The organism is Salinimicrobium terrae DSM 17865 (assembly GCF_000424665.1).
GTDB classification, from domain to species: domain Bacteria; phylum Bacteroidota; class Bacteroidia; order Flavobacteriales; family Flavobacteriaceae; genus Salinimicrobium; species Salinimicrobium terrae.
On sequence record NZ_KE384223.1, the window covers coordinates 71,376 to 160,961 of the forward strand.

Below are 89,586 nucleotides of genomic sequence, written 5' to 3' on the forward strand. Positions count from 1 at the left end.
GGAACCGGTTGACGTGAGGATTTTTTCGAAGCTTTTCTCCTTACTCATGCTAAATCTAATTCAAAATTTAACTTCAAGATTGTCTTAAAATCGTAAGAACCTGAAACAAGTTCAGGTTGACGTGAGGATTTTTTTCAGAACTTTTTCCAGTTCGTCATGCTGAATTTATTTCAGCATCTACATCTTAGATTTACCAAATTTTCAAAACCGGAAATTCTCGAAGTATCGGGACCTATTAGAGTTCCATCCAAAAATTAAATACAGCACAAAAAAAGCCCCGGAATTACCCGGAGCTAAATGATAAAAACCACATCTTTACATTTAACTATGCCACCTGGGAAAGTGCTCCCGGAACGTGGTTATAATAATTTAGTGAACTCTGATAAAAATTAAGGCTTCTTTTATCCTTTTTGATGCAGGAAGAAAGAAAACGATTCAGGTCCTGGCATTCGAAGTTAACGGTAGTATATTCAAAATCAGACATAGGAATTTCTGCCTTGATAACATGGTTCTTGTAGTCGATCTCTACCCGACGGGCATTAAAATACATTTTGATGATCCCCTTGTGCAGGGAACTGAATTTATCTAAACCAGTTTCACTATCGGTGCAACTGATATGTATAAAATTTTTAAATTCTTCAATAATTTGAGAGGGTTGAAATGATGTCATGTGGCAATATTTTTTTGGTTAATTATATCTTCTTTTACGGGTCTAAAATAAGCTCTGATCTGTTAAAAATGTTCTAAGAAAATGTTGATTAATAAAGAATTAACAAGAAGGCTTTGTGGTAGAAGGAATATTGGGAGTAATTAAGAAATAGTAATTATAATCCCACAGGGAATCTTTAACACCTCTGCTTAAAGTTTTTTCAAAAAAAACATTTGCTGCCTGGAGGGAGGAATTATACTGTTAATAGTATTTACAGGAAAAATACTATCTTCAGCAAAAACACGGGATTTGAGTAAGAAAAAGAAAATCATCTGGATTTTATCGGGGGTGGCAGGAGTGATCCTTCTGTTGTTCCTGGCCAATCTTTATGTGAAGAACAGGATTCAGGAGCAACTTGATAAGCAGCTACAGGCTTCAGATTATAAAGATCTTTCTGTAAATATCTTACTCAATAAGTTCAGTGTGGAAGACGTGAAAGTGAATCAGGGAAGATTTGCCGGTAGCGTAGACGAGATAAAATTAAGTGGTTTGTCTTACTTTAAATACCTCTTCCAAAATGAGGTGGAAATAGACGAACTGGAATTAATTTCTCCCAATGTGAGGATCTTTCCTAAAGATACTTCAGCAGTAGATACTGCATCAAAAAATGGTTCATCTCAACAGAAGGTGCAGATAAACAACTTCCGGATAAAAAACGGGATTTTTAATAAAGAGAGTCAGGATACTACTGCTTCTGCCATGTATGCTCATGTACCAACTGCAGAGGTTAACAATTTGAGGAGCGGAATGGAAATTTCCGATCTTGAGTCTTACCGCCTCGAAATGGACACTGTTTACCTGAAGATGAATTCTGAACATTACATTGATGTGGGAAATTTTTCGGCTGAAGATGGTAAGGTGGATATTTCAGATTTTAAAATTCGGTCTTTTTATCCCAGAACAGATTTTGTTCAAAAGATCCCTTATGAAAAAGATCACATCACGCTCGATGTAAAAGAGATCACGTTAGACAGTCTGGATTTCAATATGCGTAAGGATTCTCTCTACCTCACAAATTCCGAACTGACAATTAGCGAAGCATATTTAAATATTTATCGCGATAAACAAGTGCCCGAATATCCCGGAGTAAAGCCTCTTTACAGTAAAATGTTACGGGAGGCGCCTATTTTTCTCAATTTTGAAAGAGTGCTGGTAGAGAACAGTGAGATCGTGTATGAAGAGAAGGTGAAGGCAGAAGACCGACCGTCCATAGTTCGTTTTGCCGCAGTGAATGGTGAGATTAATGATCTCCACAATGTGCGGGAGCTTTCCTCTCAGCCGAAAATTACTGCCAATGCCGATTTTATGCAAGGCACTCCGGTGAATATTGAGTGGACTTTTCCCGTTTTTGATCCGCAAGACAGCTTTGAAATTTCCGGTAGCTTCGGAAGGCTTGAAGGAGAAGCCCTTGATCCTTTTTTAATTCCTTCTCTAGATGCCCGTGCAAGGGGAACGGTGAATGACGTCTATTTTAATTTCTATGGAAATGATGATGTGCTGCAGGGGGATTTCAGGATGGAATATAATGAGTTCACCATTGAATTGTTAAACAAGGAAGATGAGGAAAAAGGCTTTTTAAGCGCTATAGCCAATCTTTTTGTTGATAACGAACAAGAACCCGATGAAGGCGGCGGACAGGATGTGCGGGTAGAACGAACAAAGAATCGATCCTTCTGGAACTACACCTGGAAAGGTCTCCGTGAAGGTCTCATTGATGCTGTGGGGCAGCTTTAAAAGATTTTAGATCGCTGCGCTTCTAGAACCAAGAAACAAGACCGCTGTGCTACAGGAGTCCAGGCAAATTCTCTAGCTATTGATCCATTTTAACAAAACAGATTATTACTTCGGAATAATTCCATGCATTAGGATAATTTCCTATTTTTGCTGAAAATCAGTAGTATGGATTATGAAAGGATAAAGGAGAAGCTGAGTATCTTAGCCGATGCCGCTAAATACGACGTTTCCTGTTCTTCCAGCGGAAGCAAACGCAAGAATACCACAAAGGGCCTCGGGGATTCCTCAGGCATGGGCATTTGCCATTCCTATACCGAAGATGGTCGTTGTGTTTCCCTGCTCAAGATTTTGCTCACCAACCACTGCATTTTCGACTGCGCCTATTGCGTTACCCGCAAAAGCAATGACATAAAACGTGCTGCTTTTAAAGTGCAGGAAGTGGTAGACCTAACTATTCATTTTTACCGGCGGAATTATATCGAAGGTCTTTTCCTGAGTTCAGGTATTTTTAAAGATGCCGATTATACTATGGAGCGCCTCATCCGGGTAGCGAAAAAACTGCGGCTGGAAGAGAATTTCAACGGTTATATTCACCTGAAATCTATTCCCGGGGCAAGTGACGAGCTCATGCGCGAAGCCGGACTATACGCCGACCGGCTGAGCGTCAATATCGAGATCCCCACCAAAAGCGGACTTAAGCTCCTTGCTCCCGATAAAAACCATGAGGATTTCATCAAACCCATGGAAAAGGTAAAAAACGAGATCATTCAGTACAAACAAGAAAGTCGGCTTATTAAAAGCACTCCCAAATATGCCCCGGCAGGGCAGAGCACACAGATGATCATTGGAGCCTCGGGCGAAAGTGATCGCGATATCATGTATTCAGCTAACTTTTTTTATAAGAAGTACAACATGAAACGGGTCTATTATTCGGGTTATGTTCCTGTGGCTGAGGATCCGAGGTTGCCGGCCTTGAACAGTCAGGTGCCGCTGTTGAGGGAGAACCGGCTGTACCAAACCGACTGGCTGCTGCGGTTCTACGGCTTTGACATCCGGGAGCTGCTGAATGAGCAGAATCTCAATCTGGACCTGGAAGTGGATCCGAAGCTAAGCTGGGCTTTGCGCAACCGACATCTTTTTCCGGTAAATATTAATAGGGTAGAGAAACAATTGCTGTTGCGGATTCCTGGAATTGGTTTGAAGTCGGTCAACAAGATCCTGCAGGCGAGGAAATTTCGGAAACTTAACTGGGAACACCTAAAAAACATCGGTATTGCTATGAACAGGGCGAAGCATTTCATCACCTGCGACTCCCAGGAGTTTGAAGTGAAGGAACCTTCCAGCGAGTATCTCAAAAATGTCATTTTAAAGACCTCTTCGAGTAAGTTCAGAAAAGAGATTGGAACCCAGTTAAGTCTTTTTTAGATGGAACAGCAGGCGGTACTTACTTATGACGGCACCCTGGAAGGTTTTCTCTGCTGTGTGTTCACAGCCTTTGAAGAGAAGCTGAAAGTCGTGAATATAAGTCCGCCGGGAGCGCAGGTCGGCCAACAATTATTCACAGTACCCCGCGAAGTGATCACAGAACCCCAAAAAGCCAAACGGGTATGGACTTCCCTGAAGAAGAAAGCCTTGCCCGCCGGACTGCGGGATCTAAAATGGGCTTTTTTAAGTGAAGTTTCGGGGATGGAGATGCATATGTTCAGTATGATCCGGTACATCCTTGCCGAAAATATGCCGGTAGACAGAGATTTTTCCCATCCTGCAGTGCTAAATGTGGCGCAAACAGCTAAGAAAGTCGGGCGGGAAAAACATCGCATGGAAGCTTTTGTGCGTTTCAGGCTTACAAAAGATGAGGTGTATTTTGCAGCCATCGAACCCGATTTTAATGTACTTCCGCTCATAAAAAGCCATTTTAAGAACCGCTATGCAGATCAAAAGTGGATCATCTATGATCTAAAACGGAATTTCGGGATCGCCTGGGATCTTTACGTCGTAAATTATATCACCCTGGATCTTGATCCCGCAATAGGTATTTCGGGCGCTCCCGAAGCTTATTTTCACTCTTCAGAAATAGCATTTCAGAAGTTATGGGATCAATATTTTACCAGTACCAACATCAAAAGCAGAGCAAATCAAAAACTGCACGTGCAACACCTTCCAAAGCGCTACTGGAAATACCTCACAGAAAAGAACTTTCAGAAATGACATTTTTAGGAGGTAAAGCAAACCAGCGTCATTCTGAATTTATTTCAGAATCTTTTGAAAATCAGCTCTTCGGAATAAACAGGAACCTGAAACTCCCGAAGCTTCGGGACAGGTTGACGGAATCAAAGAACCTTCAGAAATGCTATTTTTGGGAGGTAAGATTAGTTGTAAATTATTCTGTATTAAGGTGAACTTCCCCGGCCTATCGAAAATTGATCGTGAAATTTGAAGAGAGATGGCGTTAAAATTTTCTGCTGTTTGAGCGTCCTTTATTTTTCTTGCTCCAGTATTTCTCCCGCGAGTTCAGAAAATTTAGACATCGACCGAAAAATTTAGATCTATTTTTGTAAGCCTAGCGTTTTTTAGTTCTTTTTTGGGCAATGCAAAAAAGAACAGAACTATGTTTCAGGTGAAAAATCATCATTCTTTCTTTCAGAAAAAATTTCTTGGAAAGTCATTTTTAAGGTAGGACAAACCCACGTCATTTTGAATTCATTTCAGAATCCTTTTGATCGAATACAAATTAAACAGAACCTGAAACAAGTTCAGGTTGACGGAGTTTTTTAATTGGTCATTATGAATAGTCATGGAATTATGAATGATAAAGCGAATTCCCCGGCCTATCGAAAATTTTGCGTAAAAATTAAAATGAGCGAGCCGCAAAATTTTAGGCTGTCTGAGCCAAACGGATCATGAAACTTTGGAAAAGACTTGTGGCGAGTTCCTAAAATTTAGGCTCCGATTGGAAATTTTAGCAACATTTTCGTAAGCCTAGATTTTTTGGTTCTTTTTCATCAATGGAAAAAGAACAGATGAACTATTGTCATTCTGAATTCATTTCGGAATCCTTTTGATCAGATCCAAAACAAAAAGAACCTGAAACAAGTTCAGGTTGACGGGAATAAAGAACCTTCAAAAATGACATTTTAAAAAGGTAAATCTGTGACTGCGATAGCAGGTGCAGATTTGTATCGAGAACAAGGGCTGAGTGTCCTGCCTTCTTCTCGATACGATTTTCTTTCGCTTCCGCTCATAAAAAATCACTCGAACTGACGGCTATTTTAGAGCGATATGGAATTCGGATATCTTTGACCTGATTAAAATCATATTATAACCAACCTATGCCTCTTACTTTTGCATTCTAAATAAAGAGGTATGAGCACATCTTTGATTCAGAAATACAACGTTCCCGGCCCCAGGTATACCAGTTATCCCACCGTGCCGTACTGGAACGAAGCCGCATTTACGGTAGAAAAATATGAAGACACGCTAAAAAAGACATTTTTGGAGAGCAACAGCGAAGAGGGGATAAGTATTTATATCCACCTGCCTTTTTGCGAGAGCCTTTGTACTTTTTGCGGCTGTAACAAACGCATTACCAAACGCCATGAAGTGGAGTCTCCTTATATCGCTGCGGTGCTCGAAGAGTGGGACATGTACGTGAACCTGCTGGAGGAAAAGCCGGTGATAAAAGAGATTCACCTGGGTGGAGGAACACCCACGTTCTTTTCTCCCGAAAACCTGAAGATCCTTCTCGACGGACTCTTCGAAAAAGCTGTGAGGGCAGAGGAAACCGATTTTAGCTTTGAAGGCCACCCCAACAACACCAAACAGGAACACCTGCAGTTACTTTATGACCTGGGCTTTAAGCGCGTGAGCTACGGGGTGCAGGATTATAATTTTGAGGTGCAACGGGCCATTCACAGGTTTCAGCCTTTTGTGAACGTGAAAAATGCTACAGAAGGTGCCCGCGAAATTGGCTACACTTCTGTGGGGCACGACCTTATTTTTGGTCTGCCGTTTCAGACAGTTGATCATATTCGGGAAACCATCGCAAAGACCAAAGAACTGATGCCAGACAGGATTGCGTTTTATAGCTACGCGCATGTGCCGTGGATAAAAGGTAACGGGCAGCGCGGCTTTAAGGAGGAAGATCTGCCATCGGCCAATGTGAAGCGCGAGATGTATGAAGTGGGCAAGCAACTGCTCGCCGAAGCCGGTTATGTGGAAGTGGGCATGGACCATTTTGCTTTAAAAACCGATTCGCTCTACAAAGCGATGGAAAACAACAAACTGCACCGCAACTTTATGGGTTACACTTCTTCAAAGACCAAAGTGATGATAGGTTTGGGAGTTTCGGCCATTAGTGACAGCTGGAGCGGTTTCGCTCAGAATGTCAAAACAATTGAAGAATATTACGAGATCCTGGAAAAAGGTGAACTACCTCTTTACCGCGGCCATATTCTTACTGCGGAAGATGAGAAACTCCGTCAGCATATTCTAAACCTTATGTGCAACCTGGAAACTTCCTGGAAAGAAGACGAAATGAAATTCCCCGAACTTCCTGAAGTACTCATAAGTTTAAAGGAAATGGAAGCCGACGGTCTCCTGGAATTCGGAGATGAAAAACTCATCGTCAAAGAATCGGGCAGACCTTTTGTGAGGAACATCTGCATGGCTTTTGACCTTTTACTTCAAAGAAGCAAACCTGAAACAAGGTTGTTTTCTATGACGGTTTAAATCTTTTCCGTCATTGCGAAGGAGCCGACAGGCGACTGAAGCAATCTCCTTCTTCATGAATTCTGCTCTTGGTTTTTAGTTTAAATGGTGAGACTGCTACTTTATTGGGAGATTGCTTCGCTCCACTGCGTTTCGCTCGCAATGACGGTTTAAATTTTTTTCGTCTTTGCGAAGGAGCCGACAGGCGACTGCGGCAATCTCCTTCTTTTGGAATCCTGTTCTTGCTTTTTAGTTTAAATGGTGAGTCTGCTACTTCATGAGGGGATTGCTTCGGTTGGGATCCTCCCTTCCTCGCAAAGACGGCTTGAAGAAGACTTAAACAACAAAAAGCCACCCATCGGAAAGATCTTTCCATTCCGGGTTTTGTTCCGAAATTAATTTCTCTTTTTTTGCACGGTTGCCTGCTTTGATTTTTTTCTCAAAATCAATGGCCTCTGAAACATTACTGAATTCCTGAAAAAATACAAGCTTTTGGCAGTTGTACTTTGATGTAAAACCCTTAAAAGCTTTTGTCTTGTGCTGATATACCCTTTTGACCAGATTTGAAGTTACTCCGGTGTAAATCACAGTGTGGTGAACGTTAGTCATCATATATGTGTAGGAGAAAAACATATACTAAATTAAGTAAATTTTATTCTTTCCGTCATTGCGAATGAGCCGGTAGGGCGACTGCGGCAATCTCCTTCTTCATGAATTCTGCTCTTGCTTTTTAGTTTTGATGTGGAGTCTGCTACTTCATCGGGGGATTGCTTCAGTCGGGATGCTCCCTTCCTCGCAAAGACGGTTTAAATTTTTCCGTCATTGCGAAGGAGCCGACAGGCGACTGAAGCAATCTCCTTCTTCAGGAATCCTGCTCTTGCTTTTTAGTTTGGATGAGGAGTCTGCTACTTCATGAGGGGATTGCTTCGGTCGGGATGCTCCCTTCCTTGCAAACACGGTTCAAAGTTTTTTCATCTTTGCGAAGGAGCCCGAAGGCGACTGCGGCAATCTCCTTCTTCAGAAAATCCTGCTCTTGCTTTTTAGTTTGGATGAGGAGTCTGCTACTTCATGAGGGGATTGCTTCGGTCGGGATGCTCCCTTCCTCGCAAAGACGGTTTAAATTTTTCCGTCTTTGCGAAGGAGCCGACAGGCGACTGAAGCAATCTCCTTCTTCAGGAATCCTGCTCTAGCTTTTTAGTTCAAATTAAGAGTCTGCTACTTCATGAGGGGATTGCTTCGGTCGGGATGCTCCCTTCCTCGCAATGACGGATCAAAGTTTTTTTCGTCTTTGCGAAGGAGCCGATAGGCGACTGAAGCAATCTCCTTCTTCAGGAATCCTGCTCTTGCTTTCTAGTTTAGATGTGGAGTCTGCTACTTCATGAGGGGATTGCTTCGGTCGGGATGCTCCCTTCCTCGCAAAGACGGTTTAAGGTTACTTCCCGCTTAACTCCGGTTGATAGATCCAGATTTCCGATTCTTCTCCCTGTTTCACCTCCTTCCAGCTGGTAAGGAATTGCTCCCATCCAATGCTGCCGTGGATATCTGTATAAGCGTCTTTAAAATTTTCATCCCGGCCCAACCAGGAATAGTCGTCAAAAAAGAAAACCAGTGCCAGGTCCTTTCCTTCTTTATCTGAAGGAAAAATATTGGTATAGGTGGTATAGTTGACTTCAGGATATTTTTCCTTCATGACCATGCCTGTCATGTCGAGAAGTTTGATCATGCGCTCTTCTTCAAAAGGTCTTACATCATAGTAGTGCACTAACAGTTTATCGGGTTCGATATCTTCAGAAAAAGTAGACATTCCAGGATGAAAGCGCCAGTAGGAAGTGTGGGCTTGGGGTAGGAGGTAAGGCTGCACATTCTCCTCCCAGTCTTCATTATGTTCTTTACTATCATCCTGCAATTCATCAAGTGCGCTCCAGGGAAAAGGCCCCATGGCCGACATATATTTACCCGAATTGGCTCCGCTGGAGATGTAATATACTCTCGCCCCGTAAGGATCTTCGGAATGGAATTCTTCATTGTGTTCTTTTAATCCTTCCCTAAACTCATCCATTTTTGTAGGGATGGGATTAAGGAGTTCGTTCTCGTAGAGGAGGTAAGAGCTTTCGGGGGCTTGATCATCGACTTGTGAAATTGCCAGGAATGGAACCAGCAAGATCAATAAAAACAGCATTTTCATATTACATAGGGGTTTAATTTTTGACTCCCCGGCAGTGGTGAGTTTCAACTATAATGTACTGAAAATAAGCACTTAACATGTTGTAGGAAAAGCGAAATATGAGTTAAAAGTAATTTTCAGATTTGCGGATTTTGAAATTTGAAGATGAGATGAAAAAAATTCCAGGCACCAAATTCGAATAGAAGTTCGAAATACAAAAATCTTAAATTTTGAACCCTGAATCTTGAATTTTTACCCGCAACCCGCAACAAATTTAACCAATTAACGAATTCACCAATCCCCAATTCCCCCATTCCCCAATTAACCAATCACTAATAACAAATAACTATCTTAGTCCCTTCACCAAAAATTTCAGGAATGATTAAAAAATTTATTGCTCCGGTACTGCTGAGCCTTGTGCTCGCTTCTTGTCAGGATAAAGAGACGAATCAGCAGGAGGATCTGGCACTGGCTGCCAGCGCGAAACTTGATACTGTTTTGCATAATTATTATGAAGACGGGCTACGGCTGAATCCAATTTCAGCTACGACTTCAGGCGATATGCGCTACAATGACCGTTTTCCGAACTTTCTTTCAGATGAATATGAAGACAGTCTGCGTACCTACTACACCACTTACAGGGAGCAGGTGCAGGCAATAGATGACGCCAATCTTTCAGAAACTGAACGCCTCAGCAAGGAAATCCTGCTTTGGGAGACGGGGATCAATCTTGAAGGCCTGGAGTTTGAAAAGAATAAATATATGCCCATCGACCAAATGTGGTCTGTGAACCTCTTTATGGGGCAGCTCGCCAGCGGCATGAGTGCGCAGCCTTTCACGACTGTGGAAGATTACAGGACCTGGCTTGATCGCGTTGATGGTTATCTTACCTGGATGACTTCTGCGGAAGACAGGATGCGCGAAGGAATGGGGCAGGGTTATGTACTTCCGGCTTCGTTGATCACCAAAGTGATTCCGCAGTTCGCTTCTATGGCTGAAGGTAATGCTGAAGATCATCTTTTTTTCGGCCCGGTCAACAACTTCCCGGATAGTTTTTCTGAAGAAGAGAAAGAACAGCTAACGCAGGAATACCAAAAAATGATTGAGGAGAAAGTGATTCCGGCTTATAAAAAGATGCACGACTTTATGGTGGAAGATTACCTGCCACAAGGACGCGAGAGCAGCGGAATTGCAGATATTCCCGGCGGAGAGGATTTTTATAGGCACCAGATCAAACTCTACACGACTACAGATATGACTGCGGAAGAGATCCATCAACTGGGATTGAATGAGGTGGAGCGCATTTCACAGGAAATGATGGCAGTGAAGGAGCAGGTGGGCTTTGAAGGTAGCCTGAAAGAATTTTTTAATCATGTGCGCGAGAGTGAGGATCTAACGCCATATGAGTCGGCTGAAGAGGTTATTCAGGGTTTTGAGGATATCCATCAGCGTATGAAACCGCACATCAGTAAACTGTTTAATGTGACGCCAAAAACGGCTTTTGAAGTGCGAAGAACAGAGGAGTTCCGCGAGAAATCGGCTAGTGCCCAATATAATCCGGGTTCGCTGGACGGCACCCGCCCCGGGATTTTTTACGTTCCTGTGCCCGATGCTTCTGCATATAATGTGTACAGTGATGAATCCCTGTTCCTGCATGAAGCTATTCCGGGACATCATTACCAGATCTCACTGACGCAGGAAAATGAAGACCTGCCCGATTTTAGAAAGACACTTTGGTACAGCGGCTACGGCGAAGGCTGGGCGCTTTATTCTGAATCTCTCGGAAAAGAACTTGGACTGTATACAGATCCTTACCAGTATTTCGGAACTCTTGGCGCAGAGATGCACCGTGCGATTCGTTTGGTGGTGGACACAGGATTACACAGCAAAGGCTGGACCAGGGAAGAGGCAATTCAATATTCGCTGGACAACGAAGCAGAGCCGGAAGCCAGTATTATTTCTGAAATTGAACGCTATATGGCCAACCCGGGGCAGGCATTATCTTATAAGATAGGCCAGCTTAAAATAAGGGAGCTGCGGGAAAAAGCAGAAGCCGAACTGGGAGATAAATTCGATATACGTCAATACCACAACCAGGTACTGGAAACCGGTGCTGTACCATTGCAGTTGTTGGAGGAGAAGATCGACAGGTGGATCGGTGAAGTAAAGAACAGCGAGAGTTAGACAAAAATAAAAGTATTTAAAAAAGCCCTTTTTGAATGGTAATTCAGGAAGGGCTTTTTCAATTAACAATTAACAATGATCAAAAGAAGATTCTATAGAAAATTTATTCTTTAAACTGACTTAAAAAGATTTTTAAATCTCTTGAGTCTGTTGGTTCTGCTGTAGTTTTAGAAAATTCTTGAAATTCGTACCAATCTGCAAAGTACAGGGAATTCTTATGTTCTTGAAAAAACGGGATTCCATTGTTAGAAGGATAGAAAAATTCAGAATCTATCAGCTTTTTCCGTAGATTTTTCTCTGCTTCCTCTAAAGAAAGACCTTCTCTATTTGCAAAAATGATCTCTCCGTAAGTCTTGTAATTACCATCATCGCGATGTAGATACTGAAATGAAATATTAGTCTTTTGCATTACCTTTTTAATTAAAGGTACCAGGAAAATATTAAAGTAAGCTGACTTTCCTAAAGAAGAAAGACTTCTTTATTATGCCATTGCAGTGACTCTTGAGAAGGAAAATAATTTTCCTTCTTGGGGAGAATAATTTGTTTTCCTTCAAATTGAGAAAGGGTGAATTTTGAATCATCTTCTTAGAAGGCGATATTCTAACTAGAAAACTCGAGTTGATCGTTATTAAACCTCGATCGAAAGCCCTATGCATGGTAGGTGATAGAGCAATGCCATTCGTTACCGTATCGTCTCCCGAGAGACTAAAGGGGTAAATGTGACAGGCATCTATCATTTGTAGACTATGAGAAGATTGGATTTTCATTCCGGTAATACAACAGGTGTGATCGTATAATCTTGGAATTGTTTTCTTGAATAATCCTCCTCGCACAAATAACTCTTCTTCATATTCATCTTCTTCTAAAGTTTCTTTAAGCCTTCGTATATGGCTTTGATAAACCTCTTTAGGTTCATTCAAAATTTCATTTTCGATACTTTCTTCTTCGTAATTCCTTTCAGGCCTTAAATAAGCAGATTTCCAATTGGGGAAATAGTTTTCCAAGATCAGTTGTTCAAACCATAACTGGTTTGGAACCTCCTGAAGAAGCAGAAATAGTTCCCTGTCAATTTCAGCAAATGCAATAGTTTCTTTGAGATTTTTAAAGCTTTTAATGCTTTTCGAACTTGTAGTTATGATTCCTTTTCCTGGTTTAGCTACTAGATACCAGAAAGGTTCAGATCTTAAATGGAAAAATGGAAGAGAAAAATTTCGCTTATGATCAGTTTCCACTAGCTGATTCCAATTTTGCTTAAAAGCAAGCATCAGTTCAGCAGTTATAAAGATTCGATTAGTAGTAATAATGCCTTTTGCAACAAGCTGAATGATTGTAAGAAGTAAAATTGGTTTGTGAGGAGCCTTGCCCATTCCTTTGACATAAGCGCACCTCAATTTTTTAAACCGGGTCGAATACTTTATGATCACTTCTTCAGACATGGATTTAGCTTCGCTTACTATATTTCTGATAAACCAATTGACTTTAAATAATTGTAAGTAGAATCATAAAATTCGGACCTTCTTGTATGATCTTCATTACTTCCTTCCGGTACTACTATAACCATTCCTTGTCGAGCTCTGGTAAGCAAAACCCGATAAGCGTTAAGTAAATATTTTTTCCGCTCTTCTTTATGAATATGTTGCCATTTCTTCCCTACAAATGAATAGCTCTGCCATCCCTCATTAGAATATCTTAAATCTCCATCCCAAGTAATACAAGCCCAATCGAGTTCTAAACCTTGAACATGGAATTCTGTAGCAACATCTTCTAAGAAATATGATGAACGTACATCGTCTTTTTCATTCAGAAACCAGTGTACTGGATTCATCGGAGATTTTACATCTATGGCAAAGGGTTTTAGCCTTTGTGCCTGAGAGGAAACTACTATTCCATATCTTTCGCTTCCCCGAGCTTTTTCTTTAAGCCATTCTTTCGCTTTATGCACTTCCCTTGTTAAGACTATTGGATAATTTTTGGATAGATTGGAGTATGTTTGTATAGCAGATGGAAGGTCAAGATCAAGAATATTTTTTACCAGAAGGGATAAATTTTCAGCCCTAAACGAACGCATTGAAACTTTTAGATGTAAAGAGGAATCCAACTTTACTGTAGTTTTCTTTTGTAAATCGGTGATTGCTTCTTCTGCTTGATATTCAGAATCGGTTAGATTGGGAGAAATATAAACTTCCCAAGAGTGAAATTTTTCTTTAATTGCGTTTAGCCATTCTGAAATTCCTGCTTCCCCCGTGTTTATTTCTTGACCTCCACCAACTAAACAAACAATAACAGACCAGTCTTCATGACGGTCCAGACATGAAATTAAAAATTCAGGTTCTGAATAATCGAAATCATGTTGGCCTTTTTTTTGCTTCATAAATTTTACCGTCTGCTCTTTATTTCAAGCTCGTTGTGCTTCATCAAAGATGGCAACGTGATCATAAGGAGGTTTGGGATCAACCAAATAGGCGTCTCTGTAATGATGTATATTCTGAATAAATGTTTTTACGCTGGCTCTGGCTTTTCCTTTAGTTAGCTTACTTCCTTTCTCCTTTTCATTTTTGATTTTATCTCTTGCTAGAGCTTCTTGAAGAATAGCAACTAAAGGACCGTTTCCTGAGAGATATACACTGGTATTTCCGTTTTCTTCATCAAGGTGAGAAGTTGCAACTTTCAAACCAACTAAAGTTTTTCCTGCGCCAGGAACACCAGTGACAAAACATATAATTTTTCTCTTTTCTATTTGCGCTTTTCTAATGACTTCTGAAATTAGAGAAGTAGTTTCAGTAAGATTTTTAGCCTCCGCATCGCTACGTGTAATTTCGTCAACAGTATGGGTTCGGTAAAGGTTCAAAGCAGCCTCAACAATGGTAGGAGTAGGGGAATAACTACCAGCAGCATATTCTTTAGATAATATCTGCTCATCTCCATGAAAAAAAACAAGTGTACTTTCTATAGCTTCTTGAAGATCATGTTGATTTACTTTAATAGGTAAAAGTAAATTGTCATTGTGAGAGGTGGTGGAAATTTCAATAAAGGAATGATCCGCTTCGGTTGCCACTAAAATTGGGACTAGCAGAGCATTGTGACTTGGTTTGTGAAAATTTTTCAAGTCTAAAGCATAATCCCAAACTTGTTCAAGATTTATATTGTGATACTTCTTTTCTCCTACTTTAAATTCAATAACAAAAACTGCATTTTCTATAATTACTAATGCATCTACTCTTTTCCCCATTCTCGGGATAGAAAACTCAAAGAATATGGTGCCGGTATAAGATTTTAAAGCTTCTTGAAGAATATAAATCTGCAGTTCCCAAGACTTATTTTGGTTACGGTTAGAATCAAATTGGTTAGAAAGTGTTATTTCGCCAATTATTTCCTCTCTGCTTTTTTTGATAAAAGATTGAATATCGTCCTTGAAGTAGGAGTTTAGCATATCATTGATATCTTGTAGATAATTTGAATATTATTATACTTTAGGAGATTCTTTAGCATCAGCTTCGAATTTTAAATGTAGGAAAATAAACTTATTCCCCTCTCAAAAAGGCCATTTTCAACATTCTTTTTCTGCAGTAGAAAACCCAAATAAAAATCATCTCATAACTTCCCCATTAATTTTAACGCTCTTCAAACTCTACTTCATCCAATAATTTTATAATTTTGGAAATATTCCAATTAATAGGAAAATATCCAAATATGGAGAAGAATAAAGCTATTTTACACCTCGACCTGGATACTTTTTTTGTATCTGTAGAGCGCAAAATATATCCTGAGCTCAACAACCGTCCGGTGCTGGTGGGCGGGCTGGGAGATCGCGGAGTGGTGGCGGCATGTAGTTATGAAACGCGCCCCTATGGGGTGCACTCGGGCATGGCGATGAAGGTGGCCCGGCAGCTGTGTCCCGCCGCCACTATTATCAAGGGAGAAACCACTACCTACAGTAAATATTCCAATGATGTCACAGAGATCATACAGAATAAGGTACCCGCCTTTGAAAAGGCGAGTATCGACGAATTCTACGCCGACCTTACCGGAATGGACAAGTTCTTTGGCACCTACCGTTTTGCCAGTGAGCTGCGGCAGGAGATCATCCGCGAAAGCGGACTCCCCATTTCCTTCGGACTCTCCCGCAATAAGGTAGTGTCCAAGATCGCCACGGGCGAGGCAAAACCCAATAATCAGATCCTCATAGAAAGCGGCGGCGAAAGGTCATTTTTGGCACCCCTGTCTGTCCGGAAGATTCCCATGATAGGGGCAAAGACATTTCAGACGCTGCTGGGATTGGGCGTGCGGGAGATAAAGACGATTCAGGAGATGCCGGTGGAGATGATGGAGAGCGTGCTGGGCAAGAATGGGCGTACCATCTGGAAACGTGCGCATGGGATAGATGATGTTCCTATTATTCCGTTCCACGAGCGTAAATCCATCTCCGCCGAACGCACCTTTCACCGTGACACCATAGACATGGTCCAACTCAGCGCCACGCTTACAGCTATGACTGAGAGTCTGGCGTACCAGTTGCGGCGCGGAGACAAGCTTACTTCGAATATAAGTGTGAAGATCCGGTATTCAGATTTTAATACTTATACTAAACAGGCGACCATTCCCTACACCAGCGCCGATCATATTTTGATCCCGAAGATCGAGGAGCTTTTCAAGCAGCTGTATAACCGGAGGTTATTGATTCGGCTGGTGGGAGTGAAGTTCGGCGGACTCGTAGGCGGGCATTACCAGATCAATTTGTTTGATGACAGCGAGGAGATGCTGGACCTGTATAATTCCATTGACCGTATTCGCAACCGGTTTGGAGAGAATAGCGTAATGCGGGCATCGACCATTGGCGGCACCAGCATAGGTGGAAGACAAAACTCCTTCGACGGCGCCCCACCAATGTTGTATGCGCATAGGCAAAACTAACTTCGCCCTTTGGGCGGTTCAAGGTTTAAAATTCAAGGTTCAAAATTATTTGAGGATGTGGTGATTTGAGGATTTGAGGATGTCACACTGAGCCCCGAGGCGGCAGCCGAGGGAATAGTCGAAGTGCTCGAGAGTAGGTTGTCGGTTAATAAGGACTTCGACTAATCCTCCCTTTGGTCGGGCTCAGTCTGACAATAGGAGATGAATGTCACACTGAGCCCCGAGGTGGTAGCCGAGGGAATAGTCGAAGTGTTGTGAGTAGGTTATCGCTTAATAAGGACTTCGACTAATCCTCCCTTCGGTCGGGCTCAGTCTGACAATAGGAGATGAATGTCACACTGAGCCCCGAGGTGGTAGCCGAGGGAATAGTCGAAGTGCTGGTGATATTGAAATTTAATATTTAACACAATGAAACTCTACTACGTCTATATACTTGAGTGTGCGGACCGATCTTATTATACCGGATTCACCTCAAATCTGGAAAAAAGAATTCTTGACCACAACCGTGGTTATGATCAGGATGCCTATACGTATAAAAGACGACCTGTAGCTCTAAAATGGTTTGAACAATTTACAGATCCCAATCAGGCAATACGGGTTGAAAAACAGATCAAAGGTTGGAGCCGCCGAAAGAAAGAAGCTATTATTGAAGAAGACTGGGAAAAATTAATCGAATATTCAAGAAATAAGTATAAGAGGGAAAAAGGATGAACAAGAGTAGAATTAGTCTTTTGACACTTTTTTCTGCTTAATAAGACTTCGACTAATCCTCCCTTCGGTCGGGCTCAGTCTGACAACATGAGATCAATGTCGCAATGAGGAACTTTGTGGCCTTTGCGAGAAACGACATTATTATGAACAAACGCGGCTTCGACTATTCGGCTGGCGCCGGCTCAGCCTGACAAATAAAGTGTTCAGTGTTCAGTAGGCGGTATTCAGAAGTGGGCAGTGCACAGTGGTGAGTAGGCAGTTCTTTTTCAGCTCCCTTTAGGGTTGGGGTAAACTGAAAAAGAACATCCGTGCATCCGTGGCTTTAAAACAATGATCAATTAACACAAAAGTTCTCCGCGGGCTTCGTGCAACTTGACGGTCTTTGCGAGAAATTTATTCAATGAACAATAAACAATTATCAGAGCTAATAGCCAACAGCCAACAGCCAAAGCTTAACTCATAATTAAAAAAGTCCTGGTTCTTGATTCCAGAAGCGCAGCGGTCTTGCCTCTTTACCTCAAAATATGATAAGAAATGTATTTAAACAACCACACCTACTACTCTCTCCGCTACGGGACTTTTCCGGAGAAGGAACTGTGTGACCTGGCGGAAGGAAATGGAGCCACTGCTGTGGCGGTGACCGATATCAATAACACTTCGGCCTGCCTCAGTTTTTTGAAGACTGCTCAAAAATATGATTTTAAAGCTCTCATTGGGATCGACTTCCGGAATGGGATAGAGCAGCAGTATGTGGCTTTGGCGCGGAACAACAACGGTTTCAAAAATCTCAACGATCATCTTTCGGAACACCTGCATGTGGAGAAGGAGTTCGCTGCCGATGCTCCGCCGCTGGAGGACTGCTGGTTTATTTATCCGCTGGAGCAGGTGATGAGGTGCCAAAAATGGCATTTTAGAGAGGATGAGTTTATAGGAATTTCCGTGGAAAGCCTGCGCAAGCTGAAATTCTCAAAATACCTGAAACTGCGGGATAAATTAGTGCTGCTGCAAACAGTAACTTTCCGGAACAAGAGAGATTATAATGCACACCGGCTCTTGCGGGCAATAGATAAGAATATTTTACTGAGTCAGTTGCCCGAATCTGAGCAGGGTTCTCCCTCTCATAAAATGTTACCCGAAAATGCCATTTTTGAGACCTTTGCAGATTATCCTTTTATTCTTGAAAATACGCAGCGGCTTATCGACGGCTGCGAAGTCAACTTTGGCTTTGATAAAGATCGCCAAAACCGAAACCTGCAGATCTTTGGCAAAAACAAAGAGGAAGATGCTGAGGTATTAAAAACGCTTTGTTATAAAAATCTCCCGCGCCGCTATCCCAATGCCAATTCTGAAACTCTGGCGCGGGTAGAGAAGGAACTGGATGCGATCATTAGTCTGGGCTTTGTATCTTATTTTTTGATCAACCACGATATTGTGGAGTATGCGAAGTCGAAGAACTATCCCTTTATTGGTCGGGGGAGTGGAGCGAATTCGGTGGTTGCCTATATCATTGGCATCACCAATGTTGATCCCATTGAGCTGAACCTGTATTTTGAACGCTTTATCAATGCGAGCCGTCACTCGCCGCCCGATTTCGATATTGATTTTTCATGGAAAGACCGGCAGGATGTGACAGATTACATTTTCAGGAGATATGAGAACACAGCGCTGCTCGCCACCTATGTCACTTTTAAGCGGCGGGCCGTAATAAGAGAACTGGGGAAGGTGTTTGGACTTCCAAAAGTGGAAATTGATAAACTTTCCTCGGGATATTTTGATCCCAAAAGCCTGGATGAGATGGAGCGGCTGGTGTTTCGCTACAGCGGATTGATCGCCGGCTTTCCCAATTACCTGAGCGTACATTCCGGCGGAATTGCTATTTTACAGGAACCAATCCACCAATATGCTGCTACCTTTTTGCCGCCCAAGGGCTTTGCGACCATTCAGTTTGATATGAATATCGCCGAAGATGTAGGCATCTTCAAATTCGATATTCTCGCCCAGCGCGGTCTCTCCAAAATCACCGATGCTATTGAGATCGTCAAGGAGAATCAGCCCGATGCTGTGATCGAGGACATGGAGAATGTTTCTGTTTTTAAGAATGATCCTAACATCAATAATCTGCTGCGTACCGGCGATTGTATGGGCGTTTTCTATGTAGAATCGCCTGCCATGCGCGGACTGTTTCAGAAATTACAAACAGATGATTACCTGGGGCTGGTGGCGGCGAGTTCCATTATTCGGCCGGGAGTTTCCAATGGCGGCATGAAGGAGGAATACATCAAACGCCACCGTGATCCCAATCGGCGGAAACAGGCGCATCCCGTTTTAGCCGAAATTCTCAATGAAACCTATGGCGTGATGGTTTACCAGGAAGATGTGCTCAAGATTGCCCACTATTTCGCCGGACTCTCCCTCGAGGAAGCCGATATCCTGCGTCGTGGCATGAGCGGAAAGAAACGGAATGAGGTGGATTTTAGAAAGCTGGAGGATAAATTTCGGAATAACTGCCGGGATAAAGGATATTCCGAAGCATTGACCGAAGAGGTGTGGACCCAGATCCTGTCCTTTGCCGGGTACGCATTTCCGAAGGGACATTCGGCTTCTTATGCTGTGGAGAGCTATCAGAGTCTCTACCTGAAATATTATTTTCCATTGGAGTTCATGGTGGCCTGTCTAAACAACGGCGGTGGTTTTTATGATGTGGAAACTTATATTCAGGAGATAAGGAAGTGCGGGGGAAAGGTGCATCCGCCATGTATCAATAAGAGTGATCACCACACTGTAATTTACGGAGAGGATATTTACCTGGGGCTGGGATATATTAAGGAGCTGGAGATAAAAGTGGTGCAGCGAATTCTGGAGGATCGCAATTTCTTAGGAAGTTATAAATCTTTTGATGACTTTATCGACCGGGTGCCCATATCCATCGAACAGCTGAGTATCCTGCTGAAGATCGACGCCTTCAGGTTCACTAATGTGGATAAGCACCACCTGCTGTGGAAAGCGTATTTCAAGTTGAACCGCACCCGTACCCGCAGCGGACAAACCCTGTTATTTCGTCCGCCGCACCGCGATTTCGACCTGCCTGAATTATCCCACTCCCTGCTCATCGATGCCTATGACCAGATGGAGCTGCTCGGTTTCTCGCTGCACGATCACTTTAAACTCCTAAAACCCGAAAGCTACCGAAATCTGAAACGCCCCGGCGTGGTAATGGCCAAAGATTTAAAACAACACTTAGGAAAGACCGTTGAAATTTACGGACATCTCATCACCGCCAAGCGTACTCCCACCGTCAATCGGCAGTACATGTGCTTCGGAACCTTCTACGATCGTGCGGGAGACATTTTTGATGTTGTACAGTTTCCCCGGGCGGCAGAAAGATTTCCGCTGCACAGCAAAGGCATCTACTTATGTAAAGGCAGGGTATTGGAAGAGCTGGATTATATCTATATCACCATAGACTGGCTGGAGCGGCAGGAAACAGTGGGAGATCCAAGGTACGCGAGCAGCACGAGGATGAAGATCTCTTTTAAGGAGGATGGGAATGGGATGATAATTAAGTGAGCAGTATTCAGTGATCAGTGGGCAGGAAGTTAGAAGAAATACGAAGTTTTTTACAAGGATATTTGAAAATAATTTTTGACTGTAGTGTACCAATGTCACACTGAGCCCCGAGGTGGTAGCCGAGGGATTAGTCGAAGTGCTGGTGATATTGAAATTTAATATTTTAACAAAATGAAACTCTACTACGTCTATATACTTGAGTGTGCGGACCGATCTTATTATACCGGATTCACCTCAAATCTTGAAAAAAGAATTCTTGATCACAACCGTGGTTATGATCAGGATGCCTACACGTATAAAAGACGACCTGTAGTTCTAAAATGGTTTGAACAATTTACAGATCCCAATCAGGCAATACGGGTTGAAAAACAGATCAAAGGTTGGAGCCGCCGAAAGAAAGAAGCTATTATTGAAGAAGACTGGGAAAGATTAATCGAATATTCAAGAAATAAGTATAAGAGGGAAAAGGATGAACAAGAGTAGAATTAGTCTTTTGACACATTTTTCTCCTCAATAAGACTTCGACTAATCCTCCCTTTGGTCGGGCTCAGTCTGACAATATGAGATCAATGTCACATTGAGTCCCGAGGCGGCAGCCGAGGGAATAGTCGAAGTGCTGGAGAGTAGGTTCTCTGTTAATAAGGACTTCGACTAATCCTCCCTTCGGTCGGGCTCAGTCTGACAATATGAGATCAATGTCACACTGAGTCCCGAAGTGTAGCCGAGGGAATAGTCGAAGTGCTTGTGAGCAGGCTCACCTTTAACTAAAGATATCCATGCATTCGTGGCTTTAAACAATGATCAACTTTGCGGCCTTTGCGAAAAACGACATTGTTAGGAACAAACGTGGCTTCGACCTTTCGGCTGGCGCCGGTTCAGCCTGACATTTTTAATTTAACAGATTACTGAACACTATACTTTTCTGGGTCTTAAAGCAACTTTTATGGTCTTAGCGAGAAATGATTTGAGGAAATGATGATTTGCTATGAATGTGCAAAAAAAAGTTCCCTTCAGGGGATTTAGAAGTAAAAAAACTTGATAGCTTTTAAAAATGACTGCGCCCTGCCCACTAAAACGGTTTACTTAAACCTCCTCTTTCTCAATAGGATGATCTTCATACCAGTCGTCAAAGGTCTTATCTGTAGAATATTTGTCGGTGAGGACTTTGTATATGGTGAAGAGCCACCAAGCCTGTCCTGCTATTACAGTGTAGAAAACAATGTCATAAGGGGCATTGTAAAATACCATTACTGCGACAGCTACCAAAAGCAGTGTTGCAATGATTACATAAAAATGTGCTGATAACTTCATATCCTTAATGTAGTTAAGGATTGAAATACATTCAGTTAAGAGAGTACTAAATCACTCCCATTTGGCAGAAGTTTGACTTTTTGTTAAGAGATTTTTCGAGAGTAGAATGCCGACAGTGAGTGGCAGGAACAGGCTGATGTAAGCCAGGACCCTGAAATGATCCGGAAATAACGGAAGCTCCAGCCAGGTTGCCGTGCCTTTGTGGAAAATAAGGGCTTCGGTAACCAGAAAAGCAGTAAAATACAGCCAGAAGATCCATTTTGGGAGTTGCAGGAGTCGGGTGTGGGCAAGAAAAACAAAGAGGGGAACAGTTACAACCCCCAGGAAAACCCAGTGCAGGTACCCTATGACAAAATCGGTAAAATTAAAGGCCAGAGTTGCAAAATATGGAATAGCTGAAAATAACTGTAACAGGAGTTTAGCTGCCAGGAGGAGGAGAGTAAGCTTCAGGAGAAGCTTCAAAAATGGCGAAAATTGGAGCTGTTTCCAGATGGGGCTAACTATTTGCCATAGTTTCAGAAAAGCGGTGATCTGCAGGACTGCACCAATCCCTCCAAGAACATAAAAGATCCAATGTGGTTCTGTAAATAACACCGAAAGGAAAAAGCTTAGGATCACAGCTGCATTGAGTTGCCAGAAGAAGCTCTTAAAGTGCCCTTTTTGAGGGTTTAAATTTTGTTGTTCCAAAAAGTAAAAGAAGATTCCTAAAAGTGCGAGAATAAACCATGCATTGTATTGAAAATGCAGGTAAAAATAAATGGCCATTTTATACCAGATGCTCGTGCTTCCCAAAGTTGTCATGATTCCGCCTAAGGCCCAGGGGCCAATACTGGAGAAGACCATGTACCAGAGGGAAGCCTTAATGAGCTTAAATGAAGATGTGGTTTTATATTGTGGCGGAGTCTTCTTCAGGATGAACCAGGCCATAAAGTAAGAAGCAATAAGAAACAGCGTGGAAAAGGTGATGGAAAATAGCGCGTATCCGGTGAAAGGAAAGGTGACGAGCATCCCGATGAGGGTGATCTGGGTAAACCAGAAAATTCTTTTATAAGTTTTTCTGAAGCCGGCTTCAGAAAAATACATTTTATAGATTAGGGTGGTAAGGGCAATATATACCCATCCCAGCAGGGCAATGTGTGAATGTGCATGCACTACATACCTGAAATTTGCAGGAATTGGGATAACGAAAAAGAACCGAAGGAACACTCCCAGCAGCCCCACAAGAAAGAAATACCCAAGGGCGATGTTGGTGTGTTTTTTAAGATCAATCATTTTCTAAATGTAGGAAAAAGAGAGGAGGCAAAAAACTGCATTTTTGAAACCCAGGGGGGTGGAATCAATGACAGCAATTGCCTCCCTAATAAATAGAATTTTATACTTCTGCAGGTTCTTCTTTGCGCAATTTTTCTTTCTTCCCTGCAGGCAATTTCTTGCTGCTGTCAAGAGAGAAAACAAACCATACAAAAGCAAATAAACCTACTGCAAAAATAGTATCTCCAATGGCCCGCATCCAGCGTAGGGTATCCATTCCCGGTTGCTGCATGAATTCGGCAGAACGGGCGTACCACATTCCTTCATTCACACTGGCCACTGTTTGTAACAAACCAATTGGCAGTACGCTTAGGAGAACCATGAGTATAAGACCAATGTTGATGAACCAGAAAGAGAAACTCAGCAGTTTATCATTCCATATCTGCACCCTGTAAAGGCTTCTCAGTACAAACAGCATAAGACCAATTCCAAGGAATCCATACACTCCAAATAACGCGGTATGCGCGTGAACTGCTGTGGTGTTCAATCCCTGCATGTAGTAAAGTGCAATGGGAGGATTAATGATGAATCCAAAGATTCCTGCTCCCAGGAAGTTCCAGAAAGCTACTGCAATAAGGCAGTAAATGGGCCATTTGTAATCTTTAAGCCATTCGGTAGCTTTGGACAACTTGTAGTTTTCATAAACTTCATATCCAATCAACACCAGCGGAACAACTTCCAGCGCGCTAAAGGTCGCTCCCAGGGCCATTACCGCAGTGGGAGTACCACTAAAATACAAGTGGTGGAAAGTTCCCAGGATACCTCCCGAAAGGAAGATCACAGTTGCCAGAAGTACGGTTAGCGTAGCAGTATTAGTGCGTAGCAATCCGAGTCTCACAAAGAGGAAGGCAGACACCACTGTGGCAAATACTTCAAAGAAGCCTTCCACCCACAGGTGAACAACCCACCAGCGCCAGTATTCGGCGATTGCAAGGTTGGTTTGTCTTCCCCACATAAGTCCTGCGCCGTAAAATAAGGCTATTGCTGCGGAAGAGATCAAAAACATGATAAGCAGATTCCTTTCTGCAGTTCTTTGGCGTATTACCGGAAGAAGAGGTCTTACCATTAGCGCAAGCCATACAAAAAGACCTACAAAAAGGAATATTTGCCAGAATCTTCCAAGATCCACATATTCATATCCCTGGTGCCCGAACCAGAAGTTCTCTGCCAGTCCAAGTTTTTGCATAATTCCCATCCATTGTCCGGCCATAGAACCGAAAACGATGATAAGAAGACACACAAAGAGGAAATTCACCCCAAATTTCTGATATTTTGGATCCTTACCTGAAACTGCAGGTGCGATATACAATCCTGTGCCCAGCCAGGCAGTGGCGATCCAGAGAATTCCCAGCTGGACGTGCCAGGTCCTGGAGATGGAATAGGGGAGGATTTCAGCAAGATCGAGTCCGTAGAAGCCATCGCCTTCCACGCCGTAATGAGCGGTGACTACTCCAAAGGTTACTTGTATAAGTATGAGAACACATACTATCCATATATATTTTTTCACGGCCATCATAGAAGGCGTAATGGTTTGATCCATTAACGGATCATTTACCGGCCTTTCCGGATCTTCTTCCTCTTTCATCTTCGCATGGTAAAAGACCATGAGTCCAATTCCCACCAGCAGAAGGATAATACTAAAGCCTGTCCAGATGAGGAGATCCCCCGTAGCTTTATTGCCCACCAGTTCATCTGGAGGCCAGTTGTGGGTATAGGAGACTTCACTTCCCGGTCTTTCTGTCACAGTTGCCCAGGTTGCCCAGAAGAAGAAACCTGCCATTTGCTGCATCCTGCCCTCATCCTTAATGGAATTTTTTGGAATGGCGTAGTAATTCCTGAGTTCGTCCAGTTCGGGGTTCTCCATGAAAAGCCCGCGGTAATAGTCACTGAGAAATGCTACAGCTTTGGCTCTCATAGGAGAAATGGTAATGGTACCATCGGCTTCATTATAAGTATTTTCCCGTAACTCCAGTTGAAGCCTTCTTTCCAGAAGCGCCTGTTTCTCACTTTCAAGCTCCTCGTAAGGCTGATTGTAATCTTCCAGAGACCACTCGTTAAGGATATAAAGAGCCTCCCGGTGAAGCCAGTCTGCAGTCCAATCGGGAGCCTGATAGGCACCGTGGCCCCAGATAGAACCTACCTCCTGGCCACCCATACTTTGCCACACATTCTGTCCGTCCTTAATGTCCTGACCTTCAAAGACTATTTCACCTTCTGTCGTTACTATTTGTTCGGGTAATGGAGGTGCCTTTTGGTAAATTTCAAATCCATAATAGCCAAGAACGGCAAAAGAAAACGTTACTACAAGCAGGAAAGCGATCCATAATTTTCTTTCTTTACTCATTATATGATATTTAAAAACCGAAAAGGAAAACTAAAAGCTTATCGCTTTTAATCTTCTTTTTCGGTCTGTTGAGGGGATTTATTTTATACTTCTGTAATTATTTTGTGCGTAGCTCTTTTTCAAGTAAAAGAGATTTTGGGAACAAAATATTATTTTCTAAGTGGACATGTTGATGAAGATCCTGTTCAAATTCATCCAGCTTCGCATAAAATGCTCTGTAAGTATTACAGGCTCCCGGAGGTGGAGTGTAATTATTACTTAAACGCGCTATGGTGCGGAGTAGTTCGCCGGCATCCTCATGTTCGGTTTCCATCATTTTAATAGGATTATCTACAGTGCCAAAATGTGGCTGTGGTAGTTCTCCTCCTTCTTTTTTGGCTTTTACCATTTGCTTGATGAACGGGAACAAAATGAGTTCTTCTTTCTTCATGTGAGCGCTTAACTCTCCGGCCACTTCTTTTACCAGATCATTGATTTCAAGCAATTCGGTGTAATGATGTCCGTGTACCTTTGCTACTCTAGCCGAGTATTGCAATAACAAGGGGATATTCTCTTCTACATAAGAATGGTGGACATTAATAATATGATCTGTAAGAAAATCGAGTTCCCAGCTGTTGTAGTTGGTGGCTCTTGAAGTTGTATTATCTACATTGAGAAGGTCCTGAATGAGTAGGTCGCAATCTGCATTGTATTTGGTACAGGCCTTATCGAGAGTGATTCCGCCTCCACAGCAAAAATCGATACCGTATTTCTTAAAGATGTGTGCCGTTTTGATGTTTTCGGTTACCATTTCGGCAACTGTTTTACTTTGTAGATTTTCCATGATCATATTTTTTAGTTTAACTGGAGTTTCAATTTACAGGTACAAAGATGAGAGATAAAAGAGGTGTCTTTTATGAGGCTGGTCATAAAGGACAAATTTGTCTTAATTAATTTATTAAAAAAATAAGACGCCTCTGGGGGGAGGCGTCGACTAAATAAAACAAACTAATTACTAACTTAAAAACAAATTATTAACCATGTAAAACCAGTAGTGGCAATTGATTTATAAAGGGAATATTCTCATTTTCCTCATTGCGGAGAAATTTTTGACATAAATTGAGATTCTTTGCTGCCAGTACGATCATATCCACGTCCCGGTTCGCAATAAGTATTTTTTTAGGATTTAGATCTCTTGATGTGTAATAGGTTTGCAGCACCGGAATTCTTGGTGAAAAAGAATCCTGTAAAAATTCACGGTTCTCTATTTGTTCGGCCGAGGGTTCTATTTCATTGTTAAAGATCTCCAGGATTTTGACCTGTGCATTTGAAAGTGAAGCAAGATTTAGCAGGGTGCGCAGAACCTTACTACCGTAGTGGATCTTATAATCTGTTGGGAAAAGGATTTTTTTGTGTTCCTTGAACGATGCGTTTTCAGAAATGGCCAGAACAGGACATTTTACCTTCATCATCACGTCCGAAGTGTTTTTTCCGATAATTACTCCTTCATTATTGGTCTTTCCTTTGGTGCCCATGAGGATGAGGTCAATCTGTTTCTCCTGTACCTTGGCTCTTACTGCATTAATAAGATAATCTGCCTTAAAACAAATATTGTAGGTATGTCCAGGGTTGGTGCGTATGCTCTGAAGCCACTTGATTAGCTTATCAAAATTTTCCTGAACTGCAGGAGGAATAGATGTATATCCTGTTGCCATTCTATCTGCCGGAAGGGGGAAGACATGGAGCAAATGAAAATGGCAGGGAGTATCCTTAAAGAACTGCAATGCATAGGCAGCTGCATTCCTGCTATTTTCAGAAAAGTCTGTGGGCAATAAGATATTCATCATCTGTCACATCTGTTTATCGCACAAAAATATGCAGGAAGTCAGATTGAAAAAATGATGAACATCAGTTATTGAAATATTCTAAGCATCAAGAAAATCAACTGATCTTTTTGAGTGCTTCTACATCGAGGAGCTTGATATTACGGCCTTCTATTTCCAGTAATCCTTCCTTTTTGAAATCAGATAAGGTGCGTATGAGAGTTTCTGAAGCCATCCCGGCCACACTGGCCAGATCACTCCTTGATATCCTGATACTCTGGGTTGGATGTCTTCTTATTTTTTGCGAGAACAACAGGATTGTGCGAGCGGCTTTCTTTCTTACCGAACCATAAGCCATCTCAAGCAGCTGCTCTTTGATCCCGGTAATATTATCTCCCATTACATCTATCAATTCAAGAGTAATGTTGCTGTTATTCATAAGAATATTTTTCAACTCGTCCTTGGAGACTGCGTAGACCCGGGTTTCCTCCATGGCGGTGGCATATTCGGTATAGGCATCGCTCTTCTTAAAAGAGGTATTTCCAAAGAAATCTCCTTCCTTGTATATGGAGGTGATAAGTTCCTTCCCGTATTCATCCATACGGTGGCTCTTCACTACGCCTTTATCTACAAAGAAAAAATGGTTCCCCAGTTTACCTTCTTCGTAGATGGTCTCTCCTGCTTTAAAGGTTTGCTGCTCGTAGTTTTTAACCTCTTCCCTTAATTCCTGCAGGGAATTGATCTTTTGCTGAGGTGCTGCCTGTGCCGGGCTCTTTCCGTTTTCCTGAAGTTTCTTTAGAATAGCCACTTTTGCCAGCCGGCTTTCTATTGCACTTATGAGCTCTTCCTCCTCGAAAGGTTTGGTGAGATAATCATCTGCCCCCAAATCCATCCCGCGGCGAATATCCTTATGTTCGGTCTTTGCCGAAAGAAAAATAAAAGGTATGGCATGGGTTTTTGGATCTTCAGAAAGCGCCTGAAGCACTCCGTAGCCATCCATTTCGGGCATCATGATATCACAAATTACGATGTCTGGCAGCTCCTGCCTGGCTAATTCCAGGCCAGACCGGCCGTTTGCTGCAGTGATAACATTGTATTCTGCAAGTTCAAGTAATTCGGCCGTATTTTCCCGAACTACAGTGTCATCTTCTATAAACAGTACTTTTTTCATTCTTTAACTATAGGTAGTTCTACAATAAACTGGGTTCCGGAGTTTTCTTTACTTCTGAAGCTAATGGTTCCTCCAAGATTCTCCAGGTGGACCTTGGCAATGTTGAGACCAATTCCTGTACCCTGGTTTAAGAGAGCATTTTCTGCTCTAAAATATCTTTCGAAAATATGTTTTTGATCTTTCTCCGGGATTCCCATACCCTCATCTGTCACCTTAAACCAAATCTTTTTTTCTTCTACTTCAATTTGAAATTTAATAAGAGAGTCTTCCGGGGAATATTTTATTGCGTTGTTCAATAAATTGGACAACACCAGCTCCAGTATCTTTTCATCCTGGTGAAGGATTACATTTTCGATGTCGCGGGTATACTCAATATTTTGTCCGCTCTTTAGGGTAACATTGGCATTGTACACTACTTCGTTCACCAGTTTGCTAAGGTTAAAATCTGTAAATTTATAGTTCACTTTCCCGCTTTCCAATCTTTCTATAGATAAAAAATCATTGAGGATATTATCCAGGTAATGTACCTTGCTCTTGATGGTATTAAGGTGTTTTTCCCGTTTTTCCTGCTGGTCTTCAAGCCTGTATTTTCCGGCGAGAACGACAGAGGTTAATATCCCGCTAAGAGGGGTCTTAAATTCGTGGAAAACCAACGAAAGGAATTTTGTTTTCAGTTCATTGAGTTCTTTTTCCTTTTGTAAGGCTGTTTTTATTCGGTTTTCGGCTTCTTTTCGGCGTTTAATTTCAGTTTCCAGGCTCTTGTTGGCGTTCTGCAGATCCTGGATACTCTCTTCCAGTTCTTTTGTTCTCACCTTGATCTTGCCTTCCAGTTCATTATTGAGCTGGGTTATTTGACGCTGCGCCTCTTTTCTTACTGAAATATCTATGACAAGAGACATCACATAACGCTCCTCTCCGATTTTGAATGGGTTAAGTCCCGCTTCCACTGGAAATTCATCTCCGTTTTTTTTTACTCCGTGCAGGTCACGACCATGGCCCATTTGTCTTTTTTCGCTGTCATTTAAGAAACCTTTAAAATGAGCGGGATGTGCAGAACGATACTTGGGAGGTATCAATAGGTTAAGTGGTTTACCCTTTAGCTCCCCTTTTTCGTATCCAAACATATTATCTGCCGCCAGATTGCTGCTAATGATCATTTGATTCTTATCAACAACAATAATACCTTCTGAAGCTGCTTCAAAAAGTACATTGAATACATTCTGGTCACTTTCAAAAATTTCCAGTTCCTTATCGTTGGGGGTGCTCAATATCAAATCTATTTTAGAGTGAGGGTCAAATTTAAACAATTTAGAATAACTGAAGTTTCACAGAAAAGTGGTGTCAAAAAAGTCATTTTTGGAAGGGATTTAAGAAGAAAGATCCGGAGAGAAATATTTTCTTTCCGGATCCTTCGTTGTAATTCTGCAGTATCAAATCCTTCATTTTCACTCAAAAGACTGCTTAATCACAACTATACCGCCTGTTCGTCCTCTGGAGAGACGTAATCTTTATCTGCCGGAAGTAGCTGGCTCGCAAGTTTTGTCACTCCCATTGCAATTAGCACAGCAGTAATGACAAAAAGCAGAAATTTGACCATTAGATTATCCTCCAGCACATTGCTGTAAAATGTGAGAATGATCTCTATAGCCAAAAATGCCACTTGAAAACTTGCCTTTAGCACCATCTAAATGAAATATGGGATAAAGATACATTTGTGGCAAATTTTTATAGGATGTTTTTGAAGCTTTGACGGAAATTTAACGTATGGTTCTCAATTCCTTAACCAGAACTGCCGGGTTTTTAAAAAGCTTCCGGAGTGCTATTTTTGGAGAGTGAGGATTTTGGCACTAAACTTTTGCCTTAGCCCCTTTCTGATAAGTAAAAATACATTTAAAATGTTCCTCAGGATATTTTTAGAAGGAATATTTTTAATGTTTTTTATATAAAAAAAAGAATTCGTCAATGATCAAGGATTCCGGTGAATAATGATCTGCCTAATTTTCGAGTTTAAAGGTTATAACAGGACTATTCGCATGATTCACCAGGTCTTCACTTATACTACCGTTAAAGAAATGAGATAAACCTTTTCGTCCATGTGTGGCGATTCCCACCACATCTGCATTTATTTTTTTGGCAAAGTTGAGAATCCCCTGTTCGACAGAATCATCGTTGAAAATATGGAATTCATAGTTATTAAAGTCTGTTCCTTCAATGTACTTCTTCAGCTTTTGGTCGCAGTCATTTGAAGTCACAAATTCATTGGCAGTATTGATATACACCAAATGTAGCCTCGCCTGGAAGGTATCGGCCAAAGCCACCACTTTAGAAAGCGTATTTTTCCCGGTGGATTCAAGGTTAGTGGCGAAGATAAAATTTTTGACCTCAAAAGATGGATGGTCATTTTTTACGACGAGTACAGGGATTTCAGAAGTTCTCACTACTTTCTCGGTATTTGAACCTATAAACATTTCCTTTAGACCCGAAGCTCCCTGGGAGCCCATGATAATAAAATCACAACCGTGCTTTGTACTAGCTTCCAATATGCCGTCAAAGGCTTTGTTGACCTCTACGGTGTCATGAACTTTAAGACCCTTAAGATAAGGTCGGGAAAGAAGTTCGTCGAATTTTTGTTTAGCCATTTTCATAAAGAAAAGGGCTTCAGGTAAATCATTGGAACGAGTTTCTCCTACCGGGTTCACCATATCTACAGGTAGTTCGATCAAGTGCAAAAGATAAATTTCTGCATCAAATTTTTTTGCGAGTTGAGCGGCTACTTTAAGGGCATTTTCTGCCTTTTCCGAAAAGTCGGTAGGGACAAGTATTGTTTTCATAGGTAGTTGTAAGATGGTAAGATTGATTCAGTTATAAAATTACAAATATTTTTTCATTCCAATTCTTGTTTTCGTTCTACAAAAATATTACTATATTTGCACCGTTGAAGCGAAAAAAAGAACAACGAGGGGACAGAAAGTCCCCTCTTTTTATAGCCAGACCCGGGAATGTTACGAGAGAAAGTAGAAAATTTACTGCAGGAAGCTTTCGAAGAAAATAATTCATTATTTTTAATTGAGCTCAATGTTAACGACTCAAATCATATCACCGTTGTTATTGACGGAGATAAGGGGGTGTCTGTAAATGATTGTATTGCGGTAAGTCGCAAGATCGAACATAATCTTGATCGCGAAGAGGAAGATTTTTCCCTTGATGTTTCCTCGGCAGGAGTATCCGCGCCTTTGGAAATGCCGCGACAGTATCAAAAGAATATTGGTAGAACTCTTGCGGTAACTACTGTCAAGGGAGAAAAGATAGAGGGAGAACTGGCCGCTTTTGAGAATGAAAAGCTAACTCTTAAGTGGAAAACCAGGGAACCTAAGCCTGTAGGTAAGGGCAAGGTTACAGTAAGTAAAGAAGCTGTCCTGCCTTTAGAGGATGTGAAAGAGGCAAAAGTGATAATAACATTTTAACAGACATAAGATATGGAAAATATCGCGTTGATAGATTCGTTTTCAGAATTCAAGGATGACAAGTCCATAGACAAGCCAACATTAATGGCAATCCTGGAAGAGGTATTGCGAAGTGCTCTTAAAAAGAAGTACGGGGAAGACGATAATTTTGACATAATTGTAAACCCCGATAAAGGGGATCTTGAAATTTGGAGAAACCGTGTTGTTGTGGCCGATGGAGAGGTGGAAGATCCCAATCAGGAAATATCTTTAACTGAAGCCCGTAAAATCGAACCCGATTTTGAAGTTGGGGAAGATGTTTCTGAAGAAGTTAAGTTGATCGACCTTGGTCGTCGTTCTATTTTATCTTTACGTCAAAACCTTATTTCTAAGGTTCACGAACACGATAATACAAATATCTACAAGCACTTTAAAGAGCTTGAAGGAGAAATTTATACTGCTGAAGTTCACCACATTCGTCACCGCGCGATTATTCTGCTTGACGATGATGGTAACGAGATAATTCTTCCAAAGGACCGACAAATCCCTTCAGATTTCTTCAGAAAAGGGGAGAATGTTAGAGGGATCATTGAAAGTGTTGAATTAAAAGGAAATAAACCAGCAATTATTATGTCAAGAACTTCTCCTTTATTTTTGGAGAAACTTTTTGAACAGGAGATTCCGGAGGTTTTTGATGGTTTAATTAATGTGAAGAAGGTTGTAAGAATACCCGGTGAAAAAGCTAAAGTAGCTGTTGATTCTTATGATGATCGTATTGATCCCGTTGGTGCCTGTGTGGGTATGAAAGGATCAAGGATCCACAGTATCGTTCGGGAACTGGGGAATGAAAATATCGATGTGATCAATTATACCAGCAATAACCAGTTGTTGATCACCAGAGCACTTAGCCCTGCCAAAATCACCTCTCTCAAGATAGATGAGGAGAATAAGCGGGCAGAAGTAATGTTAAAACCTGAAGAAGTTTCTAAAGCTATTGGTCGTGGTGGTCATAATATTAGATTGGCAGGACAATTGACAGGTTATGAAATCGATGTCTTTAGAGAAGGTGTTGAAGAAGATGTGGAATTGAGAGAATTTGCAGACGAGATCGACGACTGGGTGATTGCAGAGTTTGCCAAGATTGGTCTTGATACCGCAAAAAGTATATTAGAGCAGGACGTGGATGATCTTGTCAAGAGAACAGATCTTGAAGAAGAGACGATACGTGATGTAATGAGAGTTCTTAGAGAAGAATTTGAAGAAGAGAATAAAAGTTAAGAATAAAAGAGGTTAATTTAGAGGGCAATTTATGGCTGAAGCGAAGACAATGCGATTAAATAAGGTGTTACGCGAATTCAATATTTCGTTGGATCGTGCCGTGGAATATCTCAATTCCAAAGGCCACGAAATAGAAGCGCGTCCCACCACAAAAATTTCGGGAGAGATTTATCAGGTGCTTTCTGATGAATTTCAAACCGATAAAAGTAAGAAGGTAGAGGCAAAGGAAGTTGGTGAAGAGAAGCGCAAGGAAAAAGAGAGCCTTCGTCTTGAGAGAGAGAAGGAACTGGAAGAAAAGCGCAAGCAGGAGGAGAAGCAGGAGGTTATAAGAGCGAAGTCTAACCTGGAAGGCCCAAAACAGGTAGGTAAAATCGATCTGGATAAACCAAAAACAGCTTCCCCTGAAAAATCTGAAGCTCCGGCAGAAGAGACTAAAGCGCCTGAACAGCCACAGGCCGAAACTCCCGAAGCTCCCAAAACAGAAGCTCCTAAAGCGGAAGTTCCTGAAGCAGAATCGTCAAAAGAAGAAGCACCACAAGCTGAAACTTCAAAATCTGAAGAAAAAGCACCCGAAACTCCCGAGCCACAAGCTGAAAAGGCTGTAGAGGAGAAGTCTAAAGAAGAAACAGCACCTGAGGCTGAAGCTTCAGGGGAAAAAGAAGACGAAAATTCTACTGTTACTACTAAATATCAAAAGCTTAGTGGTCCAAATTTCACAGGAGAAAAGATTGATCTCTCCCAGTTTAAAAAGCCCGTTAAGAAGAAAGACGAAAAAGATAAAAAAGCTGAAGAGGAAAAGGAGAAGCGCAAGAAGCGTCGTCGTCGTATAAGTAAAGATGTTAAAGGCGCTCCGGGACAATCTGGTGCCGGTGCAGGATCAAAAACCAATAAAGGGAAACGTGCCCGTCCGGTTACCAAAGAGGAGCCTAGCGAAGAAGAAGTACAAAAGCAGGTACGTGAGACCCTTGAGAAACTTCAGGGTAAATCTGGTAAAGGTCGTGGTGCCAAGTACCGTAGAAATAAAAGGGATTCTCACCGTCAAAGGACCGAGGATGCCCAACTTGAAGAAGAGAACAAGGTATTAAAGGTTACGGAATTTGTTACGGTTAGCGAAGTTGCTACCATGATGGATGTGCCGGTAACGCAAATTATCTCTGCTTGTATGTCTCTTGGAATGATGGTAACCATGAATCAGCGTCTCGATGCTGAAACTCTTTCCATTGTTGCCGAGGAATTTGACTATGAGGTGGAATTTGTTACTGCAGATATTGACGAGCCAAAAGAAGTGGTTCCCGAAAATCCTGAAGATCTTAGTCCACGTGCGCCAATTGTCACTGTAATGGGACACGTTGACCACGGTAAAACTTCCTTGCTGGATTATATTCGTAAGGAAAATGTAATTGCCGGGGAAAGCGGTGGGATCACTCAGCACATTGGAGCTTATGGTGTGAAACTGGAAAATGGTCAGAAAATAACATTTTTGGATACTCCGGGTCACGAAGCCTTTACGGCTATGCGTGCCAGGGGTGCTCAGGTGACTGACCTTGCTATTATTGTAGTGGCGGCAGATGATGATGTGATGCCTCAAACCAAGGAGGCTATTTCTCACGCCCAGGCAGCAGGGGTGCCAATCGTATTTGCAATCAATAAAGTGGATTTACCAACGGCAAATCCTGAAAAAATTAAAGAAAAACTGGCAGGAATGAACCTGTTGGTTGAAGACTGGGGCGGTAAGGTTCAGTCGCATGATATATCGGCCAAAACAGGTCTTGGGGTAAAAGAACTTCTTGAAAAAGTGCTTCTTGAAGCCGAGATCCTGGAACTTGAGGCCAATCCCGATAAGCTTTCTACCGGTACGGTAGTTGAAGCTTACCTGGACAAAGGTAGAGGGTATGTTTCCACAATCCTGGTGCAATCAGGTACGCTGAGAATTGGAGACTATGTTCTTGCGGGTAGACATAGTGGTAAAGTGAAGGCCATGCAGGATGAACGTGGAAAAGACGTGAAAGAAGCAGGTCCTTCAACACCGGTATCTATTCTGGGTCTTGACGGTGCACCGCAGGCGGGAGACAAGTTTAAGGTAATGGCAGATGAGCGTGAAGCTAAAGATATTGCCGCCAAACGTAACCAATTGCAACGTGAGCAGTCTGTAAGGACTCAACGTCATATTACTCTTGACGAGATTGGACGCCGTATCGCACTTGGAGACTTTAAAGAACTTAATATTATTCTTAAAGGTGATGTTGATGGTTCAGTGGAAGCTCTTACCGATTCGTTCCAGAAACTTTCTACTGAAGAGATTCAGGTGAATATTATTCACAAAGGAGTTGGTGCGATTACCGAGAGTGATGTGCTACTTGCTTCAGCTTCAGATGCGATTATTATTGGATTTAATGTTAGACCAGCCGGGAATGCCCGAATGATCGCCGAGAAAGAAGAAATTGATATTAGAACATACTCCATTATCTATGACGCCATAAACGACCTTAAGGATGCTATGGAGGGAATGCTTTCTCCTGTAATGAAGGAGGAGATTACCGGTAATGCAGAGATCAGGGAGATCTTTAAAGTATCTAAAATTGGTACTATTGCCGGTTGTATGGTGACAGATGGTAAAATCTACAGAAACTCACGAATAAGATTAATACGTGATGGGGTAGTGGTTTACACAGGTGAACTTGCCTCTCTTAAACGTTTTAAAGACGATGTGAAGGAAGTTTCCAAGGGTTATGATTGTGGATTGCAGATTAAGAACTACAATGACATACAGGAAGGTGATGTGGTTGAATCCTTCCAGGAAGTTGCTGTGAAGAAAAAGTTGAAATAGAACTTAGGTAATTTGAAAATAAAAGGGACGCATTGGCGTCCCTTTATTTTTTTACAAAATAAGATGTTTTATCTTTTTTCCGGTTTAAATCTAAATGCTGCCGGGAATGATTTCTTTATTTCCAGCAAAGCTCTGTCTGCCTCCAGGCTGTTCCTGAAATTTCCAACCCAGACTTTATAATTTGGCGTTTCAAAGACTATGGTTGACGACCATTCGGGAAAGAGGGATCTATACTCCTTTATTATCTTACTGGCCTGATTGTTATCCCCGGAGAATAATTGTATCCTGTAGCGTTCGCCAATAACTCCATCTTGAACCATTTCGGTTTTTTGTTCCAGTAGTGCAGGGATGATTTCGTCCTGATGGATTGATACCTGCCCTTGCTGTGCCTGTGTGGCTGCTGTTGCTCCAAATAAAAATACAGTTACCAGGATTAACTTGCTTTTTCTCAACATTTCTTCTTAATTTTCTGAATTACAAAAGTATAACTTTAGCCCTTAATTCTGCTCTTAACAGTTATTTAGAACAGTTATAAATTAATTGGCTGTCCTCTCAAATCGAACTTAAGTATTACTTTTGTCGGTAAATTTTTTGGTGCTAAAATATGATTTTTGTCACGTTTTTAATCCATTAAAAATCGTACCAAATAAGACGTTAATTCAACTTATAATATGAAAAAGGTGAAATACCGCCCTTCAGCCACGCGATTACTTATATTAAGTTTTTCGTTTTTCCTTTCATTTTCTACGCTTGTCCTGGCCCAGGATGACTCCGAACTATCTGAGGATCCTGAACAGGGGATTTCCGAGCGACAGGGTGATGTTGCCGGACCCATGGAGTCAAACGTGGAGGCAGAAGCTTCCGGAGATGCGGCTGTAGGTAAAGAGCTTTTTAACACGCTGTGTGCTGCCTGTCATAAGCTTGACGCCAATTCTATTGGTCCGCCACTTAGAGGAATAGGGGAGATTAGGGAAACCGACTGGCTGCATGCCTGGATAAGAAATTCCCAGGCCTTAATCGCAGCAGGAGACGAGCAGGCGGTTGCTATTTATAATGAATACAATCAGGTAGCAATGCCGCCTTTTCCGCAGTTAAGTGATGCGGATATCGATAATATTCTTGCGTATGTGAATGCGCCAAAGGCCGTGCCACAGGCACAGCAAGTGGGTGGACAGGCTGCCGGTGCCAGTGATGGTGGAGGCGGAATCTCTACAGATATTCTTCTTGGGATATTAGCATTTATCTTATTAATGCTACTTGTCATCCTGTATCTTGTAAATAAAACTCTTAGACGATTTGCGGCTGCAAGCGGTGTAGAATTGCCGGTAAGAGAAAAAAGAGGTAAACCTGTCTGGAAATCTTTTGTTGAAAACCAATTCCTGGTAATTGTCACTGCTGTTGTTCTTGTATTGGTAGGCTCTTATTTCGCCTATGGATGGATGATGCAGGTTGGGGTTGATCAGGGGTATCAGCCAATTCAGCCAATTCACTTCTCTCACAAGATTCATGCGGGAGACAATCAAATTGAATGTAAATTCTGTCACAGTTCTGCCAGAGTATCCAAAACTTCGGGGATTCCATCTTTGAATGTATGTATGAATTGTCACAAAACTATTAGCGAAGTGGCTGAAAGTACGGCCACAGAGGAATATTCAAAAGAATTTTATGACGGTGAAATTGCAAAATTATATGAAGCAGTTGGCTGGGATGTAACCCAGCAAGCTTATACGGGAGAGACCGAGCCGGTTAAATGGATAAGAATACACAACCTGCCAGATTTTGCATACTTCCATCACGCACAGCACGTAGAAGTTGGGGGTATTGCCTGTCAAACCTGCCATGGACCTGTTGAGGAAATGGAAATAATGTATCAAAACGCTCCGCTTACAATGGGATGGTGTATTAACTGTCACCGGGAGACAAATGTCCGTACGGCGGGGAATGAATATTACGAGAAGGTTCATGAAGAACTTTCCAAAAAGTATGGAGTAGAGGAATTAACAGTTGCCCAAATGGGGGGACTGGAATGTGCCAAGTGCCATTATTAATTTAAAAAGTAGAAAGTAAGCATATGTCATCAAACAAGAAATACTGGAAAAGTGTTGAAGAGCTGAAGGAATCCAGCTCAATTGTTGAGACGCACAGCCAGAAGGAATTTGTGGAGGAGATCCCGACAGATGAATTTTTGGGTAACAAAGAGACTCTTGAAGGTTCGACGACATCCAGGAGAGACTTTTTGAAGTACGTTGGTTTTAGTACTGCAGCAGCTTCTTTGGCTGCCTGTGAAGGACCGGTAATGAAATCTATTCCATATGTGGTCCAACCCGAAAGGATTGTTCCCGGGGTAGCAAATTATTACGCCACTACTATGGCCGATGGATTTGATTTTTCCAGTATTCTGGTTAGAACGCGGGAAGGGCGACCTATAAAGGTTGAAGTAAACACCATGGGAACTACCGGTGCAAATGCTAGAGTACAGGCATCTGTGCTGTCATTGTACGACAATAAAAGACTTCAAAGGCCAATGGCTAATGGGGAGGTAGTTTCCTGGGAGCAGTTCGATCGTGAAGTAACAGAAAAGCTCAACAATGTGAACGGAGACATCGTATTGTTGACGCAGACCTTCGCAAGTCCTTCCACTGCAAAGCTTATTAATGAATTTTCGCAAAAGTACGGGAATGTAAGGCACGTGGTTTACGACACGGTTTCTGAAGATCATATTCTGGATGCCTTTGAAAGACGTTACGGAAGAAGAGCCATACCATCTTATGATTTTGCTTCAGCCGAGGTGATAGTATCTATTGGAGCAGACTTCCTTGGAGACTGGGCCGGTGGTGGTCATGATGCGGGATATGCAAAAGGACGCCTGCCAGTTGAGGGTAAGATGTCGCGGCACGTACAATTTGAATCAAATTTTTCCCTTACCGGTGCCAACGCCGATAAGAGAATACCTTTAACACTGTCACAACAAAAAGCAGCTCTGGCTGCCCTTCATGGTTATGTAACAGGAGGTTCTTCTACAAGTGATCTACCTGCTCATATCGATGATGCCCTTATTAAAGCTGCAAGGCAGCTGCGCAAGGCCGGTAGTGGAGCCGTGGTGGTGACAGGAATTCCTGAAGTTGATGCCCAGTCATTGGCACTCTCAATAAATGAAGCTCTTGGAAGTGCAGTCATGAATACTGAAAATCCACGAATGCTGCGTCAGGGAAATACTGCCGAAGTGAAGCAGTTAGTAGCCGATATGCAGGCTGGACAGGTAGGTGCAATCTTAATTGCGGGAGTAAATCCTGTGTACAGCCTTCCGTTTTCTGAAGAGTTCGTTGAAGGTATGGCTAAGGTTGACCTTAAGGTGGCCTTTTCCATGAAGAATGATGAAACTGCATTATTATCAGACTATGTGGCGGCTACCCCACATTACCTGGAGAGCTGGGGGGATGTAGAATTTACTCCTACCAAATTCGGTTTAATGCAGCCTACTATAAGACCACTTTTTGATACCAGTCAGTTTCAGGATGTTCTCCTAAGATGGACAGATAACAATATGTCGTATGGAGATTATATGCAGAACACCTGGGAAGCATCTATGGGATTCTCTGCCTGGGTGGATGCTTTGCATGATGGTGTTTTTGAAGGTACTTCTCCCTGGAATGTGGCTGTAGGGTCGGGGCCCGGAGAAACTACCGCTGCAATTGATGACGATGCAGCTGTACGAAATCTTACTGCAACTCCTTCGGAAGGTTTAGAGCTTGAGCTTTTCACTTCGGTTTCAATGGGTAGTGGTAACATGGCAAATAACCCGTGGCTGCACGAATTGCCAGATCCAATTACGCGTGCTTCCTGGGATAATTATCTCAAGATCTCTAAATATGATGCTGAAGCGCTGGACCTTGAAAATGAACATGTATCTAATGGAGCCATCAACGGGAACTATGTGAACCTGAAAGTTGGGGATACTGTGCTTGAAAAAGTTCCTGTGTTCATCCAGCCGGGACAGGCGAGAGGTGTTGTTTCTCTTGCACTGGGCTACGGAAAGAAAGAAGGGATCCAACGTGAAATGCAGGTAGGTGTTAATGCTTATCCATTGTATAAAGATTTCAAATCTTTCCAGAATGTTACCATAGAAAAGACAGCAGGGGTTCATGAATTTGCATGCTTGCAGCTGCACACTACCTTAATGGGAAGGGAAGATATTGTTAAAGAAACAACTTTGGAGATCTTTAACACCCAGGATACTCATGTATGGAATAAAATACCCCAGGTTTCCTTAAATCACATCGAAACTCCGGTGACATCACCAGATGTTGATCTTTGGGATGGTTTTGATCGTTCTGTTGGACATTTTTTTAAGATGTCTATTGATCTTAATACATGTACGGGATGTGCCGCTTGTGTTATAGCATGTAACGCCGAAAACAATGTTCCCGTAGTAGGAAAAGAAGAAGTGCGTAAATATCGCGATATGCACTGGTTGCGAATTGACCGCTATTATTCTTCTGAAGATTCATTCGCAGAGGATATTGAAAAGAAAGATAATATGAGCGGACTGGGAGATTCGCTTTCCCAGTTTGGCGAACTGGAAGATGCTTCAGATAATCCTCAGGTTGTTTTCCAGCCAATGTTATGTCAGCATTGTAATCATGCTCCCTGTGAAACTGTTTGTCCTGTGGCTGCCACTATGCACGGTCGCCAGGGACAAAACCAAATGATCTACAATAGATGTGTGGGTACCCGATACTGTGCAAACAACTGCCCGTATAAAGTGAGAAGGTTTAACTGGTTCCTTTATGCAAAAAATGAGGAGTTTGATTACCACATGAATAATGATCTCGGCCGAATGGTGCTGAACCCTGATGTTACAGTGAGATCCAGAGGAGTTATGGAAAAATGTTCTTTTTGTATTCAACGCACACAAAGAACCATTCTTGATGCCAAGCTTGAAGGAGGGGCAATCAATGATGGGGAATTCCATACTGCCTGTTCCGCGGCCTGTGATAAGGGAGCTATTGTTTTTGGTGATGTGAATGATGAGACGAGTCTTATATCAGCTTTACGTGAAAGTGACAGGATGTATCACGCTCTTGAGTATGTTGGCACGAAACCGAACGTAATGTACCAGACAAAAGTCCGCAATACATCTGAAGCATAAAAAAGTATATTAAAGAATCAATTATAAAAAGCATATGTCTCATTACGAAGCACCTATTCGAAAGCCTTTAGTTCTTGGCGATAAGACTTATCATGATGTTACGGTAGATGTTGCTGCTCCTGTTGAAGGGCGGGCAAACAAATCATGGTGGATAGTTTTCTCTATTGCGCTTATAGCTTTCCTGTGGGGATTGGGTTGTATTATTTATACGGTTTCTGTAGGAATTGGTACCTGGGGATTAAACAGAACAGTAGGTTGGGCGTGGGATATCACCAACTTTGTATGGTGGGTAGGTATTGGTCACGCCGGTACACTTATCTCGGCAGTTCTATTACTCTTCCGCCAAAAATGGAGAATGGCCATTAACCGTTCTGCAGAGGCTATGACAATCTTTTCGGTTGTTCAGGCTGGATTGTTTCCTATTATTCACATGGGGCGTCCATGGCTGGCTTATTGGGTACTTCCTATTCCAAACCAGTTCGGTTCCCTTTGGGTAAATTTCAATTCTCCCCTGCTTTGGGATGTATTCGCGATCTCCACCTATCTTTCAGTTTCTTTAGTTTTCTGGTGGACAGGATTACTGCCAGATTTTGCCATGATTAGAGATCGAGCCGTAAAACCCTTTCAAAAACATATTTACGGAATATTAAGCTTTGGGTGGAGTGGGCGTGCCAAAGACTGGCAACGCTTTGAAGAGGTGTCACTTGTTCTGGCCGGTTTGGCTACTCCTCTTGTATTATCTGTACACACTATTGTATCTTTTGACTTTGCCACTTCGGTGATTCCGGGATGGCATACAACGATCTTTCCGCCTTATTTTGTGGCGGGGGCGATCTTCTCCGGATTCGCAATGGTGAATACGCTTCTCATTATTATGAGGAAGGTTTCCCATCTCGAGGATTATATAACTATCCAGCATATCGAATTGATGAACATTGTAATTATGATCACAGGTTCTATTGTTGGTGTGGCTTATATTACCGAGCTGTTCATGGCGTGGTACTCGGGTGTGGAATACGAACAATACGCATTTCTTAACCGTGCAACCGGTCCTTACGCCTGGGCTTACTGGGCGATGATGACCTGTAACGTATTTTCTCCACAGTTCATGTGGTTTAAAAAGCTGCGTACAAGTATCATGTTCTCTTTTATTATTTCCATTGTGGTGAACATAGGGATGTGGTTTGAGCGGTTTGTTATTATTGTAACTTCACTTCACAGAGATTACTTACCGTCTTCATGGACTATGTTCTCTCCAACCTTTGTGGATATCGGGATTTTTATTGGAACCATTGGTTTCTTCTTTGTTCTATTCCTGCTTTATGCAAGAACTTTCCCTGTGATCGCGCAAGCAGAGGTTAAGACAATTCTTAAAGCTTCTGGGGATAGATATAAAAAATTACGTGAGGAGCATGGAGACCATGCAGATCATACTAACACGATCGTAAGAGAACCAGTGTCAAATGTTGAAGAAGGGTGGATTAAAAGAAATGAATACGATAAAAAGAGGGATCACGAACCCACAACTCATACAGAAGGTTTAACTAGTTCTGAGGTAGATAAAGATAAAATTGATGAAATGCTTCACCGCATTGGAGTGTTTGATCCTGCAACTCAAAATGCAGATAACCTGCAAAAGCTTGGCGGCGTTGGACCTTTAATGGAACAAAAGCTTCACCAGGTAGGTATTTATACTTATGCACAGGTGAGCAATCTTTCTGGGGACGATTATATTTTGCTTGACAGGGTAATAGATAACTTCCCTACTGCAGAGAATAGAGGAGATTGGAATCAGCAGGCAAACCAACTTAAAAATTAATTTATAATGGCATCTAAAGTTATACACGCTCTTTATACAGATGATGACTTGCTACTACAGGCAGTTAGGCAAGTAAGAGAAGCTCGTTACAGGATTGGAGAGATCTATACGCCGTTTCCAGTTCACGGACTCGACAAGGCGATGGGGCTTGCTCCAACCCGGCTGGCAATAACCTCTTTTATTTACGTGATTATTGGATTAGTGGTGGCGGTTGCCATGATGAATTTTATTATGATTGAAGACTGGCCTATGGATATTGGAGGGAAGCCCAGCTTTACCTTTATTCAGAACAGCCCTGCGTTTGTACCCATAATGTTTGAATTAACTGTATTTTTTGCTGCCCACCTTATGGTGTTTACTTTCTTTATGAGAAGCAAATTGTGGCCCTTCAAAAAAGCTGAAAATCCCGATGTAAGAACTACCGATGATCACTTCCTAATGGAGGTTGTAATAGGTAATCATGATGCAGAGGAGCTAACTGAATTCTTGTTTAATACAGGAGCTTCGGAAATTAAACTAATAGATAACAAATAAACCCAATGAAAAGTTTATTTAAAAAATCCATGTTATTCATCGTTGGCTTAAGTGTGGTTTCCTGTGTGGAAAACTCGAAGCCCAACTACCAGTACATGCCAAATATGCATGAAACTGTAAGCTATGAGCCATATGGAGCATACGATGTCTTTGTTGATGAGCAGGAGGCTAAGCTTCCGGTAGAAGGAACAGTGTCGAGAGGCTGGAGACCTTTTCCCTACGAACATTCTCCTGAAGGGTTTGCTGCAGCCAAAACAGAATTAACCAATCCTCTTCCATATACAGAAGAAACTCTAGCTGCTGGTAAAGCGCTATATACTATTTACTGTGCTTTGTGTCATGGTGACTCAGGAGATGGAAAAGGAATTTTAGTTGAAAGGGAAAAAATATTAGGTATACCCAGTTATGATGATGTAGGTAGAGCGATTACAGAGGGTAGCGTTTACTATGTACAATATTACGGTTTAAACGCAATGGGATCCTATGCCTCGCAAACATCCATTGAAGAGCGATGGGCTATTACCCACTATGTGATGACCCTTAAAGATGAACTTGAAGGAAGTCCTGCCCGTGAATTTGAGATTCCAGAAGGAGCAGAAGCTGGAGTTGAAGCTGAAGGAGAAAATGGTGAAGATGAAAACCTTATGCCGCCGGTAAATGCCGAACAGCCCATGGAAGTGAAGGAAGATGACACAGATGAAGGACCAGTTGAAGAAATCGAAGAATAACAGCCCACTAGATAATATAAAATATGTACACGCTATCCAGTAAATTAAAAATATTTTCTATAGTACTTATGGTAGTAGGTCTTCTGGGCCTTGTCTACGGGTTTATTGCCGCGCCTTCTACTATTGAAGAAGTAAGAGAATTTGTAGCATCTCATGATGAACCTCATGAAGCCATGGAAATGCCTCTTCCTGGTCAAACAGAGGATGAACTGGAAGACGATGCAGAGGGATTTGACTTTGTCCCCTCAGAGCACCAGGTAATTACCGAGCGTATGGATGAGGAATCCCATACCATGGCAGAAGATGCCGAACTTGTCCACCTTGAGCATGTTTTACATCAGCTACAGAACAAGCCTTGGGCTGCAGTATACGTTGCTGCTTTCTTTTTCTTCATGATTGCTCTTGGAACCCTTGCTTTTTATGCCGTACAATACGCTGCCCAGGCAGGTTGGTCTCCGGTTCTTTTTAGGGTAATGGAAGGCATTACTGCTTATCTGCTTCCGGGAAGTATCATAATTTTTATATTTCTTGCACTTTCCGGCTTACACTTAAACCATCTTTTTGTTTGGATGGATCCCGAAGTAGTTGAACATGATGAGATCATTCGGAACAAGAGCGGTTATTTGAATGTCCCCTTTTTCCTTATTAGAGCTGCGATCTACATTGCAGGATGGAATATCTTCAGATATTTTATGAGAAGAAATTCATTAAAACAGGACGAGGCAACAGATATTAGATGGTACAAGAAAAACTTTAAGCTTTCAGCAGGATTTCTTGTATTCTTTATCGTCACCGAATCTATGATGTCCTGGGACTGGATCATGAGTCTTGACCCACACTGGTTTAGTACGCTTTTTGGATGGTATGTTTTCTCAAGTATGTTTGTGACGGCTGTTACAGTAATTGCTATGGTAACTATTTATCTTAAATCAAGGGATTACCTGCCATTTGTTAACAATAGCCATATCCATGATCTTGCAAAATTCATGTTTGGACTTAGTATTTTTTGGGCCTATTTATGGTTCTCTCAGTTCATGTTGATCTGGTATGCCAACATTCCTGAGGAGGTTACTTACTACGTCGCGAGAATAGAAGATTACCAGCTGGTATTCTTTGGAATGGTAGTTCTTAATCTTATCTTCCCGCTTTTACTGTTAATGAACAGTGACTTTAAGCGTGTAAATTATTTTGTGGTGATGACAGGAATTATAATTCTTTTAGGTCACTATCTTGATATTTATGTGATGATCATGCCCGCTACGGTTGGAGAATCATGGTTCATTGGGATACCAGAACTTAGTGCGCTGGCATTCTTTGGAGGATTGTTTATTTTTGTAGTTTTCAATTCGCTCTCAAAAGTACCGTTACTGGCCAAAGGAAATCCTTTTATAAAAGAAAGTGAGCATTATCATTATTAAAAGATTGTTTAAAGAGAAATTATAAAATGACAGTATTTTTAATCATAATAGTAGTAGCATTATTTGCGATAACTGTTTGGCAGCTTACAAGGATCTTCCAGTTATCCAGGAACACTAATACCCTGGACTCTTCGCAGATAGCAAATGACAAGGATAACAAGACTCAGGGAAACCTGATGCTCGCCTTTGGGATCGCTTTTTATATTTTCATGCTTTACAACTTCTGGAGTTTTGGAGACCGAGCACTTCCTGCTGCTTCTTCAGAGCACGGTGAAGAGTATGATAACCTGCTTTTGATCACTATGGCCGTAATTATGTTTGTACAGGTCATCACCCAGGGTCTGCTGCACTACTTTGCCTTTAAATACAAAGGGAAGAAGGGGCAGAAAGCACTTTTCTTCGCAGATAATGATAAGCTGGAATTTGTATGGACAATTATTCCTGTGATAGTGCTCGCTGGATTGATCATCTACGGATTATTTACCTGGAGTGATATAATGGACATAGATGAAGAAGATGATCCAATTGTAGTAGAACTCTACGCTAAACAGTTTAGCTGGATTGCCCGCTACGCAGGAAAAGACAATGTACTGGGAAAAGCGAACGTAAGGTTTATTGAACCAAGTAACCCTTTAGGAATTGACAATAGTGACCCTTACGCCCTTGATGACGTCGTAACTGCAGAAATCCATCTGCCTGTAGACAGGCCGGTACTATTTAAAATGAGATCGCAGGATGTACTTCACTCTGCATATTTTCCTCATTTTAGAGCTCAAATGAACGTTGTTCCGGGAATGATTACTCAATTTGCGTTTACACCCACTGTAACAACAGATGCTATCAACGAGACTGAATATATGAGGGATAAAGTTGCCAGGATAAACGAAATACGAAGAGAAAAAAATGAGGAATTGGTCGCCCTCGGGGAAGAGCCGTTGACAGATTATGATAACTTCGAGTACTACCTGTTGTGTAATAAGATTTGTGGGGTAGCGCACTACAACATGCAGATGAAGGTAGTCGTGGAAACCGAAGAAGAGTTCAATGTCTGGATGGCAGAACAAGAGGAATATTCCGAGACTCTTGGTGATTTGATTGGTGCAAAAAAGGATCGGAAAAGTACAGGAGAGGAACTTGCACAGGTAGAAAATTAATTAAGTAAGAATAAAGAAATATGTCAGCAGTAGGACACGTACCGGTTAATGAACATCCACATGATGATCACCATCATGAAGGTAATTTCTTTACGAAGTATATATTCAGCATGGACCATAAAGTTATTGCAAAGCAATACCTTTTTACGGCACTTTTCATGGGGATCATTGGGATTGCGATGTCAATCTTCTTCCGTATGCAGCTTGCCTGGCCGAGCGAATCATTTAAAATTTTTGAAATTTTCCTTGGAAAATGGGCTCCCGGAGGAGTAATGAGCCAGGAAGTTTATCTGGCGCTAGTTACTATTCATGGTACCATCATGGTTTTCTTTGTTCTTACACAGGGATTAAGTGGTACTTTTAGTAACCTGTTAATCCCGCTCCAGATTGGAGCACGGGATATGGCTTCAGGATTTATGAACATGCTTTCTTACTGGTTGTTCTTCCTTTCCTGCATCATAATGCTCAGTTCCCTTTTTGTTGAGTCGGGGGCTGCTTCTGCAGGTTGGACAATTTACCCGCCGTTAAGTGCCCTTCCACAGGCTATAGGTGGTTCAGGACTCGGTATGACCCTGTGGCTGGTCTCAATGGCAATATTTATCGCTTCCTCACTTCTTGGGTCCTTAAATTACATTGTAACAGTCATCAACCTTAGAACTAAAGGTTTATCGATGACCCGTTTGCCTTTAACCATTTGGGCTCTTTTTGTTACAGCAATCATTGGGGTAGTATCCTTTCCGGTTCTTTTGTCGGCTGCTTTGATGCTTATAATGGATAGGAGCTTTGGAACTTCCTTCTTCCTTAGTGATATTTACATTGGAGGAGAAGTGCTGCACTACCAGGGTGGTTCGCCAATCCTGTTTGAGCACCTTTTCTGGTTCCTTGGACACCCTGAGGTTTATATCGTAATTCTTCCTGCCATGGGTATCGCATCAGAGATTCTGGCAACAAACTCGAGAAAACCTATTTTTGGATACCGTGCCATGATCGCCTCCATTTTGGGAATTGCATTTCTTTCAACAATTGTTTGGGGGCACCACATGTTCGTATCGGGAATGAACCCGTTCCTGGGTTCGGTGTTTACCTTTACTACATTATTAATTGCAATTCCTTCCGCAGTAAAAGCATTTAACTGGATCACGACTATTTGGAAAGGTAACCTGCAAATGAACCCTTCCATGTTGTTCTCTATTGGATTTGTATCTACCTTCATTACAGGAGGTTTAACAGGACTGGTTCTTGGAGACAGTACCCTCGATATTAACGTTCACGATACGTATTTCGTTGTAGCTCACTTCCACCTGGTGATGGGTATCTCTGCTCTTTATGGAATGTTTGCCGGAATCTATCACTGGTTCCCAAAGATGTTCGGACGAATGATGAATAAGAACCTGGGTTATATTCACTTCTGGATTACCATTATTGGTGCTTATGGGGTATTTTTCCCGATGCACTTTGTGGGAATGGCCGGTCTACCGCGTAGATATTACGATAACACTGCTTTCCCTTACTTTGATGACCTTTTGGAAATAAATGTCTTGATCACCATTTTTGCTATTATAACTGCACTGGTACAACTTGTATTCCTTTATAACTTTATACACTCTATTATTGCAGGAAAAAAGGCAACAGCAAACCCTTGGAATTCAAATTCCCTTGAGTGGACTACGCCTGTAGAGCCTATTCACGGTAACTGGCCGGGAGAGATCCCACACGTTTATCGCTGGCCTTATGACTACAGTAAAACAAATGAGAAAGGGGAGTACGTCATTGCAGGACAGGACTACGCGCCGCAGAATGTTCCTTTGCAGGAAGGAGAAGAAGAGCTTAACCATTAGGTCTTTTTAAACGCAACAGTATAAAGCCTTTTCATCCACATGAAAAGGCTTTTTCTTTTATCTTTGTTTCTTTAATATCTTTTTATGAATGAAAACCTTGATCCCTCCGGCGAAAATTTTTCTTCGGAAGAACTGGATATCGAGAGAGCTTTAAGGCCTCTCGAATTTGATGATTTTGCAGGTCAGGATCAGGTATTGGACAACCTCAAAGTTTTTGTGGAAGCTGCCAATCAAAGAGGAGAGGCGCTTGATCATACACTTTTCCATGGGCCACCCGGGCTTGGAAAAACTACTTTAGCTCATATTCTGGCTAACGAACTTAATGTTGGGATAAAAGTAACTTCCGGTCCTGTTCTGGATAAACCCGGAGATCTTGCCGGGTTACTGACTAACCTGGACGAAAGGGATGTGCTGTTTATAGATGAGATCCACCGCCTGAGTGCTGTTGTAGAAGAATATCTTTATTCGGCTATGGAAGATTATAAGATTGATATTATGATCGAGACGGGGCCTAATGCCCGATCGGTCCAGATCAACCTGAATCCCTTCACCCTTATCGGAGCCACTACCCGCAGCGGATTGCTTACAGCTCCCATGCGCGCCCGCTTCGGGATTTCCAGCCGACTCGAATATTACACTACCGAATTACTTTCCGATATTGTTCAGCGAAGTGCACAGATCCTCAAGGTGCCTATCACTATGGAAGCAGCTATTGAGATCGCCGGACGCAGTCGGGGTACCCCGCGTATTGCAAATGCACTTTTAAGACGGGTGCGTGATTTTGCACAGATCAAAGGCAACGGGAAGATTGATATCGAAATTGCAAAATATAGTCTTAAAGCATTGAATGTCGACGCCCATGGCTTGGATGAAATGGATAATAAGATTCTTACCACGATCATAGACAAATTCAAAGGCGGACCTGTGGGCATCACTACCCTTGCCACTGCCGTTAGTGAAAGTGCAGAGACCATTGAAGAAGTATATGAGCCATTTTTGATCCAACAAGGATTTATCCAAAGAACTCCCCGCGGCCGGGAAGTGACCGAAGCTGCCTACAAACACCTTGGAAGGGTGAGGGGTGGAATTCAAGGAGGTCTATTTTAAATCGGAAGTCAGACCTCACAGGTTTTAAAATCCTGTGAGGTCTTAAAACACAGAAGGTAACCATGAAAGAAGAGAGTGACATAAAGTCAAAAAAGGTGCCTGCAGTTCCGGCCTGGGAATTTTACAAAAATTCTCTTCGCATCCTTGAGAATCCCCTGATCTTTCACCGGAAGAAATTTGAAAAACTAGGAGACACCTTCAGGTTAAAAATTGGTCCCGGTAGCTCTGTTATCTTCTCCCGAAATGCTGCTTTTGCCCAATATGCCCTTCAGAAAAACCATAAAAACTTCTCCAAGACCCCCATCCAAACGCAGGATATGGCAAAATATCTGGGAAAGGGTTTGTTAACATCTGAAGGGGAACACTGGAAAAAACAACGCAAGCTCATCCAGCCAGCCTTCCATAAAAAGCAACTGGTACTTTTATTAAGTAGCATTAAAGCCGCTATATCAACAGAGCTGAATAAAATAGAAACCGGAAAAACTGTGGACATTTTTCCGGTGTTTAATGATCTGGCATTCCAGACGGTAGTAAAATCCCTTTTCAGCAGTGCGGTGGGGCAGAAGGAGATCAACCGGCTACAGCATATTACAGAAGCTGCACAGAAAATGCTGGTGAAGGAATTGAGGCAACCATATCTTGGCTGGTGGTTCAGCCTGTCGGGAAAAATTAAAGAGCATACAGACCTTACAGATGAAGCCAGGGATATCCTTAGGGAACTCATCAATGAGAGGAGAAATTCGGGAGAAAAACAGGATGACCTCCTGGATATGCTGCTGGATGCAAGATATGACGATGGCAGCAGCATGGAGAATGAGCAGCTTATAGATGAAATTCTTATTCTTTTCACTGCAGGCCATGAAACAACCTCCAATGCTCTTACTTTTACCGCTCAACTTCTCGCAAGACATCCGCAGGCACAGGAAAAGATCCTGGAGGAGGTGAAAAACGCGAATGGGGAAACTACATCTCTTGCTGAATTCATTCAATCCTGTACTTATACCAAAATGGTTATTGAAGAATCGATGAGGCTATATCCTCCTGTCTATTTTATTGACCGGCTGAATAATGAAAAGGATGTTTTTGACGGGTTGGAAATTCCGAAAGGTTCCACTTTACTTTTTTCTATGTATGAGATCCACCGGCACAGAGATTTTTGGGAAAACCCTGAGGAATTCAAACCGGAGAGATTTACAGATCCTAAAAAATATTCTTCCTGTTATTATCCCTTTGGAGCCGGCCCAAGGATGTGTATTGGAAATAACTTTGCTATGTACGAGATGATTCTGACAGTGGCCGAACTGGTGGAGCGTTATGAAATTTCCTCCTCCTCCGCCCCTATACAAATTAGGCCATTGATCTCACTCAAACCTGAAAATTCAATTTTGGAGTTTAAGCTTCGGAAGTAATACCTCTCAAAAATGGTATTTTTGGAACCTCTTGTTTTTTCAGCTTGGGCACAGTAGTTGCAATTATTCGAACCGTGAGTAATTCCTTAGCTACCAGAAATACAGCCCTGATAAAAGCCGAAGCCAAACGCCTCGGATTCCTCTCCTGCGGAATTTCCAAAGCTGAATTTCTTGAGGAAGAAGCTCCCCGCCTGGAAGAATATCTGCAAAAAGAAAGACACGGAAAAATGTCATTTTTGGAGAACTATTTTGACAAGCGCCTTGACCCAACAAAACTCGTTGAAGGTTCAAAAAGTGTAATTTCCCTGCTCCTCAATTACTATCCCGAAGAAGAACAGCGGCAAGATTCCTATAAGATCAGCAAATACGCTTACGGAACAGATTATCACTTTGTAATAAAGGATAAACTGAAAGGTTTGCTGCAGTTTATGCAGCAGGAAATTGGAGAAGTTGAAGGAAGGGCTTTTGTGGATTCTGCGCCGGTGATGGACAAAGCCTGGGCTGCAAAAAGCGGATTAGGATGGGTCGGTAAACATACTTTATTGCTGTCAAAGCAGAAAGGCTCCTTCTTTTTTGTAGCTGAATTGATCGTAGACCTCGAGTTGGAGTACGATCTACCGGCAACAGATCATTGCGGAAGCTGCACCGCCTGTATCGACGCCTGCCCCACTCAGGCCATTGTGGAACCATACAAAGTAGATGGCAGCAAATGTATTTCCTACTTCACCATTGAACTTAAGGATGAGTTACCGCAGGAAATGAAAGGTAAATTTGAGGATTGGGCTTTTGGATGCGATATTTGCCAGGATGTGTGCCCCTGGAACCGCTTTTCAAAACCTCATAACGAACCTCTATTTAATCCTCACCCCGAGCTGCTGAGCATGAGCAAAAAAGATTGGGAGGAGATCACTGAAGATACCTTCCGGAAAGTTTTTAAGAAGTCGGCTGTTAAGCGGACCAAATTCAGCGGTCTCACCCGGAACATTAGGTTTCTTAAAGAGGATTCCTAATCTCTTTCTTTCCGAGAATTCGTAACTTTCTGTTCCAATGGAAGAGTTATGATCTCAAAAAAGTCATTTTTAGCCTTTATTTCTTTCTGTTTCCTTCTGAATTTTTCTACGGGTGCTCAGGAACTTCAGCTGGATACGGATATGGTTATGCAGCGCCTCCTGGAGCAGGCTGATACAGATGGGGATAAAAAGATTACTGTAGAAGACGAGCCAAAAGTGCCATTTTTGATACCCCGTTCGGGAGAAGATTCTGTAGCAATTGAAGAGATCTACTATCTCTCGAATTTGCTTCAGGAACTGGCCATAGCCAGGGCTGAAGAAAAGGAGACTCTTCAGATTTCTCTTGAAAAAATTAAAGAAGCGCCGACCCAACGCATTTCCCGACGCATTAAAGAACAATTTTGGGATGATCTCACTCGTACCATTGACCGGGAAGGATTAGAAAGAATTCTGCAGGACTCCAAGGCCGAAGGTGATGTACAACGGTTGTATGTGCCGGCTACAGATTCGGTGGGAATTAGGTACTACAAGGATCTTCAGCAGGAACTGGAAGATTTTGAGGTAGTGGTTCTTCCGAAGCAAATTACTCCGCAGTATGTAAAATCCATTAATGACAAACCTGGACTTTTGTCATTAGCTCTTGAAGATGGCGAGGGCGTACCTTTTGTTGTGCCCGGGGGCAGGTTTAATGAAATGTACGGCTGGGACAGCTATTTTGAAGGAGTAGGACTTTTAATTGATCGACGCCTAGATCTCGCAAAGGCTATGGTTGATAATTTTGTCTACCAGATCAATCACTACGGAAAGATTCTCAATGCCAACCGTTCCTACTATCTCACCCGAACTCAGCCACCATTTATGTCTTCTTTTGTTCGGGAAGTTTATGAGGCCATGGAGGAGAAGGATGAAGAATGGCTTCGGAAATCTCTGGAAGCTGCAATAAAAGAGTATGAACAGGTATGGATGGTTGAAGGGGAGCGGCTAACAGACAATGGGCTTAACAGATATTTCGCCCAGGGGATAGGGATTCCTCCTGAAACCGAAGAAGGACATTTTGAGGGGGTGCTTAAAAAATTCGCTGCAAAGCATAATTTACCCGTTGCTGAATTTGAAGGAAAATACCAGTCGGGCGAGATTCTGGATAAAGAACTTGATGAATACTTTCGGCACGACCGCAGTTTACGGGAAAGCGGTCACGATACCTCCTGGAGACTGGAGGACAGAGCGGCAGATCTAAACACCGTCGATCTTAATTCCCTGTTGTACAAGTATGAAAAAGATTTTGAATACCTGATCGAGGAATATTTTAACGGAGAATTCGAAGCAACTTCAGGAAAGACTTATTCAGCAGAATACTGGGAGGAAAAAGCAGAGGAACGAAAGGAGCTGATGAATCGCTATTTATGGAATGAAGAGGAGGGTAGTTTCTTTGATTACAATTTTGAAAAGGGAGAGCAAACTGGATATATTTCGGCTACAAATTTCTTTCCGCTTTGGAGTGGAGTGGCTTCCGAAGAACAGGCAAAAAAAATGCTTCCCAACTTAATGGAAGATCTAAAAGCAAGAGGGGGAATTCTGTCCACAGCAAGAGAATCTGTAGAAGAAACTGCGACCAGTGAGGTGCAGCGGCAATGGGATTACCCAAATGGCTGGGCGCCGCATCAAATGTTGCTATGGCAGGGTCTGCTCGACTATGGATATGAAGAAGAGGCTGACGAGCTCATCTATCGCTGGCTCTATATGATCACCAGAAATGCGGTGGATTATAACGGAACCATTCCCGAAAAGTATGACGTGGTAAACGCCACCCACAAAGTTTATGCGGAATATGGGAATGTGGGAACGGAGTTCGATTACATCACCACCTCCGGCTTTGGATGGATGAATGCGTCATACCAATTGGGCATGGAACTGCTGCCACAGCATTATCATCAAAAGCTGGATGAATTGGTGCCGCCGGAAAGACTTTTTTAACAGCTAATTCAATTATTGCATTTTCTGAGAAGGTTACGAAGTTCTTTGTTATTATCAACGCTAATCAAGGCTCCATCAACCTCTACCTGTAGAGGGAAGAAGAAGTTAAAAACCTGACCATTCCTGACATTGGAAAGAAATTGGAAAAAGCTTTCTTTATTGGAGATGTTTTCTGAGAAGGTCTTTTGTAATTGTTTGTCATAGAGAAAAACAGTTACCGGAAATTCTATTTCTGCACATGTTACAGGCTGCTCCCCAAGTGCTACTTCATTTTGACACCTTTGCTGAAGTGCCCGTAATTGTTGAGGATTATTTATGGGTATTTGCTGGTAATTGGAATTGGTAGCAGTGAGAGGAAATTGAAGTTCAATTTTACCGGAATTATTACCCGCGCCTCTGTTCTTTATAAACTCTTCAAGATCGGAATTTGAATTTATAGTAATTTTTACACCGTTTACAACAATTTCATAAGGAGTGATAAGAGAGAAACAGGGGCTGTTATCGATCTCATCATCCAGACTGCCATCATGCATGGCGGTTCGCATTACAAGGTCAAAAGTTTCTGAATCCCTGCTCAGGCTTTGTTCTTCTTCTTCGGTTAAAACTTCATACTCCTCTTCCTGGCATCCCATTAGGAGCAGTAGGACCAGGTAAACAGGCAAGAAGGCAAGACCCTTCAGGTACAGAAATTTTTTCATTATAAAAATTACTTGTATTTGTCGAAATTACTCAGATAAAAGATAAATCCGGAAAGAAAAACCGAATAATGAATTCTTCTTTCCGGATTAAAAGGTTTACTCAAGACTTACCTCTCCAAGGTCGGTACGCTCACCTACTAATACTTCAACATTTGGAATTATTACTTCGGCAACAGTTACCTCGTAGGTGCCCGCAGGAACTCCGTAAAGAAGAAATGCACCAGTCTCATCTGTATAGGCAACAATATCATCTTCTGTACTATTGGCGTCACTACTGGCAGTAACAAGAACACTTTCTTCAGAAATTACTGTTCCCGAAATAGATCCACTTTCGGCCACGGTAGTGGTTCTGATAACCGGTTTAAGAATAAAGCCCATATTATTTGGAAGAGCTACTACAGATTTATCCACATTGAAGTCAAGAATAAATTCATAAGCTACTCCTGCTTCAAGGTCGTAGTGAACATTAAGCTTTAAACCTGAAGTTTGCGCACTGGGAGTTTTAAGTTCTGCTTCTTCTGATTCCCCTTCAAGCAGCACACTATTATCATTACCTAAGATAAGCCTTATCTGGCTTAACTGGCCGGCAGGAAAATAACCATCACCAAGCAGGGCACTAACACCACCAGTAAGTTCCAGTAGATTATAAACACGAGGTTCAACATCCACCTGAATGGTTTCCCCGTCTATGATTACCTCCAGGCCTGTTACTTCAACATTCACTTCCTGATAATCGCCCGGGGCATCAACCATGATAAAAGATAATTGTGCATTTTCCTGGTTGTCGTCTTTACTACAGCCGGTAAAAATTACTGCCAGGGCTGCAAAAAGTAGAATAAAAGATTTCAAATTTTTCATAGTATAATTATTTGGGTTATTTCTTTTGAATAGCCTGTAGTGGATATCCCCTTTGGCTATATAACAATTAATTTAACCTTTACCCTACCCTTAGATTAAAAAAATAAATACATTTATCCCGCCTATAACTTCTAAATCTACTTCCCCCAATGAAGGATACCTCCAAAGAGAACCTATGTAATGAACAGGTCTTTAGGGAATTCTATAAGCATCACTCACGAAATCTCTTCAATTTTATGTACTATAAATGTGGGAACAGCGAACAGGCGTCAGATTATGTGCAGGAATCCTTTATAAGAATTTTTGAAAATTGCAGTAAGATTATTCCATCCAAGGCTAAAAGTTTTTTGTTCACTACCGCCAATAATCTTTTTTTAAATGTGAAGAAACATGATAAAGTAAAATTATCATACAAAGAACAACAGGTTTCGGATGGTATTGAAAAGGAAGATCCTCATTTTATTCTCAGAGAAAAAGAATATATGGAACAATTGCAAAACGCAATTGCAAACCTGACAGATGCACAACGGGAGGTTTTTTTATTAAACAGGATTGATGATAAAAAATACAGGGAAATAGCCGAAATCCTGAATATTTCCCAAAAAGCCGTAGAAAAAAGAATGATGGGAGCACTGATTAAACTCCGTGAGGCTTTGGGTGATAATAAGGTGTAAAAGGTAGGGTAGAGTTAGGTAAGGTTGTTATATAAGCAGAGGGAAATCATGGAAAATAGAGATCAAATATTAAAGTGGCTTAATGGGGAATTGACTCCTGAGGAACTGGCGGATTTTAAAATCACTAAGGATTATCAGCAGTTGAAGCCCATAGTAGAAAATTCTTCTCACTTTGAAGCACCTGCATTTGATGAAGATGCAAACTACAGGAAGTTAAAAGAAATAATGGATAACGGGGAAGTGGAGTCCAAAGAATCTTTTGGCAGATTTATGTACCTCAAAATTGCTGCTGTTTTGGTAGTTGTTCTTGCTACAGGGATGTTCTTTTTTTTGAATAAGCAGGAGAGGATTTCAACAGGAACCGCCGAGATCACTTTATTGGATTTACCAGATGAATCTTCTATTATCTTAAATAGTGATTCGCGAATATCTTATCAACCTGAAATTTGGGGTAGTGAGAGAACAATCAAGCTTGTTGGTGAAGCTTTTTTTAAGGTGGAAACGGGCGGAGATTTTACAGTGAAAACAGAAAATGGAAAGGTCAAAGTTGTAGGAACTGCTTTTAACGTGAGAAGTAGAAACGATGAATTTCGGGTGTGGTGTTATGAAGGCGCAGTTAAAGTTTCTTTCGGGGACAAGGAGTTCCTTCTTAAAGAGAGACAGGCATTTTTCGGAACACAGGATACAATTTCAAAAGTCTTGAAGTTTAATGAAGAAATTCCTGTCTGGGCTATTCAGGAAAGTACATTTGAAGCGGTACCTCTGCGGGAAGTTATTAGGGAATTGGAGGAGCAATTTGATATTGAGATAAGCACCAAAAATGTGAATCTCGAGCAGTTATTCACAGGATCTTTCAGTCATTCAGATATGGAACTTGCTTTAAAGGCCGTAACAGTTCCTCTACAGTTACAATATGTGACTGAAGCTGACAAAAAGATCGTACTCTATGAAGAATAATTGCCGGCGTAAACCTAAAGCAATTGTTGTCTTTCTTATTTTTTTCAGTTGTTTTATTGGGAATTCACAGGTTTCAACAGAGACTTCCTTAAAATTAATATTGCCAGAACTGGAAGAAAAATTTGATGTTCGGTTCTCCTATCTGGAAAAAGATTTAGATAATATCCAGGTAAATTTGCCCACAAATCTAAAGCAGCTTGATGATGTCCTGAATTTTCTACGGGATCAAACTTCTCTTTCCTTTATTTTGCTAAACGATCGTTATATTGCTATAAGAAAAACCAGGACGGAAGAAATCTTCTGTTTTATCTTGAAGGATAGCAACACCGATTTACCCATATCGGGGGCGGGAGTATTTAATATAAATGGCGATTTAATAAATTTTTCCAATGAAGCAGGAGAGGTGGTTCTCAAAGATTCTGATATTGATAAAAACATAGTCATCAGGCATCTGGGATATAATCCCGTAGAATTAAAGCAGGAAATCACATCTTATAGGCATTGCCCTGAAGTTTTGATGATTCCTTTTGTTGAAGTCCTGGGAGAGTCTGTTATAGTTAATTATCTCACCACAGGGATAAGCAGGAGGAGAGATGGGTCCACTATGATTAATACAGATAATTTTGGTACGCTGCCGGGAATGGTTGAACCCGATATTCTTCATATCCTGGAGGCTCTACCCGGGGTGGAAAACGCAAATGAGACAATCTCGAGTATCAATATACGGGGAGGAACGAGTGACCAGAATCTCGTATTGTATGACGGGGTCAAAATGTATCTAACAGGGCATTTTTTTGGTCTTATCTCTGCATTTAATCCAGGTTTGACGAATAAAGCAAGGCTCGTAAAAAACGGCACCAGTTCAGAATTTGGTGGCGGGGTTTCCGGTACAATTGATATAAGTTCAAAAAATGAATTAACGGGTAAAATTTCCGGAGGTGCCGGAATTAGTCTTGTAAATGCCGATGCGTATTTGCAGGTTCCCCTTGCAAACAATCTGGAAGTACATCTCTCTGGTAGAAGGTCAATTGATAATTTTTACAGATCCCCTACTTTTAGCAGCTATTTTTCGAGGGCCTTTCAGGAGTCGGCCGTCTTTACGGGAGGAGATAGAGTTTCAGGGGAAGGAGCCGACTTTAACTTTCAAGATTACAGTGGAAAAATACTCTATAATTTTAGAGATAATCACAAGTTCAGATTAACCGGACTTATCATTGAAAATAAATTAAATTACATTGAGAATCTATCCGGACCTGGAGATGCAACAGAAAGAATCAATTCTCTTGCTCAAAAAAATCTTGTTATAGGTGGATCCTTAATTTCCAACTGGTCCAAAAATTTGGGGACAACTTTTCGGAGCTATCTTACCCGTTATAGTCTTTCGGCATTGAATAAAAATACAGCAACAGAACAAAGCCTTATTCAGAGTAATGAAGTTCTGGAAACAGGAGTTAAGCTCAGTCTTAAATATTCCCTGAGTAGTAGATCTGTTCTTCACGGAGGATATGAATTCTCTGAAGCAGGCGTGTCCAATATCGAGGTTGTAAATAATCCATTTTTTAGTAGCAGGATTAAAAATGTTCTGAGATCTCATTCGGTATTTACAGAAATGACTGTTGAACAGGAACAATTTTTTATTAGGGGCGGATTAAGACTCAACTATCTGGATAGGTTGGAGAAGTTCCTGCTTGAACCGAGGGTAAATATTAATTATAAGGTGTCTCAATCAATAAATTTTACGGTTCAGGGGGAACAGAAAAGTCAGACTTTGAGTCAGATTATCGATCTGCAGGAAGATTTCCTCGGAGTAGAAAACCGAAGATGGATTCTTGCCAATGGTCGGGAATTTCCGGTAGTAAGAAGCAATCAGGTGTCCATGGGAGTAGATTTTAAGTCTGCCGGATGGTTTGTGGACCTGGAAACCTATTACAAAAAGGTGGAAGGAATTAATACTTCTACACAGGGATTCCGGGATCAACACGAGTTTAGAAGGACAAAGGGAAGTTATGATTCCAAGGGCGTGGAACTGCTTGTCAACAAAAAATTAAAAGATTTGCAGGTGTATTTAAATTACACCCTGGCAGAAAGTTCTTATGAGTTTCCAGCCCTGGAATCTTCCTATTTCCCCAACAATTTGGACATTCGCCATTCATTTTCTTTAGCCATGAATTATTCTTTTGATAACCTGATTTTTTCTTTAGGAGGAAAAGCTGCAAGTGGAAAACCCTTTACTGCACCTGTTGAAGATCAGGAAACCTGGCAAGAAGGTAATTTGTGGTTTGTGAACTACGATTCACCAAATGCTGTGAATTTTCCTTTTTACTTTAGATTGGATGCTTCGGCTTCCTACAATTTTAAAATTTCCGAAAAACTAAAAGGTGAGTTTAATGCAGGTGTTATTAACCTGACGAATCGGGAAAATATAATCAACAGATATTACAGGGTTGACGAAGAGAATCCATCTACAGCTATTCAAGTGGATGAAAAATCACTTGGCTTTACTCCCAATATTTTATTCAGGATCATTTTCTAAATAGCTTCTTATTGAAAATATCTTCCTAAACCTTTTCTCCGGTTAAAAGAAGTGATATACTTTAAAAAAGCAACTAATCTTTATTGGTAATTATTCAAACTCTTACCTTTGTGTCGCCTGATTAAACAGGAAATTATGAAGAACGAACGCAAAAGACGTGAAGCTTTAGTATATCACGCGAAACCATTTCCCGGCAAAATTCAGGTTGTTCCAACCAAAAAATATTCAACTCAGCGAGATCTTTCGCTGGCCTATTCTCCCGGGGTGGCCGAGCCTTGCCTGGAGATACATAAAAATGTTGAGAACGTTTATAAATACACCACTAAGGGAAACCTGGTGGCGGTGATCTCTAACGGAACTGCTGTACTTGGTCTTGGTGACATAGGCCCGGAAGCTTCTAAACCGGTAATGGAAGGGAAAGGATTGCTATTTAAGATCTTTGCAGATATTGATGTTTTTGACATCGAAGTGGACACAAAAGACGTTGATGCTTTTGTGGAAACAGTAAAAAACATTGCGCCTACTTTCGGCGGAATTAACCTAGAAGATATTGCTGCGCCCGAAGCTTTTGAAATTGAAAGAAGGCTAAAGGAGGATCTGGATATCCCGGTGATGCATGATGACCAACATGGGACCGCGATCATATCTTCGGCAGCATTGCTTAATGCTCTGGATCTTGCAAATAAAAGAATTGGAAAGGTGAAAGTAGTGATCTCGGGAGCGGGTTCTGCTGCAATTGCCTGTGCTAATCTTTATGTTCTACTCGGAGTAAAAGTTGAGAACATTGCAATGTTTGATGTAAAAGGTGTTTTGCACAGAGAAAGAGAGGATCTTTCTGATTTGCAAAGGCGTTTTGCAGTGAAGAAAAAATATGAGAACCTTTCGGCAGCTATGGATGGTGCCGATGTTTTCCTGGGACTCTCAGTAGGAAATCTGGTGACACCGGAAATGCTGAAGAAAATGGCAAAACGCCCCATCGTTTTTGCTATGGCAAATCCGGAGCCCGAAATTGATTACGATCTGGCTATTGCAACCAGAAAGGATATCATTATGGCTACCGGTCGTAGCGACCATCCTAACCAGGTTAACAATGTTCTCGGTTTCCCGTTTATTTTCAGAGGTGCCCTGGATGTTAGGGCTACAAAGATCAATGAAGAAATGAAGATGGCCGCTGTGAAAGCTCTTGCAAGGTTGGCCAAAGAGCCTGTTCCGGAACAGGTGAATATAGCTTATGGAGAGACCAAGCTTAATTTTGGGACAGATTATATCATCCCAAAACCTTTCGATCCACGCTTGATCACACAGGTTCCTCCTGCTGTGGCTAAAGCTGCGATGGAATCCGGGGTTGCCAAAAATCCTATTCTGGACTGGGAACGTTATGAAGAAGAGCTGCTGGAGCGAATGGGTAATGATAACAAGATCACCCGCTTGCTTATGAACCGGGCCAAAATGGGACCTAAAAGAGTCATTTTTGCCGAGGCAGATCATTTAGACGTTTTAAAAGCTGCACAAATAGCTCATGATGAAGGAATAGCTCAACCTATTCTTATGGGAAGGAAGGATGTGATCCAGGAACTTATGCGGGAGATCGACTTCCACGCAGATGAAGTGCCTATTATTGACTCAAAATCTGACGAAGAAAATGATCGGCGCAACAGGTATGCCGATGTGTATTGGCAAACCAGGAAGCGAAAGGGTGTCACCCGCTATGATGCACAACTTTTAATGAGGCAGCGCAATTATTTTGCCGCAATGATGGTAAACGCTGGTGATGCAGATGCTTTAATCTCGGGTTATTCCAGGTCTTATCCGACTGTGCTCCGCCCAATGCTGGAACTTATAGGAAAAGCTAAAGGAGTGTCCAAAGTTGCTGCCACCAACCTGATGAACACCTCCCGCGGACCTTTATTCATTAGTGATACCTCTGTAAATATAGATCCCAGTGCCAAAGAACTTGGGAAGATTGCCCAGATGACCGCTCGTACTGTAAGACTTTTTGGAATGGAGCCGGTGATCGCAATGATCTCCTACGGAAACTTTGGATCTTCACAGAATGAAAAAGCCGAAAAGGTTAAAGAGGCTGTAGATTACCTGCACCGTTTCTATCCGGATCTTATTGTGGATGGTGAAATGCAGACCGATTTTGCTCTTAACAGTGAAATGCTTCAAAAGAAATTCCCTTTTTCGAAGCTTGCCGGTCGTAAAGTAAACACGCTCGTATTTCCTAATCTTGATTCCGGTAACAGTACCTATAAACTTCTGAAAGAGTTGAACAAAACGGAATCTGTTGGTCCAATCCTTATGGGAATGAACAAACCTGTGCATGTGTTGCAGTTGGGTGCGAGTGTAGAAGAAATTGTGAACATGACCGCTGTAGCAGTCGTTGATGCTCAGGAAAAGGAACGAAAAGCAAAACGTGAACAATAAGAATTAGTGAAAGGATATTGATTTTAGAGATGCGCTTTATCCTGTCCCAAAGCCTTGGGAGTTTAAGGTTTAAATGACAAATAATCTGGTAAAGAATCCTTCTGAAAGAAACTCAGTAGGATTTTTTTTAGTCCGCCGTCTTCTTTTGGAAATAACTGTCCGAAAATGCCATTTTTAGGAGGTATTTGTCGTAGCACTTGTGCTTTGTCGTCCTTTGAATTTTAGTACATTTGACCACTCAATTATCTATCTTACATGATCTACAGCATTAAAGGCCGGCTCGTGGAAAAGAATCCTACTAACGTAGTTATCGACTGCAACGGAGTAGCATATTTTATCCATATTTCCCTTCATACTTTCTCTCATATTCCTTCACAGGAATCACTGCAGTTATTCACTCACTTGCAGGTGAAAGAAGATTCGCATACGTTGTATGGATTTTGGGAAAAATCTGAGCGGGAGATCTTCAGGTTGTTGATCTCGGTTTCGGGGGTTGGTGCGAGCACAGCCCGCAGCATGTTGTCGTCCCTTGAGCCGCGGCAAATCATGGAAGCCATAGCAGCCGGAGATGTAGCTACAATCCAGGGGATAAAAGGGATTGGAGCGAAAACCGCACAGCGGGTTATTATTGATCTAAAGGATAAGATCTTAAAAGTCTTTGGAATTGATGAAGTTTCTGCTCCACAAAGCAATACGAACCGCGAAGAAGCGTTATCTGCTTTAGAGACCCTTGGGTATACACGAAAGCAATCTGAGAAAGTTGTAGACAAAATTGTGAAGGAAGAACCTGATGCTTCAGTGGAATCTCTTATAAAGCAGGCACTTAAAAAACTATGACTCCTTTGGAGCAGAACTATATTTTCAGGTTTTGGCTTTCACCTTCCTTTGCACTTCTTTGTGTGCTGGTTTTTACGTCGCCTTCCCTTGCACAGGATACTATTGTTCAACAGGATACGACTAAAACAGGATATTCCCTTGGAAAAATTCGGTTACCCAACCCGAACAGTATAGTTGCTTCTTATACCTACGATCCCACCCTTGACCGATATATTTACACCGAAACTCTAGGCAGATTAAATGTCACTGCCCCCCTAATACTTACTCCCGAAGAATATCAGGATTTGGTAATTCAGGAAGAAATGCAACAGTACTTCCAGGAGAAGTCGGACGCATTATCGGGAAGAAAAGAGGGTACAGAGGATGGACAACGGGACTTACTCCCCGGCTTTTATGTGAATTCAGATTTTTTTCAGAATATTTTTGGTGGAGGTGATATTGAATTTATTCCGCAGGGATCGGTTGCACTGGATCTGGGAATTTTATATTCAAAGAGAGATAATCCTGCTTTTTCGCCGCGCAACAGGAGCACTTTCACATTCGATTTTGATCAACGAATCCAGCTGAGTCTCCTCGGAAATGTTGGAGAGCGCTTAAAAGTTACCGCCAATTACGACACCGAATCAACCTTTGATTTTCAAAACCAGTTAAAGCTGGAATATACTCCTACCGAAGATGATATCATTCAGAAGATTGAGGTGGGTAACATCAATATGCCACTTAATTCTGCTCTAATCCAGGGTGCGCAAAGTTTGTTTGGGATCAAAACTCAGCTTCAGTTTGGAAGGACAACCATAACCGGTGTCTTCTCTGAACAAAAGAGTGAACGACGAACAGTAAATGTTGAAGGCGGGGCTACTGTTCAGGAATTTGAGAAATTCGCTATTGAGTACGATGAGAATAGGCACTTTTTTCTGGCCCACTATTTTCGGGATAAATACGACGAAGCTCTTGAGGATTATCCTTTTATAAATTCAAATGTGCAAATTACACGTGTACAGGTGTGGGTGACCAACAGAACAAATAACGTTCAGAATCTTACTGATACCAGAAACATTGTTGCCATTCAGGATCTCGGAGAATCGCCCGTTCCGGGAAATATTGGTCTTGAAAATCCGCCGGCAGGTTTCTTTAACCGTCCTGCAAATTCTTTTGCCGACAACCTTAATAACGACCTAAATCCCTTTGGAATAACCGGACCGGGAGAATCATTGCTTACACCTGCCATAAGAGATGTGGCCAGAGTGGAGTCAGGTTTTGGCGGCCTGCAGGTTTCAGAAGGAAGGGACTATGTAAAGTTGGAAAATGCGAGGCAGTTGGAACCCTCTGAATACCGGCTTAACTCGAGACTGGGTTATATCTCTCTGAATCAAAGACTGGCAAGTGATGAGATTCTTGCTGTTGCTTTTCAATACACAGTTGGAGGGGAAGTATACCAGGTGGGGGAGTTTGCCAGTGATGGAATTGATGCTGCAGGCGGTACGGGTGTGGAATCTTCCATTTCACAAAACCTGGTAGTCAAGATGCTCAAAAGCTCAGTCACTAATGTGGACGAGCCGGTATGGGATCTCATGATGAAGAATGTTTATAACCTGAACGCTTATAATTTGGAAAGAGAAGATTTCAGGATGAATATTGTCTATACAGATCCTCAACCTCTTAATTATATTACAGGAATAGATGGGGTGCCGCTTCCTGAAGATGTGGAGCAAACTCCTTTACTGCGGGTTTTTAATCTTGACAACCTCAATGTAAATGGCGATCCAATCACCAGCGGCGACGGATTTTTTGATTTTGTTCCGGGGATCACTATAGATCCGGAAACAGGTGCAGTAATTTTCACCTCTGTAGAACCCTTTGGTAGCTACCTCTTTAATAAATTAGATCTCAATCCAAATGCGGGACCGGAAATTTATGAACTTCCCGAAACCTGGAATGCCAATCAACAAAAGTATGTTTTTAGAGCCCTTTACAACACTACCAAAACCCAGGCAGAGCAAGAGCAGGCGGAAAAGAATAAATTTCAGCTTCGTGGGCGCTACAAATCATCGAACGTTGAGGGAATTCCTATAGGTGCTTTTAATGTGCCGCAGGGATCGGTTACCGTGACCGCTGGGGGAAGGGTGTTGCAGGAAGGTGTGGATTACGTGGTGAATTACCAGTTTGGACGGGTGCAGATCCTGGACGAAGCTTTGCTGGCTTCCAATATTCCGATCCAGGTTTCAACAGAGAATAATGCCCTTTTTGGGCAGCAAACAAAACGATTTACGGGGCTTCATGTGGAGCATCTCTTTAGTGAAAATTTCCTGATGGGGGCCACCTATCTTAATCTTAACGAACGTCCGCTAACTCAGAAATCTAACTACAGCTATGAACCCATTAACAATACCATTCTTGGGCTCAACCTGAATTATTCAACAGAATTACCTTTTTTGACCCGCTGGGTCAACAAGCTTCCAAATATTGATACAGATATTGTCTCCAATCTCTCTCTAAGCGGCGAGGTGGCCTATTTGGTTCCCGGAGCTCCTAAGGGCAGTGAATTTGAAGGTCGGGCTACCACTTATGTAGATGATTTTGAAGCAGCTCAGACTTCAATCGCAATTGACAATCCGCTGGGTTGGGAGCTTTCCAGCGTCCCTCTAGGTTTTGGAGGAGAACTGGCAAACGGTAATCTCGCGACCAATTACAAAAGAGCCAAATTGGCCTGGTATAGTATTGACCCCATTTTCTACGGAAGCAGTAGACCAGATGGTGTAACAGATTCAGATCTTTCCAGTTATGCTTCCCGAAGGGTATTCTTAAATGAGATTTTTCCAAATGTAGATGTGGTACAGGGTCAGTCTCAGGTCTTGTATACTCTCGACCTTGCTTATTATCCCGGAACTAGAGGCCCCTATAATTATAGTCCTGCAGCTGCGGGAGGCAATAACCTGACGAATCCTTCTGAAAATTTCGGAGGTATCACCCGCGCGCTTAACTCGACAAACTTTGAGCAGAGTAACGTTGAATACATTGAATTCTGGATGATGGACCCATTCCTGTATTCAGAAAATGCCGGAAATAACGGAGGGAAGCTTGTTTTCAATCTGGGGAATATTTCAGAAGATGTTTTAAAAGATGGCAGAAAGCAATATGAGAACGGGCTTCCTGTAGATGGCGGGGTGCAGAACACTACTCCTACAGAATTCGGAAAAGTACCTTCCAATCAATCTCTTATTTACGCTTTTAATACTGAAGGCCAGGAGAGACTAAATCAGGATATAGGATATGACGGACTTTCGGATGCAGAAGAAGCTCTAGAATTTCCCACTTTTAGAAGTCTACCGGATCCTGCTGCCGATAATTATGACTATTTCCTGAATGCTTCCGGAGGGATATTAGAACGTTATTTTGATTACAATGGAATTGAGGGGAATTCTCCGCCAGATGTTTCAAGCACAAGCCGTGGAAACACCACCTTACCTACAGTTGAAGATCTTAACCGGGACAATACCATGAACACGGTTGACAGTTACTACGAGTATGAGATCCCTGTTTTTCCTAATATGAACATTGACAACAGTCGCTATGTGACAGATGTTAAGAACTTCTCTATTGAGTTGCCCAACGGGCAGGAAATGCCTGTAAGATGGTTGCAGTTTAAAGTACCTATTTATGAACCAACCGCTGCCCGTGGAGGAATTGGCGATTTCAGGTCAATAAGGTTTATGAGAATGTACCTTACAGGTTTCGAGGATCCCACAGTTTTACGATTTGGAACTATGGATCTTGTGCGCGGGGATTACCGTAGATACACCCAATCTCTTGATCCCGATAAATCTGATCCTACTAACGAAAACACCACTTTTACCGTAGCTTCTGTAAGTATTGAAGAGAATGAAAACCGCCAGCCCATTCCTTATGTTTTGCCTCCTGGTGTGGATCGTGAGGAATTAATGAACAATAATACAAGAGTAAGACAGAATGAGCAATCTCTGGCCTTAACTGTTTGTGACCTTGAGCCACAAGATTCGCGTGGAGTTTATAAGAATTTCCAGCTGGATATGCGGCAGTACAAGAATCTGGAATTGTTTGTTCATGCAGAACCTTTGGTGAACAGGTTGAAGTGGCAGGAAGGAGAACTCGTTGCATTCGTACGAATAGGGACAGATTTCACCGACAACTTCTATCAAATTGAGATCCCACTTAAACCAACCGAATTTGGTGCTGCCTCTGCTTCGGAAATATGGCCTGCAGAAAACCGTATGAACCTGTCCCTTGAATTACTGCAGGAAGTTAAAGCAACAGTTATTGGGAATCCAAATTTCGTCAATACCGAATTAAATTTCTTTAATGAAGCAGGAGAACCGGTAACAGCCGAAACGCCCTACGAGGTGGGCGAGTTAAGGATCGGGATTAAAGGGAATCCAAGTTTCGGGAATGTTAGAATGCTTATGTTAGGTGTCAAAAATGGCCTTTCTGAAGCTTCTTCCAGGAACTTGTGCGGGGAAGTGTGGTTCAATGAACTCCGTCTTTCTGAATTGGACAACGAAGGAGGCTGGGCTGCTATTGTAAATATGGATGCCAACGTTGCGGATTTCGCCAATGTCACAGCCACCGGAAGAAAAAGTACCGTAGGCTTTGGTTCGTTGGAACAGGGGCCAAACCAAAGAAGCAGAGAAGACTTTTTACAGTATGATGTGCTGAGTAATCTTAATATGGGGCAATTGCTGCCGCCCACCTGGGGTGTGAGAATTCCTGTGAGTTACAGTTATGGTGAAGAATTGATCACTCCCAAATATGATCCAGAATTTCTCGATTTGGAGCTCGAAACGGTGCTGGATAACGCCGCAACAGATGAAATAAGAGACGATCTAAGAGAGAGGGCTGAGGATTTTACCCGCCGTCAAAGTATAAATGTGATAGGACTTCGAAAGGAAAGGATAGGTGATGGGAAGCCAATGCCTTATGACATTGAAAATTTGAGTGTTTCGGGAAGTTATAATCAGGTGGATCACCGTGATTTTGAAATAGAAGATGCTTTTGATCAAAATGTACGGGTGGGAGCCACATACGATTATACGTTTGCTCCTGTTAATATTGAACCGTTAAGGAATGTGAGGGCGCTGGACAGCAGTGCATATTTTGCCCTTTTACGGGACTTTAATTTTAATGTTTTCCCATCAAATATTTCTGCAACCTCCACTATATTCAGGCAATATAACGAACAGAAATTCAGGGAAATCAACTTGCCTCCCGGTTTTATAAATGGTATTCCCACACTTTACCAAAGAAATTTTCTTTTTGACTGGCAGTACACCATTAATTACAATTTGACAAAAAACTTAAGGCTGAATTTTGATTCTTCCACTAACAGAATTGTACGAAATTATCTTGATGATGAAAACAATCCTGACACTACTACCGGTGTCTGGGATGGCTTTTTTAACGTAGGTATTCCAAATCAACATTTCCAGTCCCTGCAGCTCAATTACGATTTGCCTTTGGCAAAGATCCCTTTCCTGGGCTTCCTGAAAACAACTTACTCCTATACGGGAAATTTCCAGTGGGAGCGGGGATCTGAGATTTACGAGACGCTTGAGGGAATACCAGATCTTGGGAATAGTGTCCAGAATTCAAACGTACACCAGATAAGTGCAAACCTGGAAATGCAAACATTTTATGATTATATAGGATTTAGGAAAAGAACCCGTCCGGGAGGAGCTAAAACTATTGAAGATAGAAACAGGGCAGTACCCACTCTTGACAGAAATGAACCTGAAATTCCTAAACCGGCAGATGTTGCTCGCTTAAGTGCCGGGGACAGGACCTATAATACTCTCGTAGGTCTCCTTACTTCAATTCGCAGGATACAGGTAAATTACGAAGAGAATAACGGGATATTTTTACCGGGTTATACGAATGATATGGGCTTTTTGGGCACATGGAATCCAACCTTCGGCTTTACTTTGGGAAGCCAGGAGGAGGTGAGGTATATGGCTGCCCGTAAAGGCTGGCTTACTTTATACCAGGACTTTAATCAACAGTATACACGGGTAGAGAATGAACAGCTGGGGATCAACGCAGAAGTTTCTCTCCTGCCCGATTTAACTATCCAGCTTACCGCCGGCAGGTTGTATTCTGAAACTTTTCAGGAGAATTACAGGGTAATTGGGGATCAATATATTCCGCTTACGCCACTCTCCTTTGGAAACTTTAATATTTCAACCATTCTTCTAAAGACTGCTTTTAATCAAAGTTCGGCAGAATCTTCGGCTACTTTTCAGGAATTCAGAGAAAACAGACTTGCAGTGGCAAGAAGACTGGCAATTGAAAACGGGCTGGATCCAAATGAGACCGATGAGCTTGGTTATCCCGTTGGCTTCGGAAAGAATAGTCAGGACGTTCTGCTTCCGGCGTTTTTAGCTGCTTATTCAGGTGCAGATCCCGATGATGTGGCCCTGGGAGCATTCAGAAGTTTCCCTCTTCCTAACTGGAACCTGAAATATACCGGCTTTATGCGCCTGCCATGGTTCAGAGAAAACTTCAGAAGGTTTTCTGTTAACCATGGATATACTGCAGGATACACGGTAAACCGGTTCCAGACCAATCTGGACTATGATCCTGCCAACCCTCGGGAAGCAGATCAGGCGGGGAATTATAAAAGTGAATTGTTGTTTTCCAACATTAATCTTACAGAACAATTTAGTCCGCTTATTCGAGTGGATCTGGAAATGGCAAATTCGATTAAGATTTTAGCCGATGTCCAAAAAGACAGGGCACTGTCATTGAGCTTTGACAACAATCTACTTACCGAGATTAGCGGAAATCAATACACCCTTGGGTTGGGGTATCGTTTAAAAGACTTAAAAATTGATACGAAGTTTGGAGGACGACAAAGGATCCTTAGCAGTGACTTAAATTTTAAGGCAGATGTATCATACCGTCACAATAAAACGGTTATACGATATCTCGACATCGACAACAGCCAGGTGACTGCAGGGCAGGATATATGGGGGATAAACTTTACGGCAGATTATGCTCTTTCGAAGAACCTGACGGCTTTAGTATACTACGATCACAGTTTCTCGGAATATGCGATTTCTACGGCATATCCTCAAACCACCATAAGGTCTGGAATAACTTTGAGATATAACTTTGGAAATTAAAGAAGGGACTTGACTTAAAGAATTAAAAAACTAACTTTGTTATATTAAAAAACTAACCATGAATATTCCAAAAGATTTAAAGTACACCAATGATCACGAATGGGTGAAAATTGAAGGAGATGTTGCCACCGTAGGTATTACCGATTTTGCCCAGGGAGAATTGGGGGATATCGTTTATGTGGAAGTTGAAACTGTAGATGAAACTCTGGAAAGAGAAGAGGTGTTTGGTACTGTTGAAGCAGTCAAAACAGTGTCTGATTTGTTTGCGCCACTTTCGGGAGAAATAATTGAATTCAACCAAAGCCTGGAGGACGAGCCCGAAAAAGTAAATTCAGATCCTTATGGAGAAGGCTGGATGGTGAAAATTCGGTTTAATGATGCTTCACAGATCGATGATCTTTTAAGTGCCGAGGATTATACAGAAGTTGTTGAAGGTTAAGCTTCTTTTTTTTCTAGCGGCTCTTTGTTATACAATTCTCATCTTATACCTGTCTCTTATTAACCTTGCAGACACGCCTGTACAGGATCTTGGGATGAGTGATAAGATGCTGCATTTAGGAGCCTATTTTGGATTGGGAATGTTATGGATGCTATTTTGGCTTTTTTCATTTAAGGAAGATAAGTTTTTTAAGAATATTGTTGTTATTTCTATAATTTCAATAGCTTTTGGCATCTTTATTGAGGTTCTTCAGGACACAATGACCAGTTATCGACAACTGGATCTTTACGACATTTTAGCCAATACAATTGGAGTGGTTCTTGCCGGAATTTTGGCTTGGAACTTAAGGAATTATCTAATCAGGTTAAAAGCTAAGATAAATTGAGATTTAATGAAAAATTAATTATTTTAGCCAACCTATAATTAAAACGGAATTATGAAACCCAAAAAAAACCCAAAAGCTGATTTATCCAGGAGAAGCATTTTGTTCTTCCAGATCGGAATGATCGTGATGCTTTTCATTACCTGGAGGGCGATTGAGTGGAAAACCTACGACAGGGAAGCCATTGATACCGGGATGGTAAATATGGATGACTTTGAAGAGGAAGATGTGCCAATCACCGAATTGAATACACCGCCACCACCACCACCGCCACCACCACCACCAGCACCCGAGATTATCGAGATCGTAGAAGATGAAGAGGAAGTTGAAGAGACGGTAATTGAATCTACTGAAACTAACCAGGAAGAGATCGTGGAAGTTGAAGAGGTAGAGGTTGTTGAGGAAGAAGAAGAAATTGGGGACGTTCCGTTTGCAGTTATTGAAGATGTTCCGGTTTTTCCAGGATGTGAGAATGAAAGAAACAATGAAGCTCGTAAAAACTGTATGAGTGAAAAAATCCAGGATTTCGTAAACCGGAAATTCGATACCGGTTTAGGTAGTGATCTTGGACTTTCGGGGATCAACAGAATTTATGTTCAGTTTAGGATCGAGAAGAACGGTAATATTACTGTGCTTGGAGCAAGGGCTCCACACCCACGACTACAGCAGGAAGCTGAAAGGGTAGTGAATTTATTGCCTAAAATGCAGCCTGGAAAACAAAGAGGTCAGCCGGTTGGGGTGCTTTACTCTTTGCCCATTACTTTTAAAGTACAAGACTAGTACTAGTCACTCTTAATATTAAATCCCGCACCAGTTGCGGGATTTTTTTTATCCAAAATTTTTCCATTGAAGGATATTTAGTAAAAGCGGAATTTATAGAGGTCATGTGAGTTCGTGCTCCTCAATTTAAACTTGATGAAGAAAACGAGAAGTGTTATAAAGGCTATTCCTGGATTTATTCCCCGAACACAGAGAGGAAGATCTGTAGGAGTAACTTATCTGTAATAATTATCCATATGATGTAAGACTAATGATCTAAAAATTGTAATTTTTAATCCCGTACCTGCCTGTGGGATTTTTACATCAATGAAATACTTCAGATTTTTAAAATAATGTATCTTTCCGTCGTAATCCACTTAGCTTTGTGCAGGATATGACAAAATATTACCCGCTCCTCATATTACTCTTTCCTTTTTTTGCTTTTTCTCAAACCTTCACGGGTGATCCTGAAAGATTTCCGCGTTTTAATGAATGTGAAAACGTTGAATTTCAGGAACAGAGAGACTGCTTCAATAGGATTCTTAAAAGCAGGATTAGTGAAGAATTCCAGGTGCCTGAGGTTATTTCCGAAGAAAATTACGAGGGAGAAATTATAGTGTTGTTTGAAGTCACCCATGAAGGAAATTTTGAGATAAATTATATTGATGCGGCCTATCCCGAACTAAAGGAGGAAATAAAACGCATTTTTGAGACCCTTCCTAAAATTACTCCCGCTTCCTACAACAGTAGGCCAATTAATATGCAGTTCCGGATGCCGGTAAAAGTTCCTTTGGAAATTGATGAGGTTCCGAATCTGCCTGTGCAGGAAAAGCTGGAAATTGTTCAGACCAGAAATAAGACTCCACTGATTCAGGAGCAGGTTACAGATGAGTATGATCAGATCGAGTCACTGAATTTTAATCACCCGCGGTTGGAGAGTGAGATAAATATTCCGTTATCGCACGAGCTTTACAGTAGGTTTGAAGATGAGGTCAACCGGGTGGGGATTAATTTCCACACTTCCTCCAAACCTTTTATTTTTTCTGAAGTAGAACCATATTATAATTTTGAATCTCAGCTTGCCGCTCTTCAAAAGCCGGTTAATTCCTGGGTGGGGAGGAAGTTATGGAATGAGCATCTTTTCAGGTTCCAGGGAGAGGATTACTGGTTCACTGTAGATTTTGCACTTGATCTGCAGGTGGGCAAAGATTTTGATAGCGACCTGGATGTTACCTACAACAATACGAGGGCTGCTATTTTCCAGGGAGGCCTGGGAAAGAACTTGAGCTTCTATTCGGTAGTTTATGAGAATCAGGGAAGATTTGCAGATTATTTTAATCATTATGCTGAATCAATAAGGCCCGGATCTGAAGGAGCTGCCATAATCCCCGGGCGCGGAATTGCCAAACCCTTTATGGGTCAGGCATACGACTATCCTGTGGCCGAAGGTTATCTTTCTTTTAGCCCCGGTAAATTTTTTAATTTACAGTTTGGCCATGGCAAAAACTTTATTGGGGATGGTTATAGATCTTTACTCTTGAGTGATAATGCAGCGCCATATCCCTTTTTTAAGCTCAACACTACTTTCTGGAAGATCAAATATACTAATACATGGATGTCGTTACGGGATGTGCGGCCGGAGGTGACAGGAGAAGGTTCCTACCGCACTAAATTTATGGCAAACCACTACCTTAGTTATAATGTCACAAAAAGGCTAAATCTTGGCTTTTTCGAATCGGTAATCTGGGAGAATGATAATAATCGTGGTTTTGATCTAAATTATCTGAACCCTGTAATTTTTTACCGTGCTATAGAGTTCTCTACCGGGGCTCAGGCAGGAAACGCGATCATTGGGCTCACAGGTAAGTATAAGTGGAACAACAGTTTCCTTACTTATGGCCAATGGCTTATTGATGAATTTTCTTCAAGTGATGTATTTGGCGGCGAAGGTAGCTGGAAGAACAAACACGGTTTTCAAATAGGAACAAAATATTTCAATGCTTTTAATGTGGAGAATCTTCAAATGCAGCTTGAATACAATCAGGTTCGTCCATATACTTACTCTCACAATACCATTACTCTTAATTACGGCCACATGAACCAATCCATGGCGCATTTGTGGGGTGCGAATTTTAGAGAACTCGTGGCTATTGCACGTTATAAAAACGGGAGATATTATGGTCATGTGAAGGCGATTTACGGAGAGCGAGGTTTTGACTTCTTTGAAAACGGAGATTATTACGGCGGAAATATTTACCGCACCGAAGATGAGCGCCCCCTGGAAACCGGTGTTCAAATTGGACAGGGAAATACAACCGACTCTTTCTTTGCGCAAACTGAAGTGGGTTATATTGTGAATCCTGTAACTAACCTGAAGTTCTTCGGTAGCTTTATATATCGCCATTTTGATCCCCAGGTGAATAGCCTACAGCATTTTGATAATACTACTTACTGGATCAACATTGGACTTCGCACAGATATTTTTAACTGGTATTTTGATATGTGAGTCTGTAAAAGCTTGAAAATCAACAGCTGATTTTTTATGTGATTATGAATTTTACAGCTTCAGGGTCTTGGTAGGAAATAATTAAAAAGTATCTTTGCGCCAAAATTGCCTTTTTTGGAAAACACCCAAGTACATAGTCCTTCAATAACTCTGGTAAGTGATTTTAAAGAGGTTACCAAGGTGAGGCTGGCTATAAGTGTAGTCTTTTCTTCGGTTGCCGGTTATTTCTTAGGTGCAGAATCAATTGATTTCCTTACTGTGGTAATGCTGTCAATTGGAGGATACTGTCTTGTAGGGGCTTCAAATGCCTATAACCAGATCCTTGAAAAAGATCTGGACCTCTTGATGAAAAGGACGAGAAACCGGCCCGTGCCTTCAGGAAGGATGTCCGTTAATACGGCTTTTGTAATTGCCAGTTCCCTTACAGTTTTAGGGCTTATTATTCTTTATCTTATCAATCCAAAGACAGCGATGTTTGGGGCGATAAGTATTTTTCTCTATGTGAGTGTCTATACGCCACTTAAAACCAAAACGCCGTTATCTGTTTTTGTAGGGGCTTTTCCGGGAGCTATTCCTTTTATGTTAGGATGGGTTGCCGCTACGGGAGATTTTGGTATAGAACCGGGAACCTTATTCATGATACAGTTCTTCTGGCAATTTCCTCATTTCTGGGCCTTGGGGTGGTGGTTGTATGATGACTATGCCAAAGGCGGTTTCTTTATGTTGCCTACCGGAAAAAGAGATAAGGGAACTGCAGTACAAATAGTTCTATATACTGCCTGGACTATTATCGTTTCCTTAATACCGGTTACTGGTATGACGGGTGCATTATACATTACACCGTTTTCTGCTATTCTTGTACTTCTCCTGGGGCTGGGAATGCTTTTCTATGCGGTACAACTTTATCGGAAAAGAGATGAAAAATCAGCTAAAAAACTTATGCTGGCCAGTGTGTCCTATATCACTCTGCTACAAATAATATATGTATTAGATAAATTAATTCGAGTATGGATTTAACACAAGGAACCCAAGATCATAAGCAGGATCGTGCCAAAAAAATGATGCTTTGGTTTGGGATCATTAGTATGGCAATGATGTTTGCCGGTCTTACCAGTGCTTACGTGGTAAGTACTAAGCGGCCGGACTGGCTTACTGAGCTGCAATTACCAACTGCCTTCTTTTGGAGCACAGCAGTGATCCTGTTGAGTAGTATCACCTTTCATATAGCCATTAAAGCAGTAAAGCAGAATAATCGTTCACTGGCAACTTCATGTCTTACTGGAACTTTATTGCTAAGTTTTATATTTATTGCTTTACAATTTCAGAGCTTTAGCGAATTATTGGAAACCGGGTATTTTTTCACTGGAAGTGCCAGTAGCGTTACCACTTCTTTTTTATATTTAATTGTAGGATCGCATTTAATTCACCTTTTGGGCGGAATTATTGTTCTTTTGGTGATAATTTATAATCATTTTAAACAAAAGTATTATGCGGGGCAAACACTTGGATTAGAACTTGGTGCTACCTATTGGCATTTTGTAGATGCTCTTTGGATATACCTGTTTTTCTTTTTATATTTCTTTAGATAAATAAAAAACCTATTTTTGCCCATACTTTAAAAATCAAATTCTTTCTATGGAAGCGACTGTTACCAGAACAGGTACCGAAGGAAAAACATGGGGCGGTGGGAATGAACCATTGAAAGTAAGCTATGGAAAAATGATGATGTGGTTCTTCATATTGTCAGATGCGCTTACTTTTTCCGGTTTTCTTGCAGCTTACGGCTTTGCCAGATATAAATTTTCTGATAGCTGGCCTATTGCCGATGAGGTCTTTAATCACTTTCCGTTTTTACATGGAGTAGATGCTCCCATGTACTACGTGGCTTTGATGACCTTTATTCTTATATTTTCTTCTGTCACTATGGTTTTGGCTGTAGATGCCGGTCACCAAATGAAGAAGGCAAAGGTTTCTTTCTATATGTTGCTTACCATAATTGGTGGTATTGTCTTCCTTGGCTCACAAGCCTGGGAGTGGAAGAATTTCATACAGGGAACCTACGGTGCTATTGAAACCCGGGGTGGTAACGTATTGCAGGTAATAGATAATGAAGGGCATCGCGTTGCCCTGGACGAATTTGTGGTTGCGGCGCCTACGTTGAGAGTACAACAGACGCGTTCTAATGCATTGTGGTTTACCGACGAACCTACATTACCACGTTTTACTATGGAGGATGTGCTTGTTGGCTTTGCGGCGAACCCGAACCTGCATATCAGAACCCAGGAATTGACAGAGACAGGTGAAAAGGTTATTCTTACAAGACAAGCCTCTTTAGCTAAGCTTGAAAAAGAAGGAATTGGTATTATAGAAGGAGCGAACCTGAAGAAAAATGAATACGGGAATCCCCTTTTTGGAGACTTCTTCTTCTTCATTACCGGTTTCCACGGTTTTCACGTTTTGACCGGGGTTTTGATAAATATTATTATCTTCTTTAACGTGCTGATAGGTACTTACGAGAGAAGAGGTCACTACGAGATGGTAGAAAAGGTCGGACTGTACTGGCACTTTGTGGATCTTGTTTGGGTTTTTGTATTTACTTTCTTCTATTTGGTATAATCTGGAATACAGCAAAAAATGGCACACGATACTACACACGCATACGAATCGAACTCCAAAAGGATCTGGACTGTTTTTATAATACTTTCTGTGATTACCCTGGTTGAGGTGATTCTTGGAATCATTAAACCGGAGTTCCTTACAGACACCTATTTTATCAGTTTAAAATTAATTAACTGGATCTTTATTTTACTCACGATCTGGAAGGCATATTATATTACCTGGGCTTTTATGCATATGGAAGGTGAAACTAAAGGGCTTCGACGCTCTGTGGTTTGGACTGCGGGTTTTCTTATTGTTTACCTGTTATTCATTCTTCTTACTGAAGGAGATTATGTATACGAGGTAATGCAGAGGGGGCAGGTAGCCTGGGATTTTTAAAAGTTAAAACATCATAGAAAGGCGGTTTTAAGACCGCCTTTTTTTATTTTTGTGCACATCTTTCCGGAAAGAGAACATGAAAAAATTCTTTGTCATTTTTGTCCTTTTTGCGCTCCCATTGGGGGCTTATCTTTTCTTCGCATCGGGAGTCAATAATTTTGCCCGTTTGCCGGTTCTTACACAGGAAATTTATCAGCTGGAATCCTTCAGAAGTCTTGAGAATTCGGAAGAGGAGGTGAGTTTCGACGACAAAATTACCATTCTTGGTTTTCCCGGTGCAGAGCCTATGGAATACCTTAATAATGCATATCATCTGGCCGAAAAGATCTATGATCCCTATGCTGAATTCAATGATTTTCAGTTCATTTCTGTAGTACCTGAAGGGAGTGAGGCTGAAGTGGAAGAGCTCAAAAGTAAGATTTCAGAAGTTATAGATTTTGAAAAGTGGAAATTTGTATTTGGTTCTCCCGAGGAGATCAATACTTTATTTGACAGCCTCAACACAAACCTTGAACTTAGCGGTGACCTTTCTACTCCCAATGTTTTTATTATAGATAAGAATGGTAAATTAAGAGGTAGAGATAAAGATGATGATGGTAGCGAGCTGTACGGTTATGACACCGGTTCGATATTTGTTCTTAATAACAAGATGAATGATGATGTAAAGGTTATTCTGGCCGAATATCGATTGGAACTTAAAAAATACAATAAAGAGAAGACTCAATAATAAATGAAAAATTACTCCTACATAGGAATTTCCTTCGTGATACTTATTTTTGGGATTATAGTGATCCCTGAGATCATCGACAGGGTAAGTGAACGGGAGGTAGTGTCCTCCAACAGGTCCGATGGACAGGAAGAGCGGGCTGCAGCCGGAGTTGAGCTCGATTACATCATGGTGAACGAAGAAAAAAAGAAGGTGCCTCCTTTTGAATTTATAGATCAACACGGGGATACAATCACTAACAAAGACTATGAAGGTAAGGTGTATATAGCCGAATTCTTCTTTTCTACCTGCCCTACCATTTGTCCTATAATGAAGGATAATCTGGTCCAGGTGCAGGATGTGTTTTCCAAAAATGAGGATTTTGGCATTGCTTCTTTCAGCATAGATCCACAACACGATACTCCTCAAGTATTACAAGAATATGCGGTTAATAATAATATTACGCACCCCAATTGGCATTTGTTGACAGGGGAGCGGGATGATATTTATGATCTCGCAAACTCAGGTTTTAATATTTATGCCGGTGAAGATGAAAATGCCGAAGGTGGTTTTGCGCATTCGGGATATTTTGCGCTGGTTGACAGGGATGGCTATATAAGATCCCGTAAAGACCCTCATGGAAATCCAATTATCTATTACAGGGGTTCTGTTCCCCGTTCAGCGGTAGTTGGGCCAGGAGAGGAAGAGCCGCAAATAGATATTTTGATTGCAGATGCAAAAAATCTTATCAATGGTAAATAGCAAAGTTGATAAAGTGATGGTGCCGACCATTCTGGTGGTCTCGATCCTTGTTCCTGTCCTGGTGCTCATCTTGATGTATCTTCCCGAGAGATATGATGTGCTGGGAGAAAGTTTTAATAACTTCCCTCTTTTCCATGCAATTCTTAACTTCTTCACAGCTCTATTACTTGTTTCTGGTTATTATGCTATGAGGAAAAAGAAACTGGGGTGGCATCGTAACCTTATGATCTCTGCTTTTTTCCTGTCGGCAGTATTCCTTGTGAGCTATGTGATCTCAAAAATCAGTAATGAACCTGTTCCCTATGGCGGGGACGGTGCCATTAGATATGTGTATTTTTTTGTTTTAATTACCCATATCCTGCTATCGGCAATTATAGTCCCGCTTGTATTATTTACTATGTATCGCGGGTTCACAGGAGAGGTAGAAAAACACCGTAAGATAGCAAGATTTACCTATCCTACCTGGTTGTATGTAGCAATCACCGGAGTGCTGGTTTATTTATTCATGGCCCCTTATTATTGAAAATATGCGTTCACGAATCTTACTTAGTACAATTTTAATTCTGCTCCTGTCTTATGATGTGGAAGCCCAATGTGCGATGTGTCGTGCTGTTCTTGAAACTGAAGAGAGTCAGTCGACTGCTGAAGGTATAAATGACGGTATCGTTTATCTTATGGTTTTTCCCTATTTGTTAATGGCAGGCATAGCTTATTTTATCTGGAAGTCCCGTAAAAAAGGTAGCACAAGAGAATAGTCTACTTTCCTTCCAAAATGCCATTTTTCAGAATCTTTTTTCCGGATAATGTAACATTTCCCTTTTTTGCCAGTCTAATGGGTGCCCCCTGTTTATTAAACTGAATAACACCCGGTATGATTGAAATTAAAGATTTGCACAAGTCCTATAAGACCGGAAGCAACTCTCTGCATGTGCTCAAAGGAATAAATTTTAATGTTGCCGAAGGAGAACTTGTCTCTATAATGGGTTCTTCGGGCTCGGGTAAATCTACCCTTCTTAATATTCTGGGAATGCTCGATGAGGCAGATTCAGGTACTTACACCCTTGATAATGTCCCAATCAAGAATCTTAATGAAAAAATAGCTGCCCGCTACCGAAATAAGTTTTTAGGTTTCATTTTCCAGTCTTTTAACCTGATTAATTATAAAACTGCACTTGATAATGTTGCTTTACCACTGTATTACCAGGGGATGAAGCGAAAGGAAAGACTGGAACGTGCCATGGCCTACCTCGACAAGGTGGGGTTAACTGCCTGGGCGCAACACCATCCCAATGAACTATCGGGAGGGCAAAAGCAAAGGGTGGCCATAGCCAGGGCCCTGGCCAGTGATCCCAAAGTCTTACTGGCCGATGAGCCTACCGGTGCTCTTGATACTAAAACTTCTTATGAAGTGATGGACCTTATTCAGAAAATCAATGAAGAAGGGCGTACCATTCTTATTGTTACCCATGAGCATGATATTGCGGAAATGACAAAACGCATCGTAAATCTAAAGGATGGTGTTATCATAGACGATAAAAAAGTAGATCAGGTAAAGGCAATGCAGTATGTTTGATCTGGAACGTTGGGAAGAAATTTTTGAAACCATTCGTAAAAATAAATTACGAACCTTTCTTACCGGGCTCTCAGTCGCCTCAGGGATATTTATTCTAGTGATCCTACTGGGGATAGGTGAGGGAATGAGGAATGGCATTTCTGCAGAATTTGAGCAGGATGCAGCCAATATTCTTTACGTCTGGACCGGAAGAACCTCTGTAGAGTACAAAGGGCTTAATCCCGGTAGGGATATAAGGCTTAAGACCACCGATTTTCAAACTACTGCTAAGAAATATGAGAATGATCTTGAATATAAATCTGCAGTTTATAGGATCTGGAATGGTGTGGTTACTTATAAGAAAGAATCAGGTTCTTATAGGGTAGAAGGCGTACTGCCAGATTATCAGTTTCTCGAAAACAGCAGCATGACCAACGGGCGTTATCTCAATTATTCCGACCATGAGAATTACGAGAAAGTAGTCGTAATTGGAAACAGAGTCAGCAATGATCTTTTTAAAGATGCAGATCCTATTGGAAAGTACCTGGAAATTTCCGGAATAAACTTTAAGGTTATAGGAGTCTTTACAGATCCCGGAGGAGAACGGGAAGAAAACAGGGTGTATGTTCCGCTTTCTACAGGCCAGAGGGTCTTTAACGGGCAGAACTATATCAACAACATGGCTTTTACACTCCAAAGTGAGGATAATTTTGAAGCAGCTCTTGCCGCTTCAAATAAGTTCTCTTCAGAATTACAGCAGTTCCTGAAAGAACAACATACAATAGCTCCCGAAGATAACCGCGCGATCAATATTAACAATTCTCTGGAGAATGCAAAGCGTTTTTATGATCTCATGGATATGATAAAGTTTTTCTTCTGGGGAGTTGGCATCTGTACCATCATCGCAGGAATTGTTGGAGTAAGCAATATTATGCTCATTATTGTGAAGGAACGCACTAAAGAGATAGGAGTGCGAAAAGCATTAGGGGCAGAACCTTTGTCAATCGTGGTAATGGTACTGCACGAATCTATTTTTGTGACTGCCATTGCCGGTCTGGTAGGACTTATTGGAAGCCTTGCCCTGCTGGAACTGGTGGGTCCCATGATAGAAACTAATTTTATTGCCAATCCTTCTGTGGATTTTGGAGTAGCGTTAACCACCGTGATCATCCTGATAGTTGCCGGAGCACTGGCGGGATTCTTCCCTGCCTACCGTGCAGCCAGGATCAAACCTATTGTCGCACTAAGAGATGAGTAAGCATGTTCAGTAGAGATAATTGGGACGAAATATTGGAAGCACTCAGTGCCAACTGGTTCAGGACGTTACTTACGGCTTTTGGAGTGCTTTGGGGAATCTTTATTCTGGTGATCCTGCTTGCTGCCGGTAAAGGGCTGGAAAATGGTGTGAAGCAGGGTTTTGGTGGAATGGCGACCAATTCCATGTTTATGTGGACACAGGTAACTTCGAAACCTTATAAAGGTCTGCCTAAAGGAAGACGGTATAATTTCAAAATTGATGACGTGGCTGCATTAAAAACCGAAGTGCCAAACTTGAGGTTTGTTTCTCCCCGCAATCAATTGGGAGGCTTCGGAGGAGGCAATAATGTAGTAAGAGGATTAAATACAGGAGCTTTTAACGTCTATGGCGATTACCCTGAGATCATTCAGCAGGAGCCAATGGATATCACTTCCGGAAGGTTTCTTAACTATTCAGATATTAATGACAAGCGGAAGGTGGCCATCATTGGGGAAGGCGTACGTACTACCTTATATGAACCGGGAGAGGAAGTACTTGGTAGTTACCTTAAGATCAACGGAGTAAATTTCATGGTAGTTGGTACATACAAAAAGAAAGGTAATAATGGTAATGCCGAAGAAAACCAAAAGCAGATATATGTTCCTTTTACAGCCTTTTCCCAGGCATTTAATCAAGGAAATGATGTTGGGTGGATGGCTATTACCGCACAGGATGGTTCTTCAATTACAGAACTGAAAGGTGAGATCATCGATGTCATCAAAAGTCGCCATTCCATCCACCCTGAAGACGACAGAGCGGTGGGTAATTTCGACCTTTTTGAAGAGTATAACAAGATCAATGGTCTGTTTATCGCATTAAAAGGCGTAGCCTATTTCGTAGGGATCCTGGTACTGCTTTCAGGAATCATTGGGATAAGCAATATTATGCTTATCGTGGTTAAAGAACGCACGAATGAAATTGGGGTAAGACGAGCACTTGGAGCAACACCCTGGGCGATAAGGGGGCAAATTCTCATGGAGTCGATCTTCCTTACGATAATATCGGGAATGGCAGGTATAGTGCTTGCCACAGGAGTGATTGCTGTTGTCAACCAGATACTTAGCGGTATGGATACTTCAGAAATGATGTTCCTTAACCCCAGTGTAAATCTGGGAGTAGTGATGGTCGCCCTCGCCATATTGGTGATTTCAGGTTTACTGGCAGGTTTGATCCCGGCACAAAATGCTATAAAGATCAAACCCGTTGATGCTTTAAGAACAGAATAGAGTAAAATTAAAAATAAACAGAATGAAAAGAATTGTAACGATCCTGATCCTGGTTGTAATAGCGGTAGCCTTTACCGGAGCATTATATTACCTCTACGCAAAGAACCAGGAAGATCCAACAGTATATGAAACCGAACAGGCTTCAGAAAAAACTATTGTGAAAGAAACAGTGGCTACCGGAAATATTGTTCCGAAAGAAGAAGTTTTGATTAAACCCAATATTTCTGGAATTATTGAAGAAATATATATTGAAGCCGGGGACCGAATAGAGGCCGGAGATCAAATCGCTAAAATTAGAGTCATTCCCAATGTCTCTTCTTTGCAAAGTGCCAAAGATGCGGTACAAACCGCAAAGATCAACTTTGACAATGAATTCAAAAATTTTGAGCGGCAACAGTCTTTATTTGAGAAAGGGGTCATTTCGGCCAATGAATTCGACGATGCACAGGTCGCATACAAACGGGCAGAACAAAATTACCGGTCTGCACAACAGAACTACGAGATAGTTCGTACCGGGACGACCAGCGGGTTAGGAAGTGCAGCTAATACGATGATTCGCTCTACAGTAGAAGGAATGGTCCTTGATGTCCCCGTCAAAGTAGGAAACCAGGTGATCGAGAGTAATAACTTCAATGATGGAACTACAATTGCCGTTTTAGCCGATGTTAATGAGATGATCTTTGAAGGTAAGGTGGATGAAAGTGAAGTAGGGAAAATTAAGGAAGATCTTCCGCTGGAAGTGACAGTTGGAGCTATTGAAAACAAAAAATTTGATGCAGTGCTGGATTATATAGCACCTAAAGGAGTGGAGGAAAATGGTGCCATCCAGTTTGATATTGAAGGAACTCTTGATAAATCTGATACTACCTTTATTAGGGCTGGATTAAGTGCTAATGCTTCAATCATCCTGGCCCGGGCCGATAATGTACTTGCAGTGCGTGAAGCTTTGATCCAGTTTGATCCCAAGACTCAGGAGCCGTTTGTTGAAGTGGCTACGGGTGAGCAGGAGTTTGAGCGCAGGGATGTAGAGCTGGGAGTAAGCGACGGCATCTTTGTAGAAATTAAAAACGGCATCACTGCTAATGACCAAATTAAGGTTTGGAATCAACTTAAACCTGTTGACCCTACTGCACAGGTGCAATAGATTGGTTTCTGCTGTAACAAAAACAAACCTTAGCAGACTTATATTTTACAACTACCATTATGAAAAGATTTTTATTAACTGCAGTTTTCCTTTCCTCTTCCTTTTTTGGTTTATCACAACAAAAAGAATGGACACTTCAGGAATGTATTGAATATGCACTTGAGAATAACATAAGCGTCAAACAATCTCAACTTGATGTGGAGTTAGCTGATATCCAGATATCCGATGCTTTTGGTAACTTCCTGCCGGGGATCAATGCTTCGGCTTCCAACTCCTGGAATACCGGACTTACTCAAAATGTTACAACCGGTATTCTTCAAACACAAACTACCCGAAATTTTTCTGCTGGGGTTACGGCCGGATGGACCTTGTTCGACGGGTTAAGGAATTATAAGCAGTACCAATATGCTAAAATGGCAAAACTGGCCAGTGAATATTCGCTGGAGCAAATGAAGGATGATATTGCCCTTTTTGTGGCCAATGCTTATCTACAAGTTCTTTTTAATAAAGAGAATTTAAAGGTAATCCAGGCGCAGCACCAAATCACACTTGAGCAGTTGGAAAGGGCCGAAGCGTTAGTAGAGGCCGGTTCCCTGCCAAGAGGTGACCTTTTAGAAATTAGAGCCACTGCTGCCAGTGAAGCCCAGCGTATGATTGTGGCCGAAAATCAAATAGAGATATCTTTGGTGTCCCTTGCCCAAATTTTGCTTATAGAAGATTACAAAACCTTTGACATTGCCGAAAGAGATTATGATGTTTTTGGCCATGAGATTCTTGACGTTCCGGTTTCTGAAGTAATTGAAGCTGCCGAAGAAGAACGGTATGAAGTAAAAGTTGCCCAGATGAATACAGAACTGGCCGAGAAAGAGGTGGAGATAGCTCGCGGAGCTTACTGGCCAACTCTCGCTGCCTTTTTCAACTATAACACCAGAGAATCTGGTGCCGGAAGGTTGCGGGCAGCAGGACTCGATCCCGATGAACCTTATCGTCAAATAGGTTTTGTTGAAGCAACAGAGGAAATAGTAGTTGCGCCAAACCAGTTAACCGAAATTGGAAATCCACTACCATTCTTTGAACAGCTTCAGCTCAACGATGGTGTTTCTTATGGGGTACAGCTAAGCGTACCTGTATTTAACGGTTTTGCTACCCGTAATCAGGTTAAAAGGAGCGAGGTGAATGTTTTGAGGTCCGAGTATCAACTGGAGCAGACGAAGCTTGATCTTGAAGCAAATGTTTATCAGGCATATACAGATGCCCGTGGCGCCTTAAAAGCCTATGAAGCGGCCCTGGTAGCCCTGGAGGCTCAATTACTGGCTTATGATTACGCTACAGAGCGTTACAATGTGGGTATGACCAACGCCTTTGATTTTAGTCAGGCAAAGTTCAACCTTGAGAATGCACAAAGTGAAGTGGTAAGAACCAAATACGATTATATTTTTAAACTAAAAGTGCTGGAACTATACTTTGGAGTGCCCATCACAGACCTTAAATTCTAAATAATGAAGAAAAAAACTATTTATATAATTGCCGCGATTGCATTGGTTGTAATTGTTCTGCTGGTTGTTGGTAAAAAAGCAGGATGGTTTGGCAAATCGGGGAATTTTAAGGAAGTTGAGGTTACAGAAGTGCAGAGGTTTGATGTAATAGAAAAAGTATCGGCTACCGGTAAAATCCAGCCCGAGGTTGAGGTAATGCTTTCTTCGGAAGTTTCGGGAGAAATCATTGAACTTCCGATAGTGGAGGGACAGCAGGTCCAAAAAGGGGATTTACTGGTGCGGGTTAATCCTGAGATCTACCAGTCGAGCCTGGAACGTGCCCGCGCCGGACTTCAAAATATAAGATCGGGTCTTTCACAGGCAGAAGCATCATTAAAAGAAGCCGAATCGAGCTACCAACGAAATCAAACATTGTTTGAAAAAGGAATAATTTCAAAAGCCGAATGGGACAGGATCGTCTCGGCTTATGAAGTGGCCCAGGCTTCCAGACAAGCGGCTTTTTATAATGTGAGAAGTGCCGAGGCCAGTGTCAATGAAGCACTTGAGAATTTAGGGAGAACCAATATCTATGCCCCTATGAGTGGGACAATTTCTTCTCTTGATGCCGAGCTTGGAGAAAGAGTGGTAGGAACTCAGCAAATGGCAGGAACCGAAATTTTAAGAGTTGCAGATCTCAGTGAAATGGAAGTAGAGGTAGATGTTAACGAAAATGATATTGTAAAGGTCTCTATCGGAGATTCTACAATAGTCGAGGTGGACGCCTACTTAAACGAAGAATTCAAAGGCGTGGTTACAGAGATATCAAATTCGGCCAATGCCACAGCAACTGCGGACCAGGTGACAAATTTTAAAGTGAAGGTGAGAATTCTCGAGGAATCTTATGAATACTTGCTCGAAGGAAAACCAGAGAATTATTCTCCTTTTAGGCCGGGAATGACCGCTACGGTAGATGTCATTACCAATCGCCGTGACGACGTAATCGCTGTGCCAATAAGTGCCGTGGTTGTTAAAGCAGATACAGCTGCAGGAAATCGTGAAGAGATAAATGAAAAAGCAACTTCCGAAGAACTTTTTGAAACTGTTTTCGTTAAAGAAGGTGATGAGGCAAAGGTTCGGGTAGTCGTAACAGGAATTCAGGACGATGCGAGGATCGAGATTCAGGAAGGTCTTGAAACAGGTGAAATTGTAATAACAGGTCCATATAATACCGTTACGAAAGTTCTTAAACCGGGTGACAAGGTAGAAGTACAATCAGAAAAAGAATAAATCCTTACCTTTCAGGTATGATTTTATGTATTGAAACAGCTACTACCAACTGCTCGGTAGCACTCGGGAAACAAGGAAAATTGCTGACTTTGAAAGAAGACTACAGCAACAATTATTCTCATGCAGAAAGGTTGCACCTTTTTATAGACGAGATCCTGGAAGAAAATGGGGTGCAGCCCGGGGATTTGCAAGCTATTGCTGTGAGCAAGGGACCGGGTTCCTACACAGGACTTAGAATTGGAGTTTCAGCCGCAAAAGGTCTCTGCTTTGCGCTGGATATCCCATTGATCTCCATTCCAACCTTAAAATCTTTGGCCTTGCAGGTAAAGCAGAAAAAAGATGGTTTTATTATACCACTTTTGGATGCCCGCAGGATGGAAGTCTATACTGCCGGATTCACTGCTGAATTTCAGAAGGTATTTGACACCCGGGCAGAGATCCTGACTCCCGGGTCTTTTTCAAAATACCTTGAAAATGCTGCTGTAACTTTTATCGGTAACGGGGTAGAAAAATTTAATAAAATATGTAATCATCCCAATGCCGCTTTTATTGAAGGAAAGTTACCTTCGGCTGCAGAGATGATAGCACTTGCCGAAGAAAAGTTTCAAAAGCAGAAATTTGAGGATGCAGCTTATTTTGAGCCGTACTATCTCAAGGACTTTATGGCTGGGTAACATTCCGGAATATAAGGTTTAAAGTTTTAGATTCAAAAAGGCTCCCGAATTTTACCTGTGAAACCTCCTATCTACAACCTCTACCACCTTTCTTTTCCCGACCACTTGATCACTGACCACTTTCTTTGCTGTGGTTAAATAAATGCACATCCCTTTGAGGGAATGGAATGGATATTCCTGCAGCTTCCAGGCGGGTTTTAGCCTCTTCTATGGTATACCAGTGACAGTCCCAGAAAATATCAATATTGGCCCAAAATCTTACTGAAAGGTTTACAGAGCTATCACCCAGTTCGGTTACTACGACGGCAGGGGCCGGATCTTCAAGAATATCTTTCTGTTCTTTAAGCAACTCCAATAAGGTGTCCTTTGCCAGTTTAATATTGCTGTCATAGGAGATCCCAATGGTGATGGAATCTCTTCTTTTTTCTTCAGCCGAATAATTTATAATGTTTTCGTTGGAAAGTTCACCGTTTGGAATAATAGCCAGTTGATTTCCAAAAGTATTAAGTTTGGTGTAGAACATGGATATATCTTTTACACTTCCTGAAATACCATTAACTTCAATCCAGTCTCCCAGTTTGAAAGGTTTGAGGAGAAGGATTAAAACACCACCGGCAAAATTTGAAAGAGATCCCTGCAGTGCAAGACCAATGGCCAAACCTGCGGCCCCTAAAATGGCAATAAATGAAGTAGTTTCTATGCCGAGCATTCCTACAACACTAATAAGCAATAGTACCACCAGAGCCCCATTAGCCAAGGTTAACAAAAATTTGGTGAGAGCAGGGTCATGATTCCTCTTAGTAAAGAATTTTTTGAGGTAACGAACTACAATTTTTATAATCCACCAGCCAATGACCAACCATAATAAGGCTCCTAAAAGGTCGGGTAAAAAACCGAGAAATTCTTTGAAATATTCTTCAGATATGGTTTTAATATTAGTAATTTCCTCCATCTATTTCTATTGTTTTGCTGCAAAGGTGGTAGAAACAGGTTCTTTTATGCGTTTAGATATCGTTAAAATACTGTTAAGAAGATGACTGCATAAATTTTTGTAAGAAAGAGGCTGTCTCATTAATTTGAGGCAGCTTTTTTTCATTTTATAGGTTCTTGCTATTGAATATTTGAAGGTATTTTCTTACATTTAGGTATTGATAATCAAACATATGAGCCATAAATTCAAGGTGTTTAACCAACAGCAAAACTGGCTTTTTCCTCCTTCCATTGAAGAATTAATTCCACAAGATCATCCGGTGAGGATTGTTAATGGAGTTATTGAACATCTGGATCTAAAGCCACTGATCAAAGCCTATAGTAAAGATGGACAGCCCAGTTATCATCCCAAAATGATGTTGAAGGTGATGGTCTATGCTTATATGGATAACACCTATTCCAGCCGTAAGATTGAGAAAGCCATGCGTGAGAACATTAATTTCATGTGGCTCTCCAATAGACAGGTGGCCCATCATAATACCATTGCTCGATTTAGAAGCACAAAGCTAAAGGGTGTCTTTAAAGACATTTTCAAACAGGTGGTGCTATTGCTGGCTGAAGAAGGGCTAGTAACTTTAAAAGAAGTCTACACCGACGGCACCAAGATCGAATCTGTAGCCGGGCGCTATACCTTTGTTTGGGGTAATGCAATAAAAACACGCAAAGAAAAAATGATGCAGCAACTCGAAGAGATGTGGGAGTACGCTCAGAGTATAGCTGATGATGAAGATAAGGATCCTACTCCTCCAGATTTTAAAAAAGTGGAGAAGGAAAAGGTAGAGCAGACTGCCAGGAAAATTAATAAGATACTCAAAGGAAATGACAAGGCCACTCCTAAGGCTAAGGCCAAGGCCCGGTATATTAAAAATAATTTTGCTGCCAACCTTGAGAAGTATGAGCAGCAGGAGAAACTCCTTGCCGGTCGAAATAGTTATAGCAAA

The 89,586-nt window shown here is 41.7% G+C and carries 68 protein-coding genes and 1 pseudogene; 50 read left to right on the forward strand and 19 right to left on the reverse strand.

Annotation, left to right across the window (positions count from 1 at the left end):
- Positions 1 to 325: 325 nt before the first annotated feature.
- Positions 326 to 670 carry a hypothetical protein gene (locus H148_RS0116545; protein ID WP_029035786.1) on the reverse strand — a complete coding sequence of 115 codons (345 nt, stop codon included), beginning with the start codon at positions 668 to 670 and terminating at the stop codon, positions 326 to 328.
- Between the two features lie 288 nt (positions 671 to 958).
- Between H148_RS0116545 and H148_RS0116550 the strand changes: the two genes are divergently transcribed.
- The 4 genes from H148_RS0116550 (at position 959) to hemN (ending at position 7,171) form a co-directional block, all read left to right on the forward strand.
- On the forward strand, positions 959 to 2,443 hold the full coding sequence (locus H148_RS0116550; protein ID WP_029035787.1) for an AsmA family protein: 1,485 nt from the start codon (positions 959 to 961) through the stop codon (positions 2,441 to 2,443).
- 165 nt (positions 2,444 to 2,608) lie between these two features.
- The gene (locus H148_RS0116555; protein WP_037325537.1) at positions 2,609 to 3,868 is read left to right on the forward strand and encodes a putative DNA modification/repair radical SAM protein; all 1,260 of its coding nucleotides are present in this window, start codon (positions 2,609 to 2,611) and stop codon (positions 3,866 to 3,868) included.
- A complete protein-coding gene (locus tag H148_RS0116560; RefSeq protein ID WP_029035789.1) occupies positions 3,869 to 4,651 on the forward strand; it encodes a TIGR03915 family putative DNA repair protein in 783 nt (260 codons plus the stop codon).
- 1,155 nt (positions 4,652 to 5,806) lie between these two features.
- Complete coding sequence (gene hemN, locus H148_RS0116575; RefSeq protein WP_029035791.1) at positions 5,807 to 7,171, forward strand: oxygen-independent coproporphyrinogen III oxidase; 1,365 nt, start codon at positions 5,807 to 5,809, stop codon at positions 7,169 to 7,171.
- 315 nt (positions 7,172 to 7,486) lie between these two features.
- Here the strand turns inward: hemN and H148_RS0116580 are convergent, their stop codons facing one another.
- Together H148_RS0116580 and H148_RS0116585 are read right to left on the reverse strand one after the other, a co-directional pair.
- Entirely contained in the window at positions 7,487 to 7,783 is a 297-nt protein-coding gene (locus tag H148_RS0116580) for a GIY-YIG nuclease family protein (protein WP_029035792.1), read from the reverse strand.
- A gap of 799 nt (positions 7,784 to 8,582) precedes the next feature.
- Positions 8,583 to 9,335, reverse strand: coding sequence for a hypothetical protein (locus H148_RS0116585; protein ID WP_156877286.1), 753 nt, complete (start codon positions 9,333 to 9,335; stop codon positions 8,583 to 8,585).
- 357 nt (positions 9,336 to 9,692) lie between these two features.
- On the opposite strand from H148_RS0116585, the gene H148_RS0116595 reads away from it, so the two are divergent.
- Positions 9,693 to 11,498 (forward strand): DUF885 domain-containing protein, encoded by a 1,806-nt coding sequence (locus H148_RS0116595; RefSeq protein ID WP_037325539.1) that lies wholly within the window; start codon positions 9,693 to 9,695, stop codon positions 11,496 to 11,498.
- A gap of 103 nt (positions 11,499 to 11,601) precedes the next feature.
- Here H148_RS0116595 and H148_RS0116600 read toward each other — a convergent pair whose 3' ends face one another.
- From H148_RS0116600 to H148_RS18925, 3 genes and pseudogenes are all read right to left on the reverse strand, one after another.
- Positions 11,602 to 11,907 (reverse strand): hypothetical protein, encoded by a 306-nt coding sequence (locus tag H148_RS0116600; protein WP_029035795.1) that lies wholly within the window; start codon positions 11,905 to 11,907, stop codon positions 11,602 to 11,604.
- A gap of 31 nt (positions 11,908 to 11,938) precedes the next feature.
- Complete coding sequence (locus H148_RS18170) at positions 11,939 to 12,934, reverse strand: HNH endonuclease (protein WP_051286575.1); 996 nt, start codon at positions 12,932 to 12,934, stop codon at positions 11,939 to 11,941.
- 17 nt (positions 12,935 to 12,951) lie between these two features.
- Positions 12,952 to 14,928: pseudogene (locus tag H148_RS18925) on the reverse strand (DUF2075 domain-containing protein).
- 260 nt (positions 14,929 to 15,188) lie between these two features.
- On the opposite strand from H148_RS18925, the gene dinB reads away from it, so the two are divergent.
- The 4 genes from dinB to H148_RS0116630 all read left to right on the forward strand — a co-directional run bounded on the left by dinB (position 15,189) and on the right by H148_RS0116630 (position 21,170).
- Positions 15,189 to 16,409, forward strand: coding sequence for a DNA polymerase IV (gene dinB / locus H148_RS0116615; RefSeq protein WP_029035796.1), 1,221 nt, complete (start codon positions 15,189 to 15,191; stop codon positions 16,407 to 16,409).
- A 408-nt stretch (positions 16,410 to 16,817) separates the two neighbouring features.
- Positions 16,818 to 17,120 (forward strand): GIY-YIG nuclease family protein, encoded by a 303-nt coding sequence (locus tag H148_RS0116620; protein ID WP_029035797.1) that lies wholly within the window; start codon positions 16,818 to 16,820, stop codon positions 17,118 to 17,120.
- A 534-nt stretch (positions 17,121 to 17,654) separates the two neighbouring features.
- Complete coding sequence (locus H148_RS18180; protein ID WP_051286577.1) at positions 17,655 to 20,687, forward strand: DNA polymerase III subunit alpha; 3,033 nt, start codon at positions 17,655 to 17,657, stop codon at positions 20,685 to 20,687.
- A gap of 171 nt (positions 20,688 to 20,858) precedes the next feature.
- On the forward strand, positions 20,859 to 21,170 hold the full coding sequence (locus H148_RS0116630; RefSeq protein WP_029035798.1) for a GIY-YIG nuclease family protein: 312 nt from the start codon (positions 20,859 to 20,861) through the stop codon (positions 21,168 to 21,170).
- Between the two features lie 600 nt (positions 21,171 to 21,770).
- On the opposite strand, the gene H148_RS0116635 is transcribed toward H148_RS0116630, so the two are convergent.
- From H148_RS0116635 to H148_RS0116680, 9 genes are all read right to left on the reverse strand, one after another.
- Entirely contained in the window at positions 21,771 to 21,998 is a 228-nt protein-coding gene (locus tag H148_RS0116635) for a hypothetical protein (RefSeq protein WP_029035799.1), read from the reverse strand.
- Positions 21,999 to 22,049: 51 nt separating this feature from the next.
- On the reverse strand, positions 22,050 to 23,270 hold the full coding sequence (locus H148_RS0116640) for a hypothetical protein (protein WP_037325541.1): 1,221 nt from the start codon (positions 23,268 to 23,270) through the stop codon (positions 22,050 to 22,052).
- 100 nt (positions 23,271 to 23,370) lie between these two features.
- Entirely contained in the window at positions 23,371 to 25,653 is a 2,283-nt protein-coding gene (locus tag H148_RS18185) for a nitric-oxide reductase large subunit (RefSeq protein WP_051286579.1), read from the reverse strand.
- A gap of 97 nt (positions 25,654 to 25,750) precedes the next feature.
- Positions 25,751 to 26,476: an iron-sulfur cluster repair di-iron protein gene (gene ric / locus H148_RS0116650; RefSeq protein ID WP_029035801.1), complete on the reverse strand. Its 726-nt coding sequence runs from the start codon at positions 26,474 to 26,476 to the stop codon at positions 25,751 to 25,753.
- Positions 26,477 to 26,666: 190 nt separating this feature from the next.
- A complete protein-coding gene (locus H148_RS0116655; protein WP_037325543.1) occupies positions 26,667 to 27,479 on the reverse strand; it encodes a universal stress protein in 813 nt (270 codons plus the stop codon).
- A 94-nt stretch (positions 27,480 to 27,573) separates the two neighbouring features.
- Positions 27,574 to 28,626: a response regulator gene (locus H148_RS0116660; RefSeq protein WP_029035803.1), complete on the reverse strand. Its 1,053-nt coding sequence runs from the start codon at positions 28,624 to 28,626 to the stop codon at positions 27,574 to 27,576.
- Positions 28,623 to 29,894, reverse strand: coding sequence for a PAS domain-containing sensor histidine kinase (locus H148_RS0116665; RefSeq protein ID WP_245583444.1), 1,272 nt, complete (start codon positions 29,892 to 29,894; stop codon positions 28,623 to 28,625). The genes H148_RS0116660 and H148_RS0116665 overlap by 4 nt, the downstream gene beginning before the upstream one ends.
- Positions 29,895 to 30,097: 203 nt before the next feature.
- Positions 30,098 to 30,310 carry a hypothetical protein gene (locus H148_RS0116675; RefSeq protein WP_029035805.1) on the reverse strand — a complete coding sequence of 71 codons (213 nt, stop codon included), beginning with the start codon at positions 30,308 to 30,310 and terminating at the stop codon, positions 30,098 to 30,100.
- A 310-nt stretch (positions 30,311 to 30,620) separates the two neighbouring features.
- Positions 30,621 to 31,457, reverse strand: a complete 837-nt coding sequence (locus H148_RS0116680) for a universal stress protein (protein ID WP_029035806.1) — start codon at positions 31,455 to 31,457, stop codon at positions 30,621 to 30,623.
- Between the two features lie 168 nt (positions 31,458 to 31,625).
- Between H148_RS0116680 and rimP the strand changes: the two genes are divergently transcribed.
- Genes rimP through infB form a run of 3 tightly spaced genes read left to right on the forward strand, consistent with a single transcriptional unit; the run spans position 31,626 to position 36,174 of the window.
- The gene (gene rimP / locus H148_RS0116685; RefSeq protein WP_029035807.1) at positions 31,626 to 32,090 is read left to right on the forward strand and encodes a ribosome assembly cofactor RimP; all 465 of its coding nucleotides are present in this window, start codon (positions 31,626 to 31,628) and stop codon (positions 32,088 to 32,090) included.
- Between the two features lie 12 nt (positions 32,091 to 32,102).
- Positions 32,103 to 33,347 carry a transcription termination factor NusA gene (gene nusA, locus H148_RS0116690; RefSeq protein ID WP_029035808.1) on the forward strand — a complete coding sequence of 415 codons (1,245 nt, stop codon included), beginning with the start codon at positions 32,103 to 32,105 and terminating at the stop codon, positions 33,345 to 33,347.
- Between the two features lie 31 nt (positions 33,348 to 33,378).
- Positions 33,379 to 36,174: a translation initiation factor IF-2 gene (infB, locus tag H148_RS0116695; protein ID WP_029035809.1), complete on the forward strand. Its 2,796-nt coding sequence runs from the start codon at positions 33,379 to 33,381 to the stop codon at positions 36,172 to 36,174.
- 68 nt (positions 36,175 to 36,242) lie between these two features.
- Here infB and H148_RS0116700 read toward each other — a convergent pair whose 3' ends face one another.
- On the reverse strand, positions 36,243 to 36,629 hold the full coding sequence (locus H148_RS0116700; RefSeq protein ID WP_029035810.1) for an SPOR domain-containing protein: 387 nt from the start codon (positions 36,627 to 36,629) through the stop codon (positions 36,243 to 36,245).
- Between the two features lie 216 nt (positions 36,630 to 36,845).
- Here H148_RS0116700 and H148_RS0116705 point away from each other — a divergent pair, with 216 nt between their 5' ends.
- From H148_RS0116705 to H148_RS0116760, 12 genes are all read left to right on the forward strand, one after another.
- Positions 36,846 to 38,222, forward strand: a complete 1,377-nt coding sequence (locus H148_RS0116705) for a c-type cytochrome (RefSeq protein WP_029035811.1) — start codon at positions 36,846 to 36,848, stop codon at positions 38,220 to 38,222.
- A 23-nt stretch (positions 38,223 to 38,245) separates the two neighbouring features.
- A complete protein-coding gene (locus H148_RS0116710; protein WP_029035812.1) occupies positions 38,246 to 41,323 on the forward strand; it encodes a TAT-variant-translocated molybdopterin oxidoreductase in 3,078 nt (1,025 codons plus the stop codon).
- 34 nt (positions 41,324 to 41,357) lie between these two features.
- A complete protein-coding gene (gene nrfD, locus H148_RS18190) occupies positions 41,358 to 43,142 on the forward strand; it encodes an NrfD/PsrC family molybdoenzyme membrane anchor subunit (protein WP_083961712.1) in 1,785 nt (594 codons plus the stop codon).
- 6 nt (positions 43,143 to 43,148) lie between these two features.
- Positions 43,149 to 43,676, forward strand: coding sequence for a DUF3341 domain-containing protein (locus H148_RS0116720; RefSeq protein WP_029035813.1), 528 nt, complete (start codon positions 43,149 to 43,151; stop codon positions 43,674 to 43,676).
- Between the two features lie 5 nt (positions 43,677 to 43,681).
- Positions 43,682 to 44,404, forward strand: a complete 723-nt coding sequence (locus H148_RS18195; protein WP_083961714.1) for a c-type cytochrome — start codon at positions 43,682 to 43,684, stop codon at positions 44,402 to 44,404.
- Positions 44,405 to 44,427: 23 nt separating this feature from the next.
- Entirely contained in the window at positions 44,428 to 45,822 is a 1,395-nt protein-coding gene (locus H148_RS0116730; protein WP_029035814.1) for a hypothetical protein, read from the forward strand.
- A gap of 26 nt (positions 45,823 to 45,848) precedes the next feature.
- Positions 45,849 to 46,976, forward strand: a complete 1,128-nt coding sequence (locus tag H148_RS18200) for a cytochrome c oxidase subunit II (protein ID WP_051286583.1) — start codon at positions 45,849 to 45,851, stop codon at positions 46,974 to 46,976.
- A gap of 20 nt (positions 46,977 to 46,996) precedes the next feature.
- Complete coding sequence (locus H148_RS0116740) at positions 46,997 to 48,814, forward strand: cytochrome c oxidase subunit I (protein WP_029035815.1); 1,818 nt, start codon at positions 46,997 to 46,999, stop codon at positions 48,812 to 48,814.
- A gap of 84 nt (positions 48,815 to 48,898) precedes the next feature.
- Positions 48,899 to 49,921: a Holliday junction branch migration DNA helicase RuvB gene (ruvB, locus tag H148_RS0116745; RefSeq protein WP_029035816.1), complete on the forward strand. Its 1,023-nt coding sequence runs from the start codon at positions 48,899 to 48,901 to the stop codon at positions 49,919 to 49,921.
- 62 nt (positions 49,922 to 49,983) lie between these two features.
- Positions 49,984 to 51,330: a cytochrome P450 gene (locus tag H148_RS0116750; protein ID WP_037325544.1), complete on the forward strand. Its 1,347-nt coding sequence runs from the start codon at positions 49,984 to 49,986 to the stop codon at positions 51,328 to 51,330.
- Between the two features lie 74 nt (positions 51,331 to 51,404).
- Positions 51,405 to 52,340, forward strand: coding sequence for a tRNA epoxyqueuosine(34) reductase QueG (gene queG, locus H148_RS0116755; RefSeq protein ID WP_037325570.1), 936 nt, complete (start codon positions 51,405 to 51,407; stop codon positions 52,338 to 52,340).
- A 48-nt stretch (positions 52,341 to 52,388) separates the two neighbouring features.
- Complete coding sequence (locus tag H148_RS0116760) at positions 52,389 to 54,314, forward strand: trehalase family glycosidase (RefSeq protein ID WP_342663265.1); 1,926 nt, start codon at positions 52,389 to 52,391, stop codon at positions 54,312 to 54,314.
- A gap of 8 nt (positions 54,315 to 54,322) precedes the next feature.
- Here the strand turns inward: H148_RS0116760 and H148_RS0116765 are convergent, their stop codons facing one another.
- Both H148_RS0116765 and H148_RS0116770 read right to left on the reverse strand, forming a co-directional pair.
- Positions 54,323 to 55,012 (reverse strand): hypothetical protein, encoded by a 690-nt coding sequence (locus H148_RS0116765; protein WP_029035820.1) that lies wholly within the window; start codon positions 55,010 to 55,012, stop codon positions 54,323 to 54,325.
- A gap of 96 nt (positions 55,013 to 55,108) precedes the next feature.
- Complete coding sequence (locus H148_RS0116770) at positions 55,109 to 55,870, reverse strand: DUF4382 domain-containing protein (RefSeq protein ID WP_037325545.1); 762 nt, start codon at positions 55,868 to 55,870, stop codon at positions 55,109 to 55,111.
- A gap of 149 nt (positions 55,871 to 56,019) precedes the next feature.
- Between H148_RS0116770 and H148_RS0116775 the strand changes: the two genes are divergently transcribed.
- From H148_RS0116775 to tsaB, 25 genes are all read left to right on the forward strand, one after another.
- Entirely contained in the window at positions 56,020 to 56,544 is a 525-nt protein-coding gene (locus tag H148_RS0116775) for an RNA polymerase sigma factor (RefSeq protein WP_029035822.1), read from the forward strand.
- A gap of 48 nt (positions 56,545 to 56,592) precedes the next feature.
- A complete protein-coding gene (locus H148_RS0116780) occupies positions 56,593 to 57,501 on the forward strand; it encodes a FecR family protein (RefSeq protein WP_051286585.1) in 909 nt (302 codons plus the stop codon).
- Positions 57,502 to 57,601: 100 nt separating this feature from the next.
- On the forward strand, positions 57,602 to 60,034 hold the full coding sequence (locus H148_RS0116785) for a TonB-dependent receptor plug domain-containing protein (protein ID WP_169578596.1): 2,433 nt from the start codon (positions 57,602 to 57,604) through the stop codon (positions 60,032 to 60,034).
- A gap of 135 nt (positions 60,035 to 60,169) precedes the next feature.
- Positions 60,170 to 62,461, forward strand: a complete 2,292-nt coding sequence (locus H148_RS0116790; RefSeq protein WP_029035825.1) for an NADP-dependent malic enzyme — start codon at positions 60,170 to 60,172, stop codon at positions 62,459 to 62,461.
- 255 nt (positions 62,462 to 62,716) lie between these two features.
- Positions 62,717 to 63,298, forward strand: a complete 582-nt coding sequence (gene ruvA, locus H148_RS0116795) for a Holliday junction branch migration protein RuvA (protein WP_029035826.1) — start codon at positions 62,717 to 62,719, stop codon at positions 63,296 to 63,298.
- The gene (gene sov / locus H148_RS0116800; protein ID WP_051286589.1) at positions 63,295 to 70,449 is read left to right on the forward strand and encodes a T9SS outer membrane translocon Sov/SprA; all 7,155 of its coding nucleotides are present in this window, start codon (positions 63,295 to 63,297) and stop codon (positions 70,447 to 70,449) included. The genes ruvA and sov overlap by 4 nt, the downstream gene beginning before the upstream one ends.
- A gap of 58 nt (positions 70,450 to 70,507) precedes the next feature.
- Positions 70,508 to 70,888, forward strand: coding sequence for a glycine cleavage system protein GcvH (gcvH, locus tag H148_RS0116805; RefSeq protein WP_029035828.1), 381 nt, complete (start codon positions 70,508 to 70,510; stop codon positions 70,886 to 70,888).
- A complete protein-coding gene (locus H148_RS18205; protein WP_156877288.1) occupies positions 70,878 to 71,273 on the forward strand; it encodes a VanZ family protein in 396 nt (131 codons plus the stop codon). Before gcvH ends, H148_RS18205 begins: the two co-directional genes overlap by 11 nt.
- A gap of 51 nt (positions 71,274 to 71,324) precedes the next feature.
- Entirely contained in the window at positions 71,325 to 72,050 is a 726-nt protein-coding gene (locus H148_RS0116815; protein ID WP_029035829.1) for an energy transducer TonB, read from the forward strand.
- A 373-nt stretch (positions 72,051 to 72,423) separates the two neighbouring features.
- On the forward strand, positions 72,424 to 74,535 hold the full coding sequence (locus tag H148_RS0116820; protein WP_029035830.1) for a hypothetical protein: 2,112 nt from the start codon (positions 72,424 to 72,426) through the stop codon (positions 74,533 to 74,535).
- A gap of 114 nt (positions 74,536 to 74,649) precedes the next feature.
- The gene (gene cyoE, locus H148_RS0116825) at positions 74,650 to 75,552 is read left to right on the forward strand and encodes a heme o synthase (protein ID WP_029035831.1); all 903 of its coding nucleotides are present in this window, start codon (positions 74,650 to 74,652) and stop codon (positions 75,550 to 75,552) included.
- On the forward strand, positions 75,543 to 76,124 hold the full coding sequence (locus H148_RS0116830) for a cytochrome c oxidase subunit 3 (protein ID WP_029035832.1): 582 nt from the start codon (positions 75,543 to 75,545) through the stop codon (positions 76,122 to 76,124). Before cyoE ends, H148_RS0116830 begins: the two co-directional genes overlap by 10 nt.
- 46 nt (positions 76,125 to 76,170) lie before the next feature.
- Positions 76,171 to 77,151 carry a cytochrome c oxidase subunit 3 gene (locus H148_RS0116835; protein ID WP_029035833.1) on the forward strand — a complete coding sequence of 327 codons (981 nt, stop codon included), beginning with the start codon at positions 76,171 to 76,173 and terminating at the stop codon, positions 77,149 to 77,151.
- A gap of 18 nt (positions 77,152 to 77,169) precedes the next feature.
- Positions 77,170 to 77,532: a cytochrome C oxidase subunit IV family protein gene (locus tag H148_RS0116840; RefSeq protein ID WP_029035834.1), complete on the forward strand. Its 363-nt coding sequence runs from the start codon at positions 77,170 to 77,172 to the stop codon at positions 77,530 to 77,532.
- Positions 77,533 to 77,608: 76 nt separating this feature from the next.
- Positions 77,609 to 78,259: a hypothetical protein gene (locus H148_RS0116845; RefSeq protein ID WP_029035835.1), complete on the forward strand. Its 651-nt coding sequence runs from the start codon at positions 77,609 to 77,611 to the stop codon at positions 78,257 to 78,259.
- A 3-nt stretch (positions 78,260 to 78,262) separates the two neighbouring features.
- The gene (locus tag H148_RS0116850; protein WP_029035836.1) at positions 78,263 to 79,000 is read left to right on the forward strand and encodes an SCO family protein; all 738 of its coding nucleotides are present in this window, start codon (positions 78,263 to 78,265) and stop codon (positions 78,998 to 79,000) included.
- Positions 78,990 to 79,523, forward strand: a complete 534-nt coding sequence (locus tag H148_RS0116855) for a DUF420 domain-containing protein (protein WP_029035837.1) — start codon at positions 78,990 to 78,992, stop codon at positions 79,521 to 79,523. The genes H148_RS0116850 and H148_RS0116855 overlap by 11 nt, the downstream gene beginning before the upstream one ends.
- A gap of 4 nt (positions 79,524 to 79,527) precedes the next feature.
- Positions 79,528 to 79,755 carry a membrane protein gene (locus tag H148_RS0116860; RefSeq protein WP_037325548.1) on the forward strand — a complete coding sequence of 76 codons (228 nt, stop codon included), beginning with the start codon at positions 79,528 to 79,530 and terminating at the stop codon, positions 79,753 to 79,755.
- A gap of 116 nt (positions 79,756 to 79,871) precedes the next feature.
- Positions 79,872 to 80,573 (forward strand): ABC transporter ATP-binding protein, encoded by a 702-nt coding sequence (locus H148_RS0116870; protein ID WP_029035839.1) that lies wholly within the window; start codon positions 79,872 to 79,874, stop codon positions 80,571 to 80,573.
- Entirely contained in the window at positions 80,566 to 81,810 is a 1,245-nt protein-coding gene (locus tag H148_RS0116875) for an ABC transporter permease (RefSeq protein ID WP_029035840.1), read from the forward strand. The genes H148_RS0116870 and H148_RS0116875 overlap by 8 nt, the downstream gene beginning before the upstream one ends.
- 2 nt (positions 81,811 to 81,812) lie before the next feature.
- Positions 81,813 to 83,075 (forward strand): ABC transporter permease, encoded by a 1,263-nt coding sequence (locus tag H148_RS0116880; RefSeq protein WP_029035841.1) that lies wholly within the window; start codon positions 81,813 to 81,815, stop codon positions 83,073 to 83,075.
- Between the two features lie 22 nt (positions 83,076 to 83,097).
- The gene (locus tag H148_RS0116885) at positions 83,098 to 84,219 is read left to right on the forward strand and encodes an efflux RND transporter periplasmic adaptor subunit (protein ID WP_029035842.1); all 1,122 of its coding nucleotides are present in this window, start codon (positions 83,098 to 83,100) and stop codon (positions 84,217 to 84,219) included.
- A 59-nt stretch (positions 84,220 to 84,278) separates the two neighbouring features.
- On the forward strand, positions 84,279 to 85,715 hold the full coding sequence (locus H148_RS0116890) for a TolC family protein (RefSeq protein ID WP_029035843.1): 1,437 nt from the start codon (positions 84,279 to 84,281) through the stop codon (positions 85,713 to 85,715).
- Positions 85,716 to 85,718: 3 nt separating this feature from the next.
- Positions 85,719 to 86,981, forward strand: coding sequence for an efflux RND transporter periplasmic adaptor subunit (locus H148_RS0116895; protein ID WP_029035844.1), 1,263 nt, complete (start codon positions 85,719 to 85,721; stop codon positions 86,979 to 86,981).
- A gap of 17 nt (positions 86,982 to 86,998) precedes the next feature.
- Entirely contained in the window at positions 86,999 to 87,655 is a 657-nt protein-coding gene (gene tsaB, locus H148_RS0116900) for a tRNA (adenosine(37)-N6)-threonylcarbamoyltransferase complex dimerization subunit type 1 TsaB (protein WP_037325551.1), read from the forward strand.
- 109 nt (positions 87,656 to 87,764) lie between these two features.
- On the opposite strand, the gene H148_RS0116905 is transcribed toward tsaB, so the two are convergent.
- Entirely contained in the window at positions 87,765 to 88,607 is an 843-nt protein-coding gene (locus H148_RS0116905; RefSeq protein WP_029035846.1) for a mechanosensitive ion channel family protein, read from the reverse strand.
- Positions 88,608 to 88,818: 211 nt separating this feature from the next.
- Between H148_RS0116905 and H148_RS0116910 the strand changes: the two genes are divergently transcribed.
- A partial coding sequence (locus tag H148_RS0116910; RefSeq protein WP_037325553.1) for a transposase occupies positions 88,819 to 89,586 on the forward strand: 768 nt, incomplete at its 3' end.

What these genes read in the sequence shown, in the direction of transcription:
- H148_RS0116545 (WP_029035786.1), bottom strand. Translation starts at nt 670, where the DNA reads ATGACATCATTTCAACCCTCTCAAATTATTGAAGAATTTAAAAATTTT.
- H148_RS0116555 (WP_037325537.1), top strand. Translation starts at nt 2,609, where the DNA reads ATGGATTATGAAAGGATAAAGGAGAAGCTGAGTATCTTAGCCGATGCC.
- H148_RS0116560 (WP_029035789.1), top strand. Translation starts at nt 3,869, where the DNA reads ATGGAACAGCAGGCGGTACTTACTTATGACGGCACCCTGGAAGGTTTT.
- hemN (WP_029035791.1), top strand. Translation starts at nt 5,807, where the DNA reads ATGAGCACATCTTTGATTCAGAAATACAACGTTCCCGGCCCCAGGTAT.
- H148_RS0116580 (WP_029035792.1), bottom strand. Translation starts at nt 7,783, where the DNA reads ATGTTTTTCTCCTACACATATATGATGACTAACGTTCACCACACTGTG.
- H148_RS0116585 (WP_156877286.1), bottom strand. Translation starts at nt 9,335, where the DNA reads ATGAAAATGCTGTTTTTATTGATCTTGCTGGTTCCATTCCTGGCAATT.
- H148_RS0116595 (WP_037325539.1), top strand. Translation starts at nt 9,693, where the DNA reads ATGATTAAAAAATTTATTGCTCCGGTACTGCTGAGCCTTGTGCTCGCT.
- H148_RS0116600 (WP_029035795.1), bottom strand. Translation starts at nt 11,907, where the DNA reads ATGCAAAAGACTAATATTTCATTTCAGTATCTACATCGCGATGATGGT.
- H148_RS18170 (WP_051286575.1), bottom strand. Translation starts at nt 12,934, where the DNA reads ATGTCTGAAGAAGTGATCATAAAGTATTCGACCCGGTTTAAAAAATTG.
- dinB (WP_029035796.1), top strand. Translation starts at nt 15,189, where the DNA reads ATGGAGAAGAATAAAGCTATTTTACACCTCGACCTGGATACTTTTTTT.
- H148_RS0116620 (WP_029035797.1), top strand. Translation starts at nt 16,818, where the DNA reads ATGAAACTCTACTACGTCTATATACTTGAGTGTGCGGACCGATCTTAT.
- H148_RS18180 (WP_051286577.1), top strand. Translation starts at nt 17,655, where the DNA reads ATGTATTTAAACAACCACACCTACTACTCTCTCCGCTACGGGACTTTT.
- H148_RS0116630 (WP_029035798.1), top strand. Translation starts at nt 20,859, where the DNA reads ATGAAACTCTACTACGTCTATATACTTGAGTGTGCGGACCGATCTTAT.
- H148_RS0116635 (WP_029035799.1), bottom strand. Translation starts at nt 21,998, where the DNA reads ATGAAGTTATCAGCACATTTTTATGTAATCATTGCAACACTGCTTTTG.
- H148_RS0116640 (WP_037325541.1), bottom strand. Translation starts at nt 23,270, where the DNA reads ATGATTGATCTTAAAAAACACACCAACATCGCCCTTGGGTATTTCTTT.
- H148_RS18185 (WP_051286579.1), bottom strand. Translation starts at nt 25,653, where the DNA reads ATGAGTAAAGAAAGAAAATTATGGATCGCTTTCCTGCTTGTAGTAACG.
- ric (WP_029035801.1), bottom strand. Translation starts at nt 26,476, where the DNA reads ATGGAAAATCTACAAAGTAAAACAGTTGCCGAAATGGTAACCGAAAAC.
- H148_RS0116655 (WP_037325543.1), bottom strand. Translation starts at nt 27,479, where the DNA reads ATGATGAATATCTTATTGCCCACAGACTTTTCTGAAAATAGCAGGAAT.
- H148_RS0116660 (WP_029035803.1), bottom strand. Translation starts at nt 28,626, where the DNA reads ATGAAAAAAGTACTGTTTATAGAAGATGACACTGTAGTTCGGGAAAAT.
- H148_RS0116675 (WP_029035805.1), bottom strand. Translation starts at nt 30,310, where the DNA reads ATGGTGCTAAAGGCAAGTTTTCAAGTGGCATTTTTGGCTATAGAGATC.
- H148_RS0116680 (WP_029035806.1), bottom strand. Translation starts at nt 31,457, where the DNA reads ATGAAAACAATACTTGTCCCTACCGACTTTTCGGAAAAGGCAGAAAAT.
- rimP (WP_029035807.1), top strand. Translation starts at nt 31,626, where the DNA reads ATGTTACGAGAGAAAGTAGAAAATTTACTGCAGGAAGCTTTCGAAGAA.
- nusA (WP_029035808.1), top strand. Translation starts at nt 32,103, where the DNA reads ATGGAAAATATCGCGTTGATAGATTCGTTTTCAGAATTCAAGGATGAC.
- infB (WP_029035809.1), top strand. Translation starts at nt 33,379, where the DNA reads ATGGCTGAAGCGAAGACAATGCGATTAAATAAGGTGTTACGCGAATTC.
- H148_RS0116700 (WP_029035810.1), bottom strand. Translation starts at nt 36,629, where the DNA reads ATGTTGAGAAAAAGCAAGTTAATCCTGGTAACTGTATTTTTATTTGGA.
- H148_RS0116705 (WP_029035811.1), top strand. Translation starts at nt 36,846, where the DNA reads ATGAAAAAGGTGAAATACCGCCCTTCAGCCACGCGATTACTTATATTA.
- H148_RS0116710 (WP_029035812.1), top strand. Translation starts at nt 38,246, where the DNA reads ATGTCATCAAACAAGAAATACTGGAAAAGTGTTGAAGAGCTGAAGGAA.
- nrfD (WP_083961712.1), top strand. Translation starts at nt 41,358, where the DNA reads ATGTCTCATTACGAAGCACCTATTCGAAAGCCTTTAGTTCTTGGCGAT.
- H148_RS0116720 (WP_029035813.1), top strand. Translation starts at nt 43,149, where the DNA reads ATGGCATCTAAAGTTATACACGCTCTTTATACAGATGATGACTTGCTA.
- H148_RS18195 (WP_083961714.1), top strand. Translation starts at nt 43,682, where the DNA reads ATGAAAAGTTTATTTAAAAAATCCATGTTATTCATCGTTGGCTTAAGT.
- H148_RS0116730 (WP_029035814.1), top strand. Translation starts at nt 44,428, where the DNA reads ATGTACACGCTATCCAGTAAATTAAAAATATTTTCTATAGTACTTATG.
- H148_RS18200 (WP_051286583.1), top strand. Translation starts at nt 45,849, where the DNA reads ATGACAGTATTTTTAATCATAATAGTAGTAGCATTATTTGCGATAACT.
- H148_RS0116740 (WP_029035815.1), top strand. Translation starts at nt 46,997, where the DNA reads ATGTCAGCAGTAGGACACGTACCGGTTAATGAACATCCACATGATGAT.
- ruvB (WP_029035816.1), top strand. Translation starts at nt 48,899, where the DNA reads ATGAATGAAAACCTTGATCCCTCCGGCGAAAATTTTTCTTCGGAAGAA.
- H148_RS0116750 (WP_037325544.1), top strand. Translation starts at nt 49,984, where the DNA reads ATGAAAGAAGAGAGTGACATAAAGTCAAAAAAGGTGCCTGCAGTTCCG.
- H148_RS0116760 (WP_342663265.1), top strand. Translation starts at nt 52,389, where the DNA reads ATGATCTCAAAAAAGTCATTTTTAGCCTTTATTTCTTTCTGTTTCCTT.
- H148_RS0116765 (WP_029035820.1), bottom strand. Translation starts at nt 55,012, where the DNA reads ATGAAAAAATTTCTGTACCTGAAGGGTCTTGCCTTCTTGCCTGTTTAC.
- H148_RS0116770 (WP_037325545.1), bottom strand. Translation starts at nt 55,870, where the DNA reads ATGAAAAATTTGAAATCTTTTATTCTACTTTTTGCAGCCCTGGCAGTA.
- H148_RS0116775 (WP_029035822.1), top strand. Translation starts at nt 56,020, where the DNA reads ATGAAGGATACCTCCAAAGAGAACCTATGTAATGAACAGGTCTTTAGG.
- H148_RS0116780 (WP_051286585.1), top strand. Translation starts at nt 56,593, where the DNA reads ATGGAAAATAGAGATCAAATATTAAAGTGGCTTAATGGGGAATTGACT.
- H148_RS0116790 (WP_029035825.1), top strand. Translation starts at nt 60,170, where the DNA reads ATGAAGAACGAACGCAAAAGACGTGAAGCTTTAGTATATCACGCGAAA.
- ruvA (WP_029035826.1), top strand. Translation starts at nt 62,717, where the DNA reads ATGATCTACAGCATTAAAGGCCGGCTCGTGGAAAAGAATCCTACTAAC.
- sov (WP_051286589.1), top strand. Translation starts at nt 63,295, where the DNA reads ATGACTCCTTTGGAGCAGAACTATATTTTCAGGTTTTGGCTTTCACCT.
- gcvH (WP_029035828.1), top strand. Translation starts at nt 70,508, where the DNA reads ATGAATATTCCAAAAGATTTAAAGTACACCAATGATCACGAATGGGTG.
- H148_RS0116815 (WP_029035829.1), top strand. Translation starts at nt 71,325, where the DNA reads ATGAAACCCAAAAAAAACCCAAAAGCTGATTTATCCAGGAGAAGCATT.
- H148_RS0116820 (WP_029035830.1), top strand. Translation starts at nt 72,424, where the DNA reads ATGACAAAATATTACCCGCTCCTCATATTACTCTTTCCTTTTTTTGCT.
- H148_RS0116830 (WP_029035832.1), top strand. Translation starts at nt 75,543, where the DNA reads ATGGATTTAACACAAGGAACCCAAGATCATAAGCAGGATCGTGCCAAA.
- H148_RS0116835 (WP_029035833.1), top strand. Translation starts at nt 76,171, where the DNA reads ATGGAAGCGACTGTTACCAGAACAGGTACCGAAGGAAAAACATGGGGC.
- H148_RS0116840 (WP_029035834.1), top strand. Translation starts at nt 77,170, where the DNA reads ATGGCACACGATACTACACACGCATACGAATCGAACTCCAAAAGGATC.
- H148_RS0116845 (WP_029035835.1), top strand. Translation starts at nt 77,609, where the DNA reads ATGAAAAAATTCTTTGTCATTTTTGTCCTTTTTGCGCTCCCATTGGGG.
- H148_RS0116850 (WP_029035836.1), top strand. Translation starts at nt 78,263, where the DNA reads ATGAAAAATTACTCCTACATAGGAATTTCCTTCGTGATACTTATTTTT.
- H148_RS0116855 (WP_029035837.1), top strand. Translation starts at nt 78,990, where the DNA reads ATGGTAAATAGCAAAGTTGATAAAGTGATGGTGCCGACCATTCTGGTG.
- H148_RS0116860 (WP_037325548.1), top strand. Translation starts at nt 79,528, where the DNA reads ATGCGTTCACGAATCTTACTTAGTACAATTTTAATTCTGCTCCTGTCT.
- H148_RS0116870 (WP_029035839.1), top strand. Translation starts at nt 79,872, where the DNA reads ATGATTGAAATTAAAGATTTGCACAAGTCCTATAAGACCGGAAGCAAC.
- H148_RS0116875 (WP_029035840.1), top strand. Translation starts at nt 80,566, where the DNA reads ATGTTTGATCTGGAACGTTGGGAAGAAATTTTTGAAACCATTCGTAAA.
- H148_RS0116880 (WP_029035841.1), top strand. Translation starts at nt 81,813, where the DNA reads ATGTTCAGTAGAGATAATTGGGACGAAATATTGGAAGCACTCAGTGCC.
- H148_RS0116885 (WP_029035842.1), top strand. Translation starts at nt 83,098, where the DNA reads ATGAAAAGAATTGTAACGATCCTGATCCTGGTTGTAATAGCGGTAGCC.
- H148_RS0116890 (WP_029035843.1), top strand. Translation starts at nt 84,279, where the DNA reads ATGAAAAGATTTTTATTAACTGCAGTTTTCCTTTCCTCTTCCTTTTTT.
- H148_RS0116895 (WP_029035844.1), top strand. Translation starts at nt 85,719, where the DNA reads ATGAAGAAAAAAACTATTTATATAATTGCCGCGATTGCATTGGTTGTA.
- tsaB (WP_037325551.1), top strand. Translation starts at nt 86,999, where the DNA reads ATGATTTTATGTATTGAAACAGCTACTACCAACTGCTCGGTAGCACTC.
- H148_RS0116905 (WP_029035846.1), bottom strand. Translation starts at nt 88,607, where the DNA reads ATGGAGGAAATTACTAATATTAAAACCATATCTGAAGAATATTTCAAA.